A 114464-nucleotide genomic window follows, 5' to 3' on the forward strand; every position below is an offset into this window, starting at 1 on the left:
TCATCTGACAAAGCGAGTACGTCTTTGTCCGCGTCGGTTAGGGTCTCCGCGGGCTTGAGGCGGGTGTCTGCCCAGATGCCATCGATATAGGGTAGGGGCTCTGCGACAAGGTCGCGGCGAATGACTGTATCGGGAGTTAGCGCGGCAACCTCGGCTTGGCTGGCAGCACGGCTGCGGGAGGCATCTGCGCCGACGGAAGCGTCGATATGAAGTACGGTTTGGGACATTTCAGGCTCCATCAATAGACAGTTGGTTGCAGGCATATACCTATTGCGTTAACGAACAAAATATCCGAATTTAAACAAGAAATGTGAAATTTTGCACAGGTCAGGTTTATGGACAGTTGGGACGAAATAAAAACAGCGTTTCACGTTGCACGCGCTGGAACGGTCAGTGGAGCGGCGGAAACGCTTGGGGTACACCACGCAACGGTTATTCGACATATCGATGCGCTTGAAGGTCGGCTGGGCGTGAAGCTTTTTCAGCGCCATGCACGTGGGTATACGCCGACCGAGGCGGGATCGGATCTGTTGCAGGTTGCTGAGACGACCGATGATCAATTCAGTCAGCTTGAGGGTCGGATCAAAGGGCTCGGGCAAGGTGTTTCTGGCGATTTGGTTGTGACCACGCTTGGCAACTTGGGCGGTCTCTTGGCGCCTGTTCTGGTCGAATACCAAGTTGAAAATCCAGATGTTCGGGTGCGGCTATTGACCGGCGACCGTTTGTTCCGCTTGGAATATGGCGAGGCACATGTGGCAATCCGCGCCGGCGCAATGCCAGAAGAACCAGACAATGTCGTACAGCCGTTTATGGCGCAGCGCATGGCGTTGGTAGCTTCCAAATCCTACATTGAGCGGCGTGGTTTGCCGGTGTCCGAGGAAGATTTGGTTAATCATGACTTCGTTGGCCACGACAACGACGAAAGCCGGGCGCCGTTTAATCGTTGGCTTCGAGATTTCGTGCCGGCTGAGCGCATTGTCTTTCGCGCGACCGACAGCCGGGTCATGCGCGAAGCGATCCTTGCAGGCGCTGGGATTGGGTTCGTGTCGGGGTATGATGCCGATGTGAATGGCGATTTTTTAGAAGTCATTGCGAGCAAAGACAGCTGGTCCGCGCCCCTTTGGCTGGTGACACATGTGGATTTGCACCGTACCGCCAAGGTCCAGTCATTCTTGTCTTTCCTCAAATCGCGTGCCGAGGAATGGAAAGCCAGTGAGGCCTAGTACAGCCGGCCACCTCGCGATGTTGTTGTTTTCTGCACTGGTGGCGGGATCTTTTGCGCTAGGTGTCCTGGCCGCGAACGAAATTGCCCCAGAGGCGCTGAGTGCCGTTCGCTTCATCATCGCGTCCGTTTTGCTTGGGGTTTTGTGTTGGTGGAGTGGTGGGATACCCAAGTCGGCCCTGCGCGCCATTTGGCGGTATTTCCTTCTAGGCGGCGTGTTCTCAGTCTATTTCGTGCTGATGTTCGAAGGTCTCAAAACCGTTGACGCTGTAAGTGCAGCAACGGTCTTTACACTCACCCCGATCCTTTCGGCAGTCTTTGGGTGGCTCCTTTTGCGACAAGTCATGTCGGCAAGGATCGCTGTCGCCTTGGGGGTTGGAGGAATTGGCGCGATTTGGGTCATTTTTGATGCTGATTGGGTGGCGATCGCCAATTTCGAGATCGGCCGAGGCGAAGTCATTTATTTTTGGGGATGTGTGGCTCACGCGGTCTACACGCCCCTTGTCGCAAAGTTGAACCGCGGGGAAAGCCCGGTCGTTTTTTCTTTTGGCACTTTGCTCGGAGGCACCTTTGTATTGGTTCTTTGGGCGATGCCTGCAGCGCTCCAGACCGATTGGGTAAATCTACCTAGCATTGTTTGGGTGACGATTTTCTACACAGCAATCTTTTCCAGTGCCGCAACTTTCACGCTGTTGCAGTTCGCGACGTTAAGGCTGCCTAGTTCGAAAGTGATGGCTTACACCTATTTAACGCCTAGCTGGGTATTGTTGTGGACCTTGGCAATGGGGACAGGCACGCCGGATCCGATGGTCTTGATCGGGGTCGGTTTGACTGTGATTGCGTTACTTCTTTTGCTGCGCAACGACAGCAGCGCAAACAGCTATTCAGAAAGTTCCTGATCGAGAAACTTTTCAAAGGCGTCTAGGTCGATGGCGTCCATCTGTCCGAAGGCTTTCATCCAAGTTGATGCGTCTCGCAACGCGTCGGGCTCGAGCTTGCACCATTTTACGCGTCCGCGTTTTTCCTGGCTGATGAGGCCAGCGCTGGTGAGAACGGCGAGATGTTTGGAGATGGCCGCGAGCGAGATATCAAAAGGCTCTGCCACATCTGTGACGGCCATATCGTCTTCGAGAAGCATCGAAAGAATGCGTCTTCGTGTGGCGTCGCTGAGTGCGGCGAATACGATATCGAGTTGGGCGTCCATGGGCGACATCAAGCACCGCAGCCGATAATCGTCAACCATTTGGTTGAATATTGAATTGGAACAAAACTTAGGGATTTGAAGGGAAGAGGGCACCATTCTCTCATCTTCATTCGGCACGAAAATATTTTAAAAACAGATACTTAATGGGGTAAAATGGTTACCGATTCCAGCGTTGACTCTAGTCCGTCTGCGCCGTAGCACTCCCTCAACCTTCCAAGTGGGAGAAATGCGTTGGTGGATGAGGCTGATAAGCGCCGATTGGAGGAGCTCGAAGCCCGGATTGAGGCGGCAAAGACGCCTGAAGAAACCAAGCACCACTCGGAAGAACATTACTCTCAGGCGCAACTTGCCTGGCGAATGGTGATAGAGCTTGTGGCCGGTCTGATGATTGGCTTTGGCATCGGATACGGGCTGGATATCCTTCTAGGGACCACGCCGATTTTTCTGGTGCTGTTTATTTTGTTTGGCCTCGCGGCGGGTGTTCTCACCATGATGCGATCAGTCAAAGAAGTGCAGGAAAAGCGGACCCGTGCCGCAGAAGAAGAGGGCCAAGAGAATGGCAACTGAAGGCAAAGAAGACGGCGGCCTTGTATTCCACCCACTGGATCAGTTCATCGTTAAGCCACTGTTCGGCGACGGTCCTGTTGCTTGGTACACGCCAACGAACGTAACCCTTTGGATGGGTATCGGCCTTCTGTGCATCATTTTGCTGTTTGTCGTCGGCTCACGCGGTCGCGCAATCGTTCCGACGCGAGTGCAGTCTATTGGCGAGCTGATCTATGGCTTCATTTATAAGATGGTCGAGGATGTAACGGGCAAAGACGGCGTTAAGTACTTCCCATACATCATGACGCTTTTCGTGTTCATCCTTTTTGCGAACTACCTGGCGCTCTTGCCAATGTCTTACTCACCAACATCGATGATCGCGGTTACGGCGGTTCTTGGTTTTGGTGTGTTCATCGCAGTAACGATCCTTGGTTTCGTCAAGAACGGTGCAGCATTCTTGGGTCTATTCTGGATGTCCGACGCTCCAGCTATCTTGCGCCCGATCATCGCCGTGATCGAAGTTATCTCATACTTCGTCCGTCCGGTAAGCCACTCCATTCGTTTGGCTGGTAACATCATGGCGGGCCACGCGGTTATTAAAGTGTTCGCAGGCTTTGCAGCGCTGACATTGGTCAGCCCGGTTGCAATCCTCGGTATCACCGCAATCTACGGCTTGGAGGTCCTTGTGGCCGGTATTCAGGCCTACGTTTTCACTATTCTGACCTGTGTTTACCTCAAGGATGCGCTGCATCCGTCGCACTAAGGTCACGAACCCTAATCACTGAAATTCCATCGTAAGGAGAAAATATCATGGAAGGTCAACTCGCACACATCGGCGCAGGTCTTGCAGCTATCGGTTCCGGCGCAGCCGCGATCGGTGTTGGTACAGTTGCTGGCAACTACCTGGCAGGCGCTCTGCGCAACCCATCTGCTGCTGCGTCTCAGACAGCAACACTCTTCATCGGCCTCGCATTCGCAGAAGCACTCGGAATCTTCGCATTCCTCGTGTCTCTGCTCCTGATGTTCGCCGTTTAAGAACAACTCGATTATCCTTACGGCTGGCTGGGGCGACTGTCCCAGCCGGTAAATTCAAAAGGTAAACGGGGGCCGGAATGGCAACAGAAACCATAGATGCAACAGTAGGTGCCTGCGTCGACGCCGGGGGATATGCCCTTGGCATGCCGCAGCTTTGCGCAGACTGGATCCCAAACCAGGTATTCTGGCTGATCCTATGCCTGATCGCGATTTACTTCGTGATGAGCCGGATCGCCTTGCCCCGCATCGGGGCTGTGCTGGCCGAACGGTCGGGCACAATCACAAATGACCTCGCCGCAGCGGAAGAGCTGAAGCAAAAGGCCGTTGAAGCAGAAGACGCTTACAACAAAGCTCTTGCAGATGCCCGTGCAGAAGCTGGTCGCATTGTCGCTGAAGCGAAAGCCGAAATTCAAACTCAGTTGGATGCCGAGATGGCGAAAGCTGACAAGAAGATCATGGAAAAGACCGCTGAAAGCGAAAAAGCTATCGCTGAAATTCGCGCAAGCGCCAAGGAGTCAGTGAAGACTGTCGCCAAGGACGCCGCGAAAGAGATCGTTGCAGCAATGGGCGGAAAAGCAGATGCGAAATCGATTACATCGGCTGTGACTGCTCGGATGAAGGGGTAAGAACATGCGCGTTTTGACTACATCCCTCCTGGCCATGGCAGCGACACCGGCATTTGCGGCTGGCGATAAGCCTTTCTTCTCCTTGGCGAACACAGATTTTGTCGTTTGGATCGCCTTCCTGATCTTCGTTGGCATTTTGCTGTACTACAAAGTACCCGGCACCGTTGGCAAAATGCTGGACGGTCGTGCTGATGCGATCAAGGCTGATTTGGACGAAGCGAAAGCGCTTCGCGAAGAAGCTCAAAGCCTTCTAGCGTCTTACGAGCGCAAGCAGAAAGAAGTTCAGGAGCAAGCTGATCGCATCGTATCTTCTGCGAAGGAAGAAGCGACACGTGCCGCTGAAGCTGCAAAGGGCGACATCGCAAAATCCATCGAGCGTCGTCTGGCCTCTGCAGAAGAGCAAATTGCCAGTGCTGAGGCTTCCGCCATCAAAGAAGTGCGCGACCAAGCTATCGTTGTTGCGGTTGGTGCTGCGGAAGACCTGATCGCAAAGCAGATGGACGCCAAGGGCGCCAACAGCTTGATCGACGAAGCGATTGCCGCGGTTGGTGAAAAACTACACTAAACGCGAACTGATAAATTCTAGAAGGCCTCGGCAATCGCCGGGGCCTTTTTAGCTATTGGGTTTTGTGATCGTGGTATGGACGGAAAAGACCACCGCGCCCGTCTTTGGTAATCTCCAAACTGTCTGCCGCTCTGATCGTTCGTATGTCCCCGCCATGTGATCGTCGGTTCTTGGTTCAGCCTCGGTTCTTGGGTGATGCAGAGCAGGGTCTGAATAATTCAGAAAGTTTGCCCGCCACATGGGTTGGCCAACCCGAACGCCATCAAACAATCGTTGGACACGTTTTGCGATATTGGTGTCATATTCTGGGACCGGTCGGTGGATCGCAATGAGGGGCTTTCCTATCTTCTCTGCCAACGTCCAACTGGCGGGAAAGCACAGTAGAGCCGCGGTCAAAACGTGCTCGTCACCGATCTTTTGCAGAATGCAGATGTCTTCTTGGATGAGTTTCGAAAGCGTCTGCAGCGGCAATTCGAAATTGAGGTCGATGCGGGTTTTGTCTGGGCAGATCACATGTTGATAGCGAACCTCAAAATCCGTTCGGTCCCGAAGGAGTTGAAGAACCTCGGACAATACTTCCCGCGCGGGCTCTTGGGCGTCAGGAAGGCATCGCAAAACAGCGTCTTCCTTCGTTGCCAACAGCCTAGCTTTCTCAGCCAACTGAGTAGAGTAGGCTTCATCAACGGTTATCCAATCGACTCCACGCAGCGGTTGCATACCCGGCAGGCTTCGCGCCGCCACAGATCGTTGGTTCGGGTCTAGTTGGTTTTGAAGAACAGGTTTGGTTGCCATCTAGCGCTTGGCTTCGTGTTCATACCGCCGCTGTGCAAAGGCCTCGTTCTTCTCGGCTTTCTGATGATCGGCCAAAGCCTGTTCGACGTAATCGAGATGCGACGCAACTGCGGCTTTCGCCCGTTCTGGGTCTCTTTCTTGCAGCGCATCGTTTATCGCACGATGCTGATCCAACAAATGGTCTCGGGTCATTCTCTGTTTGAACATGACAGAGCGATTGTAAAAGACGCCTTCGCGCAAGAGTTCATACATAGATCGCATCATGTGCAGCATAATGATGTTGTGGCTTGCTTCGATAATCGCGAGATGAAAATCGGCGTCGAGAGCCGCTTCTTCGGTTGGGTTACGCTTTTGCTGCGCCACTTCCATCTTCTTAAAGATCGTATCGATCACTTTCAGATCGGTATCTGATCCTAGCCGCGCCGCACGTTCAGCGGCCAAACCTTCCATGTCGCGCCGGAAACTGATGTAGTCGAAGACTGCACTATCGTGGGTTGCAAAAAGTGTGACCAACGCAGGCGCGAAAGCGCTTCCCAGAACGTCTGCTACGAAGACGCCAGCACCGGCCTTTGATGTGAGCAGCCCCCGATCTTGGAGGTCTGACAGTGCTTCTCTGAGCGACGGGCGTGACACGCCCATTTTCTCGCTAAGCTCGCGTTCAGAAGGCAGCCGTTCTCCGGGTCGCAAAATCCCCCTCAGGATCAGCTCTTCGATCTGTCGGACGACACTCTGAGATAGTTTCTCTTGTTGAACCGTTTGAAAAGGCATCGCGACCTCATGCTCTATTGGTCAGTTTATATTACCAGAGCATGACTTCGCCAACAAAAAAGGGCCGCATGAAGCGGCCCTTCGTGTACTTAGTTCGAGCTTAACCGTTCGGAATTATGACCACTTCGACGCGGCGGTTGGCTTGACGACCTTCTTCGGTCAAGTTCGTCGCGACCGGAGCATCCTCGCCTCGCCCAATCGATGCGATACGTGTTGGCGACACGCCGGAGCCGATCAGAACGCTGCTTACAGCCTGTGCGCGGCGTTGCGAAAGATCGAGGTTGAATTCGGCACTGCCAGTATTGTCTGTGTGACCGATCACGCTGACGGACGTGTCAGGAAAACGATTGATTGATCCTGCTAAGGTCTGAAGCTCAGTTTGAGAAGCTGCTGACACCGCTGTGCTCTCGGTCGCAAACAAAATGTCTTCTGCGAGCGTCACAGTCAGGTTCTGACCATTGTTCACGATGCCCACGTTGTTGCCGAGGGAGGCGCGAAGCTCTTCCTCTTGTTGGTCGAGCTGGTTGCCAATCGCGGCACCACCCGCTGCACCTAGAGCTGCGCCAAAAACAGCACCGCGCCGACGATCTTGAACGCTATCGCCTGTCAGAATGCCAGTTAGTGCGCCTACGCCCGCGCCGATCAAAGCACCTTGCTGCGCGTTTTGGTTGTTATTTGGAGAGCTACCATCGCAAGCCGCAACAAATGCGAGCGAGCCTGCGGCGAGAAGAAGAGGGAATTTTGTCAATGCCATTGTACTGGTTCCATTATTTTTAGGTGGCGCAATCTGCCACGCCTGTCGATGCTTCACATTAAGGCGAAATTCCCGATGCTATTCAATAACGGCGCTTGGAAAGGCGGGTTTCCGCTTACTTTTTCGCACTAGGCGGCGGCATCTTCACGCGCAGATTCCCATGCCAGCAACGAACGCTTGACCGCTAACCCCCAGTGATAGCCACCGAGGGCCCCTGATTTCCGAAGGGCGCGATGACAAGGGATCAAAAGGCTAACAGGGTTTCTCCCAACTGCTGTCCCAACGGCTCTAACGGCCTTTGGCTTGCCAATTGCCTCTGCAATCTCGCTGTAGGTCGTCACATGACCCGGCGGGATCATCAGAAGAGCTTCCCAAACCTTTAGCTGAAGCGGTGCGCCGATCATGTGTAGCCTGGTTTCACCAGATAGCGAGAGCGTCGCCTCGGCCCATGGACGGATTGCCTCAGGGTTTTCTACAAAGTTTGCCTTAGGCCATCGTGATGTCATGTCCACCATTGCTTCGTCTTCGCCCGTCACGGCAGAGAAGGCCAAGCCGCAAATTCCCTTGTCTGTGCCCATCAGGAGAGCAGGGCCAAACGGACTTTCAAACCACCCCCAATTTATCGTTAAATCTGATCCACCTTTAGCAAAGTCTCCTGGGGTCATTGCTTCCCAGCGCACAAACAGATCATGCAGTCGGCTGCTTCCGGAAAGTCCAACAGCATTCGATGTTTCAAGTGTCGTGAAACGATCTCGCAAAAGCGACTTGGCGTGCCCGAGGGCGAGGTACTGTTGATAGCGTTTCGGACTGACACCGACCCATTGGGTAAAGAGCCGCTGAAAATGGGCCGGAGACATGTTCATTTGCCGCGCAAGCTCTGTCAGCGAAAGTGGTTCGCTGTCATGCGCATCGATCAGTTCAATCGCGCGCGCGATGACTTGGTAATGATATGAGTCGTTCTGTTCCATGTAGCTAACCTAGGAAAAGCAATGATTGCAGGCGACCCGAAAATTGCGCATAGATTTTCGGATGGCAAAGCAACTTGACTACAATACGATCCGAGAGATTTTTGAGCGGTTTCAGGAAGCTGAGGCGGAGCCGAAAGGCGAGCTGAACCACACCAACGCCTATACTTTGGTCGTGGCGGTGGCTTTGTCGGCGCAGGCAACCGACAAAGGTGTGAACAAGGCGACGGAAGCCTTGTTCAAAAAGGTCGAGACGCCGCAGCAGATGCTTGATCTGGGGATCGATGAGCTGACGGACCATATCAAGACCATCGGCCTTTATCGCCAAAAGGCCAAAAACGTCATGAAGATGAGCCAGATTTTGGTCGATGTCTATGACGGCGTTGTTCCGAATTCGCGTGCGGCTTTGCAGTCGTTGCCCGGCGTTGGCCGTAAGACAGCAAATGTCGTGCTTAATATGTGGTGGCAGCAACCAGCGCAGGCGGTGGACACTCATATCTTTCGCGTTGGAAATCGCTCCGGCATAGCGCCTGGAAAGGATGTCGATGCTGTCGAGCGCGCGATTGAGGACAATATCCCAGCGGACTTTCAACTTCATGCGCACCACTGGCTTATCCTACACGGACGGTATACTTGCGTCGCGAGAAAACCAAAATGCGCGGCCTGTTTGATCCGCGACCTTTGTATGTTTGAGGACAAGAACTTATGAGCAATTTCGACGTCATTGGGATCGGCAATGCAATTGTCGATGTGATTTCTCCTGCTGAAGATATGTTCCTTGATCAGATGGGCATCGAAAAAGGGATCATGCAGCTTGTCGAAAAAGACCGCGCAGAGGTTCTTTATGCGGCCATGCGGGATCGGGTCGAAACACCAGGCGGGTCTGTTGCGAACACGATTGCCGGACTTGGCGGGCTTGGTTTGACGACTGCATTTATTGGTAAGGTGAAAGATGACGCGCTGGGCCGGTTCTATGCCAAAGGTATGGAAGATGCAGGAACAGCGTTCCCGAATGCTCCGGTTCAGAATGCAGATGCGCCCACGTCGCGGTCGATGATTTTTGTCTCCCCGGATGGGGAGCGTTCGATGAACACATACCTCGGCGCTGGTGCTGACCTAAACAGTGGCGATGTGTCCGGCGATTTGTTCGGTGGCAGCAAGTTCCTGTTTTTGGAAGGCTACCTTTTTGACAAGGATGACGGGAAGACCGCGTTTAGTGAAGCGGCACGCTTGATGCATGCTGCCGGCGGGAAATCGGGTATCACGCTTTCTGATCCGTTCTGTGCGGATCGCCATCGTGAAGGCTTTCAACGGCTCATCAAAGAGGACTTGGATTTCACGCTAGGCAACGAAGATGAGTGGAAGACGCTCTACGAAACAGACGATCTGGATGCTGCATTGGCCCAAGGGTCGGCGGCGTGCGACACAATCGCTTGCACTCGCTCAGGTGATCCGATCCTGCTCATACGCAACGGAGAACGGGTCGAGGTGCCGGTTACATCGATCACGCCGGTTGATGCGACAGGGGCAGGGGATCAGTTTGCGACGGGGTTCATCTATGGCATGGCAACCGGCCAGCCGCTTGATGTTTGCGGTCGAATGGGCTCTGTGGCCGCTGCTGAGGTCATCCGGCATATTGGCCCTCGTCCTCAAGCCGATCTAAAAGTGTTGTTTAAGGACGCCGGACTGATCTGAGCCAAAGCGCATCAAGCGCGTCGATGGCATCAACGTCGAAACGGTCTTCTACTTTCCAGTATTTCCCGCTTGGGACATAGTAATCCAAACGTGTCTCTTCTGCCTCGGCGGCTGCAACCAATTCTTCGTTGAACGACGCTGGTTTAAGTGCGCCAACATCAGCGACATCTGTTCTTGGAAACACCAACCGGCTCTCTTCTTTGCTCAGGTTCACCATAGCGCAACCTTGTTGAGCTGCTTTCACCAGCAGTCGTGCGGACTTTGCTTCTAGGCTTCGAAGGGTTTTGTCCTCTCGCAGTGGATCAGCAGTTCCCTTGCCATAGAAGTGGGTCCGCTCGGTTTTCGGATAAACCATGTCGCACCCTAGGACCGCAATTGCTCTTGGTTTGAGGGCGGCTAAAGCCCAATAACTCGCTGTGAAGGCCATTGTACCACCTGCGTAGACGAAACCTCCGTATTGGTTCTGGAGCGGGACGTAGTCTATCGCTTGAATGACCTTTTGATCAGGCGCCATCTGTGGAGGCATCCGATCCTCAGGGAAGTCAGAAGGATGCACAAGATGCGTCCAATCAGGTCGGACGCGCCAAGCGTTGTTGATCGCGACAATGTGGTTAAATGGCACATCTGACCAATCCTTAGCGGTCAACACGTTTGGCCCGCTTCCAAGCAAGAGTACCAATGTCATTTTGGGGCCTTTTTCTACTGACGCAGTTCTTTTCTGATTACCAACTTAAGCCCAGACCAAGTTGCGTCCACCGCGCAGACTTTCACATCAACCAAAATTCCCGACAATGCGATCTCCCTGATCACATCTTCGGTTATGTCAGTATCTACTTTCGAGGCTCTCTTTGGCCAGCTTACCCAGATCATTCCATCACGCGCCATTGAGGCTAAGCATTCAGAGAGTAAGTGCTCTAGCTCCGCGCGAGCTGATGAAAAGATATGATAAACCGCTCCGCCGGTTCGAAGTTCGTATTCAAAACTTACATCCGGTCGACCTTCGCCAAGTAGGTCCAAGTAATCTTTAGGCGGGTTCATCAGGCAGACGGTTTGCCCTTCATTCAATCCAAGCTTTTTCCAAAGCGGATTGCCTGAATATCCGGCCGTCATTCTCCTAACTTTGCGTGGACTTCCGTCAGATCAATCTCTCCGGTTGGCATTTTGTTCGACGGGTCTTCAAAGTCATATTTGAAGAGCTGGAAATCGCGTTTGTAGATTTCGTAGACCAAATGCATCGACAAATCGTCAAAATAGTCTTCCACCGGGAAGGCCCGCTTTGGCCCATGTCCTTCGCTTTCGTTAAAGCGAGGGATTTTTGTGATGTCTACAGGCTTGGGCGTTTCAATTTCATCCAAAACGGCTTTCATACCGTCGTTGAAATGTTCCGTCCAAAAAATGCGATCGTATTTACCACCATTCACAATGAACGTTGAGATATGGCCGGACATGGCTGACCAGTGAATGTCAGGCTCCATCGGGCGGCGCCACCGAATGGTGTCGCGCGCAAAGAGCAGAAAGCGGCGGAACGACTTAATCTGGTCGAATTCAAAGCCGGTTTCAGGATCGCCGACCTCGATCCCGTATTTCTGGATCAGCAGAGGGACCAGGTTGCCGCGATAGCGTTTGCCGTTGCGCTGAATGCCGCAAATCTTGTCAAAGAACGAAGATAGAATGCGGGTGTAGGGGTTTCGGACGCAGGTGAAAGCGTAGCTTTTGTGGCTTTCAATGTTGGCGGTGATCAGAGGTTGGCTGTCTTCCAACGCCCATTTGTGCATGCCACCCTTTGCATCATGAATGTCGCCATCGAAGAACTCACCGTGATCGGAATAGTACATGATTTGCCCAATGGTCGAACACGCGCATTTAGGCACGACGCGATAGACGACGCTCTCGCTTTCCGTCATCCAGGTCCCTGGAAAACCCATATGTCAGCCTCCGCGCGAGCTGTTGGACAAATTGCTCGCCTTGGGACACTGTATTAGTTGAGCCTTTACGGCAAAGAAACCCTGTATATTCAATGTCGCTTCTTGTTATTAGTTCCGAACAATAGCCCGATAATACACCGACTGTTTCGAGAATGGCAAAAATAGCATTCATCCTCCTGTGTCATAAAGACCCAGAGGCCATCATACAGCAAGCAAAACAGTTCACGGCTGTCGGAGATTACATCTCGATTCACTTCGATGCGCGGGCACCGAAAGAGGCATATGACCTCATCCGAAAAAAACTCTACGGCAATCCAAACGTCGCTTTTGCCAAGAAACGGATCAAATGCGGTTGGGGGGAATGGAGCCTTGTACAAGCAACTTTGTATGCGGTCGAAGCAGCAGTCGACGCGTTTCCGCGAGCAACTCATTTCTACATGGTGTCTGGCGATTGCATGTCGATCAAATCGGCAAAATACGCACATAAGTTTTTGGACGCCAACGACGTCGATTATATTGAGAGCTTCGATTACTTCGAAAGTGATTGGATTAAGACGGGCCTCAAAGAAGAACGATTGATTTATCGCCACTGGTTCAATGAGCGCACACAGAAGCGACGGTTCTATTGGAGTTTTTGGACGCAACGCAAGCTTGGCATCACCCGAGAGGTTCCGAACGACATTCAAATCATGATTGGGTCGCAGTGGTGGTGCCTGCGGCGTCGTACAATTGAGTGGATCCTCAATTTTGTGAAAGAGCGGCGGGACGTTGTTCGGTTCTTCAAAACAACTTGGATTCCAGATGAGACATTCTTTCAGACTCTGGTGCGCCACCTGGTGCCTGCGGATGAAATCAAGACACGTACGCTGACCTTCTTGATGTTCACCGACTACGGAATGCCGCTGACGTTCTATAATGATCATTATGATCTGTTGATCGGGCAAGACGGCCTATTTGCCCGCAAGATCAGCCCGGAAGCTGCTGAATTGAAGTCTCGTCTCGGTAAGCTTTACGCGTCAGACCAAGAGGATTTTAACGTTTCCGCCGAAGGCTGGAACCTCTTCAAATTTTTGACGGGACGCGGCCGGATTGGCAGGCGGTTTGCTCCTCGGTTTTGGGAAGCAGAGGCAACGCTTGGCAGAGATCGAGAATTGTTCGTGATCGTTTGTAAGAAGTGGCACGTTGCTAAACGCCTTTCGGCATCGATTAGAAACCACACGGACATTCCAGCGATCGACTATCTATTTAACGAAGATCAAACTGACTTGCCGGATCTTGGCGGCATTCAGACGTCACTGGCCAAACGAACACGCCATAGGCGCTCTCTTATGCGGATGTTGTTTGACTACTACGAAACGGAAAAGCTCGTCATTTGTTTGGACACCGCGAATATCGATCTTTTGGAGGATTTCTTTTCCGACCGGTCTCGTGCTCGGCTGTTGGAGGTCGAATGCGATTTCTCTGACGAATACCTTATTGGGCACGCCAAACGCGTAGGTTTGGCAGCACCTGACTCCAGTCAAGAAACGCTTGGACAAATTATCCCGACAATCCGCTACGATATAGCCTTTGAAAGTGAACGCATTCAGGACAGTAATTTCCAAGGCTACCACCGCATTCAGCAAGACCATAGCCAAGCGAAAAATGCTGAAATCCTTGGGTCTTTCCTTGATGTGACACCCGAAGTGGCGCAAGAGTTGTCGGCAACGCCTTACCTCTTTGATGGATGATTTTAGATGCAGTTTGACTATGACGATCAGAATATCTTTGCGAAAATTCTGAGGGGCGAAATCCCGAACAGCACGGTTTTTGAAAGCGAGCACGCGCTTGCCTTTCACGACATTCAGCCGCAAGCGCAAGTGCATGTTCTGGTCATTCCAAAGGGTCCATACGTGAGCCTCGATCACTTTGCCCGCGACGCCTCAGCAGAGGAACAGGCGGGGTTTATGGCGGCCGTGGCAGAGGTGTGTCGCATCACCGGTGTAGTTGACGGGTTTCGCGCTATCGCGAATACCAGAACCCATGGTGTCCAAGACGTACCGCATTTTCATCTGCATATCATCGGTGGCCAACAGCTTGGTCGGATGTTGCCGCGCGACTGATTATTCTGTCAGCGACAAGAAAACATCTTCGAGATCTGGGATATCCGTCTGAATGTCTTTGATGACCACGCCCGCTTGCCGAAGGTGATCGAGGACTTCGTTGTCTGAGATGTTTGCAGGTCGATAGGATAAGCGAAGCGCGCCGTCTTCTGTTGTTTGCTGTGATATCTCGGCAGGCAGGACGACACGGGATACTGCTTCGGCAGGGGTGATGACCAAAGTCTTACTGTCGAGCTTGGATAGTAGGTTTGATGTTGTGTCGCGGACGATCAATTCCCCATGGTTGATGATCGCGATCTCATCGCACATTTGCTCCGCCTCTTCGAGGTAGTGCGTGGTGAGGATGATGGTCATGCCCTCATCATTCAACCGACGCACATTTTCCCAAAGCTGATTGCGCAGAGTGATATCCACCCCAGCGGTTGGCTCATCTAGCACCAAAATTTGAGGACTATGAACCAATGCTTTGCCGAGTAGCAGGCGCCTGCGCATTCCGCCGGAAAGGGAGCGCGCATAGGCATTGGCTTTGTCGCTTAGACCGATCAGCTCGAGAATCTCCGCTGTCTTGCGCTGCATGCGCGGAACACCATAAAGGCCTGCTTGAACATCTAGGGATCCAGCAGGGGTAAAGTATGGGTCCAGATTGGGTTCCTGCGGCATGATTCCAATGGACGCCCGCGATTGGCGCGGGTTTTCATCTTGGTCAAAGCCCCAGATTTTGACCGACCCTTCGGATTTCGTGACCAGACCGGCTAGAATGTTGATTAGTGTCGACTTTCCCGCGCCATTTGGCCCCAAGAGACCAAAAATAGATCCTTGGGGGATATTCAGGTCGATCCCCTTCAAAGCGACTTTTGCCTCTTGCGTTTTGGACGCGGCATAAGTCTTTCTTAGGCCAGAAATTTCGATAGCATTGGCGGTCATTGGCGTCTTTTCCCCAGCGCAGGCCTGCGATATGAATGCTTGAGTTAAGGCGGATTACCTCCGCATCAACAGACAGGCCAGCCATGACACGTCCCGCACCGGAAACCAAGATTGTAAAAGACTATCGCGTTGCTTGCGACGGTGGCGAAAGTGGTTTTGGACACCCGCGCGTGTATCTGCAAATTCCGACGGATACAGGTTGGGTTGAATGCCCATATTGCGACGCGAAATACGTCCACGAAGATTTCAAAGATCAAGCCTGATCCTTCTGGTCCCTTCCTCCGGTTCATGCGAAACTAGATGAACGATTGACTGGGGGAGCGCGACATGACCACGCAATTCGGTAAAAGCTGTCATCTTCATTTGATTGATGGGTCGGCGTTTATTTTTCGCGCCTATCACGCTCTGCCCCCGCTCACGCGGAAATCAGATGGATTGCCGGTGGGAGCGGTCAGCGGTTTCGTGAACATGCTTCAGCGCTATGTCGAGGGGAACACCGGCCCAGACGCCGCGACCCACGTGGCCGTGATTTTCGATAAAGGCAGCCATACATTTCGTAATGATCTTTATGACCAATACAAAGCGAACAGAGAGGCGATGCCAGAGGATTTGCGCCCTCAAATCCCACTGACACGTGACGCAACGCGGGCCTTCAACATTGCATGTGAAGAGATTGAGGGGTTCGAGGCTGACGATATAATCGCGACATTGGCCCATCAGGCGCGCGATGCGGGCGGTCGTGTGACGATCCTTTCGTCTGACAAAGACTTGATGCAGCTGGTCGGTGGCGGTGTCGAAATGCTCGACCCGATGAAAAATAAGCGGATCGATACTGATGGCGTGCATGAGAAGTTCGGCGTCGGGCCGGAGCGGGTGGTTGATGTGCAGGCGCTTGCCGGTGATAGCGTTGATAACGTTCCAGGTGCGCCCGGAATTGGGATCAAGACAGCCGCGTTGCTGATAAATGAATATGGCTCTTTGGAAGAGCTTCTAGATCGCGCAGAAGAAATCAAACAGCCCAAGCGGCGTCAGACTTTGATCGATAACCGGGACCAGATCGAATTGTCCAAGCAACTGGTGCAATTAGACTGCGACATGGAATTGCCGTTCGATCTCGACAGCTTGGAAATCAAAGACGCCGATCCAGAAACTTTGATGGGGTTCCTTGCGGAAATGGAATTCCGCACTGTGACCAAACGGATTGCGGATAAGTTGGGGATCGAAGCGCCCGTAATTGCCGATGTCGCACCGACACCTATTGAAACCTCTGCAGCTGAAGCGGTGCCGTTCGATCAGGCAACCTATTCGAAGGTTGCCGATGCGGCGACCCTCGAAGACTGGATTGGGCGCATTCGAGAGCGTGGCTATGTGGCTGTCGATACTGAAACCACAGGCTTGAACGAGATGACAGCAGATCTGGTTGGCATCTGCTTGTGTGTTGAGGCAGGGGACGCTTGCTATATCCCGCTGACCCACAAGGCGTCTGCATCCGACGATCTGTTCGGGTCGGATGAACTTGCTCAAGGACAGATGGGTTTGGACGAAGCGCTCGCGCTCCTCAAGCCTGTGTTGGAAGACCCTTCGGTTCTGAAAATCGGTCAGAACATGAAGTACGATGCAAAGATTTTCGCGCGTGTCGGCATCGATATTGCAGCCATGGACGACACGATGCTGATGTCGTACGCGATGAACGCAGGCCTGCATAATCATGGGATGGATGGGCTGTCAGAACGGTACCTCAATCACAAGCCAATTGAGATCAAATCGCTGTTGGGGACAGGAAAATCCGCCATCACCTTTGATCGTGTGCCAATCGAGGACGCTGTGAAATATGCCGCGGAAGATGCGGATATTACACTGCGTCTGTGGCAACTGTTCAAGCCGCAACTGCATGAAAAGTGCGTCACGACTGTCTACGAAACGTTGGAACGTCCTTTGGTGCCGGTGTTGGCCCAAATGGAAAGGACAGGCGTCAAAGTTGACCGGGATACGCTGTCGCGGATGTCGAATGCCTTTAGCCAAAAAATGGCAGGGCTAGAGGCCGAGCTTTACGAATTGGCGGGGCGTGAATTCAACGTACAAAGCCCCGCGCAGGTTGGCACAATCCTGTTCGACGAAATGGCGTTGGAGGGGGGCAAGAAAACCAAAACCGGCCAGTGGTCAACACCTGCCGATGTGTTGGAAGACCTTGCCACCGAACATGATTTTCCGGCCCGAATTTTGGACTACCGCCAACTGGCCAAGCTGAAATCCACCTATACGGATGCCCTTCAGACGCATATCAATGTGGAAACGGGTCGGGTTCACACGTCCTATTCCATCGCTGGGGCCAACACTGGCCGGTTGGCCTCTAATGATCCTAACCTTCAGAACATTCCGGTGAGGACGGAGGAAGGCCGTCGTATTCGCGAAGCATTCGTCGCGGAACCTGGTAAGACGCTCGTATCGCTCGACTATTCACAGATTGAGCTTCGCATCCTCGCACATATCGCCGGTATCGATACGCTCAAACAGGCGTTCAAAGATGGGCACGACATTCATGCGATGACTGCTTCGGAGATGTTCGACGTTCCGCTTGATGAAATGACGCCAGATATCCGGCGCCAGGCGAAAGCGATTAACTTTGGTGTGATTTACGGGATCAGCGGGTTTGGGCTTGCACGCAACTTGCGTATCCCACGGGCGGAGGCGCAGGGCTTTATCGATCGTTATTTCGAACGGTTCCCCGGCATACGAACCTATATGGATGACACCGTCGCCTTCGCGAAAGAGCATGGCTACGTGGAAACATTGTTCGGTCGCAAGATCAATACGCCAGAGATTAACGCCAAAGGCCCGCATGCAGGTTTCGCAAAGCGCGCGGCGATCAATGCTCCGATCCAAGGAACAGCAGCGGATGTGATCCGCCGCGCCATGATTAGGATGCCGGCCGCTATCGCGGGCCAGCCTGCTAAAATGCTTTTGCAAGTGCACGATGAATTGATATTCGAAGTTGCCGAGGATGGCGTCGATCAGCTGATCGAGACAGCGCGCGAGGTCATGGAAGGGGCCAGCGATCCAGCGGTTCGTTTAGACGTCAAGCTTGCCGTGGATGCGGGTCAGGGCGCCAACTGGGCAGAGGCGCATTGACCATTACGCACAAAAAACACCGCCCGATTGGGCGGCGTCTGGTGACTTCGTTCAAGTCTGAGACCTAGTTCACTTTCTCAGCGTCGATCACGTTTGCATCGCTTGACGGAGCTTTGCTGATTTCGATCTGACGTGGCTTCAGTGCTTCAGGTACTTCGCGAAGCAGGTCGATGTTCAACATGCCGTCAACGTGGCTCGCACCTGTTACTTTGACGTGGTCGGCCAGATGAAAGCGGCGTTCAAATGCGCGCGTAGCGATACCACGGTGTAGGTATTTTCGATCTTTTCCTTCGTCAGCTTTGCGCCCGGTGATCACGAGGGACCGTTCTTTGACTTCGATTGCGAGGTCAGTGTCGGAGAAACCGGCGACGGCAATGGAAATCATCCATCCGTCTTCTTCAGTCTTCTCAATGTTATATGGAGGGTAACTGTTCTGGCCGACGTCACTGGCGAGGGCGCGATCCATGAGGTCTGCGATTTGGTCAAAGCCAACAGTGGCACGGTACAGGGGTGTCATATCAAAACGACGCATGTCGATTATCCTTCTCAAAGCGATAACTATGTTGCCCTCCATTCACGGACGGGCGATTGATTTTCGGGACCCATCATTGGCATCCCGATGATATCGATTTGGGAAGGCCCGCGGCCTATTTCAAGAGTGCTAGTTGCTGGGTCGAACGAATTTCGCGCCTGTGTCGTTACGTTCCCCGACACGCATGACCCTTTGCGTGCCACCAGGGCGCGCTGGTCCTAGAGAGGCGAAATGCGACAGAAGCGTTTGCAATGGTTCGCGTAGGGATGTGCCAAGGCTCACCTTATCTTCACCCACCTGCGCAATGGCAGAGACCACCGAAACGATCCGAGGGGCACCGTCGCTCAGCGTAAAGACGGGCGACCCGCTGGATCCTTGAACAACGTCGCATGTCATCACGACCACGCCGGTTTGACGACCGAGGACGGAACAGACCTCTTGAAGGCTAGGGGCCTCGGACCGGCCACGACCGTAGGACACGACGCCGATCTGATCGCCTTGAGTGGGTTGCTCATCGATGCGGAACGGCTGGATACGTGCGCGGCGGATAGGTTGATCCAACCGAAGAACGGCGATGTCGACCGCGACGTTTTTATCTTCGATAGAATTCGGCGAATGTTCGTATTGAGGGTGCGCGACTAGGCTATGCACACCGCGCGTCGCCTCTGCACGGCCAGAACGTAAACCAGCGCTAAATGTAAACTCGTTAGCATCGCGAATACGACCCGCATCGGTGTAAACACAATGCGCCGCTGTCAAAATCAAGTTGTCTCGGATCATTGCCGCGGTACAGAACCCATCGCGAAAATCCAACCGCCCAACCGCTTCCCAACCACGAACATCTGCGCCCGTTTCAAGCGTTCTTAAATCTGTCTCTTGTGCCGAAACGACCGATACCGCGCCGAGCCAAGCCAAAATCGCAATCAAAACGTGTTTCATCATAAACCTCTTAAAGCCGGTTTAGTGATAAAATGATACGGCGAGATTAAGGCGTTATCGCAGTATTGGTATGAAACCTGGGCGTGTGGTGTCTGGATCCATTGCGCGAGGCTTTGGTCCTCCGGTTGCCCAATCGAGCAGTTCGACTGTGTGGACAATCGGTGTATCGGTCCCGCTGCCAATCTGCATCATGCAACCAATGTTACCGGCAGAGATCACGTCCGGCGTCAGGGCTTCCAGTGTCTGGACTTTGCGTTCCTTCAGCTGGCCAGAGATTTCGGGCTGCATCAAGTTGTAAGTACCGGCAGAGCCACAGCACAGATGCGGGTCCGCTGGTTCCAGCACCGTGAAGCCCGATTTCTTCAACAGGGTCTTCGGGTGCGTTTTGATTTGCTGACCGTGCTGCAAAGAACAGGCAGCATGGTAGGCGACTTTCATATTCTTGCTCTCACCTTCCGGTAGGTCGAGCTTCATCAGCACTTCAGAGATGTCCATTGCGAGCTTAGAAACCTCTGCCGCCTCCTCTGCGAAAGGATCGTTGCGGAACATATGCCCGTAGTCCTTCACGGTCGTACCGCAGCCTGACGTATTGATGACGATGGCGTCCAACCCGCCATTGTTAATCTCTTTTTGCCATGCTTTGATGTTGGCGGCTGCTGATGCATGGCTCTGATCTTCCTTGCCCATGTGGTGGGTCAGTGCACCGCAGCATCCGGCGCCTTCAGCGACGACGACCTCTGCGCCAAGCCGAGTGAGCAATCGTATTGTGGCGTCATTGATGTCGGTGTTCAGTGCTTTTTGCGCGCAGCCTGTCATCAACGCCACGCGCATCTTCTTAGCAGGTGCTTCGAACACTTGAGGTTCGTCATTTGCGCTTACAGGTGGGATCTGCTTCGGCGCCATATCCAGCATGGCGCGCAGCCGCGGATCGGGCATCAGTCCCTTAAAAGGGCGGCCAATCTTCGCAGCAAGCAGGGCCAATCGGAAGCGATTGGGGTAGGGCAGGATTTGCGCCAGTGTCCAACGCAAAGCGCGATCCATGAAAGGGCGCTGATACCGTTCTTCAATGTAGGCGCGTGCATGATCGACAAGGTGCATATAATGCACACCTGAGGGACAGGTCGACATACAGGCTAGGCAGGACAGGCAGCGGTCGATGTGTTTGACCGTTTTCGCGTCAGGCTCACGCTCGTTTTCGAGCATGTCTTTCATCAGATAGATGCGCCCACGCGGACTATCCAATTCGTCGCCCAAGACTTGATAGGTTGGACAGGTCGCGGTGCAGAACCCGCAGTGAACGCATGCGCGCAGCACCTCGTTGGCGCGGGCCGTGCCGGGGTTTGTTAGCTGTTCCGGTGTAAAGTTGGTTTGCATTAGCTCATCAATCCCGGGTTCAGGATCCCGCGAGGATCGAACTTTGAGCGAAGCTCGTTTGAAATGAGGGCCAGTGGTTTCGGTTCGGGTTGGAACGTCGCGATTTCGGATCGGATCGCAGGGGATGCCTTGATCAAAGTTGAATGGCCCGCGATGTCAGGGATCAATGCACGAACATCAGTGCCCGATGGCGTTTCCATCCAGATGAGGCCGCCGCCCCAATCCATCAGGTAAGATGTCGGATTGACAGCTTGAATTACAGCTGGCCCATCAGATGGTTTGACTGAGACCCGCCAAATGTCGCCTTCGGCACCGCTAAGCGCTTTTGCATCACGGACATCTTGCCAAAGGAGATCGTGAGCGTCGCCGCTGATAATCTCAGCGGTTCCAATTGCGCTCAGATGTTGGGTAAGTTTTTCGGTGCGATAGGCGACCGACTTCTCAAAACCCTCGATCCGCACAACCGTATGTCCAGAGGCTGGGATATGCGCAGCACCTGTTACGTCGTAAGGCGAGCCAAGTGCCGAAGACATGGCAGCAACGGCTTGTTCTACATCCAAACCGTTTAGGATGAGTGTCGCGGCTGTTTCGTCAGCAGGCATCACTTTCAAGGACACCTCGGTCAGTATCCCCAACGTGCCAAAAGACCCAGCCATGAGCTTCACGAGGTCATAGCCCGTCACGTTCTTCATAACGCGCCCGCCGTTCTTGATGATCTTGCCTTCACCATCCACAAAGCGAACACCCAAAAGAAAATCACGGGCAGCGCCGACCGAAATGCGGCGTGGGCCACTTACGTTGGCGGCAATCACTCCGCCGATCGTAGGGCTTCCTTCTTGACCTAGGATAGCGCGGTGATCCATCGGCTCGAAAGCCAAACGCTGATTGTTCTTGGCGAGTTCGGCCTCAATCTCAGAGACCGGAGTTCCGGCCTGAGCGACGATCGTGAGCGCGCCGGGTTCGTAGAGCGTGATGCCCGAAAGTTTGGACGTTGAGATCACCTCGCCCTGCACGGGGCGTCCGTAATCTCTGGTACCACCGCCACTTATACGCAGTGGGCCGTTCGCGGACTTCAAAGCTTCGGCCAACTCGGCTTCTGTCTTGGGCTCAATCATTTTGACTACTTACTTCTGAACGTCGAGAGCTATGCCGCCGCACGGCGCGTTTCGCTGTCTTTGAGTGGGAAAACTTTTGCGGGGTTCAAAAGCCAATTCGGGTCGAACACATCTTTGACCTGCATCTGAGCTTCTAAATCCGCGTCGGTATATTGCGCGTTCATCAGGTCGCGCTTTTCAATGCCAACACCATGTTCGCCGGTCAGACATCCACCCACTTCAACACAAAGTTTCAGGATTTCCGCACCAAGCGCCTCACACGTTTCCAACTGTCCCGGCGTGTTTGCATCGAACAAAATCAGAGGATGCATGTTCCCATCGCCTGCGTGGAAGACATTGCCCACATCTAGCCCGTATTCCTTGGAAAGCTCACCAATCCGACGGAGCACGAACGGAAGCTCCGACACCGGAATCGTTCCATCCAAGCACATGTAGTCATTGATCTGGCCCATCGCGCCAAAAGCAGACTTACGCCCGAGCCAGATGCGAGCGGCTTCGTCGGCATCGTTGGCCTCTCGCAGCTCTACTGGGTTGTGCGTCTGTGCAATCGCTTTGATCTTTGAAAGCTGTTCTTCGATTTCCAGCTCTGACCCTTCAACCTCTACGATCAGCAAGGCTTCGCACAGCGGGTAGCCCGCTTTGGCAAAGTCTTCGCAGACTTCGATGCATAGCTTATCCATATATTCGATTGCGACGGGAAGAACGCCCGCCTTAATAATGTCGGACACGCACTCACCTGCCACCTCTGCGCTGTCAAAACCCATCAGGACGGGCAATGCGCCTTCTGGCTTGTGCAAGATGCGCAGAGTGGCTTCTGTCACAACACCAAGCTGACCTTCGGAACCGCAGATCACGCCGAGCAGATCAAGCCCGCCCGCGTCCAAATGCGCCCCGCCTATATCTACGATAGTGCCATCCATCATCACCATTTTGACGCCATGCAGGTTGTTCGTCGTCACGCCGTATTTCAAACAATGCGCCCCGCCGGAGTTCATAGCGATATTGCCAGCAATCGCGCAGGCCAATTGGCTAGAGGGATCCGGGGCGTAAAAGAACCCGTCGGTCTCAACCGCGCCTGTGACGCTCAGGTTCGTGCGACCAGATTGAACTGTGATCGTGCGATCAGGATAATTCGTTTCGATCACTTGGTTAAGGCGCGCAACGCCAAGGATCACGCTATCCGCAGTTGGCATCGCACCGCCAGCAAGTGACGTGCCAGAGCCGCGAGGCACAACAGGAATGCCTTCAGCATGGCAAATTTTTAGCACAGCAGCCACTTCTTCGGTCGTCGCTGGAAGAACGGCGCAGAGTGGGGGGCATTTGTAGGCCGCCAAACCATCGCATTCATAGGCGCGTGTTTCGGCAGGGTCATGAATGACCGCATCGGCCGGTAGAACCGAGTGCAGTTTCTCAACGATCATATTCTTGCGGTTTAGGATCGATTGGTCTGGCTGTGGCATCTCCATGAGAGACTCCTTTGCTGTAATTGGTAAATTAATATAACCAATTTATCGGATTGGCAAGCTGGAATGCCGCGACATACTGTGCGGCATGGAACATTTCTCAGCGCTCGACCAACTCCCGATCATCGATTTCATAGCCGTTGCATTTGTCGTCGGCTCTTGGTTCTTAATTGGGTGGCGCATCGAGCATCCGTCCCCTAAGCGCAGTTCAGTCACAATGCTGATGGCGCAGTTCCATAGAGACTGGGCCAAGGTCTTCGTGGATAGAGATCCGCGCATCTTTGATAGCCAAGTCCTTGGAATATTGAGACAAGGTACCGCGTTCTTTGCGTCGACAAGTATTCTGGTTCTAGGTGGATTGCTCGCATTAATGGGTAACGCGGATCCTTTGCGTGGCGTGGTCGAGCAAGTCGGATTAGTCGAAATGTCTGTCCTGATTTGGCAGCTGAAATTTGCTTTGGTTGCGTTCTTTGTCACCAATGCCTTCCTAAAATTCGTCTGGGCACATCGCGTTTTTGGATATGGCACGGTCATGATGGCTGCGGTTCCAAATGATCCAAACGCGCCTGACGCAATAGACCGCGCGATGCAGGCCGCCGAATTGAACATCCGTGCGGTCATAAATTTTAACCGCGGGCTTAGGGCGTTGTACTATGCGTTGGGTTCGCTTGGCTGGATTCTTGGTACACCGGCGCTCTTCCTGACGACTCTTATTGTGATCTGGGTGCTGTGGTCACGAGAATTTGCATCCGTTCCGCGCAGCATTCTGATAAATGGAAAAGAATGAGAGTTCTTACAGCTTCTTTATTTCTATGTGCCGGTGCTGCTGTTGCTGATCCGGTCGAAATCGTAGCCGTCGACGCCTCAAAATCTGGCGACACTTGGCGGTTTTCAGTGACCCTCCAACATCCAGATACGGGCTGGGATCACTATGCCGACGCTTGGGAAGTGTTGGACGCGGATGGCAACCGGCTCGGAATTCGTGAATTGGCGCATCCACATGTGAACGAACAGCCGTTCACGCGGTCTCAGTCCGGTATTTTGATCCCCGAGGACATGGATGTCGTTTATATTCGAGCACGCGAAAATGTGGACGGATGGAACGAAACCACGACAGAGTTCGTTTTGCCGAAATAGCGCTAGCTGCGGCCTTCTCTTACCCACGCGCCAATGATCAAACCGCTGGCGAGCAGTAGGAACGCCCATGCAGGCAGTAGCGGGGCGATGCTGATATCGGCGGTTTCGTAGGCTTCGCGAGGGGAAATCCCAAGCCAGCCGCGACCGGCAGCGGGACGACCTGGGCGAACGGTCCGCAAAGAAATATCGCCGTCAGACACCAAAACCGCACCGCCTCCTGTGGCGTCGAGAGCCGGTAAGAGGAGTTCATCAGTCGCGATCGTTTGCTCAAATTCTCGCGGTGCCGCTGGGCCCAGAGCGATAACAGCCTCCTCGTCGCCATTAGTGAGCCGATAAAGCCCGATACTTGGCGCGTCCCAAAGCGTCTCGAACCGGCCAGGGGAAACTTGATCGAGTGTCAATTCAGTTTCCGTGCCATCGGGGTGCGTGACTGTCACGGACCCTTGGCTCTCTTCCAGCGTCCTCCGGATGATGCGCATCGTTTGGCCGGATGGCTCAACCCAAAGCGCTTCTTCCTCTAACTCTGGTTCCTTCATCATCCAGTGCGCTAATCGCCTGAGCAATTCAGCCTGCGGGCCGCCGCCTTCGTAGCCACGATCCCACAGCCAAGAATGATCTGACGCCAATAGAGCAACCCGCCCGTTGCCGATCCTTTCGAGCGACAGCAATGGGCGTTCGTCCAGCCCGCTCATCAGAGTTGTCGCCGAATTTGGTACCTCAACATCAACCAAGCGGAACCAGCGGCCCCAGCTTGGGTTGTCTTCTTCAATGACAGCTTGCGTATCCAAACCCTCTGTAACCGGATGTCGCTCGCCAATATCCGTGACGAGCGGCTTATATCCTCGTTCGAACACGCGTGCGGTTGGAGACCCCGGTATGATCGAGCCGAGGGGAGAGCGATAAATGCTTTCTGCGCCACCATACTCTGGCCCAGCGGCCACCAATACCGCGCCACCATCGGCAACGTAATTCACCACATTGTCGAGGTATTGCGACGGCAGGATGCCGCGCCTGCGGTAGCGGTCAAAAATGATCAGATCGAAATCATCGATCTTTTCAAGAAACAACTCTCGCGTTGGAAAGGCGATCAAAGACAGTTCGTTCACCGGAACGCCGTCTTGTTTTTCGGGTGGTCTGAGAATGGTGAAGTGCACGAGATCGACAGACGCATCGGCTTTGAGCAGATTGCGCCAAGTGCGTTCGCCTGCGTGCGGCTCTCCCGACACCAGCAATACCCGTAGTCGGTCGCGCACCCCGTTGATTTGAACCACCGCCGCGTTGTTCCGGCCAGTTAGCTCACCATCTTCGGTCGGAATTTCGAATTGCAGCACGTTCATACCGCCGTGCGGAAGATTGACCGGTAGTTCTATATCTCGCCCAATGGCAACGTCGAACGTCAACGGCGCGCCCCCATCGATGCTGATGTTAAGCGGCACAACGCCTGAGTTTTCGGGAGCAGCACCCTGATCTTCGATGCGAAGCGTGAGGGAGACAGACTCGCCCAAAATGGCGAAGGCCGGCGCATTTGAGATGACCAAACGTCGATCCCAATCGTCGGGCTGCCCAGTTATCAGCGCATGAAGTGGGGCGGGCATGTTGGGCGTTCGCTCTAAATCGTGCAAGCGTCCATCTGTCAGTAGGATTGCGCCAGCGATCCGCCCCTGTGGTTCTTCGGACATAGCATCAGATAATGCGGCCATCAGCTGAGTACCCGCATCCCCCTCGCCATCAGCGACTGTCGATATGCGCAATTCGGTGTTGGGTAGACGCGAAACTTCTCGTTCGATGTTGGCGATTGCTTCTGCGTTTTGGGCACTTCGGTCACTGATGGATTGGCTCGCCGTTTCATCGACAACCAACAGAATGATGTCGCTCAGCGGCGCGCGGTCTTCTTGTTGGAGGGATGGATTCAAAAGAGCGCCGATCAAGACAAGTCCCGCCAGCCCGCGTAACCACCAGCCGGATAGACGTCGATACAGGGCCAAACCAATGGTGATGCCAGCTAGGATCGCGATCAGCGCGATCAGGATGATTGGCAAAAGGGGATTTAGGATAATCTCGTTCGTCATTGCCCAAGCCTCTCCAGGAGGTCAGGAACATGAACCTGATCAGATTTATAGTTGCCGGTCAGTACGTGCATGATCAGATTCACACCAAACCGATACGCCAATTCCCTTTGACGCTCACCCGTCCGGCCACGCCCAACTGGGAACATTCGGTTTCCGACGTCGTCGATGGCCCATGCACGGGCCCAATCATTGCCACCGATGACCACAGGTGTCACACCGTCGTTGAGATTGCGGAAGGGCATCCCTTCGGCCAGTTCAGCGTCGGCTGGCGCAGCTTCAACCCAGATGTCGCGGCTCGCGTAGCGACCGGGGAAATCTTGCAGCAGGTAGAATGTACGGGTCAGAACATGATCCTGCGGGATCGGTTCCAATGCAGGTATGTCGAGCGTTCTCGCGATAGCGCGCAATGTACGCCCCTCGGGGCTGCTTGACCCGAACGACGCGTTATCAGCGTCACCGGTATCAAAGAGGATCATTCCGCCCGAGCGAAGATAACGATTGAGCTTTCCATAGGCTTCACGGGAAGGAAGCCCTTGGTCTGGAGTGATTGGCCAGTAAAGAAATGGAAAGAAGGCGAGTTCATCTGTCTCGATGTTCACACCGACAGGTGCAGAGGGTTCGATTGTTGTGCGTTGGAAAAGTGTCCGGCTTAACCCGCGAAGGCCTGCTTCCGAAATTTCATCGGTGTGCTCATCGCCCGTCAGCACATAGCCAAGAACCACGTTCGAGGTCGCATTCAAAGCGAACTCGTCTTCTTGAGCCTCTGCCCATTGCGGCGTGAGTAGAACCAACGCAAGCAGCGCTGCAGTTATGTCCGCGCGCGGGCCCCTCAAACGCCCGCCAACCGCGAGCGAGGCGATGACATCAATGGCCAAAAGCAACGTGGCGGCAGCCAAGAACCATCCTTTGAGGTCAGTTTCTTCGCTCACGTCTAGGCCTTCCACTGTTACGCTGTTTGGCCATTGCGCCGTCGCGAGGGCCGTTTCCGCATCAATAACGTTTACCGCAATCAACCGATCATTGCCGCTGTAAAGGCCTGGCTGTAGCTCTGGACCCGGCGACGGATTTTCAAGGAGGCTGCCGTCGACCCCGGCAAGTGTTCGGCCGTCATAGAGACGTCCAAAGGCATCCAGCACATCTTCTGGCAACCAAGTTGTGCCTTCGAGTTCGCCAGCCTCAATATCGCTGGGGCGCGTTGAAATCGCGAGGCGTTCAAGCATTTGAACGAAAAGCCCAGACAACGGAAGGCTCGACCATTCGGCATTGGCAGTGACGTGGAACAAGATGACTGACCCCTCGCCAACTTGCTTGCGCGTCACAAGAGGCGTTCCATCGGCAAGTTGCGCAATAACGCGGGACGCGAGTGTCGGATCAGGTTGCGCCACCACTTGAGCCGTGACTTCGACATCGTCTGGCACTTGCAAACCAAAGAACGGGGAGGTTTCTGCGAAGGGCGCAAGCGCTTTTGGCTCTCCCCAGCTCATAGTACCACCGATGCTCCTCCCGCCTTGGCGCAGGCGTACCGGCAATAGCGGGTCTTCGTCTGATCGCCCAATTTCACTTGCAGCGAGCCTTGGCCCCGCAAAACGCACCAGCAGCCCACCATTTTCTACCCATTCGAGCAGGCCTTCTGTTTCATCACTTGCGAGCGTTGCGAAATCGGCTAAAACAATTGCATCTGGATTGGCCAGAAGCATATCCGACAAAGTGCCGTCGATCAGATCAGCGGTCGGTTCCAAAGCCTCGCGCAGGTAAAACAGAGGGTCAAGCAGATCGAGCTGTTCCTGATCACCAGCGCCGGACAACAGCGCCACTTCGCGTCGCTTCAGAGCGTCGTCGGTCAAACTAATGGCAGCTGCCGAGCGCACGCCATCGATCTCAAAACGGGTGATGCGATTGCGCAATTCCGGCGGGACAACAATTGCTCTTTCTGCGACGGGTTCACCGGCTGTGAAATCCAAGTCAACAGTCACCAATTGCCGCTCTACGCCTGCTGGATCAAGACCAATGGCGACGACTGGGATCGTTGTGTCATTTCCGATTGGGGTTCGTGTAGCAGAAACGAGGATTTCACCATCAACGAAACGGGCAGGGCGCAGACCGAATGTCTGGCGCGGCGTTTGAAATACGGTCACGCTGCCGCGCGCTTCAAAGTCGGTCAATAGCAAGTCCCGGCTTTTTCGCGCCAACCCATCTGACAACCAATATGTGTCGAAGTCACCAGGCAGCGTATTGATCCAGTCAAAAAGCGCGTCTTCGGCGGGTTCCCATGGGTTTGGTTGTAAGTTTGGAAGTGTTTGCGCCACGGCACTTGCAGATTGGAAGAGGGTCGTTTCTGGTAGGTCAGTCAACGACAGAAGGGCAACCGGCCGACCTTGGCGCGCCGCGTCGTTCAGCAGGGCGTCGATACGCTCAATCCGAGCGTTCCAATCACGGGCGTCGGCCCATGTCCCATCAGCGATAATCAAAAGCGGTCCGTCGCCCGTCTCTTGATTTTGCGGGTTTAGGACGGGTCCGGCAAATCCAATGATCGCAGCGGCGACGGCCATCATGCGCAACAAGAGAAGCCACCAAGGGGTTCGATCTGTCTGGCTTTCGTCGTCGGTTAGCCCGATGAGCAGTGCCACTCCGGGGAACCGGCGGCGTATCGGTGCAGGGGGAACAGCACGCAGCAAAATCCAAAGGATTGGCAACGCCAGCAGACCTAGCAGCAGCCAAGGCGACAAAAATCCAATTGGACCGATAGGCCACATCAGTTTCGCCGCTCCATCGCTTGATAAAGCCATAAGAGGGCCGAGGTTGCCGGTCTATCGGTATGATGCGTCCGAAACTGCCAGCCGGTGACTTTGGCAAGGTGGTCGAGCCGGTCTTTGCGTTCCCTCAAGCGGTCTTCATATCTGGTTTTCAGATCGCCTGCTTTGAGCGTCTCATGGCGCAGCGTTCCGCCCATCGACTCAAACACCGTGCGCCCATCGAACGGAAACGCCTCTTCTTGCGGGTCAAGGATTTGTAGCAAAGCGCCTGAGACCCCCCGATCAGCAGCCCGCATTAGGGCTCCTTCAATTGGGGCCATGTCTCCCAGAAAATCGCTGACGAACACAGCGCGTGAATGGGGCAACATGCCCTGCGCTTCGGGCGAGCCATAGTCGACCTCTGCATCCTCTGCCAGCTGCTCTGCCATTTGTCGAATTTGCGCCTCGCCCCTTTTTGGCGGGAGGCGGAGACCTGTTAGGCCAACGCGTTCGCCGCCTTGCAGCAGGAGGATGGCGGCGGCAAGCGCTATAACGCGCGCCGCGGTAGACTTTGATTGGATATTTGCGTCAGATTGAAACCGCATTGACGCCGATTGGTCGACCCAGAACAACACTGATTGGGCGATCTGCCATTCTTTGTCCTGAACAAATGCTGCGTCTGACCGCGCCGAGCGACGCCAATCGATCGATCGCGCGGTATCGCTCGCTTGAGCTGGGCGATACTGCCAGAATGTATCCCCAACACCGGCGCGCCTGCGCCCATGCTCTCCTAGAATGACTGTTGATGCCAAATGCTCCGCTTGCGCCAGAAGTGCTGGCATTGGGGCAGCAAGTGCCTCTGCTTCTGATCTGAGCGCGAGCGGTTGGCTCATGCCGCAGCTGACCCGCTGGTTAAGTCAGCGGCGAGGGTCTCGATCAAAGCGTCTAGATCTTCGCTTCTTGCACGGGCGGCGAAGGACAAGGCCATGCGGTGTTTCAAGACGGGCACGGCCATAGTTTGAACGTCTTCGGCGGATGGCGCTAGGCGGCCGTCGAGAAGCGCTGCGGCGCGCACGGTTAACATCAGGGCTTGGGCCGCACGAGGGCCTGGACCCCAGCTTACAGAAGCGCGTACAGTCTCGGGCGCATCGGCGTCGGGACGGCATTTGCGCACCAGATCGAGGATCATTTCGACGATGTTGTCGCCAACGGGCATCCGGCGCAAAAGAGTTTGTGCGGCAAGGAGTTCTTCGGATGTGAACACGGATGTCGACTCATTTTCAGTCGCACCTGTGGTGGCAATCAGAATGTCACGTTCTGTCTCGCGATCTGGGTAGGGGACATCAATTTGAACTAAGAAGCGGTCCAATTGTGCTTCGGGCAGGGGATAGGTGCCTTCTTGTTCAATCGGGTTTTGCGTAGCGAGCACGTGGAATGGTGTTCCGAGCGGACGATGCGCACCCGCGATTGTCACTTCTTTCTCCTGCATCGCTTGCAAAAGCGCCGACTGAGTGCGCGGTGAGGCGCGGTTGATTTCATCGGCCATCAGAAGCTGGCAAAAGATCGGGCCTTCAACGAACCGGAAGGACCGAGCCCCATCGGCATCCGTATCGAGAATTTCAGACCCCAGAATGTCAGCAGGCATAAGGTCAGGTGTAAATTGGATGCGGTTTCCATCTAACCCCATCACTGTCGAAAGCGTATCGACAAGGCGTGTTTTACCGAGGCCGGGAAGACCGATCAACACGGCATGGCCTCCGCAAATCAGTGCAGACAAGGTCAGGTCCACAACGCGTTCTTGCCCGATAAAGCGCTCAGATATACTCGCGCGGGCTTCGCCGAGCTTTTCGCCTAGTGCTTCGATTTCTGCGACCAGATTTTCGGCGTCAGCCATGACAATGCTCCTCAAGGACTATATCAGTCATAACAACAGATATTCCAAATGACCCCAATGGCAAAAACAATGACCGGACAAAAGATCGTTACCCCATCGGCGGAAAGCCTCGCAGCCTCAGCACGATCCGCTAAAGGCAAAGGATTGCCGCCCGTTCACCTATGGAATCCGCCGTTTTGTGGGGATTTGGATATGCGCATCGCGCGGGACGGGACATGGTACTACCTCGGTACTCCGATAGGGCGCAAAGAGTTGGTGAAACTTTTCTCGACAATCATCCGCAAGGATGGGGATGACTATTTCCTCGTAACGCCGGTTGAGAAGGTCGGGATCACCGTTGATGACGCGCCTTTTGTCGCCGTTGATTTCGATCCCGATGGCGATGCTTTGGTGTTTGAGACCAACGTTGGTGACAGAGTAGTTGCATCATCAGAAAATCCGATCCGCGTGCTCCGCGATGAAGAGACAGGCGAGCCGTCGCCTTACATCCTCGTGCGAGCCAATCTCGAAGCATTGATTGACCGAAAGAGCTTTTATCGGCTGGTCGAAATTGGCGTCGAAGAAAACATCGATGGCATAGATTGGTTTGGTGTGACGTCTAAGGGAACGTTTTTTCGGATCATACCCGCCGCCGAACTGGCTTAGCGCATTTCTTCTTCGCTACTGAAAACCTCCTGACACAACGCTGTCAGGAGTGGTATGGTTATGTGACTTCATCAACATTTGAAGGAGATTGATATGACCACTTCACCCGTGCTCGTTTGGTGCGAAATCCCGGTAACTGACTTGGATAAATCGGCAAAATTCTATGAATCAGTTTTTGGCTATACCACCGTCCGCGATGATACTCAGGTGAACCCCATGGTGAACCTGACCACTGACATGCAGGCCATTGCGGGCCATCTCTACCCTGGCACACCAGCATCTGATGGGGGCAACACAATACACCTGGCTCTTAGCGATAAGTTGGAAGATGGCATGAAACGCTGCGCTGACGCAGGTGGCGAAGTGGTAAGCCCAATCATCACCATTCCGCCCGGTCGGTTTGCATACGCCAAGGATATCGATGGCAACTCTATTGGGCTCTTTGAGCCTGCGATGGCCTAGATGCGCCGGGCCGACCGCCTTTTTCAAATATTGCAATTTTTGCGAGGCGGTCGGCTTGTGACTGCGGCCCAGCTTGCAGAGCGGCTCGAGGTGACGCCCCGTACAATTTACCGAGACATAGCGCACCTCATAGGCTCTGGCGTCCCTCTAGATGGGGAAGCTGGCGTTGGATATCTGATGCGCGATGGCTATGATCTTCCACCTCTTATGTTTTCCCATGACGAAATAGTCGCTTTGGTTTCCGCTGCTCGACTAATGCAAGCGTGGGGCGGTTCAAAGATGGCCGCAGCGGCAGAAGAGGCATTGGTCAAGATCGATGCGGTGCTGCCCGAAGATGCGCGCGTGCGATCTGGCCAAGTGCACGTGCATGCCTTTGAAGTGCGCTATGGACGCCAGAATTGGCGCGATCACCTAGATCTCATCGAGGACGCCGCCGAACGTGGTATCCGTCTGGACATGAGTTATGCCGACGCGGAAGGTCGTTCGACGCGTCGGATCATACGTCCGCTTGGGGTTTGGTTTTGGGGCAAAGTATGGACCGCGATCGCGTGGTGCGAGTTGCGTGAAGCGTTTCGAATGTTTCGCTTGGATCGGATCACCGACCTGCAAGACGCAGGCCGGTTCAAGCCAGAGAAGGGCAAAACGCTTAAGGATTTCTACGAAGCGGAAGCCTATCGCGACTTCCACCAGTAGACATTCTGTCGACGTCAGACGCTCGTACAGATGTACTTCATTTCCATGTAGTCATCGATCCCATGGTGGGAACCTTCGCGCCCAAGGCCAGACTGTTTGACTCCGCCAAATGGTGCAACCTCTGTGGAGATGATCCCTGTGTTTACGCCGACGATGCCGTATTCCAATGCTTCGGCGACTTTCGTCACGCGGCTGAGATCCTTGGCATAGAAATAGCTCGCCAAGCCAAAGATTGTGTCATTTGCCTGTGCGATCACGTCATCCTCGTCTTCGAATTTGAAGAGTGGGGCGAATGGGCCGAAGGTCTCATCTGTGCTGACGAGCATATCTTTGGTTGCATTTGTCACGATGGTTGGCTCGAAGAATAGGCCTCCAAGTTCATGTGCGTTTCCGCCGGTCAAAACTTCGCCGCCTTTTGATAGTGCGTCGTTCAAGTGTCGACGGACCTTTTCAACTGCAGCGGTTTCGATAAGCGGGCCCAATGCTGTCCCTTCGGTGAGGCCGTCGCCGATTTGTAGCGCCTCGACCGCAGCTTTGAGCTTTGCGGCAAACTCATCGTAAACGCCGGCCTGAACGTAGATACGGTTAGCACAAACGCAGGTCTGTCCGTTGTTGCGGAACTTGCATGCGATTGCGCCAACAACAGCCTCGTCCAAATCAGCATCGTCAAACACGATGAACGGTGCATTGCCGCCAAGTTCCATGGAGCACTTCATGACCTGATCGGCTGCTTGGCGCAGAAGAATACGGCCGACCTCGGTGGACCCAGTAAACGTCAGCTTCTTAACATGGGGGTTCTCGCAGAATTCTTTACCGATGTCTGATGCTGCACTTGATGTCACAACTGAGAATACGCCCTTTGGGACGCCGGCTTCTTCAGCCAGCTTTCCCATGGCAAGCGCCGACAAAGGCGTTTGGGTCGCGGGGCGGATAATAAAAGAACATCCCGCAGCAAGGGCAGGCGCCGCTTTGCGCGTGATCATGGCATTCGGGAAGTTCCAAGGAGTGATCCCCGCGGCGACACCAATGGGTTGTTTGATAACGGTGATGCGCTTGTCGGGCATGTGACCCGGAATGGTTTCGCCATAGACGCGTTTCGCTTCTTCCCCAAACCATTCAATGAAAGAAGCACCATATGCGATTTCGCCTCGGGCCTCTGCCAAAGGCTTACCCTGCTCAGCGGTCAGAATGATGGCGAGGTCTTCTTGGTTCTCCATCATCAGGTCAAACCACTTGCGCAAAATCTGAGCGCGGGACTTACCTGTCATCGCCGCCCAAGCATGCCTAGCATCTTCTGCTGTTTGAATAGCATCGGCAGTTTCCGCACGGGAAAGGTCTGCGACGGTGGCGATGACGTCACCGCGTGCAGGGTTCGTGACTTCAAATGTCTTGCCAACTGCAGAGCTCACCCATTCCCCTCGGATGAACGCTTTTTCGCAAACGAGGTCTGGGCGGGAAAGCAATGACTTCAGGTCGGTTGTTTGGTCAAGCATGGTAAGGCTCCGTCAATTTGCGGTGCATCTGAGGCAAATCACATCTTCGCGTCCAGTACTTTCGTTACTGGCTGCATCGTATTAGGGTATCTGGACTATTCTGAAGAACTGACACCAATCCGCAACTATCGTTGGGGTTGAAGATATGGCGCGCTATTTGACGTTTTTTTGCCATGTTGACGGCTGATAGGATCGCGGAAAGCCAATTAGGTATGAACATGATTTCAGATTCGATCACCCGTCGCTCGTTTGGTGCGCTCATGCTGTCATCTGCAGCCGCTTGCGGTCAGTTGCCATTTTCCAACCCTGAGGTTGAAGAGACCCCTCAATTTCTGGAGGGATATGGTCCGATATTTGATGCGGGATATACGCTTCCGGGCATTCCTGAGGAATACACACAAGGCATCAACCGCCGGATGGAAGGCTTCTACACCGGAGAGGCTGAGCCGGGTACAATTGATGTCGATCCTTATTCCAAGTTTTTGTATCTGATCCAAGAAGACGGTCGCGCAGTACGCTATCCTGTTGGGGTTGGTCGTGCTGGCCGCAGCTTCAGCGGACGAGGTACCATTCAACTTAAGAAAAAGTGGCCGGGCTGGACGCCGACGCAGAACATGATCCGTACTGAACCGGACGTTTATGGCCCGTTCCGGCGGGGCATTCCGGGCGGTTTGCGGAGCCCACTTGGTGCACGTGCGTTGTATCTATATCGCGGCGGTCGCGACACCTTCTACCGTATTCACGGAACAAATGATTTGGAGAGCATTGGCAACTCTGGTTCAGCCGGATGTATCCGCATGTTCAATCAGGACATTATCGACCTCTATAACCGTGTTTCGACGCCTATGAAGGTCAATGTGCGCAGCGAGGCGGAAAGCCTTCGTGTCGATCCAGAATATTTTGGCCGCGGTGTCGAACTGCCGCCGAAATTCTTGGATGCAGATGAGGTTTACAACGCGCTTGAAACCGATACGCCGCCTGACTTTGACGCTGTTGACCCGGCTCTCATACCGGAAGTAGTTGAGTCAGAAATCTAAGCCGCTAAAGTGTATCCATTCCGTCGTTTTACGGACACAAACCCTTGGTAGCAGGGCTGTGGATACCTATATGTTAATAGGAAAAACATTAGAACAGGGGACTGCATATGGCAGATTTTGACGCGCAAATTGAACAATCTCAGGCTCAGGTCGCGGAAGCACAAAGTAAGATTGCAGAGCTGACCAGCCGGATCGAAACGGCGCGTCAGAAGATGGCAGAAGGGGCAGATATCGCCGTAGATATTGAGAATGCCACCCTTGAGGATGTGCACGCCCATACGGAGCTTATGAACGCCAATATTGCTGAATTGATTATGGGCTTGGACGATGTGACGGCGGGCTTTTCGAAAGACTTCGATGAAATGCGGTCGAAAACCACGATGGAAAGCATCGTGGGCTGGTTCTCCGGCGCGAAGTCGGACTCGATGCGGGAAGAGCGGATGCGCGAAAGCTCGGTCGATGACAAATTGCAGGATCTAATCAGCAAGTCGGACACGATCGTTAAGCTGCTGCAAGGGCAGCTCGATATGCTGAACGAACAAAAGACGAGTGTTGAGACGAACCTTTCCGGCACGTTAGATGAGCGTGAAATGGTTGTGGCTGAGTTAGAAGGCGTGCGGGCCGAGATTGGTGGTATGGACCCCGCGATCATCACGTTGGAGAATAAGATCAGCGTCGAACAAGATGCCGCCGCGCGGACGAAGCTTGAAACAGAACTCGCTGAGCTGAACACCAAATACAACGCGCTGGTACAGGATGAGCAGGTGAAGCTTGCGAAGTCGCAGACGCTGGAGCGCTATATTGAGAAGGGCAAAACCTGGATTGACTCGCTGCAGAACCAGGCGGCGACGCAAATGGTGCTGATCAATAAGCTGCAGACGGACACCAAGCAGCGGGTTGTTCTCTATGATGCGCTGTCGAAGTCTTTGAAAACGGCGCAGCAGCAGGACGTGGCGCACCGGATCAATGAGATCGGTGTGAAAACCGACCAAGAGGCGCAGACCGCGATGGCAGCGATTGGGTCAGCGACCAATGCGAAGATGGCGGACATGCTGGAAGCGCATGAGGACCACATGGTCTTTGCCCGCGAGGTGTTGGAGCAAAAGGCAAAGGCCGATGAGCGGTTTATCCGCCGGTTCCAGAAGATCGTGGAGAAGCATGATAGCAATCAGTACGGGGCTTAATGTCCATTAGGTTGCGGTCCATTTTGGCGTTTACTGGACTCGTTGTTGTTTTCGTTGCCGGAGGGCTTCTAACACAGAGCGAAATATTCAGTTCGTCAGAGATTGAGTTTTTCTTGTTTTTGATAATGGTGCCTCTGTTCTTGCTTGGCATTGCTGCTCCGGCCTCGCGCAGTATGCTAAAGTCAACAAAATGGCTTGAGAACGAGCGAAATCTTCAAATTTGGCAGGATTCTCACGGCCCTTTTATGGGTAAATTTAGAGAGTGGTTTCTGGGCATAGATAAAGCGGGACACTTACGCGAATGAAGAGTTTGAAGTATTGCACCCAGTCGCCCGGCATCGCCGGGCAGCGCCCGGACCTCCCCCCGAGGGGAGAGCGCTTCGCACCCACCCCTGATGTCCGTGCGATGCCCTTTCTATTGAGAATTGAATGACCAAAACTGACCTCTCACAAGATCACTTCCAGCTTGAAGACACTCGTGTCACGCGTCGGTACTTTGGGAAGTTTGAGAAGATCACCGATCACCTGACCCGCGTCGCGGCCACGATGGAGGCGGAGCGGCGGTTGGCGCGACGGGATATTGAGGCGCTGGCAGGATATCTGGTTGGGCTAAATTACACGTTCAAAGCGCTGGCACATAAGTACCATTTCTCTGGCCGGTTCGCCCATGCGGGGCAATTGACCTTTGATAGGGTGGAAAGCGGGTTTCCTGTTTATCAAGAACTGCTCGAAATGGCGAATGATGCGCAGCAAGCGCAGGCACACCTTGCTTCGATGCCATCGGTTGAAGAACTCAAGGAACAAATGGTCCGTACGATAGTCGGCGATCAGGAGATACCGACAAAACTGCAGTTCGCGCTGTCGCAAAGGCTCTATTATGAAGAGCTTTTGAAAGAGAAACTTTTCTGGGCGCGCAACGATCCCAAAATTGTCTGGCAGGGCAACAAACATGATCGCCGCCGTACGTTTCAAATCCATTGGGCAGTCTATGATAGTCAGGTCAATCTGCCGACGATCTACCTGATGGATATTGAAGATACCGGTCGGACAGGCTTGCCCAAGGACGAAAAGCGGTGGCCGGAGGTGCAAGCGCATCTGATGGCGCAATCCGTCGGTGGGTTGAAGTTGTTGACCATCGCCAAAGGCTTTGACGAGGATTTTGACGACTTGCACCCCGTGCGGTTACGGCGATTTCATATCGGGCCAATGTATAGCCACGCCTTCACCCGTCAGCGTGGGCCATTGCGCGAGGTGTTAGAGCAGGCGAAATCCCCCGTTGGCGAGGATTGGGCGCTTGTCTGGACCGAAGAGGATTTGGTGTCGGAACGCGCTGAACGGGTGAAGTCAGGGTGGTTCGGGACGGTTGAGCGGCAGATATTCACGCTTGATCCCTTTGCAGGGCAGGGTGCGGATACGGGCACGACGCGGATGGAGCGATCTTTGATTATGCCGGAGCGCCCTTATCAAGCATTGGCCGAACGCAATCCTCCGGGGTTTCGGGATGTGCGGAAATTTGTCGTGGGCGATGGGGGCCGCGTGTTGAGTTACCGATGACGGGCGTCGCTTTTGCGCCCTGGCGCAACGCGCCCCGCCCGCCATCCCGCGAGATTAGACAGAAAGACGAACTGAGATGAGCCAGACAACCGATCAGATGGAACTTCGCGAAGAAGAAATCCGCAGCCACTATGCCGCTGCCTTGGATTTGCTCGACGGGTTTGATCACGCCCCGCGGATCGCGACGGCGACTGCACCGGCGGCGGAAAAATCATCTGGCGTCGGAACACGTCGGGCGTTTCGGTCAACGACGCCGGGATTAGCGACGAGACGCGTCGCCCGCAAAGAGGGCATTCAGCTGACGTCGCGGATCGAAGCGGTAGAGGGGGGCGATGGTTTGGTCTCTCCTTTGCAAGCAACGGTGCAACAGTCGTTGCGTCGCGCCATCGCCATCGCTTTGGCTGTGGGTGAGCAATTTGCGGAGCGCACCGCGTTGAAAGACCACAAGCGGGCCAATTTGGAAGGCAGCCTCGCTGATGGAGCGCGGGCCGAATTTTCCGAGTTACTCACGGCCGAGGCATTGGTCGCGCTTTATGTCTTTGGTTCTGCCACAGCCTTCCTGCTTGCCCCGCACGCAGGCGAAGATACAGTTGAGGTTGGAGAAGTCGAGGAGTTCCTGACTGACAACGGGCAATTGGCATTACACGGTGCGTTGTGGGAGCTTGACCAAGACATCGGCAAACATGCGGGCGACGAACCGAAACTCGTCGCAACGATCTTGGCATTTGCGGAAAGCTTGATGGATAAGACCGCGGCCCGCGCAAGTACGGCCGGCCGGTTGGAGCCGTTCAATACCGCGAGTTGGCGGGTTGAGGCGGATGACTTCCCGATCAACGGGTTCACACCTGCGCAGAAATCCAAGGGCTCTGTCCTGACGATGACGTTCAAGAAACCGAACGAAGTTGTCGGCAACCACATCGCCAAATATCAGGCGTTGAAGCTCTCCAAGATGTTGATGGCCTACGATTTTGAGCGGAAGCTTAACCCGTTTGCCGAGTTGGGCGGATTTATCTTTACCTTCATGGGCGACGGGAAACCGGGGACAGGTAAGACGACGTTGATCCAAATGATGGCCGGGCTGATCAACGATTACTGCCAAGTCGCGGGCTATCCGTTCCGCTATCAAAACCTATCGACGGACAATATTGATAGCTATCAGGGTAAATCCGGACAAAATGCAAAGGCATTCATCAACAACGTTGTTGATCCCGGTGTGATCGGGTTTGGTACGATTGACGATATTGATCAGTTGGCGGGCAAACGTGGGGATCGTCAGTCCTCTGCCGGTCAGTTGGAAATCACGGCTGTGCTGATGGAGAGTTTTGCGGGTGCCAATACGGTTGTACGAGGCAATTGCACCTTTGGGATGTTCTCGAACTACCCTGAAAACGTTGATGACGCCTTGCGCCAACGTGCCGGCGCGCGGTTCTTGGTCGACGGGCCACAAACGCGCGAAGACTATATTGATATTCTCTACCTGCTGATGGGTAAGAACCACGATATCCCCGTCGGTCAGCACGAAGTTTTCTCAGCGCAAGAGATCAAAAAGGCTGTGGCCGCCAGTTTCGAAAGCCACGCGCGCCCGCATGAAGAGGGGTTGATGAAGGTGTTTGATCGGGTCCAGTCCCAGATTGGGGATCTTGATACGATCGCCAAGCTGGGGACCTATCTGAAGGGCATTCAGGAAGCGGACGAACGCTTTACGGGACGTGCAATCAAGAACATCACAGATGCCGTTAAAGTGCGGGCCATGGATTTCGAACTTCCTGACGAATGGATGGAAAACCCCGAGCTGTTCCTTTTCAAAAACTACGACACCAAACGCGACATGATTGCCGATCTCCGCCAGCCCATCACGGTCGAAATGGTCATTCAAGAGATCAACCGCTACGCCGATAGCGAATTCCGATATGCGGACAAATCGGACGAAGTGGCGATTGAAAATGCCGTCCGAGATATGGAGCGCATGGAAGAGGCCAAGCGCCGTTACCTGGAAGGAAAGGGAAGCTAAGATGCTGTTGGATGGCCTCTTTTTTCCTGCTGTGATCCTCGCGGTGTTGTCGTGGATGGTACCGAAGCTGCTTAGCTTCGTGATGCCCGAGGGTGTGAAACCTTTGCTTTTGTTGGCATTACTTTCAACGTTGATTTTGTTCCTTCTTTCTAGTGTGTTTTTCTTCGTTCTTTACCTCTGGCAAGGCGCGACACTCGCGCGATTGGCGGAAGGCGGACTTTCAACGAACATCCTATTGTTCGGGCGGTTGGGTATGATTGCAGGGATGATTTGGGCACCCATCATGGTTCTTTCGGTTGCGGCGCTACCGCGCCGTTGGAAAAAGGAGGTCTGGTAAATCATGGATCTTCTGATCGAAAAGGGCCTGATGTTCGGCAATCTGATCCGCATTGATAGCCCAGTCTTGGTTGAACGCTACAATCGGGCGCTCGATGCTTTGACGGGTAAGCGAACCGAACTGACCGAGTTTCATATCGATATCGCTGGTTTCTCCCCAGAGATCGGGGATGAGTTGGCTGATCCGCTCTACCTTAACCATGAAGGTGTCAATCGGCAGTTCATCTTGTTGACTACCGAGCAGAAACGCGCGCCACTTCTGTCGTCGAAATTCTCAACATCACGAAGTATTCTACGCCAGTTTATTGATGAAAACGAACGCGAGTTATTTGCCCTGACGGTGCGGGACGCTGTGGCGGGCGAGGTGGTGAACTCTGTTTTCCGGATTGAGACACCGGCCGATTTGTTCGAGATCAGAAAACTGCGGATCGAGGCAGACACTACCGACGGGACCGTTCGCGTGGCGAAACGGCTTCGGGGCATGATCGATGAATTTAAGACCCGTCCTGATGCGTGGTTCGACGACGTGTTGATCGGTGAGATGATTGGCCTTGCTAAAGAAACCGGTGACGTTACCCGCAACCCTGTCATCTTGCCTGAAATGGAGTTCGACCAGTCGAACTTTTGGACCTCTCATTTTGGCGGCCTCTATGTCTTTCGGGATATTGAGAATCCTGCCGTAATCAGTGTTGGGCCAAAGAAAAAAATCGGGAAGACACCGCTGCCGATTGTCTTTGATTTCGATGATCGCGCGCATATTGCGACCTTTTTGGATTTGAACGACTTGGTGGAGCCGATCATCAAAGCGCGCGGAATGGATGCAACCGCTGTCCTTCGGCAGAAGATGGATTTTATCGTTGCACGCGTTGCCGCCGACAGAGGAGAAGAACTTAGCCAGGCGACGCGACGTGATCTGCGCGCGTTGGGCCGCAAGTACGCAGCAAGTTTACCGGCTGAGTGGCAAGGTTTGGCGGCTTTGGTGCGCTGGGCTGAAGAGGGCGGAAGTTGGCCGCATATCACGTCAGGCCACCCAGCCTATTTCTATTCCTTGAGAGCCAAACCGCACAAGGACGCAGATTTGGTCAACCGGTTGCTGGCAGAGCTGTCACCGCTTGATTTTCGCCAATTGTTTATCTGTCATAAGGATGCCTTTTACGCGGCTTACGCTGAATGGCCGGATGCAAAGCAGGCCTATGTGGCGCGTTTTTTGGAATCTGAGTATCAGGTGGATAAGGCGGGTGCTCGTGAAGCGCTTTTCGGTTCAGAGGCGGATATGAGCGAACCGGATCCGCAGGACGCTTCGCCGTGGAGCGCTGGACGCTCTCGTGATATGATCGATCGTGTTGGCCCTTGGGGTGCCATCAATAGGAGAATGTGATGGGGTTTGTTCGTCTCGTTATTTTTGGCTTTCTATTACTGAGTGTCATCTATCTTTCGCTGTCCTGGTTCACTCGGTCTCTGCGGCGCGAAAGCCTTGAAAATGAGTGGGATGAAGACCAGCCTGAAGGTATCAGCCGAGACGACTACGTGGCAGCGGGGATTAAAGAGTACAATGACGGTTTGAGGCCTAAGCTATTGTTATTGGTCTACGTGATCCCCACCGTTTTGATTGCCACAATTGTTTATCTGACCAATTCGAACTGAGGACTAGCAATGAACCGACTGCGTATGATTTTTAGGGTGACGGTTTTTGTGATCGTCGGTTTGCTCTTGCATTATGTTTTGCCCCAACATGACATAGTGCGCATCACATCAACCGAAGTAATCCGGACGGATTTCAGTGGCTTCAATCGGTTCTTCTATGCGCAAGCGGACAGCGGAAACGTCGATCAGCCAACGCGTGATTTGCGGCTGATCAATACGGACAAGAGAGAGACATTCCTTCTAGGGTTCATCCCACGCGACTCTACCGAAGTGATGGTCTACCGCAATGAAGACACCGGTTGGATTTGGCCGCCGTACTTCAAGTTTGATAGCTCTGATTTACAAGCGGAGGCGGCAAGTGCGGCCAAGGAAGACGGCTGGCACGTGATGACACACTATGGCTGGCGTATTCGCTGGGCATCTATCTATCCCAATGCGATTGATATTCGGCCTGTGGAGGGGCCGGACGTACGGGTTATCCCGTGGTTTAACATCTTCTTCTTTACCTTCTTGATCATCGCGATTGTGACGATCCGTGCGATGTGGCGACAATTCCGAGAGCGGAAGGTTGATCCCCTGTTAGATCAAGCGGGAGACAAATTTGATGAGGTTCAGGCTGGCGTCGCTGAGCGGCGGTCTGGGGTGCGCAAGTGGATGAACACTTGGCGAAAGCCAGAGAATAGAAAGTAGGGTGTAGGCGGGCCCGCCTGCCCACCCCATTTGGGGGCATTCTGCCCCCACGGCCTTTCAGGCCTTCCCCCTGAAGGTATTTTTGGCAAGAGGAAGGGCTATTCGCCGTAAGGGATCCAGATATTCTTGATCTCGGTCGCGGCGGCGAGAAGGTCTTTTGCTGGCGGCGCATGATCGTAACCGTGGTTAACGCATGTGCGTTTCAGGTTTCCGGCCGCAGCTTTCTCGATTGTTCCTGAGATATCAGAGCCGGAGAAGGACCACACAGCGTCAATATCTGCATGACCAGCCACGTGGGGGGCGAGTTCTGCATGCCCACCTGTCAGGATATTGACCACACCGCCCGGAACATCCGAGGTTTCTAGGATTTGGTAGAGGTCGGTGGCCAAAAGCGGGAAAGGCTCTGAACCGATCAGTGTAATCCTGTTGCCCATCGACATTGCGGCTGCCATTGGGGCGACCGCGCCGAGTAGAGGGTAGTCATCCTCACAGAAGACCGCGATCTTACCGACCGGTTCTTTCATGGCCAATGCGACACCGCGGATTGGGACCCCATGCGCTTGACCGTCGTATTTGTCGGCCCAAGCGGCAAAGGTGAAGAGGGTTTGAATTGTTTGGTCGACTTCGACCTTGCCCGCTTTGCCGGTCAGCGACTTGATCCGATCTGCAAGTTCATTGGCGCGTGCTGAGAGGTTTTCAGCGATGTAGTAGAGGATTTGCGCACGCAGGTGGCCGGTCGTTTTGCCCCAACCTTTGGCCGCGTTCATGGCTTCTACGGCGTTTCGCACATCCTTGCGATTGGCGAGACCAGCGTGTCCGACCAAGGCACCTTTTGGCCCGTAGATTGGTTTGCTGTAGCCACCGTCGGGCCGCACTTGCTTGCCACCGATGTATAGTTTTGCCGTGCGATCTAGTGGATCACTAGGTGCACCATTGCCTGAGTAGGCTTGGATCGGTTTCAGTTTTGTCGGTTTCGCTTTAGGCTTGGTATAGGCTACCAATCCTTCCCAACCGCCTTCGCGACCAAACCCGCTTTCACGAACGCCTCCAAATCCGGCGGCGGCGTCCATCATGTTTGTTCCGTTGATCCAAACGATGCCGCAGACGAGTTTTGGGGCGATGTCTAGGGCGAGATTTATGTTTTCCGACCAAACAGAAGCCGCCAGACCATAGCGAGTATTGTTGGCGATCTCGATGGCCTCCTCAGGTGTGCGAAACGTTGTGGCGGCCAGAACAGGGCCAAAGATTTCTTCCTGCATTAAAGTTGATGCTGGGTGCAGGCCGGTGATGAGCGTCGGCGGAAAGAAACAGCCAGAGGGTGCAGCAGTTTGGAAGGTCTCGCCCTCTGAGTTGTCGCTGACCATCTTGGAGATTTGTTCAAGCTGAACCGGATGCACGATGGCGCCAATGTCGATGCATTTATCAAGCGGATCACCGACCCGCAGGCCCGACATACGCGTTTTGAGGCGCGTGTAGAAATCCTCGGCAATGCCTTCTTGTACTAGTAAACGGGATCCGGCGCAGCAGACTTGGCCTTGGTTGAACCAAATCGCGTCCACAAGTCCTTCGATCGCGCTGTCTATGTCGGCGTCTTCAAACACGATGTATGGGGATTTCCCGCCGAGTTCCAAGGTCAGCTCCTTGCCCGTTCCCGCGGTGGCTTCGCGGATGATCCGACCAACTTCGGTCGAACCGGTGAACGCGATTTTGTCGACGTCGGAATTTACAAGTGCGGCCCCAGTCGAGCCGTCACCAGTGACGATGTTCACGACGCCGGGCGGCACACCTGCTTCTGTGCAAATCTCAGCAAACACCATTGCGGTGAGGGGGGTGTATTCCGCGGGTTTCAAGACGACCGAGTTGCCCATGGCCAAGGCGGGCGCGATTTTCCAAGCCAGCATCAGCAAGGGGAAATTCCAAGGGATAATTTGCCCACAGACCCCAATCGCCTTGCGATCCGGCAGTTCGGTTTCCATAAGCTGCGCCATTCCTGCGTGATAGTAGAAATGTCGTTGCGCCAGTGGCACGTCAATGTCGCGGCTTTCACGGATGGGTTTACCGTTATCGAGCGTTTCCATCACAGCAAAAAGACGGCTGTGCTTTTGGAGGAGGCGTGCAATCGCGTAAAGGATGCGCGCGCGGCCTTGACCGCCTAACTTCTCCCATTTAGGTTGTGCTTTTCGCGCGGCGGCAACGGCCCGTGCCACTTCCTCTTCGGTACCGTTGGTGACACCGGCGAGGCGTTCGCCTGTAGCTGGGTTGGTGGTGGTAAAATCGTCTCTCAAAGGACCCCACGACCCGTTGATGTAGTGGCCAGCGATGCCGCCGCGATCTGCCAACCATTGCAAAGCCTCGGTGCTGCTTTCGGGGGCTGGGCCATAGTCCATCGTTTCGAAAATCTCTTTGACGGTCATATGTTTATCCAATCGGGTGGCGCCAGTTGGCGGAGTAGTTGCCGGTCACATAGTGTTCGAGTTGTCGTTCGATATCGCCTAAAAGAGAAGAGGCACCAAAGCGGAAAAGGTCGGGCTGTAGCCAGCGGCCGCCCAGTTCGTCCTTGATCATTGCAAGATAGGTAATCGCGTCCTTTGCCTTTGAGATACCACCAGCTGGTTTATAGCCGACTTTTAGGCCAGTGCGCGCCTCATAGGCTCGGATAGCACGGATCATGGCGAGCGTGACCGGAAGGGTCGCATTCACTGGCTCCTTGCCGGTCGATGTTTTGATGAAATCGGCCCCCGCCATCATGCAAACCAAACTTGCTTTGGCGACGTTGCGAAGGGTGCCAAGTTCGCCCGTCGCAAGGATGGCTTTGACATGCGCGTGACCGCAGGCGGCGCGCATTTCTTTCATCTCGTCGTAGAGCGCTTGCCAGTTTCCGGTGAGCACGTGGCGGCGCGAGATGACGATATCGATTTCTTCAGCGCCCGCTGCGACGCTTTCGCCGATCTCCGAGATGCGCAAATGGAAGGGTGACAAGCCAGCTGGAAAGCCAGTTGAAACCGCGGCTACAGGGATGCTCGTGCCGCGCAGTGCATCCACGGCTGTTGGCACCATGTCGTGATAGACGCAAACCGCACCGGTGGTCAGGCCAGTCATACCGATCTTATCAAGGATAACTGGAGACACGGGCTGGCGCGCCTTTGCGCAAAGCCGTCTGACTCGCGCTTCTGTATCATCGCCAGACAGTGTCGTTAGGTCCATGCAAGAGATCGCTTTGCACAGCCAAGCCGCCTGGTGCGATTTCTTTACAGAACGGCGACCCGGCAGAGTTTTTGCCCGCCGCTCAATTGCAGATGTGTTCGCCTGTACTGATGCCACCCAATCCAGATCGAGAGGCATTCCATCGTTTCTCGGCTCTTGGATTTGCGGCAATTGCAGGGATTCGTCGATCGCGGTTTGCACGTCAGGACTCCTTCATGAACAGCCGTTTTGACACGGTTTAGACCGGCGAGGCAAGAGCCGTTGTTTTGGGGTTGGCTTATGGTTGAATGACGTCGCGTTGGTATTTCTGGCGATATTTCAGAGGTGTAGTGCCGTGTCGCTCTCGGAAGAGTTTATGGAAATGCGCCATATTTGGGATGCCGCATTGTTCGGCGATGGTTTGAACTGCTTCATCGTCCGTCACGAGTTGCCGCGCGGCGTAGGTCATTCGGATATCATTTATGAATTCAGAAGGGCTTTGCCCAAGTTGCGCGCGCATTGTGCGACTGACGTGCGCATGGGCCTTGCCGGTCAAAGCAACAAGGCCTGCTGATCCATTCTGGAAGACTTCAGGATTGCGAGCCGCTTCCATGGCATCGATCAGCCAAGACGGAATGTTCTGAGGGACATCTTTCTTTGCGAAAGCCAAAAGAATGGGAAGCAGAAAGGCCTCTGTTGCCAAGTCACCGCGATTGCTTCTTTCCAATCTGAGCGCTGCTCTGTTCAAGCTCGCCAAGTCGCGACTGTCGATAGTCGCGAATTGTAATGTTGTCAGATCGGGTAAATCGTTCTGGTGGCGTGCGACAAGTTGATGGACGACCTCAGGGTCCAACGAAACAGACACCAAAAGACTGTGTTCGCCTTTGGCTTGGACCCCATGTTCTTGGCCCGGAGGTACCAGAACAAGATCGCCCTCGGTCAATGTCTCGGTGCTGTCCGGCAGGTGGTGACGGACTTGGCCATTTTGGACCCAAAAGAGTTCAAAGAAGTCATGGGAATGCAGCGGATTGGGGCGTGCCGTCGTCAATGCAGTGCGCGCAAAATGCACGTGCTCCCCTTTGGCGCAGATATCTTTGAAGTTGAGTACGGCCACCATGTACTAAACCTTATCACAATGCAGTTGCAGCAAAAGCCTGTTCTCTACGTGACAACTAAGTTTTTGCTCGGTAAGGGTCGCTTAGACGCGATTTTTGGGGGAAAAATGACGTTTGATAGGTCCATAAAGATTGCGCCATCGATTTTGGCGGCTGATTTTGCGAACTTTGGCGCTGAATGCGAAGCGGTCGAAGCACAAGGTGCGGATTGGATTCATGTTGATGTCATGGACGGACACTTCGTTCCAAACATCACGTTTGGTCCGGCCACCTGCAAAGCCATCAGGCCGCACATCAAAGGCGTGATGGACGTCCATCTGATGATCGCTCCCGTTGATCCCTATATCCAAGACTTCGCTGATGCGGGTGCGGACGTGATCACGGCACATGTCGAAGCAGGACCGCACATCCATCGAACTCTACAAGCAATTCGAGCTGCAGGTTGCAAGGCGGGTGTAGCCCTAAATCCGGCTACACCCGCGTCTTCAGTTGAAGAACTACTCGATGACGTTGACCTTGTGTGTGTGATGACAGTGAACCCCGGGTTTGGCGGGCAAAGCTTCATCGATATGACGAGCAAGATCAGAAATCTGCGCAGCATGATTGGCGATCGACCAGTTCACATTGAAATCGACGGTGGTGTCGATCCAAAAACCGCGCAGCTTGTCGTTGAAGCGGGCGCTGACGTTCTTGTGGCTGGATCGGCTGTGTTTAGGGGTGGCTCTGTGTCCAATCCCGCGCCTTATGGCGACAATATCAGAGCCATTCGCAACGCTATCTGATCTGCACAAAAACTGCACAAATCGGGCGTCAGCCTTTGCACGATTGATCCCTAGTTCCTAAGTTAACGAAGACTAAGGGGACTATGATGGACAGACATATCCTTGTGGCTGACGATGATGCACGCATCCGCGATGTGCTGCGCATTGCGCTTGGGCAGGCGGGATTTGAGGTTGATGAGGTTGCGGATGGCAAAGAAGCGCTAAGAGCAGCGCAACGCACGCAGCCCGATTTGATCGTTTTAGATATAGGCATGCCGGAGATGGACGGGCTGGAGGTTTGTCGTGAATTGCGCAAAACCAGCCAGGTGCCGATCCTGTTTTTGACTGCACAAGGCGATGAAATTGATCGTGTCGTTGGACTGGAGATGGGTGCGGACGACTACGTTTCAAAACCTTTTTCGCCGCGTGAAGTGATTGCCCGTATTCGAGCTATTTTGAAGCGATCTGGCGTTGAAGCCGAAGAGGCTACCGTCCTTCAACGTGGGGTTCTACGCATCGATCCGGAACGCCACTTGTGCGAAGTGGGAGATCGACCCGTAACACTGACGTCCCGCGAAATGGAATTGGTCATTCAGTTGATGAAAAGGCCCAATCATGTCGTGGCGCGCCCTCAGTTGGTCGATGCGATCTATGGCACGAATGTTCATGTCAGCGACCGTACGATGGACAGCCACTTGCGCAATGTTCGGGCAAAGTTCGCTGCTGTTGGATGCAAAGATGCCATTGAAACAGTTCACGGTGTCGGCGTGCGGATGGGGCCATGCAGCGCGACATAGAGGTCAAATGGCGCCCGCCACTTTGGCTTGTCATCGCCTGTACGATTGTGGCGATGCTGATGCTTCCTGTGCTAGCACTTTTTGTTCTCAGCAGACTGCTTGGTGTTTTTGATTTTGATACCTCATTTCAAATCGCATCGGCCGGTACCATTGCAGCCGCAACGATTGTGGGCTGGGTGCTCTGGCGAATTTTGTTGCGCCCGATAACTGAACTTGCTGGTAGAGCCGACGACATTAAAACAGGCGAGGCTGCGGCACTGGCGCCACTCGATCACTATGGCACGTCAGAAATGCAGGCCTTGGGCCGCGCGATGCGGGAGATGGGGCAGGTGCTTCAGGATCGCGAAACGGTTCTGAGAAGCTATGCAGACCATGTGACACATGAACTCAAGTCGCCGTTGACTGTTATTCAAGGCGCAACAGAATTGCTGGCCGACCCCGACCTGCCAGAATCAGACCGTCAAAAAATGTTGCTGAACGTGTCTGATGCGACCGACCATATGAAAAAGCTCCTCGATGCACAGCGCGCGCTTGCGCGGGCCAAAGACCCGATGGCTTCAGGGTCTTGCCGATTGAGCGACGTCATCGATCAATCTGACGACATCGTATTGGTGCGAGATGGAATGGTCCCGCTCTCAATCGATGTTTTTGAACCAGTCGCCACGCAACTTATTGGAAACGCGCGAGCGCATGGCGCTAGTCGCATAGAAGTTGCGCTAGAAGGCGATCGCCTAACGTTCTCAGACAATGGACCGGGTATTTCCAGCGGGAACAAGGATCGCATTTTTGATCCCTTCTTTACCACCAGACGCGATAACGGCGGAACAGGTATGGGGCTTTCGATTGTTAAGCGAATGCTGGAGGCTCAGGGTGCCTCAATCGAGCTTGCCGATGCCAAAAAAGCAAAGTTTGTTATCTCCTTCTAACCGCTGGTTTTTGAGGCTAGAACGTCTCCAAGGATTTCTAAGGTTTCATCATGAGAGTATTGGTAACAGGCGGCGCGGGTTACATTGGCAGCCACACCCTAGTTGAACTGCTCGGTCAGGCGCACGAGGTCCAGGTTATTGATAATTTCGACAATAGCTCACCCGAGGTCTTGTCGCGTGTCCGAAAGTTGACAAATGGCGACATGTCCTTTGCCGAAGGCGACGTGCGTGATGATGGGTTTTTGCGGTCTGTCTTTGAGGATTTTCAACCTGATCAAGTTGTCCATTTTGCCGGCCTAAAGGCGGTTGGCGAAAGCATGGAAAAGCCTCTCGAGTATTATGACGTCAATGTCAGAGGCACCATGGCGATCCTTCGCGCTATGGACAGCGTAGGGTGCCGCAAGATCGTATTTTCGTCATCAGCAACGGTTTATGGAGAGCCGGTTTATTTGCCCTATGACGAAGATCATCCCGTCGCACCAGAAAGTGTCTATGGTCGAACCAAGATGATTGCCGAGCACATCATCGGTGATTGGGCGCAGGCAAATGGCGGGACTGCTGTCCTATTGCGATACTTCAATCCCGTCGGTGCGCATTCTTCGGCGACGATAGGGGAGCATCCGCAGGGGGTGCCGAACAACCTCATGCCATTTGTCGCTCAGGTGGCTTCGGGAAAGCGCGAACGGCTTTCCATTTTCGGTGACGATTACGACACGCCGGACGGCACAGGACGGCGAGATTATATTCATGTCGTCGATCTGGCGTGTGCACATGTTGCGGCGGTCAATTATGCGCATGGAAACACTGGGACGCGACACTTCAACGTCGGAACGGGCCAATCCTATAGCGTTCGGGAAATGGTTGCCGCTTTTGAAAAGGCGTCTGGGCGCGAGATTCCATGTGTCGTCACACCGCGTCGCAAGGGAGACATTGCTGAGATGAAGGCAGATGCCTCTCGCGCTAAACACGAGATGGGTTGGGAAGCAAAATTGGGGTTGGCTGATATGGCTGCTAGTACTTGGGAATGGCAGTCAAACAATCCTGATGGATACGAAAAGTAGATAAAAATCAATCTGTTGAATGTGGGTGGGAAACAAAGCCGATTGTTCCCACTAAATCAACAATAGCCCTATAACTATGTTACTGTCGTAGCGAGTGAAGGTGTTACCTAGTCTCGAAGGGTAGCGAGTTAATTTGGTTTAGAAACGTCACCTCGGCAAAAGACCAGCACTTCGGCCGAGGTGGCGGGACTACTTTTCCCCAACACTACAAGTACGAATTGACCAAGTTCTCCAGTCGTTCTTGGCGGCCGGAACGAGGTTGCGGGTTGATGTCGTTGTCACGTACGAATTGCTCAACTCCTTCCAGATCGGACACAAGCAAATTCTGTGCCCGTTTGGTGTCCCAGCCAGAATAGCGGGCCGACCGAGCCTCCTCCAAAGCGCCATCTTCGATCATTGCCGCAGCTGCTTTCAGACCCGCAGCGCAAGCATCCATGCCGCCGACATGCGCCAAGATGAGGTCTTCTGGGTCCAATGATTGACGACGAAGCTTCGCGTCGAAGTTTGTTCCGCCTGTCGTGAAACCTCCAGCGCGCAAAACTTCATAGAACGCCAATGCCATCTCCGGCACATTGTTGGGGAATTGATCTGTGTCCCAACCTGATTGGTAGTCGTTTCGGTTCATATCGATCGAGCCGAAAATGCCTAACTCACGAGCAGTTGCCAATTCATGTTCAAATGTATGTCCAGCCAAGATGGCATGGCCCTGTTCGATGTTTACTTGAACTTCATTTTCTAAGCCAAAGTCTTTGAGAAACCCGTAAACCGTTGCGACATCATAGTCATACTGGTGCTTTGTTGGTTCCTGTGGCTTAGGTTCAATTAGAATGGCACCTTTGAACCCGGTCTTGTGTTTGTAGTCGACAACCATTTCCAACATACGGCCCGCTTGTTTCCGCTCGCGGCCCATGTCGGTGTTGAGAAGCGTTTCATACCCTTCGCGGCCGCCCCACAGCACGTAATTTTCGCCGCCAAGCTTTATCGTAGCGTCCATGCAGGTTTTGATCGTCGCGGCGGAGTAGGCGAACACATCCGGATCAGGGTTGGTCGCGGCACCCGCCATGAAGCGGCGGTTCGAAAAGAGGTTTGCTGTCCCCCAGAGGAGTTTCATACCGGTATCGTCCATCTTCTGGGCGAAGTAATCGACGATCTCTTCTAGGTTTCTGGTGTTCTCGGCAAAGTTTGTGCCTTCTGGGCGGACATCAGCATCGTGAAAGCAGAAGTAAGGGACACCTAGAATGTCGAACATCTCAAAAGCGAAGTCAGCTTTTAGCTTGGCCAGTGCCATGGTCTCGCCGAACCAAGGGCGTTCAAAGGTCTGCCCACCAAATGGGTCTCCGCCAGGCCATGCGAAGCTGTGCCAATAGGCGCAGGAAAACCGAAGATGATCTTTGAGCGTTTTCCCCATGACAACTTCATCCGCATTATAGTGCCGGAATGCGAATTCGTTAGTGGTCTCGGGCCCCTCATAGGCGATCTTTGAAATACCTTTGAAAAAGTCAGTCATCTTACAGGTCCTTCAGAAGTGAATATGCGTGTTTGTAGGCCGCATGGCCGTCTTTCATGGCGTCAGCCAGTGCGGTATCAGGGGTAAATGTCTTTGCGATTGGCGGTTTGGATGCAACGTCTTGCCCAAAGTCGCCGTTTGCCATCATACCCAAGCGGGCCGCCCCAAGTGCCGCGCCAAAATCACCGGCCTCTGGCAGCTCCAAAGTGATCCCAAGCGTCGTTGCCAGCATGTTGAGCCAGTGCTCGGATTTGGACCCACCGCCAAGCGCAAGCGCGCTTTCAATTGTGGTGCCCGTCGCGGCGAGGGCGTCTTGGCAATCCGCAAAGGCAAAGCAGACCCCTTGAAAGACCGCGCGCGCCGCCTCGGTCGCGTCTGTGGCGTGATCAAGGTTTAAGAACTGGCCTCGAATTGCAGCATCGTTGTGCGGGGTGCGTTCGCCGCCGAGATAGGGGAGAAACATGGCCTTGGTCGGAGCTCGCAAATCACCGAGCGGGGCTGTAAGCTCTGCAGCGGTCTTGCCAGTTAACCTGCTGAGCCATTCCAATGCGTCAGTTGCCGCGAGGATGACCCCCATTTGATGCCAAGTATTTGGGACCGCGTGGCAGAAGGTATGAACGGCTGTCGCAGGGTCTGGTCGATAGCCATCGTTCGCAGCGAAAAGAACACCGGACGTTCCCAAAGACAGGAATGCTTCGCCATTTCGAACGACACCGGCGCCTATTGCAGCCGCCGCGTTGTCGCCTGCACCGCCAGCAATTACTACGGGTGGAATGCCTAAATGTTCGGCCAAACTCGCACGGAGACGCCCAGATACTTCTGACCCTTCAACAAGGGAAGGCATGTGGCTTCGGTCCAAATGACAGCGGCGTAAGAGCTCATCGGACCAATCGCGTTCTCCGGTGTCCAGCCAAGTTGTCCCGGCGGCGTCAGACATTTCCGATACGTATTCGCCTGTCAGGAACAGTCTCAGGAAATCCTTAGGAAGCATAACTTTATGGATTTTCTGGAACACCTCGGGCTCGTTGATCCTTACCCATTCAACCTTCGGCGCCGTAAATCCCGGGAATACGATGTTGCCTGAAATTTCTCGGAATGCGGGTTCGGCGTCCATTTGCGCCGCTTCAAGGTGGCTGCGAGTGTCGTTCCACAACATACAGGGCCGCAAAGGCTGATCATCTGTGCCGATCAAAGTGGCACCGTGCATGTGGCCCGATAAGCCGATGCCTCTTAGGCCACTACAATCGGCCTGAGCGGCCAAAGATGACAAGGCCTCGACAGCAGCTTTACACCAAGAAGACGGATCTTGTTCGGACCAACCGTCTTGGAGGCGCTGAACTGTCAGCGAAACGGAATGCTCTGCTAGAACATTCTGTCTGTCGTCGATTAGGATCGCCTTTAATGAAGAAGTCCCAAGGTCGAGGCCAATGTATGTCATGCGGCGGCTTTTGGGTTTTTCCCGAGAATGATCATCGAAAGGATATCGTCTTCGGTTACGTCTTCGACTTTTTCCGTGCCAACCAACTGACCATTCTTCATAACGGAAACACGGTCGCACAATTCCATCATTTCGCGGGTGTCGTGACTGATCAGGAAGATACCTAAGCCTTGCTTTTTGAGTTCACCAATCAGCTTAGCCACCATGGCCGTCTCATGCACGCCCAAAGCCGCCGTTGGCTCGTCCATAATAAGGATTTTGGCGTTGAAATAGACGGCTCGCGCAATCGCGACAGATTGCCGTTGCCCGCCCGAGAGCGCAGAAACCGGCTCGCTGATCTTCTTGAAGTTGGGATTTAACCGCTTCATGATCTTGCGCGTTTCGGCTTCCATGGTGTCGTCATCGACAAAACCGAGAGGCGTTAGAATTTCGCGGCCAAGGAATAGGTTGGATGGCGCATCAAGATTGTCTGCCAGAGCGAGTGTTTGGTAGATCGTCTCGATGTTGTAGCTTCGTGCATCGCGCGGGGTATTGATCTCGGCCTTTTCGCCATTGATCCAAATTTCCCCGCTATCCATTTTGTAAGCGCCAGAAAGGATCTTGATAAGGGTGGATTTGCCTGCGCCGTTGTGACCCAGAAGGCCGACGACTTCTCCTGGATGGAGGTCGATGGATACACCATCAACCGCTCGGATGCCGCCAAAGCTGATGCGAATGTCCTTCATTTCGACGAGAGGTGTTTGTTTGGTCATCTCAGGTCTCCTTAGTTGCCGGTCCGGCGGCGGTAGACAATGTCGACCCAGACCGCGAAAACGAGTACGAAGCCCACAACAATATTTTGTAGGGGGGCGTCGACGCCCACCGAGGCCATACCGGATTGCAGGGTTTGCATGATCAAAGCGCCGATAACGGCTCCATAAATCGTTCCGATACCGCCAGCGAGGGCCGTACCGCCAATAACGGCAGCAGCGATTACCCGTAACTCGTCAAGCGTTCCAAGGCCGACATCAACCGCGTTCAAACGTGCAGAAGCAATAATAGAAGCGATGCCAGTGAGTGCCCCCATAAGGGCAAAGATCTTAACTGTCAGGAACCGTGTATTGATGCCAGACAATTCAGCGGCTTCCGGGTTTCCGCCAGTTGCGTAGATATACCGGCCAAATCGTGTTCGCGTGGCAATGATCGTCATAACAACTGTGACAACGACGAGGATCACAACGGGCAGTGCGACGCCATGATACCAAACCAAGTCTTCAGTGTATTCGATACCTTGCGATGCCGTGATCCGCTTCATCGCACCCTTTGGAATTGGGTAGCTATTCATGATCCAAACGTAGCCAAGGATCAGGCCTGCGGCCAAAGCCATCAGAATCCCTTCGGCCCAAGCCGGCTTAAGATGGAAGCCATGCGCAGCCTTACGACGCCGGCTCATCAACATAATGCCCACCGCGGAAACGGCTGCGACGACGCCGAAGACCCAACTCAGCGTTTCGCCGAGGGTCCCCTCTGCGCCGCCGCCCAACAGGCGGAAGGTCGTGTCCAGAGGGGCTTGCGTTTGGCCTTGTGTGACCCACCACATCGCGCCGCGATAAATGAGGAAGCCGCCAAGCGTCACAATAAACGCTGGTACCGTAAGGTACCCAATCACCCACCCTTGGAACGCGCCGAGCACAGCGCCCATAAGGATTGCGAAGATAACGGCGATTATCCAGATCGACCAATGGCCGAGACCAACGATGTCTGGTAGCCACTGAACTTGAAGCGCAGCCGTTGTCATACCGATAAAACCGAGCATTGAGCCGACCGATAGATCAATGTTGCGGGTCACAATAACGAAGACCATTCCTGTCGCCATCACCGCCACAGACGCTGTCTGTACGCTGACATTGAAAAGGTTGCGCGGAGACATGAAGCGCCAATCGGTGAAGAACCCGAAGATGATCCAAAGTACGACCAATGCGCCGATCATGCCCAACAAGCGGGTGTCGATCTCAAGTTCTTGTAACAGGGACCGCTTCTCTGGCGAAGAAGTTGCGGCTGTTTCGTCTGACATAGCGATGCTCCAAAGTGACCTTGCCCATCATAACATGATGGGGGCAGCTATATTGGTATTTCTGGGAGATAGTGATCTGGTCCGCGTTGCCGCGAACCAGAAGAGGTATGGCCTTAGTTACAAGGCGCTGGGCCGTTGGAAACGCCTTGGCAGAGAGATTCCTGAGAAATCCAGCCCGCGTCTACGACGACTGACAGGTTGTCCGCAGTGATCGGAACAGGAGCCAAGAAAACAGCAGTCATTTCTGTTCCCGCTGGCGATGTCCAGGACTGAGAGCCATCAACATCTGCCATAGCGCCATCGAGACCTGCCAACGCAACCGCGATTTCGCCAGCTGCTTTGCCGAGTTCTCGTGCGTCCTTCCAGACTGATACGGTCTGTGTGCCAAGTGCGACACGGTTCAATGCGGCATGGTCACCGTCCTGACCAGACACAGGCAAGCCTTCGAGGCCTTGTGCCGTCAGCGCCGCGACTACACCGCCGGCAGTACCGTCGTTGGAGGCCACGACAGCATCAACATCATTGTCGATGGATGTCAGGATCTGTTCCATGTTGCGCTGTGCATTCGCTGGAACCCAACCGTCGGTGTAAGCTTCGCCTACAATCGTGATTGCTCCGCTGTCGATTGCAGCTTGGAGGACCTCTTGTTGACCGCCACGAAGGAAGTCGGCGTTAGGGTCGGTTGGCGACCCCTTGATCATGACATAGTTGCCTTCTGGCTGTGCTTCGAGCACAGCGCGTGCCTGCATCCGGCCAACTTCCACGTTGTCGAAAGTCAGGTAGAATGCGCGGCTATCTTCGATCAAGCGGTCATAGCCAATGACAGGGATGCCTTCGTCCGAAGCTGCATCGACTGCTGGGCCAATAGCTGCGGAATCCTGTGCGAGAATGATGAGAGCATCGACGCCTTGTGCAATCAAGCTTTCAACGTCAGCAAGCTGCTTAGCAGAGGATGACTGCGCGTCTGCAGATACGTAGGATGCGCCTGCAGCGTCCAATGCTGCTTTGATAGCTGCTTCATCGGTCTTCCAGCGCTCTTCTTGGAAGTTGGACCAGCTCACGCCGACCGTAATACCGTGGCCGTCGGCGAACGCGGGTGTTGCAAAAGATGCAGAGACAATGGCCGTGGCCATCATAAGTTTCTTCATAATTTCCTCCCTAAATGAACCGATCAGGTTTTGATCGGGGCGGGTCACGCGACTCGCACGCTAAGAATTGCGATATTTAATTTAGTTGTCAAAATAAAAAACTTACGTTTTGACAAAAAAATCTGTTTTCAGGCTAAAAATATCGAGATACGGTCCGGTAATTGCCGCTAATGCCGTTTTTTAGTTCAGGAGATGAATAATTGAACTCGGCCTACACAGATGACCTTTTGGCTCCTGCCAGTGGATGCGGTCCGTTGTTGGAAGGCGGTCGCCGCGCTGGTCGGCCTTTAAGGCAGCAAGTGTTCGAGTATGTAAGGTCGCACGGACAAGCGGCGCGGTCTGACATTGCAAAATCCCTTGATATCAGTGCTGGGTCGGCAACAACGATAACGGCGGATCTTATTGCCGAAGGCTTGCTTCATGAAGTTGAGGGGCCTGCAAGAGAGCAGGGCCGTGGTCGCCCAAGAGTAGCTTTGGAAGTTGTCTCGCAAGCGGGCTATGCCATTGGCGTAAAGCTGGGTTTTGATGCTCATACGGCAGTCCTCGTCGACTTTAATGGAAATGTCCTTGCGGATGCAAAGCTGCCCTCCAAAGATCAGCGACGCTCGACACAAGAATTGCTGGATGAAGTTGATGAGCTCATCGGTAAACTTTTGTCGGAATATACCGTCGAACTGAAGGACGTCCGAGCAATCGGTGTCGGACTACCGGGTATTGTTGAGCATAGTTCAGGCCAAGTTATTTGGTCATCTATACTTCATGATCGAAATCAAGATCTCGGTATCATGTTGAAAGATCGTTACGGCGTCACGATCGCTCTCGACAACGACGCCAACATGCTGACGTTGGCTGAGTTGTGGTTCGGTGCGGGTCGTTCGATGTCAGATTTTGCTGTCGTGACGATTGAAAGTGGGGTTGGCATGGGCTTGGTGTTGGGGAATGAAATCTACCGCGGCGCTCATGGACTTGGACTAGAGTTAGGGCATACGAAAGTGCAGTTGGATGGTGCTTTATGTCGATGCGGCCAGCGCGGGTGCTTAGAGGCCTATCTCGCCGATTACGCATTGAACAGAGAAGCGGGTGCAGCCCTGGGCCACCTTTTGGAACGCTCAATAGGGCCTGAAGAAACACTTAACCTTCTCTTTGATCAAGCAAAACAAGGACATGAAGCCGCGCAAACCATATTTCGTCGGGCGGGTAGGTTCTTATCAGCAGGTCTGTCAAACGTCATTCAACTCTTTGATCCGGCGCTGATCATTCTGTCGGGTTCGCAAATGAAATACGACTATCTTTATGCAAACGAAGTTATCGAGGATGTCGCGCAATTGACGCTCAATAATGGCCGCAAGCCATGTAAGGTCGAAATACATGCGTGGGACGATTTGGTTTGGGCGCGCGGCGCGTCGGCGCTTGCGCTTTCTAAAGTGACCGATGCCACCGTGGGTCGGGACCTAAACCCGTAATGTATCGATTAGCTTTAGCGTTCTTTGTTGCATCGCCTGTCAATGCACAGGTCGCATTTGAAGACTTTTCAGATCGACTGATTGCCCACGAATACAATGGTGGGTGGGAGCATTTTGTCGGTGGCGGTATCGCGGTATTTGACTGCAATGCCGACGGGCTCCCAGATGTTTTTGCGGCAGGAGGGGAGAACCCAGCATCGCTTTTTGTGAATCAAGGTGAGTTCGAATTTGAGCGCCGTGACGGGCTAGAAGAACTCGGAACTGTTGGCGCTTACCCTTTGAGACTGGACGCAGATGATCCTGTTGACCTATTTGTGCTGCGGGTGGGTCAAAACATCATACTCAAAGGTCGCGGTGATTGTGAGTTTGAGGACGCAACGAACGATTTCTCAATTCCTGCAAATGACCGTTGGAGCACAGCATTTTCGGCGTGGTGGGAAGACGGCGCGGAACTACCAACGCTGGCAATAGGAAATTACGTCGATCGTAGTGACCCCGACGGGCCATTCGAAGCTTGTGACGAAAACACTTTGCTTCGACCCAATGGCGGCAGCTACTCACGAACTGCGCTCACACCTGGATTTTGCCCTCTCTCCATTCTGGCAGCCAATGACGCGCGAGGTCGTCCGACGCTGAGGATTTCCAATGATCGTCATTATTATGTGACGGGCGGGTACGAGCAGATGTGGGATATTGAAGATCAGCGTTTCTTAGATGAAGCGGATGGCTGGCAAAACGTTTCTCTCTGGGGGATGGGTATCGCCAGCCGCGACCTTACCGGCGACGGACGGGATGAGGTTATGTTGACGTCGATGGGAGATCAGCTGATGCAGCTGGCCAACGACGATGGGACCTATCGCGCTGCTCCCTATGGGATTGGGACCTATGCGCAACGTCCTCACGTTGGTGGAGATGGCCGACCTTCGACAGGTTGGCATGCTGAGTTCGGTGATGTTGACAACGACGGATTGGCGGATTTGTTCATCGCGAAGGGAAATGTTGATCAGATGCCGGGAATGGCCACGCGCGATCCAAATAATCTCTTGCAGCAACAAGCTGACGGGTCCTTTGTGGAAATTTCAGATCAGGCCGGAGTTGCGACGCTTGAAAGATCGAGAGGCGGTGCGTTGGTTGATTTTGACAACGATGGCCAGCTTGATCTGATCGTTTCAAACCGTCGCGCACCACTAGAACTTTATCGGAACGTGACCGAAGGCACAGGTAATTGGATTAAAGTATCACTCGAACAGGCAGGCCCAAATCGCGATGCTATCGGTGCGAGGATTATCGTTGAATCCGACGGTCGCACTCAATCGCAACAGCACGTGATCGGGGGGGGTCATGCTGGCGGTCAGTTGGGGCCACGACATTTTGGCATCGGGCCCAGTGACTTGGCACGTGTAACTGTGATGTGGCCTGATGGAACTAAAACCAGCTTGGACGTCGGCGCAAACGAAGTCACAAAAATCCAAAAACCCTAAGGTACAGGCAAGCCACTCGGTACAGTTGCGGGCACCCCTAAGCGACCGTCGATGCTGTTTTGATCTGTCAGCGTCTGCAAAAAGGCGACCAGATCAGAGATGTCCGATGGGCTAAGTTTGATTGTTACAACGGACACTGCCTTTGCTATTGCATCGACTTCGGCCTCATCCGACATAATGGTCGCATCTTCGTGGTCGAATGCTGGCAAGATCGCACTGGCGATGTCATAGTTTTGCAGTCCTACGATCGGGTTCGCATGTGCTGAGACAAATTGGGCGAGGTCGCTATGCGCACCTGCGTGCCCATAGGGTCCAGTAGCCGCGATATTTCTTAAGGACGGTGTGCGGAAGGCGTAACGATCAGACTCGTTACCTGTTACGCGAAAGCGACCATCATCGCGGTAATGCGTCTCGAATGTCGCTGACTTTCCCGGCCCTATCTGAGGCGCACCCATAGCGTGAAATTTGTGATCGGTCTGGAAGGGACCTCTATGACAGGAAGCGCAATTCGCAGATCCGTAGAAAAGCTCCATCCCGCGTAGTTCAGCACCAGCAAGCTCTTCGTCTCCACGCAAAACGGCATCGAACTTCGACTGGTCTGAACGCCACTCCCACTCCATGAAGGAGGCAATCGCGTTTGATATATCGGCGAAGGTGATGTCGTCGGGGGTGTCGACATGATCGTAGACTTCCACAAAGAGATCAGCGTACCCAGGAATGTCTCCAACTCGTTTCGTTAGAATATCCCATGCCCCGCCATCTCCGGTGATGCGCCCCTGCCGAACAGCTTGGGCGACGTCGTTTTCGCCATAAGATCCCGCCATCTCATCTCGACTGAGAACAGGGAACATGGTCTGCGCCGAAAGAACTGACTCAAACCCTTGCAACATATCGCTGTCGAGCGGAGTTCGAATTCCGCCCGGGAAAGACGCATCTTCCTCTAAGCGCCCGTCGTGAAACATGACGCGGAATTCGTGGGCCCCCAGATTGAACAAGGCAGGAGCATTTCGAGGGATACGCTCTTCCGGCTTGTTGTCTGGATCAAAAACGCGGTCGGGACCTAACCCGACACCGCCGTCGCCAAAGGAAAGTGAAACGCCGTCTCCGGTTGCAAATCTAGGGTGGTGACACGTTGCACAAGCGATGGATTTATTGCCTGAGAGGATCGGATCATAGAATAAGTCACGGCCCAAGGGCACTGCGTCTTTGTTGATTGCTCGATAATCTTGGTCTTCGATCGCCGCTGGCAATTCGACCGCCTGCGCAGCCATTCCGGTGCCGATCAATACCAGCGGCAGTATAGCGCGAATACTCACAGAAGGCCCTCCAATTCCCAGAGTCATAATGAGGGGTAACGAGAACAAAAACAACGGTTTGGATGGGTTTTGGGGATAGTTTTGTGAAGCAATTTCTGATGCTTACAAATAGTGTGTTCTGAACACTTTCCCCTTAGAGGGATCAACCGATTTATCCTTGACGCAACTCCGCGTTCTTTCTGAGGAAGCGGAGACGTAAATTCAAATTGACTGGCCGGATCGTTACTGGTTGAACATTGTAAATTCATTGTATACATCGGTATACATATTGACGAGCGTCTCGAATTAGCCCACCAGTCGCTCGCGATTTGCCAGAACATTTGAACCGACCGCGAGAAAGCCATGAGCCTGTACACAGCCTATCTTGAAGAGATCGAAGCCCGCAAAGAACAGGGCCTAAACCCGAAGCCAATTGATGATGCCGCTTTGACAAAAGAAATCATCGATCAGATCAAAGATACAGCGAACCCGCATCGGTCGGATTCATTGAATTTCTTCATCTACAACACGCTCCCCGGAACAACGAGTGCCGCAGGTGAAAAGGCGCAGTTCCTGAAAGAGATCATTCTTGGGCAATCGGTCGTGGCAGAAATCAACGCGGCATACGCATTCGAACTGCTTTCGCATATGAAAGGCGGACCGTCGGTCGAAGTGCTGTTGGATTTGGCCTTGGGCGATGATCTGGCCACTGCTGAGCAGGCTGCCGAAGTCCTGAAGACACAAGTGTTCCTGTATGAAGCGGATACGGATCGACTGAAAGGCGCTCACGAGGCTGGCAACGCGATCGCGACGGACATCATTGAAAGCTATCTGGCCGCTGAATTCTTCACCAAACTGCCGGACGTCGATGAAGAGGTCAAAGTTGTCACGTTTGTTGCCGCAGAAGGCGACATTTCGACAGACCTTCTTTCCCCCGGTAATCAAGCCCACTCTCGCGCCGACCGTGAGTTGCACGGCAAATGCCTGATCGATGAAAAGGCGCAAAAGCACATTGAAGAATTGAAGCTTCAGCACCCAGACAAGCGGGTCATGCTGATTGCCGAAAAAGGCACGATGGGCGTTGGCAGCTCTCGCATGTCCGGTGTGAATAACGTCGCTTTGTGGACCGGCAAACAAGCGAGCCCATATGTGCCTTTCGTCAATATCGCACCGGTCGTAGCCGGAACAAACGGAATTTCCCCCATCTTCCTGACGACGGTTGGCGTAACCGGTGGCATCGGTGTCGATCTGAAAAACTGGGTCAAGAAAGTGGACGAGGATGGCAACCCGATCCTCAACAACGATGGCAACCCGATTCTGGAGCAGAAGTATTCCGTAGAGACTGGGACTGTTCTAACCATCAACACAAAAGATAAGAAACTCTACAGCGAGGACGGCTCTGAAGAGCTTGTAGATATGGCCTCTTCCTTCACGCCTCAGAAGATGGAGTTCATGAAGGCAGGTGGCTCTTACGCGATTGTTTTCGGTAAGAAACTTCAGAGCTTTGCCGCCGAAACACTTGGCAAAGAAGCTCCGCAAGTCTTCGCGCCTTCAAAAGAGATCAGTCATGAGGGTCAAGGTCTGACCGCTGTTGAGAAAATCTTCAATGCAAACGCCCGCGGAGTGTCGTCTGATGCGCCACTGCATGCTGGCTCTGATGTCCGTGTCGGCGTCAACATTGTCGGATCTCAGGACACCACCGGATTGATGACAATGCAGGAGCTTGAGGCGATGGCGGCGACGGTTGTTTCTCCATCTGTGGATGGCGCCTATCAATCCGGCTGTCACACCGCATCGGTTTGGGATGTGAAGGCGCAAGCAAACACGCCCCGACTGATGAAATTCATGAATGACTTTGGCCTTGTTACAGGTCGCGACCCCAAGGGCGTTTATCATTCAATGACCGACGTCATTCACAAAGTTCTGAATGACATCACCGTCAGCGATTGGGACATCATCATCGGTGGCGACAGCCACACACGAATGTCAAAAGGCGTGGCTTTTGGGGCGGACTCCGGAACTGTGGCGCTCGCCCTTGCAACGGGTGAGGCGTCGATGCCGATCCCACAGTCAGTGAAAGTGACATTCAAAGGGCAGATGGCCGATCACATGGACTTCCGCGACGTGGTGCACGCAACCCAAGCGCAGATGCTAGAACAGCATAGCGACAACGTTTTTCAAGGCCGCGTGATTGAGGTGCATATTGGGACGCTGCTGGCCGACCAAGCCTTTACTTTCACGGACTGGACGGCTGAAATGAAAGCAAAAGCCTCGGTCTGTATCTCCAACGACGAGACTTTGATTGGGTCTTTGGAACTGGCGAAATCCCGCATCCAGATCATGATGGACAAGGGGATGGAGCACGACAATGGCATGTTGGCGAGCTTGCTTGCCAAAGCGGATCAGCGGATTGCAGAGATCAAATCGGGCGAAAGACCAGCCCTGCGCCCTGACGAGAATGCAAAATACTTCGCGGAAGTTGTGGTTGATCTCGACCAGATCGTTGAACCAATGATCGCCGACCCAGACGTGAATAACGTCGATGTTTCAAAGCGGTATACGCATGACACGATCCGTCCGATTTCATTCTATAACGCGCAAAAAGAAGTCGATCTTGGCTTTGTCGGATCATGCATGGTGCACAAGGGCGACATCAAAATTGTCGCACAGATGCTACGCAACCTTGAGGCCGCAAATGGCAAGGTAGAATTCAAAGCGCCGTTGGTTGTAACTGCGCCGACCTACAACATCATCGAAGAGTTGAAGGAAGAAGGCGACTGGGAAATCTTGCAGAAATATTGCGGGTTCGAATTCGACGATACGGCACCGAAGCAGGTCGCGCGTACCGAGTATGAGAATATTCTCTACCTAGAGCGCCCCGGTTGTAACCTCTGCATGGGAAACCAAGAAAAGGCGGCTAAGGGTGACACGGTTTTGGCAACGTCGACCCGTTTGTTCCAAGGACGTGTGGTTGCTGACTCTGAGACAAAGAAGGGTGAGTCCTTGCTTGGTTCCACGCCGGTCGTTGTGTTGTCCGCTATCTTGGGGCGCACACCGACATTGGAGGAATACAAGGAAGCGGTGGAAGGCATCGACCTGACAAAATTCGCGCCGCCTAAGAAGACGCCATTGGACGCGCTTTCCGTCCACTACTAAACATAAATGAGCGGCCCAACGGGCCGCTCATTTTACGTTCTGGGGTTTACGCGTGCCCTTATTTCTACCGCGCCAGTTCTGGATGCGCGTACGCTTCCGGGTACGTCATCGGGCTCAACGGGCCGAGCGGCACCACACCATTCCATGACCTGCCAAAATACCCCTGTCTGCAATGCACCAATGATCCTGCCGTAGACACTCCGTTCAACGCGTAAACACGACAGAGCCAACGCCATAGGTTCGGGTAGTCAAGGATATGCGCACCGTTCAGTTTCATGCGAACGTAGTAGACAGGATCGTGGCGGTAGAGCGTTGGAAACAAACGTAAATCGGCTTCCGTAAAAGCGTCACCTGTCAGATAGAGCCGTCCGTTAGATAACAGACCTTCAAGATGCTCCAAAGTCTCGAAGTAGGCTTTGAAGGCGTCCGCATAGACTGTCTGGTCGGAGGAAAATCCGGCTTTGTAAGCGCCGTTGTTGATGGTTGTATAGATACGTTCGTTCAGGGTGGCGATATCATCGCGCACCGTTTCGTCGTCAGGCAAAAGTCGTGGGCGACCTGCCAGATTACTTCCCAAAGCACCAGAGTGCACATCCAGCATACGGATAATCTCGGCGCTCTCGTTGTTCACGATGCGACCTGTCACCTTGTCGTACAAAATGGGAACGGACTGTTCATCAGATCCCTCACGTTGATAGACCTGCTTGGCCAAGCGTAGCCCTTCGCCGGTGCCTGTTTCCAAGGTGCATTCGTCAAGGGTCTGTCCAGTTAAGCTCGCTACACGTTTAGGCGCAAACTCCCACAAATTAGGGCCAGCCGGATCTTCCTCACCGGTGCGATTAGGGAATGCGACATCCAACGTGATGCTATCCTCCAACCCTAAAACAGCACGCGCCAAGGTCACCCGATGGCACCACGGGCAGTTCAGAGCAACGAAAAGGTGATACCGGCCGGGCTCCGCTGGAAAATCAGGGTCCCCAATGGCACTTCGAAAACCGCTGACGCCGCGCACGAATTCCCCTCGTGCACGGCGTCCTTTTGCATCGGTTTGATCTTCTTGTGTAGAAGCGTCTTTCGTCATTCTAGCCTCTTAAGCGGTAATGAAGAATAATCGGGACTGCCAACTCCTCTTCGTCACTCAAGTGACGATTTAAAAAAGCTTCAATGGCATCAGCAGCCGGAAGAACGTCGTTTGCTTCTTCCAGTGATTGCGCCTCGTCCAACGTGGCCAGTTTGATCACTCTATTTGCCTTGCGTGTTATGTCGTCCGACACCTTATCTAGATCGGCATGATCCTGTTCCAACAAATCAAGTCCCTTATCAAAACGAGGGTCCGCTGCGGACAGTTCTGGAAAGTAGCTATGATCTTCCCAACCGTGATGGCCGTGCAAGTTCGCAACGAGGTTTCCGCCGAAGTAAGAGAGTCGACCAATATAATCACCTAAGGCAATATCCTTGTTCAAAACCGCTTCGGTATCGAGCCGAACGCGTTCAGATACGCGACGAAACATCTGGTGGGCACCGAGCCAGTGGCGGGTTTTCTCATGAAACCCTGGATGGGCGTCCCACTCGTCGCGTGGATATTTGTCCAGAAGAAACCGCATCTCTTCCGGCATGTCGCTTTCACGAATTTTGTATGTATTGAGCATTGGTCATCTCCTTTCGAGAGATGATGTGGGGACGCGTTGACGTTACGCCAACCCTTTGAGAGCAACGCGGCTATGTCGCTGTTGCAGTTAGATGATGCCCAACAACAAAAGCCGAGGCGCCTTTCTGCTCGCCCCGGCTTTGAATATTCAATGTATTGAAGCCTGGATCAGGCAGCCACGCTTTCCTCAAAAACCTTCGGCAAAAACTCCTTTGTCGAAGCTGCGTTGTAGATCGCGAAGCCGACTTGCGGCTCGAATTTCATTAGCAGCGCTGCAAAGCGGCCGGAGATATGTTTGCGGCGGGAGATACCGAACCGCTTCATGAACCCTTCGATCCCCATCACGCACAGGCCACCTTTGCGCGCATCTTCAACGGTAACATCAAGTGACTTGCGACCTGACAAGAGTTCGTTTTGCAGGACTTCGAGCCTTCTCCAGTTCTGTTTGATCGCGCGACGCGTTGACCAGCAACTTTCTGCATCGGCAAACGCTTCTGTCGCAGTGGATGCCGGTGAGTGGTACCCTTTCTTTTTGCCGTCACGGCGCACATACCAAAGAAGATCACCTTCATCCGTAATCGCGCGATAGGCGGTCGCGCCCACACGTTCTGACCGAACGCTGTTCTCCAGATCGACCCACATGGGAACCCAGTCGGCGGTCTCCCGTTGTATCTGCGCTTCGATGGCGAATTCTTGCTCCATCAAGGACAGATCGCCGCGAACCTGAACCAGAGACTTCAATACATCTCGGTGGTCGAATTTATTGGTCTTTTTCATTTTGGAACCTCGGATTGGGGCTCTGCATTGCCATCGAATTCGACGCAGAACGGAAATGAATTTCGGAAAAATTTTTAAAGCAGAACGCGATAGCCAATGGGTGTTGTAACGCGCGGGGCGTCCAAAAAAGCCAACGAAATCGTCAGGCCGTTTAAGGCTGTCGATCTCGTTGGTGGCTAAAATAGTCATTTTTTGCTCACAGGTGCTTCAATGAGCATGAGCTTCGTTGACCTCGCGTCAGAAAAAATCCCCCATATGGGGTAAAAAGGTCGAATCAGCAGTATTTTTTTGCGGTTGCGACGACTTCGCGCCAATGGCGGAAAAACATTAACTGCCCGCTATCCTCATAAACGCGGAAGTCGATCCAAGGGTAGTCTTTTGCGTACTCTTCAATCGTATCGGGATGAACACTGGGATCTTGGGTGCCGTTGAACGAAATGAACGGGAACCGGCCTTCGCTTTGCTTGATAAGCTCTGGCGGGACTTTGCCATGTTCATAAAGCGATTGGCGGGCGAACGATTCATGCGCATTATGTTGTTCTGAAAGGCAAATTTCAGATCCTGTGATCATCGCTTCGAACACTTCGGGATCTTCAAACGTATCGATGTCCGCTTTTGAGTCCCCGAAGACAGAGTGGACAAAGGCCCGTTTTCCACCACGCTTTGCAAGATGGAATCCTGCTTTGACGAGGAAGGGGAGGACTTGAGGCGTGTAGCGCGCACCAGCTTGAATGAAACGATGCCATTTGTGCATGCGTTCGAACTGTTGCGGACGGGTGAAAGGAAAAACCCCTCCAGCGGCGATGACCGCAGTGACTTGGCCGGGGCGCATCAGATCCAATTCGATTGCAAAGAGATGATCCGCACCGAGCGATATGACGGGACAGGGTGGCACATTTTCAGCGTCCAATACTGTGATCAAATCTTGCGCGACGAGCTTTCCAAAATCACCTTTCTTCGGCAGCGCAGAAGAATGACCGAAACCTCCGCGAACGGGTGCGATGATTTTCAAACCCATTGCCTTGGCTTCCGCTTCGGCCGAGGCTGGCCATCGCATAAATCCAAAGTCCATATGCAGATACAAGATCGGTGAACCATTCGGATCGCCAAGGATCAAATAATCCAACGACCTGCCGTCAGGAGCGTCAACCGTCTGAAAGGGCACTGGATCAAGGGCTTCAAACCCTTCGGAGATGACTCTGGGTCCTGGATTCGTCTCCGTGGTCAGAGTCGCGATATCCATCATTGACATAGTGAGCCTGACAAGCTCGACCTGAGTACGTGTTTCTGTCTTCGACAGGATGGTTTTTAGCTGTCCTCGAACCGTCTCCAAAGACCGACCACGGGTTTCCGCAATTTCCTTCAGCGAACAGCATTCAACCAATAGCCTGACCACTTCGACTTCGGCTTTCGAAAGGCCAAAAGCAGAATGGAGGATATCGCCAAAACCAACGGGCCAGCTGAGATCGGATGTGACGGCAATGACTACAGGTGCGTCAGTTGAAAGCATCACGCGCTTCATGTGGAAAACGATGAAATGTCCTTCGTCAGCCGCCCTCACGCGGAAAACAGACGTTTGCGGCCCGTCGCTCGGCATCATCCTCGCGCATTGGCGGGCAAGGGCGGCGCGGTCCATCTCATCTAGCGCAATACGGGACAACCCCATCCCCTTTGAACTCCGTAAGACGCGCTCGGCGGCGTCGTTTAATTCCAAGATACTGAGGTCACGGTCGATAATGACGGCCGCCATTGTGTCGAATTGCGTCATGAGCAGCTCAATCTCGGAAGGGCCAGTCGCGAGATCCCCGCGTTCGAGAAATTCGGCAGCGCGGTCAAAATGGCCCAAGATCGAGGCATCATCTAACGAAGGGGCTTCTAAACCGTGAGACCGCATTGGACCCATGGTGGTTTCCCACTTGTCCAACAGCGTCTCATAGCGGGAAGGATCCAATGCCACATCGTAAACTCGGCTGATGATGTCATCCCAATCAGCGTCACTGGCCAAGGCACGTCGGTCTTGTAGCTGAGGTTTCGTCATTCGCTAGTATTTCCCAGTGTTGTACGAATGGTTAATGCTTCGTTAAGTCTGAACCATTCCGACGTTGACGCAAGGTCAGGAATCTCTGACTAAATGCGATCCAACACCATCAGAGCGTGTATTTAGGGGGGAAATTTTCTGGGAAATCGTCAAATTGCCCCGTTCCTCTTCAAAAAAACGGGGCAAGTCTGTTTTTAGCTCGCGTGCTGGTGAAGTAACTCTGCTTTCGCTGATGCTGTATTGCGCCCAACGATAGCAGGTGCTTGGTGGATCAAACGATCATCGCGAAGCGCGTGAACCATGAACAAAGCGAAGTCGATGCGTTTGGTCATGTTCGAGGCCAAAACTGGATCGCCGACATGTTCAGCCCATACCGGCAAGCCGTCGCTTTCGCCTTCTTCCAAGTCAGAACCACGCACAACTGTCCAAAGCCTGTCAGAGGCGAAGATCCGGTTTGTTGCTTCGACTTGGTCGTTTAGGTCGACCAAGCGCAAGAGCGGGCCCAGCCATGAGAAGAGCCATACGATGCTGCGAATTTTCAAACCGTACGTGTCCTTTCCGTCTTTTGTAATGTGCCAACCACATGAGAAGATCAGTCGTGCGTCCGGTTCAGCAAAATCCATAACAGCTTGGGCCGTGCCCGAGGCGTAGTCATTTACACCCCATGGGGCCAAAACAGTCAGCACGCCGTCACAACCCTTGACCGCTTGTTGAACGACCGCTCTGTCATCTGTGCGCCCTGGAAAGACAGTGATCTGATCTTTGAACCGGTCCAGTTTGTGAACGCTTTGTGGGCGACAGACGCCAACCACTTCGTAACCAAGATCGAGGCAGTGCTGGGTCATGTATTGACCGAGTTTGCCGGAGATTCCGATGATACATACCTTTTTCATGCCATCGCTCCTTTCAATGTAGTTGGGGCTTGCGGGGCACGAATGAAAAGCCAAAGAGCAAAGCCGATTTCAGAGAGTGTGACGATCGCCAAGAAGCCGATCCGAAGGGTGCCGAGCCACGCAACGTCTGTGAAAGCGAAGGCAAACGCGGAGTCGAGCACATACCCCATCCCGCCAATCATCAAGCCGTAGCCAAAGATCGACGGGAACCGGTCGGAACGCAGGACCAAGTAGCCAAGCAGCAGCAAATGCATCGTAAAGAAAATTTGCCATATCCAAACACCGGCGCGGTGCATTTCCAGAAAAAGACCAGTAAGGTCAGCACGTTGTGCTGCGCTAAAGTTGGTCATCACTTGATCTGACTGGGCGAGGAGGTCCGCTCCTGCGTGGAAAAACAACATGGCGGACATCACGCTGACCATGCTCAACCGAGCCATAGCGGCGGCGAAGGAAAGCGTTTTAGAGACATTTCGGAACATGAAATAGAGCATCGCAACGGCGAAAAGCTCAAAGACCATGACGACCACGTCACCTGCGATCCCTAGATGATACAGGCCGTTTTTGCCGACGATGTTTGCGACGGTTGCGGCCGCGTCGTTTTGCACGACGATTTGTGACGGCACATAGGCGATGGAAAACCCACCGGCGATTGCGATGCCCAGATAGAAAGCGCCTGTCCAGCGGGCGTAAGAGCTGGACATTGGGTCAGAAAAACTCTGCATGTTTTGTCCTTTCGATAAGGCGCACGACTTGAGAGCCGACCGACAACCGACCGCTGCGCATGCGCTGAGAATTGATTTGATTGAGCCGTTGTATTTTGGCTGTGAGGTGGTTCTAGCCCAAAGGCATTCCCAACAAAATTGACGTATATTTTAATTCTGGTATGCAATTTTGTATGGATTGGACTGCAGCTAAATTTGATTGGAACCGTGCCCGAGCCTTTCTCGTAACGGCGGAAGAGGGGTCGCTTTCAGCTGCGGCGCGCGCCTTAGGACTGGCGCAGCCCACGCTTTCTAGGCAAGTCGAAGCCTTTCAAACTGAGCTAGGAGTTGTCTTGTTTGAAAGGTTTGGCAGGGGGCTAGAGCTTACACCAGCCGGAGCGAGCTTGCTGGAACATGTGCGGAAAATGGGAGAGGGGGCAGTTGCACTGTCGATTGCTGCACAAGGACAGAGCGATGACCTTTCTGGTCCGGTAACGATATCCGCGTCTGATGCTTATGCTGGTCTATGGTTGCCGCCGATTTTGGCACGGCTTCGGGAACAGGAGCCGGGACTTGCTATCAAGATTGTCGCTGAGAATAGCGCGTCTGATCTAATGCGCAGGGAAGCCGATATCGCCATTCGCAATTTTCGTCCAAAAGAGCCCGAATTGGTTGCAAAGAAAATATCCGACACGCATGCTGGCCTCTTCGCGAGCGAGGCGTATGTCGCAAAACACGGGATCATCGAAAATGCCGAAGATTGGAAGGACGCTAGCCTAATCGTTCCGGGAAACGTGGATGAATATCTAAAGGTTCTTCAGTCGCTAGGGCTGCCCGTGACGAGCAAAGCCGTAACTTTTGAATGCACCAGCTTTTTGGCGATGTGGGAAATGGTTCGGCAGGGCCTTGGTATCGGAATTCTCGACGTCAGATTAGGTCAGAATGAAAAAGGCATTGTTCCTGCTACGCAAGATGACCTACCGATGAACTTCCCCATCTGGCTCGTTGCCCATCGTGATATTCTGTCCAATGCACGTTTGCGGTTTGTTTTCGACTTTTTGTCGGACCAACTTCGGAAAAAAGTCTAACCGTTCATTGGTTACTATGGTGTCGGTTACGTAGGATGGGCGGTTTAGTCGACGCGCCTACTGACACCCTAAAGTAGAGTGGCTGCCGTGGAGGCAATCGGCGGCTCACTAGCTTTGTCTTTCTTGGGAAATCTGTTATATCAAATTTTTTCAAATGAATGGCAAAATCTGTCATTTAGTTTTGACGTGGTGGACATGCCTGACACTCAAGATCCTTTCGCGATTGCAAGCACACTGTTGAAAGTAACGGAGCAATCCTATTGGGATCGGGATTTTGAAACTTTTGCGAGTTGCTTTCGCATTCCTCACATAATCGGCTCGCTAGAGGGCGATAGAATCGTCGAAACGCTCGAAGAACTGAGGGCGATTTTCGACACCATGGGAGCACACTATGAGGCCCTTGGTGCCTTGGCATTGCGTCGCGAAGCATACGAAGCGGTATTGGTAGATAATGATAATCTAAGGGTTATGTTCACGTCCCAGCAAGAGCTCCCAAATCGGGTTCTGACCAACAAAATTAACTTCTACAGTGAAGTTGAACGTGAGGGTGAAGACTGGAAAATCACGCTGACACGTGCGGTTTCAAGCGATGAAACGCTTGGGCCGTCTTTCATTCCAGATCGATAGCTCCTTCAATCTCGCCTGGCTTCTGGTGATGCATGGCCATTTGAAAGCGCAGGTTAAGATGGACCAAAAGATATGCTTTGACTAACCTCATCTGATAAGAGGATGTAGAACGCGAGACGAGGGAAGAAATGAGCGAATGCTGCGGACCGGGCTATGCAAGCCCTGCGGAAGCTATCCAGTCACCCCGCGAAGAGCTGCTCTATACCATCGCCATATATACGGGGACGGGTATTCAAAAACCTGATTACTTGGCCACAGTCGACGTCGATCCGCAAAGCCCAACTTACAGCCAGGTCATTCATCGGTTAGAGATGCCGGGCATCGGAGACGAACTTCATCACATGGGCTGGAATGCCTGTTCGTCATGCCATGACGATAGTTCGATGGCGCGTAAATATCTGATCCTTCCAGGTGTTCGGTCCAACAACCTTCACATCGTTGATACTGCGACGGACCCACGCGCCCCGCGCCTGCACAAGGTAATCGAAGGTGCAGAGATCAAGGCAAAGGCAGATTTGTCTGGGCCTCACACAGTCCATTGTCTGGGAAGCGAAATTATCATTTCTTTCCTTGGAAATGCCAAAGGCGAAGCGCCTGGCGGATACCTTCACCTCGATAAAGATTTCAACATCGTAGGCCGTTGGGAAAACTCGATGGGCGACATCAAGTTCGGTTACGACTTTTGGTATCAGCCGCGCCACAATATAATGGTCAGCTCTGAGTGGGCGGCACCTAATACGTTTATGCCGGGTTTCGATTTGGAAGAGGTCGGACACCTCAAGTATGGTCGTGAACTACACTTCTGGGATTTTGAGAAACGAGAGCCTATCGAGAGTTTCTATCTCGGCGAAGACGGTCTTTTGCCGTTAGAGGTCAAATTCCACCACGATCCCGATAGTACGCATGGGTTTTGCGGAGCTGCTTTATCATCAAACGTCATTCACTGGTGGAAGGGTGACGACGACAAATGGCAGTGGGAAAAAATCATCGACGTTGAAAACGAAATGCATCCGGAATGGCCGATCCCTTTGCCGGGTGTCATGTCCGCCATCCTCATTTCGATGGACGACAAATATCTCTATCTCAACAATTGGCTGCACGGCGACATGCGGCAGTACGACATCACAGACCCGCACAATCCGGTTTTGACGGGGCAGGTCTATATGGGCGGTTTGTTGGGAAAGGCCCCCAAGGTGAATGGCGTTGAGGTTGCAGGCGGGCCACAGATGTTTCAGCTTAGTCTAGACGGCAGACGGCTTTATGTAACGACGTCGCTATTTTCGACGTGGGACAACCAATTCTACCCAGAAATTCGCACGAAGGGTGGGGTTATGGTGATGATTGATTGCGATCCTGAGAATGGTGGGATGTCCATAAATCCTGATTTCTTGGTGGACTTCGGGCAGGAACCAAATGGCCCAAGTCGATGTCACGAATCGCGTTATCCAGGTGGTGATTGCACCAGCGATATCTGGCTATGACGACGTTCACAGTCACAATCGCCAACCGCGCTGATGCAACTTATGAGGTAGAAGCGCGACGTCCATTGCTGGATACCCTGCGCGAGCAGGGGGTTGATTTACCATATGGCTGTAAATACGGCGGGTGCATCACATGCGCTGCGAAACTGACAGAAGGTTCAGTGGATCAGCGTCGTCAGGTCGCTTTGAATAACCGTCAAATTGACAAGGGCTATGTAGTTTTATGCGTGGCGCGTGCGACGTCAGACATCACGCTCGAAATCGGGGTTGAAAGTCATGACGCGCTCTACCGCAACCCGTTCCTCGATCCGTTGAAGCCGCATGAGTTGAAAGCGGACATCGCCACACCGAAGGAGGGGTAAATGCCTGAAGCCGATATAGATCGACTCTATGACTATGATCCTCATTATTTGGCGGACATCCTTAAATCCGTAAAAACAATCGCGATGGTTGGGGCGAGCGCTGACAAGACGAAGTTTAGCTACGGCGTCCTGCGTCAATTGAGCGAGATTGGTTATGATGTTCTACCGGTGAACCCGAACCCCAATTTGCATGAAATTCGAGGTCTCAAGGTCTATCACTCTTTGGATGAGATCGAGAAACCGGTCGATATGGTCGATGTCTTCCGCCCAAAGGAAGAGCTTTATGCGATCACTGAAAAGGCCATTGAGATTGATGCAAAGGTGCTTTGGGGGCAAATCGGCGTCTATGATGACGAGGCTGCGAAACTGGCAGAGGACGCTGGTCTAAAGGTTGTTATGAACCGCTGTCCAAAGATCGAGCTGTTCCGACCGTTTTGGAAGCCTAGGTTGGATTTAGAGATCTAGCAGTTGGCTAGTTCGCGTCCGCCGCGTTGCGATACCACGCGATGATCGTTTGCCTGTTCTCGGCGGTCATCGTCTCGATTGCGTTGGGCGGCGGCATGGCGTGGCTCACCCCTGCATGAATATAAATGTCTCGCGCATGACGGGCGACATCGGCCTTGGTTTCAAGAAGAACTCCTTTCGGTGCCCACAACATTGCATCGCTAAAGATTGGCTCACGGGCGTGGCACATCGAACAGTTCCCAAGAACAACCGTATAGGCGTCGTCGAACCCCGTCGCCTCCGCAAAGCGAGTCTCATAGGGCGTCAGATCACGTGAGGAGGCTTCCTCCCATGTCTCACCACGCATCGATGCTGTAGATAGCCAAGCAATCACAATCATCAGAACAACTGTCACTGCCCACGTCCAATGGGGGCCCCTGCCGGTGCTGTGCATTGTGTTGAAATAGTGCCGGATCGTAACGCCGGTGAGGAATATCAAAGAGGCGATAATCCATGCGTTTTGCGTTCCAAACGCCAATGGGTAGTGGTTGGACAGCATCAGGAAGACAACTGGCAAAGTGAGGTAGTTGTTATGGGTCGACCTCAGTTTGGCGATCTTCCCGTATTTCGCATCCGGAACGCGCCCTGCTTTCAAATCGGCGACCACGATCCTTTGGTTCGGCATAATCACGAAAAATACGTTTGCCGTCATGATGGTTGCGGTGAAGGCACCTAAGTGCAGCAAGGCTGCGCGGCCCGTGAAGACTTGGTTGAGCCCCCAGCTCATCGCCACGATGACGACAAACAGTGCCAACATCATCGCGTTGGGATAATCCCCCAGCTTCGAGCGGCACATCAGATCATAGATAATCCAACCGACGCTGATTGAGGCAGCACTGATCAGGATACCTTGCCATAAAGCTAAATCAGCTTTGGTTGGGTCCAGCAGATAAATCTCACCCCCGATCCAATAGATAATCGCGAGAAGGGCCGCACCGGACAGCCAAGTCGTATAGCTTTGCCATTTGTGCCAGGTCAGATGTTCAGGAAGCCGCGCGGGCGCGACCAAGTATTTTGTGGTGTGATAGAAACCGCCACCATGGACTTCCCATTCTTCGCCACTCGCACCCTCGGGCATGTCGTCGGCGGGCTTCAACATCAGATCCAAAGCGATGAAGTAAAAGGATGCGCCGATCCACGCCATCGCAGTAATGACATGCAGCCATCGGACTGAAAAACTTACCCAATCCCAAAGCACCAAAAGATCGAACATAAACCCTCGCTGACGCGGCTTGTAGCTGAACTAGCCAATCACATAAGCCACCGCTAGTCCATTCGTTTGGAAGCACTATTTGGTTTAGGTCTGTCGCGGCCTCATTGGAATCCACGGCTAGGACTATTGTTCAAGCAGCGAAACCAACAACTCGCAATTTACGCTCTAGGGTTTCGCGGAATGCCGCGTTCCAATTCCGGTGTTATTGGAATGTGTTCCTGATCATCCCCTGGGGGCAAGCGAAACGGTCCCTTTTCCCAATCAGCTGCTTTCCAAGCTTCTTTCGCTTCTTCGATCCGATCCCGAGATGACGACACAAAGTTCCACCAAATATAGCGTCCTTCATTCATCGTTGCGCCGCCGAGTGTCATCAGCCGCGCGCCTTTTTCGCCCGCCGTTACTGTGATCTTGTCGCCGGGGCGAAACACCATCATTCGACCCGCTTCATATGTGTCGCCCGCAACGAGGATTGATCCTTCCGTGACATAGATGCCTCGATCTTCATGGTTGTCGGGAAGCGGAAATGAAGTTCCTGCCTCTAAATTCACATCTAGATAGAATGTCTCAGATTGCATCGTCACAGGACTCGTCTCACCATAAGCAGAGCCCAAAATTAGCTTTGCTTTCAGGCCGGTATCTTCGATCTCTGGGAGGGCGCCTTGCTTATGGTGCTCAAAGTCAGGAGCCATTTCCTCTCGATCTTCGGGCAGAGCAATCCACGTCTGAATGCCAAAGAGCTTATGGCGCGTGGCGCGGGTTTCTGCGCTGGTACGCTCTGAATGCGTAACGCCGCGACCGGCAACCATCCAGTTGACCTCACCAGGATAGATCATTTGATGAGTGCCAAGGCTATCGCGGTGCTCAAACTCGCCTTGGTAAAGGTACGTCACAGTGCCCAATCCGATATGCGGGTGTGGCCGAACGTCGATCCCGCCATCTGTGATAAATTCAGCTGGTCCCATTTGGTCGAAGAAAATAAATGGCCCAACCATTTGTCTCTTAGGGGCCGGAAGGGCGCGTCGTACTTCAAAGCCACCCAAATCTCGTGCGCGCGGAATGATGAGTGTTTCAATCCCGTTGTCGGGCTGAAAAGGACATTTGGGGTTCTGCGTGGGATTCCAACTCATTGGACGTCCTTTCCGGGCGGCAGGCTGCAAGTAACGCTTGAACTATTGAGATAAGGCATCGGTAAAGGGCTTCAATCACTGGGGGAGCAATGAAGTGTGGACTACCGCGCAGTAAATGTTCTTGAATTTAGTAATGGTGTTGCGACAGGAACTTGCCGGCTAAACACAACGATGTTCTGATTTGGTTACGGCGAATACGCGCTAACTTAGAGACAGGCCCGTCGTGCTCGAACGATTGAAAGGACAAATGAATGGATTTTTCTGTGTCTCCGGAACAGGAAGCGTTGCGTTTGAGGACGCGCGAATTTGTTCGAGATGAAATTCAGCCTTTGGAAGACGATCGTGGAAACTACGATGCGCATGAGAACATTCGACTAGATGTGTTGGAGTCTCTACGCGCGAAAGCGAAGGCCGCTGGATTGTGGGCCCCTCAAGCTCCAAAATCCCTCGGTGGCATGGGCTTGGGGGTCCAGGATTGGGCCATCATGTACGAAGAGGCCAACTATTCTATCTTCGGCCCTGCTGTCTTCAATTGTGCCGCGCCGGATGACGGCAACATCAATGTATTGTCCAAGATCGGTACGCCAGAACAACAGGAAAAATGGCTGCAACCGCTCATAGACGGACAGGTGAGGTCGGCTATTGCTATGACAGAGCCCGCGCCGGGCAGCGGTTCTGATCCCGCCGGGATGATGCTGACGAAAGCAGAAAAGAAGGGTGATGTTTGGGTCGTCAACGGACGTAAATGGTTTATCACGGGCGCAGGTGAAGCCAAGCACTTCATTTTGGTTGCCCGAACCTCAGACGATCCGCGTAAAGGACTATCGGCGTTTCTTTATTATGCTGATCAGCCCGGTCAGCGGATTGAGAGACGTATCCCGATCATGGGGCCGGAGGAACATGGTGGCCATTGCGAAATCGTCTACGAGGGATTGGAGATTCCCGAAGAAAACCTCCTTATGAATGTCGGTGACGGGCTGAAAGTCACGCAAATTCGATTGGGCCCTGCGCGCCTGACACACTGTATGCGGTGGCTGGGTCTGGCAAAACGTTCGATGGCGATCGCTGCGGATTACACAGCAAATCGGATCGGCTTTGGGGTTCGGCTTGCAGATCGGGAATCCGTTCAGATCAAAATGGGCGAACTGGCGCATGACATTCAGATCGGTAAGCTCTTGGTCATGCACGCGGCTTGGAAGCTGGATCAGGGCGATTTCGCACGCAAAGAAATTTCCTCGGCGAAGGTTCACGTCGCCAATACGTTGCACAAGGCTGTTGATACCGCGATCCAATTGAACGGGGCGCGGGGATATTCCAAAGATACCATTCTGGAGTGGATTTATCGTTATGCTCGGCAGGCGCGATTGGTCGACGGCGCAGATGAGGTGCACAAGATGATTTTATCGCAAACCTATCAGAATTCTGGAATTGAATTCTGGGATTGGGGCGTTTGACGTGTTGGCGGCGCCAGATTTAGAAGCATATCTGGTCAAAAAAATCGTAGGCTTCCAGGGGCCTACCGAGATTGAGGCCTTTGCCTCTGGTCAGTCAAATCCAACATATTTGATAACGACTCCTGACAAAAAATACGTTCTGAGGAAAAAGCCGGAAGGAGTTTTGTTAAAATCGGCCCATGCGGTGGATCGGGAGTATCGCGTTCAAAGGGCGCTTTGGGACAGCAATGTCCCGGTCGTGCGGATGCTGCACCTATGCGAAGACCCAAGCGTTTTGGGCACAGCATTCTATGTGATGGAACATGCCGAAGGGCGCATTTTCTGGGATCCAGCCCTTCCAGAGCTTGCGCCTGACGAGCGACAAGAAGTCTACGCGGAAATGGCCCGCGTCCTTGCGGAGATTCACTCAGTGGACTTGCACACTTCGGGGTTAGTGAGTTTTGGGCGCGCAGACGGATACTATTCCCGTCAGCTCAAGTTGTGGACCACTCAATACGAAGCTTCCCGAACCGAAGATTTGCCGGAAATGGACGGTCTTAGATATTGGCTGGAAGAGAATTTGCCATCGGACAGCGGGCAGGTTTCACTGGTACACGGGGACTATCGTATCGATAACCTCATGTTTGCGCCGGACAGTCTAAAAATCATCGCCGTTTTCGATTGGGAGCTTTCGACACTGGGTGATCCTTTGGCCGACCTTGCCTACCAAGTCATGCAAAGAGCGATGGGACGAGATTGGTATCTGCGCGGTTTGGAAGGGTTAGATGTTGAGACGCTCGGTATTCCGTCCGAGGCGCGATATGTGGACGCCTATTGTAAATCTCGAGGTATCAATGAAATCGAACATTGGAACTTTGCTAAGGTTTTTGCTTTCTATCGGTTCGCGGCGATCTGCCAGGGTGTCAAAAAGCGAGGTCTCGATGGAAATGCAGCGAGCCCGGATGCGGCACGTGTTGGAGCCATGGCCGCACCGCTCGCGCGTTTGGGCTATCGATTGGTCTGCTAACCCAACGCGTTGATGTTGCTAGGTAAACGTAGGTCTCGCCAGTTCTCCATCATGCGAAGCTATCGGATTATCTCCCATTAACGTTCCCAAGGTCTGACTTAATTTCGCCATCAGATGGCCTTGAGTAGCTTCAATACTCCCCAGAGTTGGGGAAATTAAAGCTGCTCAGAATGTCCAATATCACAGATGTGGTAGCGAGTTACAATAGTTTAGATACATCAGATTCATTGCATTTTAATGGCTGCGCATGCAGCGTGTGCATGGCTGCCAAAGACGATCTGGAACGCTCCGAAGAAGGCGGCAGCGGGTCAACAGCATCGCTTGCAGCAGAGGCTTCTCTTGGCGAGATGGCTGACTATCTTCAGTACGGGTATTGGAACAACTACGGTCGGCACCATAACGTCGGTTCGGCAGGCTATGACGCAAACGATGGCGTCTTGCTTTACAATTTATCCGGCTATGGGACCGATGCCGACGGCATCACCGAGGCGAGAGCAGAGCTAGTTCGTGATGCGTTTGATCTTTTCGAAGCTGTCCTGGGCATTGAGTTCCAAGAGACCACAAGCACCAACACCAGCGATGTGGATTTTTTCTTTCGTGACAACGACAGCGGCGCCTACGCGTGGAGTAGCCGCTACGGCGAAACGATTAGATATTCAGAAATCAACATCGCCGCCAATTGGTCCGGTGGGTCGTCCAATTATGACGATTACACCCTTCAAACGATCATCCATGAAATTGGTCATGCCCTAGGACTTGGTCATCAGGGGCAATATAACGGAAGCGCAAATTACGGCTCGAATGCCATCTATGAGCTAGATAGCTGGCAGGCGACGATGATGTCGTATTTCTCGCAGACACAAAACTCTGCGGTCGACGCAAACTATGAATTTCTCCAAACACCTATGGCAGTCGATTGGATTGCTCTCGATAACATCTACGGCCAATACGGCTACGGTGTGTCAAACGCCTTTCAAGGTGACACGGTTTACGGGTTCAATACCAATATTTCTGAAGAAACCAGCCGAATCTGGCACGAGTTCTCGAACTACGCCAACCGGACCGCATCGACGATTGTCGATGGTGATGGGATCGATACGCTCGATGTTAGTGGATATTCCAACAACCAGAAAATTGATCTTACCATCCAAACGGCTGATCAAACCTATCAGAATTCATCCAATATCGGTGGGCGGACTGGAAACTTAACGCTCGCCGTAGGGACCGTGATTGAAAACGCAGTCGGTGGTAGTGGAAACGACGAAATTATCGGAAATTCCGCAGACAATATTCTCTCTGGCGGCGGCGGAAACGATACTCTGATCGGTCTTCTAGGAAACGATCAGTTTCACGGGAATGGAGGCACAGATACCGTCGTCTTTAGCTACGGTTTCGATGCCTATGACTTTTCAATATTTGGAGCAGCGATTGAAGTCGTCGGAGAAGGGATCGACTATGTCTTTGACACAATTGAGAATTTGCAATTCTCCGATGGCCTTTATTCTTTCGCCAGCCTGTTCCAGAACATCGACAACGCCAAGCCCGACGCCGTAAACGATGTGGTACATCTCGATGAGGGGCAGAACTCAAAAATATCAATCTTGTCCAATGACAACGACGCGGATGGCGATGCTCTGACAATCGTCGAAATCAACGGCCTTTCTGTTACCGCCGGCGATGCATTGACGCTGAGCTCTGGTGCAGAAGTAACGCTCAATGCCGACGGCACACTGACCTATTCGCAAAGCGGTGCATTCTCCGCTCTCAATAATGGTCAAACGGCCGTCGAAACTATTACCTACCGCGTTTCGGATGGAACCGCATTCGACGACGCCGAATTGACCATCAGAGTGTCCGGCAACAGTGCGCCAAATGCGCGTAACGACAACCTTTCTGCCAAAGTTGGGGTGAGAAAGACATTTGATGTCCTGAGCAATGATGGTGACGACGAAAGTGACACCATTCAGATTACTGCAATCAATGGGAATGCTATTGAGAAAGGCGGCTCGGTCACTCTTTCATCTGGAGCGCGCGTTACACTGACGCAAACTGGCAAACTTCAATATGACCAATTGGGTGCATTTCTGGCGCTTGCGGCGGGCACTTCGGCAACCGAAACCTTCACATATACGATTTCGGATGGTCTCGGCGCAGATACGGCTCGAGCGAATATCGAGGTCACTGCAAACTCTGCCCCAATCGTCGTGGATGAAGACGTCCGGATTGGGGAAGGGCGTGTCTTTGCTTTGGACTTGCTCAAAAATGATCGGGACAAGGACAACGACACCCTCTCAATCGCTGAAATCGAAGGGAAAGCGATATCTGTTGGCGGCAGTGTCGTCCTTGAGTCCGGCGCTCGGCTTATCTTGAATGCGGATGGGACTCTTACCTACGATCAAAGAGGTGCCTTTAAAGGTCTCGACAATTGGGACAGTGCAGCAGACGCATTTGAGTACACGGTTTCCGATGGGTCAACCACGACCAAAGGTTCTGTCGATGTGAGTATCGACGGTCACAGCAAACCAAAGAGCGAGTATGACGACTGGCATGTCGGCAAGAGCAGCGCCGAATGGTTAGCCGTAGGTGTTGTCGGGAACAACAAAGTCTTTGCAGGCAACGGCAATGACGATGTTGTTGGATCTTCAAGTTCCAAGGGCGACGTTCTCTCTGGCGGCGGTGGACGTGATTGGCTTTGGGGCTTGGCAGGCGATGACATCTTGCTTGGCAATCAAGGGCAAGACAGGCTCTTTGGCGGCAGCGGATCCGACAGCCTGTTTGGTGGTACCGACAATGACCGATTGATGGGTGGCGCGGGCGCAGATCGATTTGTGTTCGAAAAGAACTCAGGCGCTGACGTGATTGTGGACTTCAATCCAAATCAGGATCAGATCGTAATAGATCCAGATAACTACGCGACCTTCGATGACATCAGCTCTCGCTTCGTGCGCAAAGGTGACGACCTGTTGATCCGTCTCAATAGTGACGACAGCATTAAGTTGCTCGACGTCTCGCTCCCAGATCTGGATGAGAGCCATTTCGTCTTTGTTTAAGTTGCTGTGGTTCTAGTCTTTGTCCGCCAAGACATTGACTGTGGACGTCAAACCGTTGCGCCCATCCAAGGTCGAGTTGGTAAATGTTCCTTGACCGACCAAGCTTGATGTTGGGTTTTGCAAGAGATCGCCGAAAAGTGTCCCACTACCGAGACGGAAGTCGGTTGAATCTCCAGTGAGCGTTCCTGAAACAGTGGAAATAAATTCGCTATCTTGCGAAACGCCGATTGACTGTCCGCGAACCGTCAGGCGACCATTTAAATGTTCTTCGTTTGATCCGCTGAGTCTGCGCGTAAATCCACGTAACGAACCGGATACCGTGCCACCTGCAATATCGACCGTAAGTGAAGCGTCGCCCAAGAAGGTGCTTGGCGCCCCACCGTCCAAAACCCGAACGACGGTGGTTCCACTATAAGACCCGCTAGCTGACGAGACCGACCCACTCGTCGAAAAATCTTGTCCTCGCGCTCTGGAAAATTCAGCGTCAAAAGAGTCGACCTGTGCCGAGAAACTAGGGGCTTGAGTCGGTGCGACAGCACCACCGCCGCAGCCAGTGGCAAAGCCTAATGCTAAAAATAATCCGATTGTGCGAGCGCCCATTCCAACTGCCCCAATTCTTTTTCGCAAAGATTTCGAAAACCCATAGCTGGAAAAAGGTACGAATTTATGGCGCTATCGTGGTCGTGGAAGATTAGTTTTTCCAAAGTCTAAAGGTCGTCCATGACCAAAACTGTTCCGCAATTCGGTGGCGATGTGGGGGCAACCGGTACGGCCCAGATAATATCTATTTCCGACCTGTTCGGCGTTGGTGCATCCAAATCTGTCAGAATAATAATGGCTGATGGTGCGAGTGCCTCTGCTTCTTTGAGCATCGGACAAAAATCCGTCCCGCCGTCTCGCAATAGATTGACCCGATTTAGATCGCCAATCCCGTTGAGCTGATGTCGGCTGTGAACTTCCGTATCAAATCCAAATAAGTACGCTTCATGACCCGTGCGTCGAATGATCGAAATCGCTTCGCTGGCAAATAGGTCCAAAGTGGCATCGTCGATCGAACTCGATGTATCTATTGCAACGACAAGCGATGCGCGTTCGACTTTGCGCAAGATTGCAGGCTCAAACCCCGGTCCGTTTTCCTCTCGTTCACGCGAAAGGGCATCCTGCGCGAGCCATGATTTCGAGGGGCGTTTGTGGCTGAGAACAGGATGCTGCGACAAAGTCTTTGCCAATAGGCGGCGCAACCGGATTTCCCACGGAACCGTAGCGACTGGGAGGTCTCCAAACCGTGCCAGAGCAACACCAATGCCACTTCCTGCTCTGTTTCCAATCTGCAGGGCTTGTTCCACTCGCCCAGACCAAAACTCTGGCTTTTTAGAGCTTGGGGTCGTGTTCTCTAAATCCGGCTCAAAGTTGCGGGAGTTTGCATAGATTTCGACCGCCCCACCGGCATCGTGACCTTGCCGTCCCGCTTGTACTGCGAGAACGGCATACAACTTGTCACTGTCCCATTCTGAAAGAATGTTGTTCGGCCGCTCACTTGCTGGAAGCAACTCCACAATTTCTGATGCGCGAACAGCGGGCCTTGGCAATGCGTGTTTCGCCTGTAGCAGCGCCTCATTGATAATCGCGTCGCAGGCTAGATCGTAAAGGTCGGCTTGAAACCTAGCCCCATACCTTTCCTGCGCGGATGCTCGGCGGGATGAATGCCTGAGCGCAACATGCAAAATATGGTGTGAAATCAGGCCTGTTTGTTCGGAGATAGGAAGCAGCGAAAACTCTGGTCCAACGAAGATGGTTTCCCCTTCCGTCGCGGTGGAGCCGTTTGTGTCGCGATACTGACACCACAGTGCAAGAGCCGCGATGGCCGGATCAATCTCGGGCAAGAGAGATAGGGCAGCACTCACGCGTTTGGAGTGTTCTCCAGACCGACTATGCACCGGCCTCTGCCCGCTCTTTCGCGTAGTCTTGATAAGATTGAGAGGTGCGGAAGGCTTCAGCGAGCCCCTCTGACATCGACTTGCGAATAAGTATCTCAAACCCAAAGTTGGTCACTTCGCCAAGCGGCAAAGTCGGAGCCTCGACATGTCTCAGATCAGCGATGATATCAATGGCGTCGCTGATCGTTTCTTCGTCAACTCTCGCAACTAGAGCATAGACCAACCCCACCAATCCGTTGATTGATTTCGGATAAAGGTCATACCGCTTCGATCTTGATGTTTCGAACAATTCCTCAAGTGACACGACGGCGTCCAATTCTGTCGCGACTTGGGCGAACTCTGCTGCCGCAGCCGTACCAATGGTGCCCGCAACCATTGTATGTCTGATGCGTTTGTCAGGGATGCCATAGACAATATCGCTAACTTTTTCCCATGACCGAGGTGTGCACGCGATAACCTCGTCTCTCCGTATCGCTTGCTCGGTCGTGTCAAGAAGGTCAGGGCGAGAGCGTAAGAATGCTGTGACAAGCGGCGATAGGTTTTTGTCGACGGCGTATCGTTCAAGCCAGTCTTTGGCGTCCGCGTTCACCTGCAAATGAATAAGGCGATCCGACAATGCGGTTCCCATTTGATAGGCCACCGCGCCGTCATCAACGGTGTTGCCCGCCGCGACGACAAAAACTGACTTGGGCAAAATATGCTGTCCGACACGTCGTTCTTGCAGCAGGCCATAGACGGTCGGTTGCAGGTTCGGGGAAGCTGCGGTTAGCTCATCCAAAAATAGAACGGCCGGTTTTGTTTCGTCATCAGGTAAATCTTCCGGCCGATACCAGACAGTCTTCTTCGCATCATGATCATAATAAGGAAGCCCGCGAAGGTCTTGCGGTTCGATGGTCGTTAAGCGGATATCGTAGAGTTTCGCGCCGATTTCGCGTGCCAAATCCGTAACAACTTGAGTTTTCCCAACACCCGGTCGACCGTGCAGCATCCAAGACGATGTCAACTTGCCTTCGTTTTGAGCGCTCCACCCCGCCCGTAGAACTTCAAGCGCGTCGCCGGCGCTCACGATTTGGGCATTTACGCTCATTTGGCGGGCTCCATGGTGTCTTTGGCATTGTCGAGAAATGCTGCCAAGCGCGCATGGGCCGATACGCCCCGCGCTTCGAAGTTAACTGACCTTAGAAATGTAGCTTCTCTTTGGTTTGCGAGGGCAAGATCTTGTTCGGTGAAGTCAGGGTCAAAAAGGCCAGTTCGGATCATTTCCCTCTCTTCCTTATTCAGCGCAACCAGACGCGACTTTCCCTCATCTTTTTGCAAACTGACGAAGGTGAGGGGGTTGAGACGTACCAGATCAGACTGCTCGACGACCAAAAACAAGTTGCCGGTTTGGATGCCTCGCTTTGCCGCAAGGCTTGAAAGGATCTTGCGACCTCGAAAGTTCAACGTATCCAAAGCGTGCGCGCTTTCTGCTTCTCCAACTACATCTTTGCGTTTAGCCGCAGGCAGACGCAGAATTCTGAGTTCAACGAACCCTACAGCGATCAACATCAAGACCGGCGCCGACCCAAGTGGCAACGCAAGCTCAGGCCAAGTGATGCCTGCTGCAATGAACGGTACTAGTGTCAGAAAATATCGAACGAACTGGCTTTCTAGGATGATGCGAAATCGTAAACGTGCGGAGGCTTCTTTGCGCGGGAACACCATCCCGCGTTGTAGAATTTTCCTTGGAGCCGTTGAAAACTTCAAGATGCCCTGATTCCAAACTGTCTCTGGTGATAAAATCAGGACGCTCACGAAATCACCGCAATGTGGATCACAAAATGTCCTCCTAGAACAAGAAGTATGCTGGTGGTCTTTTTCGCCATGTCCAAGAAGTAGAGTGCAGGTTCAAGCTGACCACTATGGGGCGCGAAAGGTTATATCACGATCAAAGCTAATTGCCGATTTCTGGTAATGTCCTACGCCACAAAACGATTTTGACGTTTGCACCAGCAGGTTCTGACCACCGAAAAACCCTCACCTTTTCGGCATCCTACAACGTGACGTTGCAACTGAAATTTACAACTGACTATATTTGCCAAACGACTGTTTTTTGGTCAATTTAGTTGCATGGAGTTCTTAGACGTCAATCACAACAGCTTTCTGGTCGTTATGTCCTGTATTGTTGCGTTTGCCGCGGGCTTTACAGGTCTATCACTGACCCGAGACTTGGCATCCAAAAATGACTTCGAGAAGAAAATGCTAATTGCCTTGGCATCCGTGGCGCTGGGAGGTGGCATTTGGGCTATGCATTTTGTTGCGATGCTCGGCCTCCAGATGCCAATTCTGTTTTACTACGATGCCGCCATCACTCTGATCTCGGCGCTGACCGCGATCTTGATCGTGAGTGCTGCCTTGATCCTCTTGCATTTTACCGAACGCACCACGCGGACCATCGTGATTTCTGGTGCGATCGTCGGCAGTGGCATTTTGGCGATGCACTACATCGGAATGGCCGGACTAGAACTTTGCCGCGCCGTCTACACCACCGAAGGTATTGTGGTGTCCTTACTGGCGGCAATCGTCCTTTGTGTGGTTGCATTCGGGATCGCTTATGGTGAACGCACCAACAAGAATATTTTCTTAGGAACGATTGGTTTCGCCGCAGCAGTTGCGAGTGTTCATTTCCTCGCCATGGCTGGAACGAACTTTGTTGCGGTTCCCAGCGGGTCAGAGTTTGGCCCGTTGATGAGTAACGAAACGCTCGCCCTTGGCGTCATCTTCTTTAGCTTCATGATCTTTGGCGCCTGCCTTTGGGTCAGCATCACCTATCTTCCGGGTTCTTTGGACGAACAGGATGCCGTAGAAGAACCACAAGAGGCCGAGGTTATTCAACCAATCCTTCAGATCCCGTGCGAACGTGAAGGCGCAAAGGTGTTTGTGGCCGCTGACGATGTTTTGTTCGTACGAGCAGATGGGCACTACACACAAATCTACACACGCGCTGAACGGTTGTTTTGCGCATGGCCCATCACCGAAGCGACAAAGCGTCTACTTCCCAAAGGCTTCCTTCAAACGCACCGCAGTTACCTTGTAAATCCGGCGAAAGTTGCGCGTTTTGAGCGGAGCAAGGACAAGGGTATTTGCATCTTTGATGATGACGGATCGCCATCCGCGCCGGTCAGCAGATCGAAACTCAAGATCGTACAAGACACGTTAGCGTCGCAGGTCGGTGCAATTGGTGCGGCCTAGCGCGCATTTCGTGCAATAAACCTGTTTTTCGTTGATTTTTTGAAGCCTCGACAATCCGTCGCATGCATCACTTCGCCGCAGAAAGATGGATCGTGTTGAGGAGGAGAGGCGATGATTCCAGCCGCTTTTGAATACTACAGACCCAAAGATATGGCCGGTGTGCTGTCGATCTTGGAGGAGCATGGCGACGATGCTCGCGTTATGGCTGGTGGTCACAGCCTCATTCCAATGATGAAACTGCGCATGGCTGACGTGCCGCATTTGATCGACCTTCAAGACGTCGGTGGGCTGTCCGATATCGAAATTTCTAACGACACAATCAGCATCGGTGCGATGGTGACGCAACATGCCATAATCGACCATGACGGCCTCGCAGAAGCGGCCCCCATTCTTCGCGAAGCATCGCTGCAAATCGCCGATCCACAGGTCCGCTACATGGGAACAGTCGGTGGAAACGTCGCGAACGGTGATCCTGGGAATGATATGCCTGGTCTGATGCAGTGCCTCGATGCGACGTTCACCGTGGTTGGTGCCGATGGCGAACGGCGGATCCCTGCGCGTGAGTTTTACGAAGCGGCCTACATGACAGCGCGCGATGATGAAGAGGTGCTGACCTCTGTCACCATCCCACGCCCTAGTGGCGGCTACGCCTATGAAAAGCAAAAGCGCAAGATTGGGGACTACGCGACAGCTGCCGCTGCGGTTCAAATTGTGAAAGAAGGCGGTTCCTGCGCGTCTGCTGCAATCGCAATGACGAACCTAAGCGATACACCGATCTATTCACAAAGCGCCGCTGCGGCTTTGGTTGGCTCTAGCGTGGATGATGCAGCAATCTCTGCCGCCATCGACGCGATGTTGGGAGACATCGACCCCACCGAAGATAACCGTGGCCCCGTTGCCTTCAAAAAGCACGTGGCTGGCGTGATCCTGCGCCGCGCCATCGAACGCGCTTGGTCGCGTGCGTGAGAGGAACAAACATGTCTAGCAAAAAACACTACTCAATCACCGTTAATGGCAAACAAGAGGAGTTCCTCGCAGAACCCCGAGAACTGCTGATTTACACCTTACGCGAACGCCTCAACATCACTGGTCCACATATTGGATGCGAGACGTCACATTGCGGCGCTTGCACAGTCACCATCGATGGGAAATCCGTAAAGGCGTGCACAATGTTCGTTGCCCAAGCGGACGGGAAATACGTCACAACCATCGAAGGGATTGGTGGTCTGGACGATCTACACCCGCTTCAAAACGCGTTTAAGGAGCACCACGGCCTCCAGTGCGGATATTGCACGCCGGGGATGATCACACGGGCGACAAAATTGCTTGAAGAGAATCCTAACCCAACCGAAGAAGAGATCCGTTTTGGCATGGCAGGCAACATCTGCCGCTGTACCGGATACCAGAACATCGTGAAGTCGATTCAGGCGGCAGCTGCCGAAATGAATGCAGCAAAGGAGGCAGCAGAATGAAGGATGAAGTGATCACCCGCGAAGAACGGGTCGCAAATCTCAAAGGAATGGGCTGTTCCCGCAAGCGTGTGGAAGACGCGCGGTTCACGCAAGGAAAGGGCAATTACGTCGACGACATCAAACTTGATGGTATGTTGTTTGGCGACTTTGTGCGCTCCCCTTATGCACATGCCAAAATCACAAACATTGATACGGCAGCGGCCCTCGAGGTTCCCGGTGTTTTGGCAGTTTTGACCGCGAAAGACCTAGAGCCTCTGGGATTGCATTGGATGCCGACGCTCGCTGGCGACAAACAGATGGTCTTGGCGGACGGCAAGGTGCTGTTCCAAGGGCAAGAGGTCGCGTTTGTGGTTGCTGAAGATCGCTACGCAGCCGCAGATGGTATTGAGGCTGTTGAGGTTGAATACGAAGAACTCGAAGTTCTCATCGATCCCTTCAAATCGATGCAATCTGATGTTGTTCTTCGGGAAGACACCGTTGATGAAAACGGCAAACCAATGGACGGCGCGCATGGACCTCGGACGCACCACAACCACATCTTCACTTGGGAGGCAGGCGATAAAGATCCGACATTTGAAGTGATTGATAGTGCAGAGGTCGTGGCCGAAGAGACCATGTATTACCATCGCACCCACCCTTGTCCGTTGGAGACATGTGGATGCGTGGCCTCCATGGATAAGGTGAACGGCAAGCTGACGCTTTGGGGAACCTTCCAGGCCCCTCATGCGATCCGTACTGTTGTCAGCCTGATTTCAGGAATCGAAGAACATAACATTCGTGTCATTTCGCCTGACATTGGCGGTGGCTTCGGCAACAAAGTGGGAGCTTATCCTGGATACGTCTGTTCCGTTGTGGCTTCTATTGTAACTGGCAAACCAGTTAAGTGGATCGAAGATCGGATGGACAATCTGATGACGACCGCATTCGCCCGCGACTATTGGATGAAAGGCCGGATCAGCGCGACGAAGGACGGTAAGATCACTGGTCTACATTGTCATGTGACAGCGGATCACGGTGGCTTTGACGCTTGTGCGGACCCGACCAAATTTCCCGCAGGCTTTATGAACATCTGTACAGGGTCCTACGACATTCCGACGGCCTACCTAGAGGTTGACGGCGTCTATACCAACAAGGCCCCGGGTGGTGTAAGCTATCGGTGCTCGTTCCGTGTGACGGAGGCGGTGTATTTCATCGAACGTATGATTGAAGTGCTCGCCATTGAGCTTAACATGGATGCCGCAGAACTGCGCCGGATCAATTTCATCAAGAAAGAGCAGTTCCCATATACTGCCGCCTTGGGGTGGGAGTATGACAGCGGCGACTACCACACCGCTTGGGACAAAGCGCTCAAGGCAGTGGACTATGAAGGCCTTCGTGCAGAGCAAGCGCAACGCATTGAGGACTTCAAGGCCGGTAAGACGCGGTCTTTGATGGGGATTGGCTTGTCCTTCTTCACCGAAATCGTTGGGGCTGGACCTGTTAAGAACTGCGACATCTTAGGATTGGGCATGTTCGACAGCTGCGAAATCAGAATCCATCCAACGGGGTCTGCAATTGCGCGCCTCGGTACGATTTCTCAAGGTCAGGGTCACGCGACGACATTTGCTCAGATTTTGGCGTCAGAGATTGGTTTGCCTGCCGACAGTATCACGATCGAAGAAGGCGACACCGACACCGCCCCTTATGGCTTGGGAACCTACGGCTCTCGGTCCACCCCTGTTGCTGGGGCTGCTACGGCCATGGCTGGACGCAAAATTCGTGCCAAGGCTCAGATGATCGCGGCATACTTGCTCGAAGTGCACGACGACGACGTAGAATTCGACGTTGATCGCTTCGTGGTGAAAGGAGCGCCTGAGCGCTTCAAAACCATGAAGGAAATCGCTTTCGCAGCTTACAATCAGGCGATCCCCGGCATTGAACCCGGATTGGAAGCGGTCAGTTACTATGATCCGCCTAACATGACCTATCCGTTTGGCGCTTATGTCTGCGTAATGGATATCGACGTGGACACAGGCGTTACAGACATTCGCCGCTTCTATGCGCTGGATGACTGTGGCACGCGGATCAATCCGATGGTTATCGAAGGTCAGGTGCACGGCGGCCTAACTGAAGCACTCGCTGTCGCCTTGGGCCAAGAGATTGCCTACGATGAGATGGGCAACGTTAAGACCGGTACGCTTATGGACTTCTTCCTGCCAACGGCATGGGAAGTTCCAAACTATGAAACAGATCATACCGTAACGCCGTCTCCACATCACCCAATTGGTGCGAAGGGTGTTGGGGAAAGCCCACATGTCGGTGGTGTTCCATGCTTCTCCAACGCAGTTCAAGACGCGTTCCGCGCATTTGGTCTGCGGCACACAAATATGCCTCACGACCACTGGCGGATTTGGAAAACAGCAAACGAACTCGGCCTTCACGGCTAAGGACCGAAATTGGGGCGCTCTCTTTTAAGAGGAGCGCCCTGACAATGGAGCGTTAAATGACCTGGACGACAGTTCAAATTGCTCTGGCCGAGCAGAACTACGTGGCTTCCAATGACTTATCTGTCGCCTTGCACCTCGCCTTAGCTCTTGAGCGACCACTGTTGCTCGAAGGCGCCGCAGGCGTTGGAAAGACTGAAGTCGCACGTACCTTGAGCTTGGCGCGGAACACCAAGCTAATCCGGCTGCAATGCTACGAAGGGTTGGACGCTTCTCAGGCTATTTATGAATGGAACTACCAGCGCCAGCTTTTGACCATTCGTTCCGCTGCGGAAGATGGCGAAACCGGTAAAGCAGTTGAAGATAGAATATTCTCCCGCGATTTTCTGCTCGAAAGGCCCCTGCTAGAGGCCATCACTCAGGACACGCCACCTGTTCTTTTGATTGATGAGATTGATCGCGCTGACGAAGAATTTGAAGCCTATCTTCTTGAGGTGCTGTCAGATTACCAAGTTTCTATTCCTGAGCTTGGGACCATCGAAGCGACCAGCAAACCGATTGTTATTTTGACATCAAACGGGACGAGAGATTTGTCCGACGCACTGCGCCGCCGTTGTCTATATGCCTATGTAGACTACCCCGACAGAACGACCGAACTCGCCATTCTGAAATCCCGTTGTCCGCAGGTCGACGATACCTTGGCTCGGCAGGTCATCGGATTTGTTCAGAAGTTGCGCCAAGAAGAATTGGAAAAGACGCCGGGTGTGGCCGAAATGCTAGATTTTGCGGCTGCGCTTATGGGGCTTGGGATCGCTGATCTCACTGAGAACCCAGCCGTGCTCCAATCGACTTTGATTACACTTCTGAAAACCCAAAGCGATCAAGCGCATCTCACCATGGATGTCGCTGCTCGCATTGCGGGGAAAGCCGCATGAGCCGCGTAACCCGCTTCTCTTCCCGCGATAGTGGGGCTTCTGCCCGCATGGTGGGCTTTATGGCCCACTTGCGAGAGAACGGATTGCGCTTGGGCGTGGCCGAAGCGGACATCAGTTTGAATGCGCTGACTCACGTGAACGCAGCACGACCGGACGATTGCCGGAGCGTCCTGCGCGCCATTTGTACCGGCTGCAAAGAAGAGGCCGAACGTTTTGACGATCTCTTCGATAGCTACTGGATGGATTCGGGGCGCGTAAAGCAGCGGGTCATCGCAAAATCACTACCGAGGCTGAACGACGATGTTCATTCTTCGAAAGATGGAACCGGAGAAGATAGCGGAGCATCTGGATCGGCAACCGCCCCAGATGAGGGTGAAGGCGAAGCGGATAGCGACGGTACAGGCAAGCTTATCGCAACCCAAAAGCAAAATCTCAAAAGGCGCGACTTGCGCGACATCGTTCGTGCTGAGGAGATTGCCGAAGCGGAAGCTGTTGCACGCCTTATCGGAACGTCATTACGCGATCGGAGGTCTCGTCGACGTATAGCCGCCCGCAAAGGAGATCGTCTGCATTTCCGCAAAACCATTCGTCGTAGCCTGTCGACTGGCGGTGAGCCTCTGACCCTTCTAAAGCGCAAACGCCCAGATCGGACAAGAAAAATAGTGGCATTGTGCGATGTATCTGGATCGATGAGCATCTATGCGCAGGTCTTCCTCGCTTTTCTTGCTGGCCTAATGCGTGCTGAAAAGGACGCCGATGCCTATCTGTTTCACACACGTTTGGTGCGCATCACCGAAGCTTTGAGAGACAAAGATGCCATGCGAGCCATCGGGCGACTGTCCCTTATGGCGGATGGATTCGGCGGCGGCTCAAAAATTGGTCCGTCGTTGCAGAGATTTGCAGACACATACGCGAAGCGGTTTGTCGATGGTCGAAGCGTCGTGCTAATATTTTCCGACGGTTACGATACTGAGCCACCCGAACACATCGCTGCCGCCCTCGCCCAACTTAAGAAGCGAAACTGCAAGATCATCTGGCTCAATCCGCTGAAGGGGTGGCGGGATTACGAGCCGGTCGCAGGAGGGATGGCAGCGGCTTTACCTCACCTCGACCTCTTTGCGCCGGCCAATACGCTCGCAGATCTTGCAGCACTCGAAACTGAATTGGGTGCGCTATGAGCCCTGCCGAAGTCATGGATAGTGAATTCGCCGAAGCCGCCCAAACCTTGCGTGACAATGACGAGCCCTTTGCCTTTGCCACAATCGTTCGGACTGCGGGCGCGACCGCTGCAAAACCAGGCGCAAAAGCACTGCTCGCGGCAGATGGAACCATTCTGCACGGCTGGCTAGGCGGCGGGTGCACACGAGGTGCGGTTAGAAAAGCGGCGCTTGAATCGCTCAAGGATGGGACACCACAACTTGTTTCGGTCGCGCCAGAAGACTTGTTGGAAGAAAGAGGTGTGGCATCTGGTGACACCGTCGAAGGAACCAAGTTTGCTCGGAATGGGTGCCCATCGCGCGGCACCGTTGATATTTTCATAGAGCCCTGCTTGCCGATGCCAGAACTTGTCGTGCTGGGGGCGTCACCGGTCGCTAAGGCACTGTCGCAACTCGCGCCGCAGTTTCACTGGTCGATTTCCGCCGGCTTAGGCGACGAAAACGTGACGAGGCGTAGAAGATTTGTCGTGATTGCGACCCAAGGACAGGGCGACATCGACGCGTTGCAATCTGCGCTGTCTGAACCATGCGACTACGTGGCTTTCGTGGGCAGCTCCAAGAAGTTTGCATCCCTTTCCGAAAGGCTGCACGGCTTGGGTGTCTCACAAGAGGCTACCGCCAAAGTCGATGCGCCGGCTGGTCTGAGTATCGGTGCCGTGACACCAGAGGAAATCGCGCTTTCGATACTTGGGCAGTTGGTTCGAGTGAGACGTATCAACACAGGTGAGACAACATGAAGGACGTCTCGGCAATCCTTTTGGCCGCGGGGCTTTCGCGCCGTATGGGCCAAAAAAACAAATTGCTTCTTCCTGTGGAGGGAAGGCCGATGGTTTGTCACGTTGCAGAGACCTACATCGACGTTGTGGATGGCCCGCTCATTGTCGTCACCGGCTTTGAAGAGGACCACATACGTCAGGCACTTAAAGGGCTCTCGATTACCTTCGCAAGAAATGAGGCATTTTCTACTGGGCAGGCAGGCTCTGTTGCAAAAGGTTCATCAGTCGCGCCCGAAGCAAAGGCGATTCTGGTTGGGTTGGCAGATCAGCCGCTTTTGAAAGCTTGCGATCTCCAAGAACTACTCGAAGCCCGTCGCAGACACGCTCAGGTAAAGATAACGGTGCCGACAAAGAACGGGCAACGCGGCAATCCAATAGTCATTCCTGCCGCGCTCCGATCGCGACTAACCGAGAACCCAGACAAGCCCGGTTGCATACACTTTACGCGGGCACACCCGGAAACCGTGCAAAAAGTAGAATTCTCCACTGACGGGTTCTTCACCGATGTCGATACACCCCAAGACTTTGCCAAAGTCCTGCAGACGAAAGAGGAGGCTGTGATATGACTCTACTAAGACGCTGGATTAAGGCAGTGCCAAGCAAACTACAAATGACATCGAAACAGGCAGAGAATGTCCGTTTCCCTTGTTGCTAGGAAGGAAAAATACGAATGGAACTAAATGATGAGATTATCATCAACGCTTCGAAAGAGCGCGTATATGAGGCTTTGAACGATCCCGAGATACTCAAGCAGTGTATCCCTGGTTGTGAAGAGCTCATCAAACATTCCGACACTGAATTGGAAGCAATAGTTGTGCTTAAGATTGGTCCGGTGAAGGCCAAGTTCGGCGGAAATGTTGTTCTCGATCAGAGCGGTGCGCCTGACGCTTTCTCCCTGTCCGGTCAGGGGAGCGGTGGCGCAGCAGGGCACGCAAAGGGTGGTGCTGATGTTACTTTGACCGCGGATGGCGACTCGACGATTTTGAAGTATGCGGCAAAGGCAGAAATTGGCGGCAAACTTGCGCAGCTTGGAAGTAGGCTTATTCAGAGCACGTCGAAAAAGCTGGCGGCGAAGTTCTTTAAATCCTTTGCTGATATCTTGAATGAGGATGTTGCAGCATAGAGTGGGAAGAGTCTACGTGCCTGCGCCAACATGCGCCGGCGCCTAGCCGTCCTTCGGCGAAGGAAATTAACAGGTGCATTGAGTGGTGAAGCGCGACAACAACGTCGCTGGACGCAGGTTGCGTTATCGCATACGCTTTTCGAGCTGTAGTAGAACTGCGCCAAATATCATTTCTAACCATCCATTCTCCGGAGCCCTCTATGTTTCGAACTACTCTTTGCGTTGCTGCGTGCTTGATCCTTGGACACACATCTTTGTCTGCCCAAACTCTAGACTTGGACGCAGTTGTTGAAGCGGTCGAAGTCACAGCGGATGGAAGCCTAACCATTCGTAATGGTGAAAATCAGTTTAGCTGTTCGGTGGTTTCTAAGGATGGCTCCATCAAAGTTGAAGATTGCACTGCGATTAGTGCATCAGACCTTGATTCGCTGACGAATGATCAATGGAAAGATCGCATCCGGCACGCCATGCTAGACAACGACTGCAAACTGTCGACACTTGGCGCTGTTGCAGACGTCATCGAACAAGAAGCAATTGCCTCGGGCGTTCCCGCCGAGGATGTTGCGGCAGCGCGAGAACAGATTGCTTCGCAAGTTGATGAAGTGATCGACCGAATGTTGTGGGAAGGGCAATTGACCGTCAGGGACGGAGAATTTGCTTTGGATGCTTGTAAGTAGTTAATTCTGGCATCCACAAGAGTATGGAAGCCATGACCCATTCAAACCTCTTCGACGTATCGCTACCGCTTGCACTGCTCGGTCAGTGCCCCGTTTATGCCGCTAGTCCTTTGGACCAACGGATGATTCATGGTCGCTCAATCCTCATCAAAGATGAAACCGACCGAATGGGTTTGGGGGCTTTCAAAGCACTTGGTGGCGTCTATGCGGTCGCTAAACTGATTGAGGCGCGCCACAGCGGTGCAGTCGAAGCCGCGGGATTTCAAAGTGCGGCCTTGCGAGAACTCGCGAGTGAAATGACCTTTGTTTGCGCGAGCGCTGGAAATCACGGCCTTGCTGTTGCCGCTGGCGCAAAGCTTTTTGGCGCATGCGCGCGGATATTTCTATCAAAGACTGTGCCAGAAGACTTCGCCTTACGCTTGAAAGACAAAGGTGCCGAAGTCGTTCGAGCAGGAGAGGACTACGAAGGCAGTGTTGCTGCCGCGATAGAAGATGCTGAGAGGACAGACGCTCTTCACCTCGCCGACGGGTCGTGGCCCGGTTATACGGAGCCACCAAGACTGGTCATGGAAGGCTACACAGTCATAGCAGAGGAAATGAGACGGCAATTTGAAGCGGGCTTAAATTGGCCAAGTCATGTGTATCTTCAGGCTGGAGTGGGCGGCTTGGCAGCGGCGATCGCCTATATGATCCGTCTCAATTGGGCTATTCAGCCTCGCATTATTGTTGTCGAACCTGATTCAGCTCCTTGCCTGAAAGAGAGTGTAGCGGCGGGTAAAATCATGACGGTCGACGGACCAGAGTCAAACATGGGACGTTTGGATTGTAAGACACCGTCAATGTTGGCCTTCAACATCCTAAAGAACTGCGCTGACGATTGGGTCACAATCTCTGATCAACAAGCACTGGAGGCAGTTAAGGCCGCCGCAGATTATGGGTATTCAACAACGGCTTCCGGAGGCGCAGGTTTTGCAGCCTGCCAGATGGACAACGCTGACTTGCCACTGGTCATCTTGTCAGAAAGGGGCTTGGAGGCTACGGCTTCTTCGTAATTAGAGGATCCCCGCGAGAAGGACTTGCGAAACCAACAAGTTCGCGGCGGATAGAACTAGTAGGGCCATAGTAGGGTCCTGAAAGCCGCTGTAGCTCAGATGGTAGAGCACGTCATCAGACGCAAGGGCCGTATCGCAAATAGACTCTGATACCTTTTGGCCTACCCACAATTCTCGTATTTGCTGTTCAAGCACTCTGTGGCCATGGATTGCGCTCTTGAGATGTCCTCAGGCGTCATCTGCTTGGCCAGATTGCTCCTGAAGTCAGCAGCACGTTCGTCACCATTCGCACTAGCAAGATTGTACCACATATGAGCTAAGGCATAGTCTTGAGGTATGCCGTCACCTTGTTGGTACATGAAACCTAAATTGGTCTGAGCTCGTGCGTCTCCTTGCTCAGCAGCCGTTCGATACCAATTCAAAGCTTCAGCGTCGTCTTGGGGAACGCCGTATCCTTGTTGGTACATGAAACCTAAATTTGTGTAAGCGTATGTATCACCTTGCTCAGCCGCCTTGCGATACCATTTGACTGCCTCTGCATAGTCTTGGGGGACACCCCGGCCGTTTTGGTGCAACCAGCCCAGATTGTTTTGCGCTTGCGCATCACCTTGATCCGCGGCGGACCGATATAACTCTACAGCTCTACTATAGTTTTGTTGCACACCCTCCCCGTGCTCAAACATCACACCTAGGTTATATTGAGCGTAGGCATCGCCCTGATTAGCGGCTTTTTCGTACCAGTGTGCAGCTTCCTTGTAGTCTTGCTCCACTCCATAACCGTTATCAAAAATAATACCTAAATAGTATTGAGCTTCAACATTGCCTTCTTCAGCCAAAGGTCGCCATTCTTGCAACGCCGTTAAGTAGTCTTCCTTCTCAAATGCTTGCAAACCCGACTCATAATCCTGAGCTACGGCAACAAAGGCAGTAGTGGCGCTTAAAGCTACAGCCAAACAAGCAGACTTAATCAAATTCATAGCAGCTCTCTTACATTCAATTGACACGTGTATGCCTGAAGGCTGCTCTTCAAGGAAGTGTGAGTTGCCGTTACGGAACTTAACGATATTCAAGCGGCTGCAGGAACCGATTGCACGGTACGAGCTAATTTTCTGAAAACCCTTTTATCAATTCCGACTATGGGGAATTTCTTGTCCACTTTTCTGCCCACCTTTTGAGTGATGGAAAACAGCGAAGCGGATTGCCTAGCTTGGCTTTTTTGGAGGATCTAGTTGGCCGCCTGCAAGGCGCCAGACCAGAATTTAATATAAGGGCGCTTACCGGTTTGCAGTCGAATTTGCCGGAGAGGACGTTCAAATTTTACACCGTCCAGGTCCGTTACGCGGACAAAGCGGCCATCGGCAGCGGTAATGCAGAGGACAGCAGACGAAGCCGTTAACTCCCATTGTTGACAGGCGCACTCATTTCCCAGCACACTGCCGGGATGAAAAATAACATTGCTACTTGTGGCTGCGGTAGGGCTGCAGTGACCGTGACGGCCATACCTTCCACGAGGTTCAGGTGTCATTGCACAATCTGCCAGAATGTCTATTCGTCCAACTTTTCGGATGTGATTGTTTTTCGTCGCGGGCAGGTGAAACCTGCTGACAGGGACCAGATCAAATGGACCCGCACCAAACCGGTAACACCTCTTCGGAGGGGGCTATGTGTCCACTGCAATGAACCGGTACTTGCCCATTTCTACGGAATTCTCGCGTTCATGCCCGCACAAACCTTGCCGGAAATGTCACTGCCTAAGGTCAGCAAGGATATCTACTATGACACCCGTGTAAGCGAAATTCTTGATGATGTCCCGAAGTCCTCGGGCCTGATCGCTGCCTATGCAGTTCTGACCATCCCATTTCTGAAAGTTCTGTTTAGCCCGGGGCGGCCCTTGCCCGCTTAGCGCGCCCGCTCATGGTGCTCCCTTAATCGTATCTAGGCAATTCTGAGTCGGAAAACGCATGATCCACCCTTGGAAAGAACAAAAGTGCAATCTTTTGACTAGGAAACCGATAATCAGAGGAATTTAGAAAACACGGTGCAACGAGGGGGCGCACCCATCATAGTATTGCTATTCAACATAAAGCCTAACTGAACAATGATGCAAAAAACGGAGGACCAAACTCAATCGATCACTCCGCTTTGCTATGGGTTTCGCACCGAGCCTATAAAAAAAGGCTAATCATTACCGCAATAAACAGTGCTGTTTCCAATACAGGTAACGTGGTGCGGGAAAATTTTAACATTGGTTACTCGAAACTACTAACTTAGACAGCACTACCTGCTTTTGTTGAATAAATCACTTGTTCAAAAAGACAGTTCTTTGGGGTAGTTGCGAAACAGTCTGTTTTCAAAAATGATCTGAAGCTTCTTTCTCGCAATGAATTCTCGGGCATTGTTGAGGTGGGGATAGAAACTACGACGGAGATTGGATTGTCTGAATTGATGTTTGGTTCTTTCAGCAACCTGTTTGAACCTGAATGGAATGCAGGGCGGATAAAGGTTTATCTCTACTAAATGGGCAACCATTCTTGATGACGCTTCTTTTGGGCTCCAACACGTAACTCTGAGACTGTCAAATAGAAGCGATAAAATGGGCTGTCTTCTACCACTGAAGGTATTGGATGGTGGCAAAAGAAAAATGATGTGGGCGATACGAAGTTAATTCTTCGAAGACTAGAAGTGAAAGTCGAAGTAGACGCTAAGGAGGTAAAGGACGGCTAAATGCCATCGAATCAGAACAGGATGCGGCATCCAACAGATTCGGTGATCGGGTGGGGGTCAGCTATCGCTCGGATGACACAAAGAGTTTAAAGCGGCATTAACGGATAGCGCAGCATGTCGGGGTTTGGGCTAGAACTGGACCTTCGCGGTGTCGGCCGAAGCCCTGTGGAAGCACCGATACGGAGTACAATCGAAGGTAACGGTAGAGCATGTAACCATAAATGAAGAAGGTCATGGCATAGGTGATCAAGCGCAGAAAAGCTGACGTTCACGGAAGTGTAGTTGTGTGTCTACTTTGTGGACGAAGCAGCTGTACGACCATCGTTAAAGTCGCAAAAGCTAGCCCACCCCAACATTCACGCCGAAGCCTCCACTTTGCAAGACGACAATTTAATTCAGACCACCTTTTTGCGTCGGCGCATAGCCGCAAGGCTACCCAGCCCCACAATAAGCATCCAGCCAGCTGCTGGCAGTGGCACGGGGGTAAGTTCCGGTCCAAAGGAGTCAGGATCAGCAGCCGTTAGAAAAAAACCGTTGAGGTCGGGGCCCGAGCCATTGGTTGTACGCAATTCCATCCCGAAAACTGCCTGACCTTCTGGAAGGCCGAACATGTCGAAGTCATAGCCCCCGACGCCAATACTCTGCGATGAGTTGATCTCGACGGTGTCAACGCGTATCCCAGTGTCAAAGTACAGTTTGCTCGAGGTCTGCAACCAGTCGGAGTAAGTATACTCACCAGCGCTCTCACCTAGAATGAGCCGGATATCGAAATCATCATTCAGGCCACGCTCAAATATGACCAGCTCAGGTATCTCGTCTTCGCCGTATGCGTTGTCCACCAGAGACTGCGCAAACAGCAGCTGGAAGGAGAACTCGCTATTGCCTTCTCCATCACTCATTTCGCTCAGGCTGAAAGAGGAGAAAGCCTCCTGCAGAGTTGCGTCCTGAACAGTGGGATCGACGGTTTCTTGGTCCAAGCCAGAGAAGCCCGCTTTTACGAAGGGATCTGCGTCGCCGTCTGCATCATCGTCCAGGTCCCCCCACTCTGCGTTGATGTTTGATCTGCCCGATAAAACTTCAAAGTCTGCGACGGACACAATTTGGTCTGTAATTGAGAGAACTAAGTCGCCAAACGTTATTTCGGTCAGATGAACGTCGTCTTGATACGGGCTTGTAGAGTCGTTCGTTCCAGGCGTCAGCGCCACTTGTAAGTCCATAGGGTGAATCGGACCGGCGGTTGCGATACTTGATAAGACATTGAGAAATACGACAGAGATCGCGGCTCGCGTAAAGGGTTTAATCATTGCTGCCCTCGTGACTTGTACAAGGCGGAAATACTGCGATGGCAGCAGCCCTTCCATCAGTTCAAAGGTATATGCGGCTGAGCAAAAGCACATGCCAGAATGCTCCAGAACTAACTGAATTTTGCCACCCAGTCGAAACTTCATGGCTTTGGGCCCACACCAGAGAATTGCTGCTCTGGCAGCCGCTGCAGATACGTCAGACGGCGGTTCAGCGGAAAAAGTAGACTTCGGCCGCAGTTGCACCAATGTCTGCTTTGGGAAAATAACGGCCACAAAAAGTGAAGGCCGTTGGCCAAAACGGAAGTCTTGCGCAAAGCGTAAAAACGCGCGCCCTTCGACTTTCAAAAAACCTCTTTTCCGACAAGGCTATTGCAGCACCATTAATACCTTTTAAGACTTCGACCAGGACAAATCCCGCCGGAATGCGGCTAGTATCAAAGCAATCGTGGTGCTGCTTTGTTGCGCGCCTCCATTTCAATCGACAGAATATCACTTGCCGGCAACTGAGAAAGCTGAACCCGTTCTTCAATTGGGATCAGCCCGCGCATCTGCAAATCAAGGTAGCGGAGGCAGCAAACCCTCAAGAATGAAGTGAAGTTGCCGAGGTCATGTTCAGCATCAAGGCTTTCGTTATAGAGGCGGTGCAATAGCTGCGGAACGCTAAGGTCATCGCGTGCGCTTATCGTTTCAAGGGTCCGCCAAAAAAGATCTTCCATTCGAACACTTGTGACCATGCCGTCCATCCGAAATGAGCGGGTGTGGGACGCCCATAATGCTGGGTCTGCATCGATAAAAAGTTGGCACATATGGGCGTTTCCTGATTAGGCGGCTTCTCGACCGATCCGGCTGCGTACATCTTCCGCGAAGTCTTCGTAGCGGCGCAATGATTTGACCTCTACCTGCACATGGTGACCCATTTTCTGCATGATCGGCAAATCAAACAGGATTTGGTCGAGGGCATCAGGTGTGTCGACGTCAACAATAGCCACCACTTTGCGTTCGCCAACGACCTTCCAAAGGTCTTTGACTACGCCTGTGGATTTGGCACCAAGTGCAGCTTCGGCTTCTTCACCCCAGACGCCAAGTAGGCCTTGCTGTGCCATGGTCGCATCATATTCGACAGTAAAATCTATTTTATAAAGCATGATTTCCTCCCTTTGTGCTTAGGAATTCTCAGGTAAAACGCCCACCCTTTTCGATGACTTCGATCTGATAGCCATCAGGGTCGGCCACAAAAAAGAAACGGGCGATGCGATCTCCGCCAGGGCGGAAATCAACGATATCTTTGGGGGATGCTCCGGCCTGTTCAGTAAGCGCACGGGCCGCTTCCAGATCATCAACAATAAGAGCAATATGCCCGTATCCGTCGCCCAGATCGTAGGGCGTTTTCCGGTCTTTGTTGATCGTAAGTTCAAGCTCGAATTGTGCCGTTGGCAAGGCCATATAAACCAATGTGAAGCTATCGAATTCTAGTCGATCGACGATTTCCAAGCCAAATACATTTCGGTAGAATGCCACCGAAACATCCTCATTGGTTACGCGGATCATTGAATGTGCGAATTTGGTCATAGCTCCCCCTCTCAAACGAACTTAGCACATGCCTTCGAAGAGGTGGTATTAAGGGATTACTACGACTGAAGTCTTTTGTTTTCGAGAAAAGCAGTCATTGGTTACCGTGCAGAAAGTGGTATGTCTTGGCTAGGAAGCTGTAATTGGCTGCAATGCGCCCAAGTGTCTGCTTCTAGGGTTTGCCTGACCTCAAGAGACAGCCTTGAATGAGAACTTAAGCCTGCCTGGAATTTGCTAGAGACCGTTATGGGGTGGTTTAGTAGGCGTTATACTTAAAACGTTCCGTTTCCTGGTTTGACAACGACCAATAGGGCCACTCAAAATAGTGACGTAGTCGTAATCATTTATTTGACGTTGGAGGGCTTTGTCCTGGCATGTCCAAATCGCAGACGGCAATATTCGTAAATTCTTGCCTAGCTTGTGTATGCGTTCATCAATAAACTATCGTACCATCACGAGAAAACGTTGCCATGGCTCCACAGCCACATGTTTTGCTGGGTTATAACAAAACAAACATATCGGGACTGGTTTAAAGTCGTCTAACTAATACTCGATGAAACTAAGGCTGGTGACGAAGATGTCGAGTATTCCTGATTATCAAGTAGAAACCGTACCTGATGATCTTGCCCCGTTCTTCACCCGCTTTCTTAAACTCGACTTTCAAACGGAAGGATCTGTGACGATCCCCGCTCGTCCGACGGGGCATATCTACCTTGGCCTAATCGCAAAGGGGAAAACTCGAGCGAGCGCCGAGGGCAAATCCTTTCAAGCTCAAAGTGGTCAAACCCATCTTTCTGGCCAGCTCACAACATTCGATGCAGAATATGAACTGGTAGGGTCTACGGAACACTATCTTGCAGAGTTTACGGCCACCGGTGCTTATCGCTTTTTTGAAAGGGATCTTGGCGCTTTGGTTAATCGGATGGAAATTTCTGATGAGCTGGACGTAGGCGGAGATGGGTTCGAAACGTTTCTCGCTCATCTTCGAGAATTGGCATTGCCCGCGGGTCCAGAACAGCCACGGGTCGTGTCGGCTGTTGAAGAGATTGAAAAAGCACGAGGAAATATCCGAGTCGTAGACTTAGCCGAAGACCTTGGATTGAGCGAACGGCAGCTTCGGCGTGATTTTACGCGCATTGTTGGAATGGCACCGAAACCATTTGCGATGGTTCAGCGCGTTTTATCAGCACTTCAGATGCTGTCGGCGAACCCGGAAATCGATATGGCTGACCTTGTCTATGAGGCTGGGTTCTCCGACCAACCACATCTCATTCGCGTGTTCCAGCTTTACATGCGGGCGACGCCGTCCAATCTAAAACTGGATGATGACGGAGTGCTGCGAAGCATCGTCGCAGGAGCCTAGATGTCCGATTTGTTCAATCGCATGAGATTGAACTGAACTAAGTTCGGCGAAACGATTTAAGGCAAATTCATGCATCTAAAAACTTTAGCAGTTTCAATAAGCTGCTTGTTAGCGACAGCAACAGCAATTCACGCTGAAAGCTGTCAAATTGATGGACCAGACATCTTCGACGGCTTTACCCTTAAAGATATATCCCAGCTAATAGATTTGCCTGATCCCGAAACGGTTCGCGCGGTTCAATTGCTCGAACGCCCGTGGGTGGATCGTATCATTTCGGGCGAACTCCAGTCCTTTTCGAAATCATGGTGCGACATTGGCATTCAAGACATGATCGTGGAGCTTCGTATTCCAGTTGAAGACGACGCAATTCGAGCGATTGAGCAAAGGGCGCTGTACGTTTGGGATTCTTCTGGTGAGCCGGTCGGATGGCGGATCGAAGCTCTCGGCGAACGTTTCCAATGCGCAAGAGGGGATGATCCCTACGCAGCGCTTTGCCCGTAGTCGCAAAATTTCCATCCGAGTTCACGAAAAGGTACGCTCAATGACAGCATTTAAATCATCCATGTTAGCAACCGTTCTATTCGCGGTTTCAACACTTCAACCCGCCGCACAGACTTTGGATGCGGATGAGTTGCTGAACTTATCGAAGACCGACTTCTTGGACGTCTACGCAGACATCTATCGCCAAAACCTCGAGATCACGAATACCTTAGTGACCCGCATGGGGGATGAGTTTGCAGGCACCGTTGATGTTGACTCGCCGCTCTCGGAGGAAGAATTGGCGTCCTTCGAATGCGCCTATGACATCATGGCCGAGGCCGGTGAATTGGATGCCATGGTGATGCAGTTGAAAATGATCGATCCCATTCGGCAGAGAATGGAAGCTGACCCAGAATTTTCCTACATCAATTTGGCCTTGGATGAGGATGTACTGGAGGAAATGACGCCGCCTGAGTCAGAAGCCTTTGATCGCAGTTTTTCTGAATGCAGGTCCGCTTTCGTCATTTCTGGACGCTTAAATTTCGGAGAGAATTTTTGGGCAAAAGTAACAGAAGCAGCAACAGCAAAGGGGCTGGTAGACGAATGAAGATTGGATTCAAGGGGATTTCACCAGCGGCGTTTATCTTATCTATCTTTGCGGTCAGCACTGTACCTACAGTCGGGCTTGCCCAAGACGGGTTATCGGATGTTTGCGAAGCTGAGACACGCAATGGCAACGGCTGGGACAACGCCGCGCTCCGGCCGATGATCGAAGGATCATGGGAAATGGCTGCGACAGGCACGGGTTATACGCAGGGCACAAACGTTGAGACAGTGCAAATCAGATACGATCTTGCCAGTCGCGCCTTTGTGGCGGCGGGCCTCAAGCTGAAGCCATTAGCATCTTTGCCCGCTGACAGCCCGCTTCGGCGCGTGAACATTATGGACACAGTGGTCGATGTGACCAAAAATGAAGATGGGCCTGGCAATACCGTCGCAGATGTCGCGCTACTGCAGGGGTGCACTGACACGACCCAACTGCCGATTTATTGGTGGAGCAGAACCGGCGGGGGCGGCCAAGCCTGGGGCATGATCTTGTTCATGTCATCGGAAATGGCGGTGGGATACATGAGCAACAGCGCTGGGGGCTCACGAACAACTGTGATGGTACGGTGAGGCGGAACATGGCTGTCTTTCGTCTTTCCACATGCGCTGCCGCTGTCCTAACGTCCACCCTAGGTTATGCCGAAGCGCAAGATACACGCCCCATATTCTCGGAAAGCTACTCTGTCGCCGATGCGTTGGCTGCCTATGCAGAGATAGATCGTCGGTGGGATGAGGCGCAAGCAGAGCAGCAAAGCCGATTTGTCGCGTTTGAGGGGGATCAGGCTGATTTCGTTCGATCTGACCCGATCCTCCAAGATGTCGAGTGGCCTTATGAAGAGTGCACGTCTGTGGTGTCCCTGATCCCGCCACCAATGCCGGGTTGGGGCATTTCCAGTGACGCGTCTTATGTTCAGATCCCCGTTTCGGACGAAAACGCCGAAGTGACCTACATTCGATTTGATCCTAGCCTGACATCGGCTGACCGCGAGTTTTATCAAACGGAAGAATATGTGAGCATCCGCGTGGTCAAATCGGTAGAAACTCAGCAATTCTTCGAAATGATGTACGCCCAAGAGGCTATGCGTTCGGCTATGTTCGATCTTGGACCGTTCAATTACCCCATGATGAAACAAACCGATGGCGTGGTCTTGGGTGACGTCGGCGTGGCTGTGACAGCGACAAATCCTGAAACTCAAAAGGCCTATCTGGAATTGATAGTTGGCTGTGCGATCAAGAGTGGGTTCATCTCTGAGCTGGTCGACCCCGCCAGCCTCAAATCGGTACCTTAGCCCAAGCGGCTTAAATCGCAGATCGCTTGCGCCCAAGAAGCCAGACAAAGAACACGCCACCGATCAGGCCAGTCACAATGCCGATTGGCATGTCTTCAGGCGCCATGATCGTGCGTGCGATGATGTCGGCCCAAAGCAAAAAGATAGCTCCGATCAAGGCCGAACCGGGCAGAACACTGCGGTAGTCGCCTCCCACAATCATTCGGGTGACATGTGGGATCATAAGGCCGACGAAGCCGATGATGCCCGAAAAGGCCACCATGACACCCGTGATCAACGCGCCCGCGACAAAGACAGATAATCGGAAACGGGCGACTGGGATGCCGAGCGTTGAGGCGGTTTCGTCCCCGACCGTCATCGCGTTCAAATCTGTTGTGCGTGTCATGAGCCACGCCGTGCAGGCTGCGAGGACCACAAGCGGGTAGATCAGCTGACTCCATTGCGCGAGGCCAAGGCCGCCCAGCATCCAGAACACAACAACATGCGTGGCGCGCGGATCGCCAAGGAAGATCAGCACATTTGCAGCCGCCATGATGATAAACGACACAGCGACCCCAGCGAGGACGAGGCGATCTGCGCTTGTTGCGTCGGCAAAGCGCGAGACGGCTAAGACGATTGCTGTCGCTGCGAGCGCGCCGAAAAAAGCAAGAAGTGGGACGGTCAGAAGGCCAAGAAACAGACCCGTGTGAAGAAGGGCGAGAATGGCTCCAAAGGCTCCGCCCGAAGAAATGCCTAGCAAATGTGGGTCTGCCAAAGGATTGCGTGTCACCGCTTGAAGGCTGGCTCCGACTATGGCCAACCCAGCGCCAACCATCATGGCAAGTAGCGCCCTTGGAAACCGGATTTCCCAGACAATCGCTTCTCTTCCTTGGGACCAGGTTTCTTCGATCAGGCCGGGAAAGAGTTTGTTGAGGAAGACACCCCAAACGGTGCTCAGCGGGACGGGAACCGCCCCAACTGAAATCGCAACGGAGAGCGAAACCAAAAGCGCAGCCAACCCGCCAACCACGAAAGCAGAGGTTCTGCTCAATCGGCGAGGCGCGATGCTGGTTTGGGTGGTTTCGCTCATGGGTCTTACTCGGCCCAGAACGCTTCGGCCAAGGTTTTGATCGCCTGAATATTGCGTGGCCCCGGTGTGGCTTCGACATATTCCAGCGTCACAAATCGATCATTCTTCACGGCATCCAAATCAGCAAAGGCAGGGTTGGACATCATGAATTCGCGCTTTTGTTCCGCGGTCACGTCCCCGTAGTTGACGATCATCACGACCTCTGGGTTCCGTTCCACTACCTCTTCCCAAGTAACGGTGGCCCAGCTTTTCTCGAAATCATCCATGATGTTCACACCGCCAGCCGCTTCGATCAGGGCCGTTGGCATGGCGTAGCGGCCTGCCGTGAAGGGCGTGTCTTCGCCGCTGTCATAGACAAACACGCGCAATGGTTCGCCAGTTTCAAGACCTTCGGTGAAGGACGCAAGCTCTGCCCGGTAGCCGTCGATCAATACGGTTGCGCGGTCTTCCACATCGAAGATGTCACCAAGGTTGGCCAGATCGTTGTACATATCTTCGATGCTGGCTTTGTCTTTTTCCATGATGTGGGTACAGGATTCTGTCAGTTCGTAAACCTGAACGCCAAATGGCTCCAAAGTTTCCGGCGTTACCTCGCCGCCCACTTTCATACCGTAGTTCCAACCAGCGAAGAAGAAATCGGCATCGGCGCCGACAATCACTTCTTTGGATGGGTATTTAGCGGAAAGCTCTGGCAGTTCCTCGACGCCAGCGCGCATTTCCTCATCGAGCGTTTTCCAGCCCGAGATACCGGTGTAGCCAACCATGCGGTCCGCAAGGCCAAGTACCAGCATCATTTCGGTGAGGTTCACGTCATTGGATACAGCGCGCTCTGGCGGAGCGTCAAATGTCACGGTCCGGTCACAGCTTTGAACCGTTGCATCTGCGGCAGCGACATTTGCCAAAAGGATCAGCGCTGTCGAGGTGAGGAGCGTCTTCGTCATCAGTTAAGTTCCTAGGTTTGAAGATGAAATGTGAGGTGTTCGTTGCCAGAATGGGAAAGTTGTTCCCGTCTGGCGTTCACTTGAAATGCGTGTGCGACGCTTTTTTCGGTGAGCACGTCGGAAGGGGTGCCAAATCCAATAGGGCGGCCTGAATGCAAAAGCAGGATGTTGTCGCACACACCGGCGGCAAGATTGAGGTCATGCAGCGAAGTGACGATTGTAAGCGGAAGGTTTCGGATCAGCTCCAGAACCTCTAGTTGATGTCGAATGTCGAGGTGGTTGGTTGGCTCATCCAAGATCAACAGTTTGGGTTCTTGCGCCAAAGCCCGCGCGACCATGACCCGTTGACGTTCGCCACCAGACAGGGTGCCAAGGTGACGGTCGGCCAATTCATGTAGGTCCAATTGATCCAGAGCATGGTTGATGATGTCTAGATCGCGAGCCCCTACCGCCCCAACAAACCCACGCCGATGCGGGGTGCGGCCCAAGGCGACGATCTCCCCAACGGTCAGCGCAAAATCGCTAGGCTGTTCTTGCAAAACGGCCGCAACACGTTGCGCGACGGCGCGCGCCGGCATGGACCAAATATCTTGGCCATCGACTTGCACTGTACCGACTGTCGGGCGGTGATAGCGATAGAGCAAGCGAAGCAGGCTCGTTTTGCCGGCGCCATTGGGGCCGACGATGCCCAGAACTCGCCCTGCGTCCAACTCAAAACTTGTTGGATGCAGCACCAGATCGGCGCTTTTCGCCGGTGCCCACGAAAGCTCTTGAACTGAAAGCGTTGCAGCCGTCACGAGGCCAGAACCTCGCTCTCTTCAATAGCAATCATGGCTGCGGGAACGCGGGCCAAGGTCGATTTTCGCAACTTCCCAGGCCGGTCGACTGATGAACACCAGCCATCATGCAGATAGGCGTATTGCTTGGCGAACTCGACCAGATCGTCGATATCGACATCTGGATCCATATCACCGAACAGATAGGTTGCCTTCTTGGTACCATGATAGGCAACTGTGCAGGGCCGATCGCACCCCGCCATGCAAGCCACGCCAGAGACTTCAAATTCCTCCGGGATCGCATCGCCAGCTTGCGCAATCGCTTTGCGCAGCCGCTCAATCAGTTCATAGCCGGGACGACACTCGGTCCCTTTGTGCCGACATGATGTGCAAACAGTAATTCGATGTTCCATTTGGCCCTCCGCCTCTCAAACGGGGGAGGGAACAAGAACGATCTCTTAGGCAGCTTAAACGCTGTGCCATCATAATCTCCTGACCAGGCGCCCCGCCTGCATCGAGTTAGAATTCCTACGCATCCTCTGCGCCGGTGATGGCAGGTCTCCTGACTTGCGGGTCTTTGCTCCTCCGAACCTTCCCGGACGTATCGTCCAGTGGTTTCATCGGGGTCGCTCACCGCTCACAGTTGCGGGGGCAGTCACGGATTAGGTGCCTACTGGCTACGCCTCACCGTGTTCCCTTTTCATCTCTTGGCCTTTGGCCCTCGAGAACCATCATCAGCGATCAAACAGGAAGAAATTAACCTGGTCAATGGCAAGAAGGCCCCCTAACCATGTCAAAGCGACGAATTACGTTGGGAACTCTAACAATATTGATTTGGTCGGCAGATACATATTAGTTCTAAGGATTTTGCGACTACATGTTTGCTATAATTCTAACTCGTATTTGAAACGTAATTTTATACACGTTTTCCTGCTCTGACACAGTGACTTAGTGTAGAATTTAGGTAAAAAGCGTGGTTACTTTATGTGTTTATAGCAATTGTCAGCAAGCTACCTTAGAGCCAGCCAAAAACGTATCGGTTTTTCGTTGTCTGTAACAATTTTCCGTCCAAACTAGATCTACATGTTTGAATGACTAAGAGCTCCAATACAGCTTATTTGAAACGCCTATATTTGCGATTGTGTCTGGAATACATTTTTTGCCGTACTTCCCTAGTGGATCAGAAAAGGTGAATCTGGCCTTCTGTTGAGGTCAATTATGATACTTTTATCTCAGTCAGTTGTGACACTACGTTAGTAGGTCTCTGGATTGGTCAGGATTAGGCAAAGATTCTTGCAAAACTGCAGGCGGCTTATGATTAGTCGCTGTTGTCAGACGACATGTCGTATCCTGTTACAGCGCTAATCCAGTCGCGCAGTTTATTTGCGTCTGTGTATCTAATATTTTCGGTTTCTTCTATCCCAGTAGCGTTAGCCTTTACGCCTCCTTTGACGATACCGGCGACTTGGTATTCTGTGCCCGACGGTCCACCCTGGATAAACAAGGGACCACCGGAGTCTCCATAACCTGCTCTCTGCGTAGACTCAGGTATTCCAACGCAAAAATCATGAAGTTCATCGAAATCGACACGTGGTGAGTCACACAATGCGGATTCTGTCACCACAGATTCGTAGTAGAGCAGCGGTTCGCCTTCTAGGCCCTGTCCAAGACCAACAGTGGTTGTTTCTGTGCCGTTTGTCAGATTTCCATCAAAAATATTCGCGACAATTGCCCCATGTTCGGTAGCGTCTTCTGCCAACTCGAGCAACGCAGCATCTACCCGTTCATGACCAATCTTGGCAGGTGCAAGGATATAGTCAACAATTTGAATTTTCTGTTCGAAGAAGCCATCGGTACCAATGTTTACACCAACAAAAACCGGCTCTCCGCCATTGGACACAGCTTGATATGCTGGCCAGCAATGGTTTGCGGTCAGTACCCATCTGGGTGCAATCAAAGTGCCGCCACAAGCATTAATTTCTTTGCCTTCATGGCTTGGAAAAGGGCTCTCTGCACGTATCGACACGTAGGAACGGAAGTCCTCTACCTCTGCCTCAATACCATTGATTATAGCCATAGCAGGTGAGCACCAGCATAGAAATATGCAATAAAATAGATTTCGTAAGATCACTTTTTTGTCCTCCTCGCTGTCTTAGATATTGGGTCTGGATCCTCGTTTGCAATCGATGTTGACGCCTAGTCATATCCGAAGCTTTCTCTGAAAGCATCCATTTAAGCCATCATAAGCTGGGCCATGAACAAAAATAGGTTCTCGTTCTTTTGAAGGCCCTACTTTCCGGCAGCTTTGAATTTGAACTTCAATCATCACCTTCTACTCGCTCTCCTCGCCTAGGGATGAACGCCTACTTCTAGTGACACATCAAGTTTTAGATTTTGTAATCTAGGATCGTGGAGACGCTTTAAGCAGTCTACTCACAACCATTGAGTATTAAATCGATTTCGCTGTATTTCAATTAGTTTTGGTTCGCGCCTACCTATTGAATTTAAAAAGTCTCTTGAGTGAATTGGAACGTTCCAGTAAAAACATGGAACGTTCCAATTTTTTGAGATTCTCTCAACATCCTTTAAGTGCAGGTGGCGTGATGACAAAGGTGATGGCGGTCAGTGATGCAGTAGCTCAAATTCCAGATGGTGCAACTGTATCGGTTTCTTCTTCATCCACGCTTGGCTGCCCTGATCTGGTTCTGAAAGCGATTGGCGACCGTTTTGAAGCGAAAGGCCATCCGCGCGAAATTACGTCCCTACATCCCATCGCGGCAGGCGATGTCTATGGTGTGAAGGGCATGGACTACATCGCAAAGGATGGGTTGCTCAAACGCGTCCTCGCTGGGTCTTACCCGTCAGGCCCTTCGAGCGTTGAAATGCCCGAGATATGGAAGATGATCGTCGAGGATCGCGTCGCCGCGTACAATGTCCCGTCCGGAATTATGTTCGACATGCACCGCGAAGCGGCCGCACATCGACCGGGCGTCTTGACTCATGTTGGCTTAGAAACCTTCGTCGATCCGATCCGCCAAGGATGCGCGATGAACGACAAAGGTGCTGCAGAACCAATTGTCGATCGTGTTGAATTTGGCGGCGAGACTTGGCTGCATTTCCCAAATATCATTCCCAACGTGGCCGTGATCCGTGCGACGACGGCGGATGAACATGGCAACCTCACCTATGAACACGAAGGCGCGTATCTTGGTGGGCTGGAACAGGCCATTTGTGTACGGAACAATGGTGGCCTTGTCATTGCTCAAGTGAAGCGTGTCACCGCGCGAGGTAGCTTGCGCCCCCATGACGTACGTGTACCTGGGCACCTAGTAGATTGCATCGTGGTCGATCCGGACCAAAAGCAGACAACAGAAACCCTCTACGATCCGGCGATCTCGGGCGAAGTTATGCGGCCGTGGGACAGTTTTGCGTTGGCGGATCATGGAGTTGAAAAGGTCATCGCACGCCGCGCGGCGAGCGAATTGAGATGCGGAATGACCGCCAACTTGGGCTTTGGCATCAGTGCCATGGTCCCTCGCGTTCTGCTTGAAGAAGGCCATCCGGATGCCGTCACTTGGGCAATTGAACAAGGCGCGGTTGGTGGTGTCCCCCTGTCGGGTTTCGCTTTTGGCTGCGCTTCTAACGCCGACGCTTTCGTTCCGTCCCCGCAGCAGTTCATCTACTTCCAAGGGGCCGGTTTCGACATATCGTTCTTATCGTTCCTCGAGGTTGATGTGGAAGGGAACGTGAATGTCTCCAAGCTTGGCAAAAAGCCTTACCTCACAGCTGGCTGTGGCGGCTTTGTCGACATTACGGCGAAGGCAAAAAACATCGTCTTCTCAGGCTGGTTTGAAGCGGGTGCGCAGATCGAATTGGCGGAAGACGGGATTGATATCAAGGCGCCCGGCAAGTTCACCAAAATGGTTGATGAGGTGGAGCATGTCACCTTCTCTGGCAAGCGCGCGCGAGAACAGGGCCAGAACGTTCTCTATGTTACGGAACGCTGTGTGATCCAACTGACGGAGATGGGTCTGGTCGCGACCGAGATCATGCTGGGTGTTGATCCGCAAGAGCATATTGTCGGCCCATCGCAGGGTCGGGTGCAAGTTGCGGAAAACGCAACATTGATGTCGAAATCGCTTTTGACGGACGGACCAATGGGGTTGGAACTATGAGCCAGATTGCACTGACTGAACGCGGCAACGCAGCCGTCCTGACCCTTCACAATGAAGCGAAGTTAAATGCGCTGACGGTCATCATGCTGAAAGAGCTTGAGGGACACTTGAGCGATATCGAAAGCCGGTCTGATATTCGCGCGCTCATTGTCACGGGTGCTGGCCCGAAGGCGTTCTGCTGCGGGGCCGACATCGCTGAATGGGGCGAGCTGCGGCCAGAAGAATTTGCGCGGTTTTGGGTGCACGGCGGGCATCGCATTTTTGATCGCTTGGCGCGGTTTTCTAAACCTACGATTGGCGCTTTGAATGGCCATGCCTTTGGCGGCGGGCTAGAGCTTGCAGCCTGTTGCGATATTCGGGTTATGACCCCTAAAGCGACGCTGGTGTTGCCTGAGGCGAAGGTTGGCATCGTTCCGGGGTGGTCGGGCACGCAACGCCTTGCGCGGCTTTTGCCCGAACCCGTTCTGAAAGAGATGGCCCTTTTTGCGCGTCGCTTGACCGCCGAACGGGCGATGAATCTGGGCTTCGTTGCTGAAATCGATGACGATCCGCTTGCTGCGGCACTTGGAATTGTCGAAGACCTGGCCGACGTTTCACCACGCGCCAACGAGCTGGCGAAGGCCATGATCCACGGTGCGGTTGGCGAAGATACCGGAGCGGTGATTGAAGCGCTTGGTAGTGCCGCGGCGGCTGCAAGCGCAGATCGATATGAGGGC

The 114464-nt window shown here is 53.1% G+C and carries 111 protein-coding genes, 1 pseudogene and 1 riboswitch (2 of these 113 cut by a window edge); of the genes and pseudogenes, 61 read left to right on the forward strand and 51 right to left on the reverse strand.

Translation table 11 applies throughout. The features are described 5' to 3' along the window. Positions 1-227: the 5' portion of an FMN-dependent NADH-azoreductase gene (locus BUA85_RS13630; RefSeq protein ID WP_072902229.1), read on the reverse strand. 310 nt of this gene lie to the left of the window's left edge; the window shows 227 of its 537 coding nt (coding positions 1-227); the start codon lies at positions 225-227; the stop codon falls past the left edge of the window. Between the two features lie 108 nt (positions 228-335). Here BUA85_RS13630 and BUA85_RS13635 point away from each other — a divergent pair, with 108 nt between their 5' ends. Both BUA85_RS13635 and BUA85_RS13640 read left to right on the forward strand, forming a co-directional pair. Then, positions 336-1223, forward strand: coding sequence for a LysR family transcriptional regulator (locus BUA85_RS13635; protein WP_072902030.1), 888 nt, complete (start codon positions 336-338; stop codon positions 1221-1223). Next, the gene (locus tag BUA85_RS13640; RefSeq protein ID WP_341350632.1) at positions 1213-2121 is read left to right on the forward strand and encodes a DMT family transporter; all 909 of its coding nucleotides are present in this window, start codon (positions 1213-1215) and stop codon (positions 2119-2121) included. The genes BUA85_RS13635 and BUA85_RS13640 overlap by 11 nt, the downstream gene beginning before the upstream one ends. On the opposite strand, the gene BUA85_RS13645 is transcribed toward BUA85_RS13640, so the two are convergent. Then, positions 2103-2426: an ArsR/SmtB family transcription factor gene (locus BUA85_RS13645; protein WP_072902231.1), complete on the reverse strand. Its 324-nt coding sequence runs from the start codon at positions 2424-2426 to the stop codon at positions 2103-2105. The two genes, BUA85_RS13640 and BUA85_RS13645, sit on opposite strands and share 19 nt — an antisense overlap. A gap of 231 nt (positions 2427-2657) precedes the next feature. Here BUA85_RS13645 and BUA85_RS13650 point away from each other — a divergent pair, with 231 nt between their 5' ends. The 5 genes from BUA85_RS13650 (at position 2658) to BUA85_RS13670 (ending at position 5198) form a co-directional block, all read left to right on the forward strand. Beyond that, the gene (locus BUA85_RS13650; RefSeq protein WP_072902035.1) at positions 2658-2993 is read left to right on the forward strand and encodes an AtpZ/AtpI family protein; all 336 of its coding nucleotides are present in this window, start codon (positions 2658-2660) and stop codon (positions 2991-2993) included. Then, a complete protein-coding gene (locus BUA85_RS13655) occupies positions 2983-3735 on the forward strand; it encodes a F0F1 ATP synthase subunit A (RefSeq protein WP_072902036.1) in 753 nt (250 codons plus the stop codon). The genes BUA85_RS13650 and BUA85_RS13655 overlap by 11 nt, the downstream gene beginning before the upstream one ends. Before the next feature lie 47 nt (positions 3736-3782). Continuing rightward, positions 3783-4007, forward strand: a complete 225-nt coding sequence (locus tag BUA85_RS13660) for a F0F1 ATP synthase subunit C (RefSeq protein WP_072902038.1) — start codon at positions 3783-3785, stop codon at positions 4005-4007. Between the two features lie 77 nt (positions 4008-4084). Next, positions 4085-4633, forward strand: a complete 549-nt coding sequence (locus BUA85_RS13665; protein WP_072902040.1) for a F0F1 ATP synthase subunit B' — start codon at positions 4085-4087, stop codon at positions 4631-4633. A 4-nt stretch (positions 4634-4637) separates the two neighbouring features. Then, positions 4638-5198 (forward strand): F0F1 ATP synthase subunit B, encoded by a 561-nt coding sequence (locus BUA85_RS13670; protein WP_072902041.1) that lies wholly within the window; start codon positions 4638-4640, stop codon positions 5196-5198. 48 nt (positions 5199-5246) lie between these two features. Here BUA85_RS13670 and BUA85_RS13675 read toward each other — a convergent pair whose 3' ends face one another. From BUA85_RS13675 to BUA85_RS13690, 4 genes are all read right to left on the reverse strand, one after another. Then, positions 5247-5990, reverse strand: a complete 744-nt coding sequence (locus BUA85_RS13675) for a heme-dependent oxidative N-demethylase family protein (protein WP_072902043.1) — start codon at positions 5988-5990, stop codon at positions 5247-5249. Continuing rightward, entirely contained in the window at positions 5991-6758 is a 768-nt protein-coding gene (locus BUA85_RS13680) for a FadR/GntR family transcriptional regulator (RefSeq protein ID WP_072902045.1), read from the reverse strand. It abuts the gene before it with no gap. Between the two features lie 100 nt (positions 6759-6858). Then, complete coding sequence (locus BUA85_RS13685) at positions 6859-7512, reverse strand: YiaD family glycine zipper/OmpA-like lipoprotein (protein ID WP_072902047.1); 654 nt, start codon at positions 7510-7512, stop codon at positions 6859-6861. A gap of 128 nt (positions 7513-7640) precedes the next feature. Next, positions 7641-8480, reverse strand: coding sequence for a methylated-DNA--[protein]-cysteine S-methyltransferase (locus tag BUA85_RS13690; RefSeq protein ID WP_072902049.1), 840 nt, complete (start codon positions 8478-8480; stop codon positions 7641-7643). Between the two features lie 61 nt (positions 8481-8541). Between BUA85_RS13690 and nth the strand changes: the two genes are divergently transcribed. Together nth and BUA85_RS13700 are read left to right on the forward strand one after the other, a co-directional pair. Continuing rightward, positions 8542-9186 (forward strand): endonuclease III, encoded by a 645-nt coding sequence (gene nth, locus BUA85_RS13695; protein ID WP_072902051.1) that lies wholly within the window; start codon positions 8542-8544, stop codon positions 9184-9186. Beyond that, the gene (locus BUA85_RS13700; protein ID WP_072902052.1) at positions 9183-10172 is read left to right on the forward strand and encodes an adenosine kinase; all 990 of its coding nucleotides are present in this window, start codon (positions 9183-9185) and stop codon (positions 10170-10172) included. Before nth ends, BUA85_RS13700 begins: the two co-directional genes overlap by 4 nt. Here the strand turns inward: BUA85_RS13700 and BUA85_RS13705 are convergent. Genes BUA85_RS13705 through BUA85_RS13715 form a run of 3 tightly spaced genes read right to left on the reverse strand, consistent with a single transcriptional unit; the run spans position 10150 to position 12097 of the window. Beyond that, positions 10150-10857 carry a hypothetical protein gene (locus tag BUA85_RS13705; RefSeq protein ID WP_072902054.1) on the reverse strand — a complete coding sequence of 236 codons (708 nt, stop codon included), beginning with the start codon at positions 10855-10857 and terminating at the stop codon, positions 10150-10152. The two genes, BUA85_RS13700 and BUA85_RS13705, sit on opposite strands and share 23 nt — an antisense overlap. A gap of 14 nt (positions 10858-10871) precedes the next feature. Beyond that, complete coding sequence (locus BUA85_RS13710) at positions 10872-11282, reverse strand: DUF3052 family protein (protein WP_072902056.1); 411 nt, start codon at positions 11280-11282, stop codon at positions 10872-10874. Continuing rightward, the gene (locus BUA85_RS13715; RefSeq protein WP_072902057.1) at positions 11279-12097 is read right to left on the reverse strand and encodes a sulfotransferase family protein; all 819 of its coding nucleotides are present in this window, start codon (positions 12095-12097) and stop codon (positions 11279-11281) included. Before BUA85_RS13715 ends, BUA85_RS13710 begins: the two co-directional genes overlap by 4 nt. A 152-nt stretch (positions 12098-12249) precedes the next feature. On the opposite strand from BUA85_RS13715, the gene BUA85_RS13720 reads away from it, so the two are divergent. After that, positions 12250-13827 carry a DUF5928 domain-containing protein gene (locus tag BUA85_RS13720; RefSeq protein ID WP_072902059.1) on the forward strand — a complete coding sequence of 526 codons (1578 nt, stop codon included), beginning with the start codon at positions 12250-12252 and terminating at the stop codon, positions 13825-13827. A gap of 6 nt (positions 13828-13833) precedes the next feature. Then, positions 13834-14199 (forward strand): HIT domain-containing protein, encoded by a 366-nt coding sequence (locus BUA85_RS13725; protein WP_072902060.1) that lies wholly within the window; start codon positions 13834-13836, stop codon positions 14197-14199. On the opposite strand, the gene BUA85_RS13730 is transcribed toward BUA85_RS13725, so the two are convergent. Beyond that, complete coding sequence (locus tag BUA85_RS13730; RefSeq protein WP_072902062.1) at positions 14200-15123, reverse strand: ABC transporter ATP-binding protein; 924 nt, start codon at positions 15121-15123, stop codon at positions 14200-14202. 83 nt (positions 15124-15206) lie between these two features. On the opposite strand from BUA85_RS13730, the gene BUA85_RS13735 reads away from it, so the two are divergent. Both BUA85_RS13735 and polA read left to right on the forward strand, forming a co-directional pair. Further along, positions 15207-15386: a zinc-finger domain-containing protein gene (locus BUA85_RS13735; protein ID WP_072902232.1), complete on the forward strand. Its 180-nt coding sequence runs from the start codon at positions 15207-15209 to the stop codon at positions 15384-15386. A 64-nt stretch (positions 15387-15450) separates the two neighbouring features. Then, positions 15451-18252 (forward strand): DNA polymerase I, encoded by a 2802-nt coding sequence (gene polA, locus BUA85_RS13740; RefSeq protein WP_072902064.1) that lies wholly within the window; start codon positions 15451-15453, stop codon positions 18250-18252. Between the two features lie 64 nt (positions 18253-18316). Here the strand turns inward: polA and BUA85_RS13745 are convergent, their stop codons facing one another. From BUA85_RS13745 to BUA85_RS13765, 5 genes are all read right to left on the reverse strand, one after another. Next, the gene (locus BUA85_RS13745) at positions 18317-18784 is read right to left on the reverse strand and encodes an Hsp20 family protein (protein WP_072902066.1); all 468 of its coding nucleotides are present in this window, start codon (positions 18782-18784) and stop codon (positions 18317-18319) included. A gap of 129 nt (positions 18785-18913) precedes the next feature. Then, positions 18914-19723: a trypsin-like serine peptidase gene (locus BUA85_RS13750; RefSeq protein ID WP_110559103.1), complete on the reverse strand. Its 810-nt coding sequence runs from the start codon at positions 19721-19723 to the stop codon at positions 18914-18916. Between the two features lie 54 nt (positions 19724-19777). Next, positions 19778-21097 carry a glycolate oxidase subunit GlcF gene (glcF, locus tag BUA85_RS13755; RefSeq protein ID WP_072902069.1) on the reverse strand — a complete coding sequence of 440 codons (1320 nt, stop codon included), beginning with the start codon at positions 21095-21097 and terminating at the stop codon, positions 19778-19780. Beyond that, positions 21097-22209, reverse strand: coding sequence for a glycolate oxidase subunit GlcE (gene glcE / locus BUA85_RS13760; protein WP_072902234.1), 1113 nt, complete (start codon positions 22207-22209; stop codon positions 21097-21099). Before glcE ends, glcF begins: the two co-directional genes overlap by 1 nt. 32 nt (positions 22210-22241) lie before the next feature. After that, on the reverse strand, positions 22242-23678 hold the full coding sequence (locus BUA85_RS13765) for an FAD-linked oxidase C-terminal domain-containing protein (RefSeq protein WP_072902071.1): 1437 nt from the start codon (positions 23676-23678) through the stop codon (positions 22242-22244). A gap of 85 nt (positions 23679-23763) precedes the next feature. Between BUA85_RS13765 and BUA85_RS13770 the strand changes: the two genes are divergently transcribed. After that, the gene (locus tag BUA85_RS13770; RefSeq protein WP_072902072.1) at positions 23764-24462 is read left to right on the forward strand and encodes a DUF599 domain-containing protein; all 699 of its coding nucleotides are present in this window, start codon (positions 23764-23766) and stop codon (positions 24460-24462) included. Then, a complete protein-coding gene (locus tag BUA85_RS13775; RefSeq protein WP_072902074.1) occupies positions 24459-24812 on the forward strand; it encodes a hypothetical protein in 354 nt (117 codons plus the stop codon). Before BUA85_RS13770 ends, BUA85_RS13775 begins: the two co-directional genes overlap by 4 nt. Before the next feature lie 2 nt (positions 24813-24814). On the opposite strand, the gene BUA85_RS13780 is transcribed toward BUA85_RS13775, so the two are convergent. Genes BUA85_RS13780 through BUA85_RS13795 form a run of 4 tightly spaced genes read right to left on the reverse strand, consistent with a single transcriptional unit; the run spans position 24815 to position 31507 of the window. Then, positions 24815-26881 (reverse strand): hypothetical protein, encoded by a 2067-nt coding sequence (locus BUA85_RS13780; protein ID WP_072902075.1) that lies wholly within the window; start codon positions 26879-26881, stop codon positions 24815-24817. Continuing rightward, positions 26878-29634 (reverse strand): DUF4159 domain-containing protein, encoded by a 2757-nt coding sequence (locus BUA85_RS13785; protein ID WP_072902076.1) that lies wholly within the window; start codon positions 29632-29634, stop codon positions 26878-26880. The genes BUA85_RS13780 and BUA85_RS13785 overlap by 4 nt, the downstream gene beginning before the upstream one ends. Further along, positions 29634-30506 carry a DUF58 domain-containing protein gene (locus BUA85_RS13790; protein WP_072902077.1) on the reverse strand — a complete coding sequence of 291 codons (873 nt, stop codon included), beginning with the start codon at positions 30504-30506 and terminating at the stop codon, positions 29634-29636. The genes BUA85_RS13785 and BUA85_RS13790 overlap by 1 nt, the downstream gene beginning before the upstream one ends. Then, positions 30503-31507 (reverse strand): AAA family ATPase, encoded by a 1005-nt coding sequence (locus BUA85_RS13795; protein ID WP_072902078.1) that lies wholly within the window; start codon positions 31505-31507, stop codon positions 30503-30505. Before BUA85_RS13795 ends, BUA85_RS13790 begins: the two co-directional genes overlap by 4 nt. 69 nt (positions 31508-31576) lie before the next feature. Between BUA85_RS13795 and BUA85_RS13800 the strand changes: the two genes are divergently transcribed. From BUA85_RS13800 to BUA85_RS13810, 3 genes are all read left to right on the forward strand, one after another. Further along, entirely contained in the window at positions 31577-32152 is a 576-nt protein-coding gene (locus BUA85_RS13800) for a DUF1285 domain-containing protein (RefSeq protein ID WP_072902236.1), read from the forward strand. A 93-nt stretch (positions 32153-32245) separates the two neighbouring features. Continuing rightward, positions 32246-32614 carry a VOC family protein gene (locus tag BUA85_RS13805; protein WP_072902080.1) on the forward strand — a complete coding sequence of 123 codons (369 nt, stop codon included), beginning with the start codon at positions 32246-32248 and terminating at the stop codon, positions 32612-32614. After that, the gene (locus BUA85_RS13810) at positions 32615-33307 is read left to right on the forward strand and encodes a helix-turn-helix transcriptional regulator (protein WP_072902081.1); all 693 of its coding nucleotides are present in this window, start codon (positions 32615-32617) and stop codon (positions 33305-33307) included. 14 nt (positions 33308-33321) lie between these two features. Here the strand turns inward: BUA85_RS13810 and BUA85_RS13815 are convergent, their stop codons facing one another. Beyond that, positions 33322-34800, reverse strand: coding sequence for an NAD-dependent succinate-semialdehyde dehydrogenase (locus BUA85_RS13815; RefSeq protein ID WP_072902083.1), 1479 nt, complete (start codon positions 34798-34800; stop codon positions 33322-33324). 218 nt (positions 34801-35018) lie between these two features. On the opposite strand from BUA85_RS13815, the gene BUA85_RS13820 reads away from it, so the two are divergent. The 8 genes from BUA85_RS13820 to BUA85_RS13860 all read left to right on the forward strand — a co-directional run bounded on the left by BUA85_RS13820 (position 35019) and on the right by BUA85_RS13860 (position 43256). Continuing rightward, positions 35019-35837 (forward strand): L,D-transpeptidase, encoded by an 819-nt coding sequence (locus BUA85_RS13820; RefSeq protein WP_072902238.1) that lies wholly within the window; start codon positions 35019-35021, stop codon positions 35835-35837. 107 nt (positions 35838-35944) lie between these two features. Beyond that, complete coding sequence (locus tag BUA85_RS13825; RefSeq protein WP_072902084.1) at positions 35945-37021, forward strand: coiled-coil domain-containing protein; 1077 nt, start codon at positions 35945-35947, stop codon at positions 37019-37021. 429 nt (positions 37022-37450) lie between these two features. Next, positions 37451-38575 carry a hypothetical protein gene (locus tag BUA85_RS13835; protein ID WP_072902088.1) on the forward strand — a complete coding sequence of 375 codons (1125 nt, stop codon included), beginning with the start codon at positions 37451-37453 and terminating at the stop codon, positions 38573-38575. A 76-nt stretch (positions 38576-38651) separates the two neighbouring features. After that, positions 38652-40586: an ATP-binding protein gene (locus BUA85_RS13840; protein ID WP_072902090.1), complete on the forward strand. Its 1935-nt coding sequence runs from the start codon at positions 38652-38654 to the stop codon at positions 40584-40586. A 1-nt stretch (position 40587) separates the two neighbouring features. Then, complete coding sequence (locus tag BUA85_RS13845) at positions 40588-40923, forward strand: hypothetical protein (protein WP_072902092.1); 336 nt, start codon at positions 40588-40590, stop codon at positions 40921-40923. A 3-nt stretch (positions 40924-40926) separates the two neighbouring features. After that, positions 40927-42300 (forward strand): DUF6638 family protein, encoded by a 1374-nt coding sequence (locus tag BUA85_RS13850; RefSeq protein ID WP_072902094.1) that lies wholly within the window; start codon positions 40927-40929, stop codon positions 42298-42300. Continuing rightward, the gene (locus tag BUA85_RS13855) at positions 42300-42566 is read left to right on the forward strand and encodes a hypothetical protein (protein WP_072902095.1); all 267 of its coding nucleotides are present in this window, start codon (positions 42300-42302) and stop codon (positions 42564-42566) included. The genes BUA85_RS13850 and BUA85_RS13855 overlap by 1 nt, the downstream gene beginning before the upstream one ends. Positions 42567-42575: 9 nt before the next feature. Beyond that, a complete protein-coding gene (locus tag BUA85_RS13860) occupies positions 42576-43256 on the forward strand; it encodes a DUF1523 family protein (protein WP_072902097.1) in 681 nt (226 codons plus the stop codon). A 98-nt stretch (positions 43257-43354) separates the two neighbouring features. Here BUA85_RS13860 and BUA85_RS13865 read toward each other — a convergent pair whose 3' ends face one another. The 3 genes from BUA85_RS13865 to BUA85_RS13875 all read right to left on the reverse strand — a co-directional run bounded on the left by BUA85_RS13865 (position 43355) and on the right by BUA85_RS13875 (position 47556). Then, positions 43355-45670 carry an aldehyde dehydrogenase family protein gene (locus BUA85_RS13865; protein ID WP_072902099.1) on the reverse strand — a complete coding sequence of 772 codons (2316 nt, stop codon included), beginning with the start codon at positions 45668-45670 and terminating at the stop codon, positions 43355-43357. A gap of 4 nt (positions 45671-45674) precedes the next feature. After that, positions 45675-46661, reverse strand: coding sequence for a deoxyribose-phosphate aldolase (gene deoC / locus BUA85_RS13870; RefSeq protein ID WP_072902100.1), 987 nt, complete (start codon positions 46659-46661; stop codon positions 45675-45677). 76 nt (positions 46662-46737) lie between these two features. Continuing rightward, positions 46738-47556: a helix-turn-helix transcriptional regulator gene (locus tag BUA85_RS13875; RefSeq protein ID WP_072902102.1), complete on the reverse strand. Its 819-nt coding sequence runs from the start codon at positions 47554-47556 to the stop codon at positions 46738-46740. A gap of 105 nt (positions 47557-47661) precedes the next feature. Between BUA85_RS13875 and rpe the strand changes: the two genes are divergently transcribed. From rpe to galE, 4 genes are all read left to right on the forward strand, one after another. Further along, positions 47662-48336: a ribulose-phosphate 3-epimerase gene (gene rpe, locus BUA85_RS13880; RefSeq protein WP_072902239.1), complete on the forward strand. Its 675-nt coding sequence runs from the start codon at positions 47662-47664 to the stop codon at positions 48334-48336. 86 nt (positions 48337-48422) lie between these two features. Continuing rightward, positions 48423-49112 (forward strand): response regulator transcription factor, encoded by a 690-nt coding sequence (locus BUA85_RS13885; protein WP_072902241.1) that lies wholly within the window; start codon positions 48423-48425, stop codon positions 49110-49112. Next, positions 49097-50038 carry a sensor histidine kinase gene (locus BUA85_RS13890; RefSeq protein ID WP_072902104.1) on the forward strand — a complete coding sequence of 314 codons (942 nt, stop codon included), beginning with the start codon at positions 49097-49099 and terminating at the stop codon, positions 50036-50038. The genes BUA85_RS13885 and BUA85_RS13890 overlap by 16 nt, the downstream gene beginning before the upstream one ends. Positions 50039-50088: 50 nt before the next feature. Beyond that, complete coding sequence (gene galE, locus BUA85_RS13895; protein WP_072902105.1) at positions 50089-51099, forward strand: UDP-glucose 4-epimerase GalE; 1011 nt, start codon at positions 50089-50091, stop codon at positions 51097-51099. Positions 51100-51304: 205 nt separating this feature from the next. On the opposite strand, the gene xylA is transcribed toward galE, so the two are convergent. From xylA to xylF, 5 genes are all read right to left on the reverse strand, one after another. After that, positions 51305-52606: a xylose isomerase gene (gene xylA / locus BUA85_RS13900; RefSeq protein WP_072902107.1), complete on the reverse strand. Its 1302-nt coding sequence runs from the start codon at positions 52604-52606 to the stop codon at positions 51305-51307. Position 52607: 1 nt separating this feature from the next. Further along, positions 52608-54044: a xylulokinase gene (xylB, locus tag BUA85_RS13905; RefSeq protein WP_072902108.1), complete on the reverse strand. Its 1437-nt coding sequence runs from the start codon at positions 54042-54044 to the stop codon at positions 52608-52610. Further along, positions 54041-54796: an ATP-binding cassette domain-containing protein gene (locus BUA85_RS13910; RefSeq protein ID WP_072902110.1), complete on the reverse strand. Its 756-nt coding sequence runs from the start codon at positions 54794-54796 to the stop codon at positions 54041-54043. Before BUA85_RS13910 ends, xylB begins: the two co-directional genes overlap by 4 nt. Before the next feature lie 11 nt (positions 54797-54807). After that, positions 54808-56097 (reverse strand): sugar ABC transporter permease, encoded by a 1290-nt coding sequence (locus tag BUA85_RS13915; protein WP_072902112.1) that lies wholly within the window; start codon positions 56095-56097, stop codon positions 54808-54810. 113 nt (positions 56098-56210) lie between these two features. After that, positions 56211-57245 carry a D-xylose ABC transporter substrate-binding protein gene (gene xylF, locus BUA85_RS13920; RefSeq protein ID WP_072902114.1) on the reverse strand — a complete coding sequence of 345 codons (1035 nt, stop codon included), beginning with the start codon at positions 57243-57245 and terminating at the stop codon, positions 56211-56213. Positions 57246-57445: 200 nt separating this feature from the next. Between xylF and BUA85_RS13925 the strand changes: the two genes are divergently transcribed. After that, positions 57446-58708 carry an ROK family transcriptional regulator gene (locus tag BUA85_RS13925; protein ID WP_207548159.1) on the forward strand — a complete coding sequence of 421 codons (1263 nt, stop codon included), beginning with the start codon at positions 57446-57448 and terminating at the stop codon, positions 58706-58708. Then, positions 58708-60189: a CRTAC1 family protein gene (locus tag BUA85_RS13930; protein WP_072902115.1), complete on the forward strand. Its 1482-nt coding sequence runs from the start codon at positions 58708-58710 to the stop codon at positions 60187-60189. The genes BUA85_RS13925 and BUA85_RS13930 overlap by 1 nt, the downstream gene beginning before the upstream one ends. On the opposite strand, the gene BUA85_RS13935 is transcribed toward BUA85_RS13930, so the two are convergent. Next, the gene (locus BUA85_RS13935; protein ID WP_072902245.1) at positions 60186-61499 is read right to left on the reverse strand and encodes a cytochrome-c peroxidase; all 1314 of its coding nucleotides are present in this window, start codon (positions 61497-61499) and stop codon (positions 60186-60188) included. The two genes, BUA85_RS13930 and BUA85_RS13935, sit on opposite strands and share 4 nt — an antisense overlap. A gap of 348 nt (positions 61500-61847) precedes the next feature. On the opposite strand from BUA85_RS13935, the gene BUA85_RS13940 reads away from it, so the two are divergent. After that, positions 61848-64640 (forward strand): bifunctional aconitate hydratase 2/2-methylisocitrate dehydratase, encoded by a 2793-nt coding sequence (locus tag BUA85_RS13940; protein ID WP_072902117.1) that lies wholly within the window; start codon positions 61848-61850, stop codon positions 64638-64640. Between the two features lie 64 nt (positions 64641-64704). Here the strand turns inward: BUA85_RS13940 and BUA85_RS13945 are convergent, their stop codons facing one another. The 6 genes from BUA85_RS13945 to BUA85_RS13970 form a co-directional block, all read right to left on the reverse strand. Continuing rightward, complete coding sequence (locus BUA85_RS13945; protein WP_072902119.1) at positions 64705-65721, reverse strand: glutathione S-transferase C-terminal domain-containing protein; 1017 nt, start codon at positions 65719-65721, stop codon at positions 64705-64707. Between the two features lies 1 nt (position 65722). Further along, positions 65723-66289 carry a hemerythrin domain-containing protein gene (locus tag BUA85_RS13950; RefSeq protein WP_072902120.1) on the reverse strand — a complete coding sequence of 189 codons (567 nt, stop codon included), beginning with the start codon at positions 66287-66289 and terminating at the stop codon, positions 65723-65725. A 167-nt stretch (positions 66290-66456) separates the two neighbouring features. Further along, a complete protein-coding gene (locus tag BUA85_RS13955; RefSeq protein ID WP_072902122.1) occupies positions 66457-67065 on the reverse strand; it encodes a hypothetical protein in 609 nt (202 codons plus the stop codon). A 274-nt stretch (positions 67066-67339) separates the two neighbouring features. Next, positions 67340-69103, reverse strand: coding sequence for a bifunctional helix-turn-helix transcriptional regulator/alpha/beta hydrolase (locus BUA85_RS13960; RefSeq protein WP_072902124.1), 1764 nt, complete (start codon positions 69101-69103; stop codon positions 67340-67342). 194 nt (positions 69104-69297) lie between these two features. Beyond that, positions 69298-69996, reverse strand: coding sequence for an NAD(P)H-binding protein (locus BUA85_RS13965; protein ID WP_072902126.1), 699 nt, complete (start codon positions 69994-69996; stop codon positions 69298-69300). Next, the gene (locus BUA85_RS13970) at positions 69993-70718 is read right to left on the reverse strand and encodes a DUF4386 domain-containing protein (RefSeq protein ID WP_072902128.1); all 726 of its coding nucleotides are present in this window, start codon (positions 70716-70718) and stop codon (positions 69993-69995) included. Before BUA85_RS13970 ends, BUA85_RS13965 begins: the two co-directional genes overlap by 4 nt. A 173-nt stretch (positions 70719-70891) precedes the next feature. On the opposite strand from BUA85_RS13970, the gene BUA85_RS13975 reads away from it, so the two are divergent. The 5 genes from BUA85_RS13975 (at position 70892) to BUA85_RS13995 (ending at position 74720) form a co-directional block, all read left to right on the forward strand. Next, complete coding sequence (locus BUA85_RS13975; RefSeq protein WP_242649071.1) at positions 70892-71785, forward strand: LysR family transcriptional regulator; 894 nt, start codon at positions 70892-70894, stop codon at positions 71783-71785. A gap of 195 nt (positions 71786-71980) precedes the next feature. Beyond that, the gene (locus BUA85_RS13980; RefSeq protein WP_131802818.1) at positions 71981-72412 is read left to right on the forward strand and encodes a hypothetical protein; all 432 of its coding nucleotides are present in this window, start codon (positions 71981-71983) and stop codon (positions 72410-72412) included. 128 nt (positions 72413-72540) lie between these two features. Next, on the forward strand, positions 72541-73893 hold the full coding sequence (locus BUA85_RS13985; RefSeq protein ID WP_072902133.1) for a selenium-binding family protein: 1353 nt from the start codon (positions 72541-72543) through the stop codon (positions 73891-73893). Further along, a complete protein-coding gene (locus BUA85_RS13990; protein WP_072902135.1) occupies positions 73890-74255 on the forward strand; it encodes a 2Fe-2S iron-sulfur cluster-binding protein in 366 nt (121 codons plus the stop codon). Before BUA85_RS13985 ends, BUA85_RS13990 begins: the two co-directional genes overlap by 4 nt. Beyond that, the gene (locus tag BUA85_RS13995) at positions 74256-74720 is read left to right on the forward strand and encodes a CoA-binding protein (RefSeq protein WP_072902137.1); all 465 of its coding nucleotides are present in this window, start codon (positions 74256-74258) and stop codon (positions 74718-74720) included. It begins immediately after the preceding gene. Positions 74721-74727: 7 nt separating this feature from the next. Here the strand turns inward: BUA85_RS13995 and BUA85_RS14000 are convergent, their stop codons facing one another. Together BUA85_RS14000 and BUA85_RS14005 are read right to left on the reverse strand one after the other, a co-directional pair. Next, positions 74728-75972, reverse strand: a complete 1245-nt coding sequence (locus BUA85_RS14000; RefSeq protein ID WP_072902139.1) for a urate hydroxylase PuuD — start codon at positions 75970-75972, stop codon at positions 74728-74730. A 158-nt stretch (positions 75973-76130) separates the two neighbouring features. Beyond that, the gene (locus BUA85_RS14005; protein WP_072902141.1) at positions 76131-77099 is read right to left on the reverse strand and encodes a pirin family protein; all 969 of its coding nucleotides are present in this window, start codon (positions 77097-77099) and stop codon (positions 76131-76133) included. A gap of 251 nt (positions 77100-77350) precedes the next feature. Between BUA85_RS14005 and BUA85_RS14010 the strand changes: the two genes are divergently transcribed. The 3 genes from BUA85_RS14010 to BUA85_RS14020 all read left to right on the forward strand — a co-directional run bounded on the left by BUA85_RS14010 (position 77351) and on the right by BUA85_RS14020 (position 82609). Then, positions 77351-78553 (forward strand): acyl-CoA dehydrogenase family protein, encoded by a 1203-nt coding sequence (locus BUA85_RS14010; RefSeq protein ID WP_072902142.1) that lies wholly within the window; start codon positions 77351-77353, stop codon positions 78551-78553. A gap of 1 nt (position 78554) precedes the next feature. Next, positions 78555-79559 carry a phosphotransferase family protein gene (locus BUA85_RS14015; protein WP_207548161.1) on the forward strand — a complete coding sequence of 335 codons (1005 nt, stop codon included), beginning with the start codon at positions 78555-78557 and terminating at the stop codon, positions 79557-79559. 260 nt (positions 79560-79819) lie between these two features. Continuing rightward, the gene (locus BUA85_RS14020; protein ID WP_072902144.1) at positions 79820-82609 is read left to right on the forward strand and encodes an Ig-like domain-containing protein; all 2790 of its coding nucleotides are present in this window, start codon (positions 79820-79822) and stop codon (positions 82607-82609) included. Positions 82610-82621: 12 nt separating this feature from the next. On the opposite strand, the gene BUA85_RS14025 is transcribed toward BUA85_RS14020, so the two are convergent. From BUA85_RS14025 to BUA85_RS14040, 4 genes are all read right to left on the reverse strand, one after another. Then, a complete protein-coding gene (locus BUA85_RS14025) occupies positions 82622-83209 on the reverse strand; it encodes a hypothetical protein (RefSeq protein ID WP_072902146.1) in 588 nt (195 codons plus the stop codon). 107 nt (positions 83210-83316) lie between these two features. Next, positions 83317-84546, reverse strand: a complete 1230-nt coding sequence (locus BUA85_RS14030; protein ID WP_072902148.1) for a vWA domain-containing protein — start codon at positions 84544-84546, stop codon at positions 83317-83319. After that, complete coding sequence (locus tag BUA85_RS14035) at positions 84539-85633, reverse strand: AAA family ATPase (protein ID WP_072902150.1); 1095 nt, start codon at positions 85631-85633, stop codon at positions 84539-84541. The genes BUA85_RS14030 and BUA85_RS14035 overlap by 8 nt, the downstream gene beginning before the upstream one ends. Continuing rightward, positions 85630-86292: a hypothetical protein gene (locus BUA85_RS14040; RefSeq protein WP_131802819.1), complete on the reverse strand. Its 663-nt coding sequence runs from the start codon at positions 86290-86292 to the stop codon at positions 85630-85632. The genes BUA85_RS14035 and BUA85_RS14040 overlap by 4 nt, the downstream gene beginning before the upstream one ends. A 363-nt stretch (positions 86293-86655) precedes the next feature. Between BUA85_RS14040 and BUA85_RS14045 the strand changes: the two genes are divergently transcribed. The 11 genes from BUA85_RS14045 to BUA85_RS14095 all read left to right on the forward strand — a co-directional run bounded on the left by BUA85_RS14045 (position 86656) and on the right by BUA85_RS14095 (position 97452). Then, positions 86656-87777: an MHYT domain-containing protein gene (locus BUA85_RS14045; protein WP_072902153.1), complete on the forward strand. Its 1122-nt coding sequence runs from the start codon at positions 86656-86658 to the stop codon at positions 87775-87777. A gap of 111 nt (positions 87778-87888) precedes the next feature. Further along, positions 87889-88743 carry an FAD binding domain-containing protein gene (locus BUA85_RS14050; RefSeq protein WP_072902154.1) on the forward strand — a complete coding sequence of 285 codons (855 nt, stop codon included), beginning with the start codon at positions 87889-87891 and terminating at the stop codon, positions 88741-88743. Between the two features lie 11 nt (positions 88744-88754). Further along, positions 88755-89249 carry a (2Fe-2S)-binding protein gene (locus tag BUA85_RS14055; protein WP_072902156.1) on the forward strand — a complete coding sequence of 165 codons (495 nt, stop codon included), beginning with the start codon at positions 88755-88757 and terminating at the stop codon, positions 89247-89249. After that, entirely contained in the window at positions 89246-91675 is a 2430-nt protein-coding gene (locus tag BUA85_RS14060; protein WP_072902158.1) for an aerobic carbon-monoxide dehydrogenase large subunit, read from the forward strand. Before BUA85_RS14055 ends, BUA85_RS14060 begins: the two co-directional genes overlap by 4 nt. Before the next feature lie 56 nt (positions 91676-91731). Beyond that, positions 91732-92607 (forward strand): AAA family ATPase, encoded by an 876-nt coding sequence (locus tag BUA85_RS14065; RefSeq protein WP_072902160.1) that lies wholly within the window; start codon positions 91732-91734, stop codon positions 92605-92607. Then, positions 92604-93785 carry a vWA domain-containing protein gene (locus BUA85_RS14070; RefSeq protein ID WP_072902162.1) on the forward strand — a complete coding sequence of 394 codons (1182 nt, stop codon included), beginning with the start codon at positions 92604-92606 and terminating at the stop codon, positions 93783-93785. The genes BUA85_RS14065 and BUA85_RS14070 overlap by 4 nt, the downstream gene beginning before the upstream one ends. Continuing rightward, positions 93782-94561, forward strand: coding sequence for an XdhC family protein (locus tag BUA85_RS14075; protein ID WP_072902164.1), 780 nt, complete (start codon positions 93782-93784; stop codon positions 94559-94561). The genes BUA85_RS14070 and BUA85_RS14075 overlap by 4 nt, the downstream gene beginning before the upstream one ends. Continuing rightward, on the forward strand, positions 94558-95166 hold the full coding sequence (locus BUA85_RS14080; protein ID WP_072902166.1) for a nucleotidyltransferase family protein: 609 nt from the start codon (positions 94558-94560) through the stop codon (positions 95164-95166). The genes BUA85_RS14075 and BUA85_RS14080 overlap by 4 nt, the downstream gene beginning before the upstream one ends. 104 nt (positions 95167-95270) lie before the next feature. Then, a complete protein-coding gene (locus BUA85_RS14085; RefSeq protein ID WP_072902168.1) occupies positions 95271-95723 on the forward strand; it encodes an SRPBCC family protein in 453 nt (150 codons plus the stop codon). Positions 95724-95923: 200 nt separating this feature from the next. After that, positions 95924-96400 carry a hypothetical protein gene (locus BUA85_RS14090; protein ID WP_072902170.1) on the forward strand — a complete coding sequence of 159 codons (477 nt, stop codon included), beginning with the start codon at positions 95924-95926 and terminating at the stop codon, positions 96398-96400. A gap of 32 nt (positions 96401-96432) precedes the next feature. Next, positions 96433-97452 (forward strand): pyridoxal-phosphate dependent enzyme, encoded by a 1020-nt coding sequence (locus BUA85_RS14095; protein WP_072902248.1) that lies wholly within the window; start codon positions 96433-96435, stop codon positions 97450-97452. A 161-nt stretch (positions 97453-97613) separates the two neighbouring features. Here the strand turns inward: BUA85_RS14095 and BUA85_RS14100 are convergent, their stop codons facing one another. Further along, positions 97614-98429, reverse strand: coding sequence for a tetratricopeptide repeat protein (locus BUA85_RS14100; RefSeq protein WP_072902171.1), 816 nt, complete (start codon positions 98427-98429; stop codon positions 97614-97616). 464 nt (positions 98430-98893) lie between these two features. On the opposite strand from BUA85_RS14100, the pseudogene BUA85_RS17120 reads away from it, so the two are divergent. Then, positions 98894-99133: pseudogene (locus BUA85_RS17120) on the forward strand (GFA family protein); the annotation flags it as partial. A 36-nt stretch (positions 99134-99169) separates the two neighbouring features. Next, positions 99170-99355 (forward strand): hypothetical protein, encoded by a 186-nt coding sequence (locus BUA85_RS16960; RefSeq protein ID WP_242649072.1) that lies wholly within the window; start codon positions 99170-99172, stop codon positions 99353-99355. A gap of 1216 nt (positions 99356-100571) precedes the next feature. Here BUA85_RS16960 and BUA85_RS16965 read toward each other — a convergent pair. The 4 genes from BUA85_RS16965 to BUA85_RS14130 form a co-directional block, all read right to left on the reverse strand. Further along, positions 100572-101624, reverse strand: a complete 1053-nt coding sequence (locus tag BUA85_RS16965) for an exosortase-dependent surface protein XDP2 (protein ID WP_242649073.1) — start codon at positions 101622-101624, stop codon at positions 100572-100574. A 290-nt stretch (positions 101625-101914) separates the two neighbouring features. After that, positions 101915-102286, reverse strand: coding sequence for a ribbon-helix-helix domain-containing protein (locus BUA85_RS14120; RefSeq protein WP_072902179.1), 372 nt, complete (start codon positions 102284-102286; stop codon positions 101915-101917). 15 nt (positions 102287-102301) lie between these two features. After that, positions 102302-102625, reverse strand: coding sequence for a muconolactone Delta-isomerase (locus BUA85_RS14125; RefSeq protein ID WP_072902180.1), 324 nt, complete (start codon positions 102623-102625; stop codon positions 102302-102304). Positions 102626-102653: 28 nt separating this feature from the next. Next, positions 102654-103049: a VOC family protein gene (locus BUA85_RS14130; RefSeq protein WP_072902182.1), complete on the reverse strand. Its 396-nt coding sequence runs from the start codon at positions 103047-103049 to the stop codon at positions 102654-102656. A 577-nt stretch (positions 103050-103626) separates the two neighbouring features. Here BUA85_RS14130 and BUA85_RS14135 point away from each other — a divergent pair. From BUA85_RS14135 to BUA85_RS14155, 5 genes are all read left to right on the forward strand, one after another. Beyond that, on the forward strand, positions 103627-104412 hold the full coding sequence (locus tag BUA85_RS14135) for an AraC family transcriptional regulator (protein ID WP_165611623.1): 786 nt from the start codon (positions 103627-103629) through the stop codon (positions 104410-104412). A gap of 69 nt (positions 104413-104481) precedes the next feature. Next, complete coding sequence (locus BUA85_RS14140) at positions 104482-104913, forward strand: hypothetical protein (RefSeq protein WP_131802820.1); 432 nt, start codon at positions 104482-104484, stop codon at positions 104911-104913. Positions 104914-104953: 40 nt separating this feature from the next. After that, complete coding sequence (locus BUA85_RS14145) at positions 104954-105499, forward strand: hypothetical protein (RefSeq protein ID WP_072902186.1); 546 nt, start codon at positions 104954-104956, stop codon at positions 105497-105499. Then, positions 105496-106068, forward strand: coding sequence for a hypothetical protein (locus tag BUA85_RS14150; protein WP_072902188.1), 573 nt, complete (start codon positions 105496-105498; stop codon positions 106066-106068). The genes BUA85_RS14145 and BUA85_RS14150 overlap by 4 nt, the downstream gene beginning before the upstream one ends. A gap of 8 nt (positions 106069-106076) precedes the next feature. Beyond that, positions 106077-106787 carry a hypothetical protein gene (locus tag BUA85_RS14155; protein ID WP_072902189.1) on the forward strand — a complete coding sequence of 237 codons (711 nt, stop codon included), beginning with the start codon at positions 106077-106079 and terminating at the stop codon, positions 106785-106787. A gap of 10 nt (positions 106788-106797) precedes the next feature. Here the strand turns inward: BUA85_RS14155 and BUA85_RS14160 are convergent, their stop codons facing one another. The 5 genes from BUA85_RS14160 to BUA85_RS14180 form a co-directional block, all read right to left on the reverse strand. After that, positions 106798-107856: a FecCD family ABC transporter permease gene (locus BUA85_RS14160; RefSeq protein WP_072902191.1), complete on the reverse strand. Its 1059-nt coding sequence runs from the start codon at positions 107854-107856 to the stop codon at positions 106798-106800. A gap of 5 nt (positions 107857-107861) precedes the next feature. Beyond that, on the reverse strand, positions 107862-108797 hold the full coding sequence (locus tag BUA85_RS14165) for an ABC transporter substrate-binding protein (protein WP_072902193.1): 936 nt from the start codon (positions 108795-108797) through the stop codon (positions 107862-107864). A gap of 11 nt (positions 108798-108808) precedes the next feature. Then, the gene (locus tag BUA85_RS14170; RefSeq protein WP_072902194.1) at positions 108809-109594 is read right to left on the reverse strand and encodes an ABC transporter ATP-binding protein; all 786 of its coding nucleotides are present in this window, start codon (positions 109592-109594) and stop codon (positions 108809-108811) included. Beyond that, positions 109591-109986: a DUF1636 family protein gene (locus BUA85_RS14175; RefSeq protein ID WP_072902196.1), complete on the reverse strand. Its 396-nt coding sequence runs from the start codon at positions 109984-109986 to the stop codon at positions 109591-109593. Before BUA85_RS14175 ends, BUA85_RS14170 begins: the two co-directional genes overlap by 4 nt. 122 nt (positions 109987-110108) lie before the next feature. Beyond that, a riboswitch (cobalamin riboswitch) is annotated at positions 110109-110321 on the reverse strand. A 570-nt stretch (positions 110322-110891) separates the two neighbouring features. Further along, entirely contained in the window at positions 110892-111650 is a 759-nt protein-coding gene (locus BUA85_RS14180) for a S1 family peptidase (RefSeq protein WP_072902197.1), read from the reverse strand. Positions 111651-112176: 526 nt separating this feature from the next. On the opposite strand from BUA85_RS14180, the gene BUA85_RS14185 reads away from it, so the two are divergent. Together BUA85_RS14185 and BUA85_RS14190 are read left to right on the forward strand one after the other, a co-directional pair. Beyond that, complete coding sequence (locus BUA85_RS14185; protein WP_072902249.1) at positions 112177-113748, forward strand: acyl CoA:acetate/3-ketoacid CoA transferase; 1572 nt, start codon at positions 112177-112179, stop codon at positions 113746-113748. Next, positions 113745-114464: the 5' portion of an enoyl-CoA hydratase/isomerase family protein gene (locus BUA85_RS14190; protein WP_072902199.1), read on the forward strand. The gene runs 48 nt beyond the window's last position; the window shows 720 of its 768 coding nt (coding positions 1-720); the start codon lies at positions 113745-113747; its stop codon lies off the right edge, out of view. The genes BUA85_RS14185 and BUA85_RS14190 overlap by 4 nt, the downstream gene beginning before the upstream one ends.

It is taken from the genome of Cognatiyoonia sediminum, assembly GCF_900129845.1.
GTDB classification, from domain to species: Bacteria; Pseudomonadota; Alphaproteobacteria; order Rhodobacterales; family Rhodobacteraceae; genus Cognatiyoonia; species Cognatiyoonia sediminum.

Coding starts and splice junctions, on each gene's coding strand:
- BUA85_RS13635 (WP_072902030.1), top strand. CDS start 336: ATGGACAGTTGGGACGAAATAAAAACAGCGTTTCACGTTGCACGCGCT.
- BUA85_RS13645 (WP_072902231.1), bottom strand. CDS start 2,426: ATGGACGCCCAACTCGATATCGTATTCGCCGCACTCAGCGACGCCACA.
- BUA85_RS13655 (WP_072902036.1), top strand. CDS start 2,983: ATGGCAACTGAAGGCAAAGAAGACGGCGGCCTTGTATTCCACCCACTG.
- BUA85_RS13660 (WP_072902038.1), top strand. CDS start 3,783: ATGGAAGGTCAACTCGCACACATCGGCGCAGGTCTTGCAGCTATCGGT.
- BUA85_RS13665 (WP_072902040.1), top strand. CDS start 4,085: ATGGCAACAGAAACCATAGATGCAACAGTAGGTGCCTGCGTCGACGCC.
- BUA85_RS13670 (WP_072902041.1), top strand. CDS start 4,638: ATGCGCGTTTTGACTACATCCCTCCTGGCCATGGCAGCGACACCGGCA.
- BUA85_RS13675 (WP_072902043.1), bottom strand. CDS start 5,990: ATGGCAACCAAACCTGTTCTTCAAAACCAACTAGACCCGAACCAACGA.
- BUA85_RS13680 (WP_072902045.1), bottom strand. CDS start 6,758: ATGCCTTTTCAAACGGTTCAACAAGAGAAACTATCTCAGAGTGTCGTC.
- BUA85_RS13685 (WP_072902047.1), bottom strand. CDS start 7,512: ATGGCATTGACAAAATTCCCTCTTCTTCTCGCCGCAGGCTCGCTCGCA.
- BUA85_RS13690 (WP_072902049.1), bottom strand. CDS start 8,480: ATGGAACAGAACGACTCATATCATTACCAAGTCATCGCGCGCGCGATT.
- nth (WP_072902051.1), top strand. CDS start 8,542: ATGGCAAAGCAACTTGACTACAATACGATCCGAGAGATTTTTGAGCGG.
- BUA85_RS13700 (WP_072902052.1), top strand. CDS start 9,183: ATGAGCAATTTCGACGTCATTGGGATCGGCAATGCAATTGTCGATGTG.
- BUA85_RS13705 (WP_072902054.1), bottom strand. CDS start 10,857: ATGACATTGGTACTCTTGCTTGGAAGCGGGCCAAACGTGTTGACCGCT.
- BUA85_RS13710 (WP_072902056.1), bottom strand. CDS start 11,282: ATGACGGCCGGATATTCAGGCAATCCGCTTTGGAAAAAGCTTGGATTG.
- BUA85_RS13715 (WP_072902057.1), bottom strand. CDS start 12,097: ATGGGTTTTCCAGGGACCTGGATGACGGAAAGCGAGAGCGTCGTCTAT.
- BUA85_RS13720 (WP_072902059.1), top strand. CDS start 12,250: ATGGCAAAAATAGCATTCATCCTCCTGTGTCATAAAGACCCAGAGGCC.
- BUA85_RS13725 (WP_072902060.1), top strand. CDS start 13,834: ATGCAGTTTGACTATGACGATCAGAATATCTTTGCGAAAATTCTGAGG.
- BUA85_RS13730 (WP_072902062.1), bottom strand. CDS start 15,123: ATGACCGCCAATGCTATCGAAATTTCTGGCCTAAGAAAGACTTATGCC.
- BUA85_RS13735 (WP_072902232.1), top strand. CDS start 15,207: ATGACACGTCCCGCACCGGAAACCAAGATTGTAAAAGACTATCGCGTT.
- polA (WP_072902064.1), top strand. CDS start 15,451: ATGACCACGCAATTCGGTAAAAGCTGTCATCTTCATTTGATTGATGGG.
- BUA85_RS13745 (WP_072902066.1), bottom strand. CDS start 18,784: ATGCGTCGTTTTGATATGACACCCCTGTACCGTGCCACTGTTGGCTTT.
- BUA85_RS13750 (WP_110559103.1), bottom strand. CDS start 19,723: ATGAAACACGTTTTGATTGCGATTTTGGCTTGGCTCGGCGCGGTATCG.
- glcF (WP_072902069.1), bottom strand. CDS start 21,097: ATGCAAACCAACTTTACACCGGAACAGCTAACAAACCCCGGCACGGCC.
- BUA85_RS13765 (WP_072902071.1), bottom strand. CDS start 23,678: ATGGAGATGCCACAGCCAGACCAATCGATCCTAAACCGCAAGAATATG.
- BUA85_RS13770 (WP_072902072.1), top strand. CDS start 23,764: ATGGAACATTTCTCAGCGCTCGACCAACTCCCGATCATCGATTTCATA.
- BUA85_RS13775 (WP_072902074.1), top strand. CDS start 24,459: ATGAGAGTTCTTACAGCTTCTTTATTTCTATGTGCCGGTGCTGCTGTT.
- BUA85_RS13780 (WP_072902075.1), bottom strand. CDS start 26,881: ATGACGAACGAGATTATCCTAAATCCCCTTTTGCCAATCATCCTGATC.
- BUA85_RS13785 (WP_072902076.1), bottom strand. CDS start 29,634: ATGTGGCCTATCGGTCCAATTGGATTTTTGTCGCCTTGGCTGCTGCTA.
- BUA85_RS13790 (WP_072902077.1), bottom strand. CDS start 30,506: ATGAGCCAACCGCTCGCGCTCAGATCAGAAGCAGAGGCACTTGCTGCC.
- BUA85_RS13795 (WP_072902078.1), bottom strand. CDS start 31,507: ATGGCTGACGCCGAAAATCTGGTCGCAGAAATCGAAGCACTAGGCGAA.
- BUA85_RS13800 (WP_072902236.1), top strand. CDS start 31,577: ATGACCGGACAAAAGATCGTTACCCCATCGGCGGAAAGCCTCGCAGCC.
- BUA85_RS13805 (WP_072902080.1), top strand. CDS start 32,246: ATGACCACTTCACCCGTGCTCGTTTGGTGCGAAATCCCGGTAACTGAC.
- BUA85_RS13810 (WP_072902081.1), top strand. CDS start 32,615: ATGCGCCGGGCCGACCGCCTTTTTCAAATATTGCAATTTTTGCGAGGC.
- BUA85_RS13815 (WP_072902083.1), bottom strand. CDS start 34,800: ATGCTTGACCAAACAACCGACCTGAAGTCATTGCTTTCCCGCCCAGAC.
- BUA85_RS13820 (WP_072902238.1), top strand. CDS start 35,019: ATGATTTCAGATTCGATCACCCGTCGCTCGTTTGGTGCGCTCATGCTG.
- BUA85_RS13825 (WP_072902084.1), top strand. CDS start 35,945: ATGGCAGATTTTGACGCGCAAATTGAACAATCTCAGGCTCAGGTCGCG.
- BUA85_RS13835 (WP_072902088.1), top strand. CDS start 37,451: ATGACCAAAACTGACCTCTCACAAGATCACTTCCAGCTTGAAGACACT.
- BUA85_RS13840 (WP_072902090.1), top strand. CDS start 38,652: ATGAGCCAGACAACCGATCAGATGGAACTTCGCGAAGAAGAAATCCGC.
- BUA85_RS13845 (WP_072902092.1), top strand. CDS start 40,588: ATGCTGTTGGATGGCCTCTTTTTTCCTGCTGTGATCCTCGCGGTGTTG.
- BUA85_RS13850 (WP_072902094.1), top strand. CDS start 40,927: ATGGATCTTCTGATCGAAAAGGGCCTGATGTTCGGCAATCTGATCCGC.
- BUA85_RS13855 (WP_072902095.1), top strand. CDS start 42,300: ATGGGGTTTGTTCGTCTCGTTATTTTTGGCTTTCTATTACTGAGTGTC.
- BUA85_RS13860 (WP_072902097.1), top strand. CDS start 42,576: ATGAACCGACTGCGTATGATTTTTAGGGTGACGGTTTTTGTGATCGTC.
- BUA85_RS13865 (WP_072902099.1), bottom strand. CDS start 45,670: ATGACCGTCAAAGAGATTTTCGAAACGATGGACTATGGCCCAGCCCCC.
- BUA85_RS13875 (WP_072902102.1), bottom strand. CDS start 47,556: ATGGTGGCCGTACTCAACTTCAAAGATATCTGCGCCAAAGGGGAGCAC.
- rpe (WP_072902239.1), top strand. CDS start 47,662: ATGACGTTTGATAGGTCCATAAAGATTGCGCCATCGATTTTGGCGGCT.
- BUA85_RS13885 (WP_072902241.1), top strand. CDS start 48,423: ATGGACAGACATATCCTTGTGGCTGACGATGATGCACGCATCCGCGAT.
- BUA85_RS13890 (WP_072902104.1), top strand. CDS start 49,097: ATGCAGCGCGACATAGAGGTCAAATGGCGCCCGCCACTTTGGCTTGTC.
- galE (WP_072902105.1), top strand. CDS start 50,089: ATGAGAGTATTGGTAACAGGCGGCGCGGGTTACATTGGCAGCCACACC.
- xylA (WP_072902107.1), bottom strand. CDS start 52,606: ATGACTGACTTTTTCAAAGGTATTTCAAAGATCGCCTATGAGGGGCCC.
- xylB (WP_072902108.1), bottom strand. CDS start 54,044: ATGACATACATTGGCCTCGACCTTGGGACTTCTTCATTAAAGGCGATC.
- BUA85_RS13910 (WP_072902110.1), bottom strand. CDS start 54,796: ATGACCAAACAAACACCTCTCGTCGAAATGAAGGACATTCGCATCAGC.
- BUA85_RS13915 (WP_072902112.1), bottom strand. CDS start 56,097: ATGTCAGACGAAACAGCCGCAACTTCTTCGCCAGAGAAGCGGTCCCTG.
- xylF (WP_072902114.1), bottom strand. CDS start 57,245: ATGAAGAAACTTATGATGGCCACGGCCATTGTCTCTGCATCTTTTGCA.
- BUA85_RS13930 (WP_072902115.1), top strand. CDS start 58,708: ATGTATCGATTAGCTTTAGCGTTCTTTGTTGCATCGCCTGTCAATGCA.
- BUA85_RS13940 (WP_072902117.1), top strand. CDS start 61,848: ATGAGCCTGTACACAGCCTATCTTGAAGAGATCGAAGCCCGCAAAGAA.
- BUA85_RS13945 (WP_072902119.1), bottom strand. CDS start 65,721: ATGACGAAAGACGCTTCTACACAAGAAGATCAAACCGATGCAAAAGGA.
- BUA85_RS13950 (WP_072902120.1), bottom strand. CDS start 66,289: ATGCTCAATACATACAAAATTCGTGAAAGCGACATGCCGGAAGAGATG.
- BUA85_RS13955 (WP_072902122.1), bottom strand. CDS start 67,065: ATGAAAAAGACCAATAAATTCGACCACCGAGATGTATTGAAGTCTCTG.
- BUA85_RS13960 (WP_072902124.1), bottom strand. CDS start 69,103: ATGACGAAACCTCAGCTACAAGACCGACGTGCCTTGGCCAGTGACGCT.
- BUA85_RS13965 (WP_072902126.1), bottom strand. CDS start 69,996: ATGAAAAAGGTATGTATCATCGGAATCTCCGGCAAACTCGGTCAATAC.
- BUA85_RS13970 (WP_072902128.1), bottom strand. CDS start 70,718: ATGCAGAGTTTTTCTGACCCAATGTCCAGCTCTTACGCCCGCTGGACA.
- BUA85_RS13975 (WP_242649071.1), top strand. CDS start 70,892: ATGGATTGGACTGCAGCTAAATTTGATTGGAACCGTGCCCGAGCCTTT.
- BUA85_RS13980 (WP_131802818.1), top strand. CDS start 71,981: ATGCCTGACACTCAAGATCCTTTCGCGATTGCAAGCACACTGTTGAAA.
- BUA85_RS13985 (WP_072902133.1), top strand. CDS start 72,541: ATGAGCGAATGCTGCGGACCGGGCTATGCAAGCCCTGCGGAAGCTATC.
- BUA85_RS13990 (WP_072902135.1), top strand. CDS start 73,890: ATGACGACGTTCACAGTCACAATCGCCAACCGCGCTGATGCAACTTAT.
- BUA85_RS13995 (WP_072902137.1), top strand. CDS start 74,256: ATGCCTGAAGCCGATATAGATCGACTCTATGACTATGATCCTCATTAT.
- BUA85_RS14000 (WP_072902139.1), bottom strand. CDS start 75,972: ATGTTCGATCTTTTGGTGCTTTGGGATTGGGTAAGTTTTTCAGTCCGA.
- BUA85_RS14005 (WP_072902141.1), bottom strand. CDS start 77,099: ATGAGTTGGAATCCCACGCAGAACCCCAAATGTCCTTTTCAGCCCGAC.
- BUA85_RS14010 (WP_072902142.1), top strand. CDS start 77,351: ATGGATTTTTCTGTGTCTCCGGAACAGGAAGCGTTGCGTTTGAGGACG.
- BUA85_RS14020 (WP_072902144.1), top strand. CDS start 79,820: ATGGCTGCCAAAGACGATCTGGAACGCTCCGAAGAAGGCGGCAGCGGG.
- BUA85_RS14025 (WP_072902146.1), bottom strand. CDS start 83,209: ATGGGCGCTCGCACAATCGGATTATTTTTAGCATTAGGCTTTGCCACT.
- BUA85_RS14035 (WP_072902150.1), bottom strand. CDS start 85,633: ATGAGCGTAAATGCCCAAATCGTGAGCGCCGGCGACGCGCTTGAAGTT.
- BUA85_RS14045 (WP_072902153.1), top strand. CDS start 86,656: ATGGAGTTCTTAGACGTCAATCACAACAGCTTTCTGGTCGTTATGTCC.
- BUA85_RS14050 (WP_072902154.1), top strand. CDS start 87,889: ATGATTCCAGCCGCTTTTGAATACTACAGACCCAAAGATATGGCCGGT.
- BUA85_RS14055 (WP_072902156.1), top strand. CDS start 88,755: ATGTCTAGCAAAAAACACTACTCAATCACCGTTAATGGCAAACAAGAG.
- BUA85_RS14060 (WP_072902158.1), top strand. CDS start 89,246: ATGAAGGATGAAGTGATCACCCGCGAAGAACGGGTCGCAAATCTCAAA.
- BUA85_RS14065 (WP_072902160.1), top strand. CDS start 91,732: ATGACCTGGACGACAGTTCAAATTGCTCTGGCCGAGCAGAACTACGTG.
- BUA85_RS14070 (WP_072902162.1), top strand. CDS start 92,604: ATGAGCCGCGTAACCCGCTTCTCTTCCCGCGATAGTGGGGCTTCTGCC.
- BUA85_RS14075 (WP_072902164.1), top strand. CDS start 93,782: ATGAGCCCTGCCGAAGTCATGGATAGTGAATTCGCCGAAGCCGCCCAA.
- BUA85_RS14080 (WP_072902166.1), top strand. CDS start 94,558: ATGAAGGACGTCTCGGCAATCCTTTTGGCCGCGGGGCTTTCGCGCCGT.
- BUA85_RS14085 (WP_072902168.1), top strand. CDS start 95,271: ATGGAACTAAATGATGAGATTATCATCAACGCTTCGAAAGAGCGCGTA.
- BUA85_RS14090 (WP_072902170.1), top strand. CDS start 95,924: ATGTTTCGAACTACTCTTTGCGTTGCTGCGTGCTTGATCCTTGGACAC.
- BUA85_RS14095 (WP_072902248.1), top strand. CDS start 96,433: ATGACCCATTCAAACCTCTTCGACGTATCGCTACCGCTTGCACTGCTC.
- BUA85_RS14100 (WP_072902171.1), bottom strand. CDS start 98,429: ATGAATTTGATTAAGTCTGCTTGTTTGGCTGTAGCTTTAAGCGCCACT.
- BUA85_RS16960 (WP_242649072.1), top strand. CDS start 99,170: ATGCCCGCACAAACCTTGCCGGAAATGTCACTGCCTAAGGTCAGCAAG.
- BUA85_RS16965 (WP_242649073.1), bottom strand. CDS start 101,624: ATGAAGTTTCGACTGGGTGGCAAAATTCAGTTAGTTCTGGAGCATTCT.
- BUA85_RS14120 (WP_072902179.1), bottom strand. CDS start 102,286: ATGTGCCAACTTTTTATCGATGCAGACCCAGCATTATGGGCGTCCCAC.
- BUA85_RS14125 (WP_072902180.1), bottom strand. CDS start 102,625: ATGCTTTATAAAATAGATTTTACTGTCGAATATGATGCGACCATGGCA.
- BUA85_RS14130 (WP_072902182.1), bottom strand. CDS start 103,049: ATGACCAAATTCGCACATTCAATGATCCGCGTAACCAATGAGGATGTT.
- BUA85_RS14135 (WP_165611623.1), top strand. CDS start 103,627: ATGTCGAGTATTCCTGATTATCAAGTAGAAACCGTACCTGATGATCTT.
- BUA85_RS14140 (WP_131802820.1), top strand. CDS start 104,482: ATGCATCTAAAAACTTTAGCAGTTTCAATAAGCTGCTTGTTAGCGACA.
- BUA85_RS14145 (WP_072902186.1), top strand. CDS start 104,954: ATGACAGCATTTAAATCATCCATGTTAGCAACCGTTCTATTCGCGGTT.
- BUA85_RS14150 (WP_072902188.1), top strand. CDS start 105,496: ATGAAGATTGGATTCAAGGGGATTTCACCAGCGGCGTTTATCTTATCT.
- BUA85_RS14155 (WP_072902189.1), top strand. CDS start 106,077: ATGGCTGTCTTTCGTCTTTCCACATGCGCTGCCGCTGTCCTAACGTCC.
- BUA85_RS14160 (WP_072902191.1), bottom strand. CDS start 107,856: ATGAGCGAAACCACCCAAACCAGCATCGCGCCTCGCCGATTGAGCAGA.
- BUA85_RS14165 (WP_072902193.1), bottom strand. CDS start 108,797: ATGACGAAGACGCTCCTCACCTCGACAGCGCTGATCCTTTTGGCAAAT.
- BUA85_RS14175 (WP_072902196.1), bottom strand. CDS start 109,986: ATGGAACATCGAATTACTGTTTGCACATCATGTCGGCACAAAGGGACC.
- BUA85_RS14180 (WP_072902197.1), bottom strand. CDS start 111,650: ATGGCTATAATCAATGGTATTGAGGCAGAGGTAGAGGACTTCCGTTCC.
- BUA85_RS14185 (WP_072902249.1), top strand. CDS start 112,177: ATGACAAAGGTGATGGCGGTCAGTGATGCAGTAGCTCAAATTCCAGAT.